The sequence below is a fragment of the Arthrobacter sp. P4_H3 genome, from assembly GCF_056400885.1.
The window spans coordinates 55,369-170,711 of sequence record NZ_JBFUKK010000002.1; the positions used below are offsets into that span (position 1 = coordinate 55,369).

The following is a 115,343-nucleotide window of genomic DNA, read 5'->3' on the forward strand; positions in this document are numbered from 1 at the left end:
CGAAGGGCCGTCCCGCGGTCCTTTCACGGTGGCGCCAACGTCATACCTGACAACCGCCTGGCGCAACGGGCGGAACATCCTGTCCGCGGCCAACGTCATCTCAGCGCCGCTGAGCGCCGCTGCCGCCCGGACCGGTCCGGCGGGGGAACGCGAGTCAGGGGATTCTGTGGAGGTCCCGCCGCTGCAGCCAAGCCCCGCAGCGGCCCAGGGGAAGGTCGTCATCGGGCGCTTCGCGACGGACGAGGACGAAGCCAAAGCCATCGCGTCGGACGTTTTGCGCTACCGTGTCACGGACTTCGAGGACACCGCCGGCGAGGACCGGATTCCTCCGGCCATGGCAGTCCTCTGCCGCCGGCGTGCACAGATGGAATGCATCCGGCGTGAGTTCGAGGTACGCGGTATCCCCTACGAGATTGTGGGCCTGGGCGGGCTCCTGGACACCCCCGAGATCGTGGATCTCGTCGCGACCCTGCGGGTCCTGGCGGATCCGGGCCGTTCGGACTCCCTCATGCGGCTGCTGGCCGGGGCGCGCTGGCGAATAGGTCCCTCCGACCTCATGGCCTTCCGGGACTGGTCTTCATTCCTCGCGCGGCGCCGCGGCCGTCCGGAGGCGGACGGGGATGAAGCCGACGACGCCGACACTGCCGTTATCGAGAGCGACATCACCGATTCGCCGAGCCTCGTGGAAGCCCTGGACTGGCTGCCGCGGGAAGGCTGGACGTCGGCCCACGGCCGCGCGCTGAGCACGGAGGCGCTGAACCGGCTGCACGCCCTTTCGTCAGAACTCCGGCAGCTCCGGGGTTTTATGGGTGATGACCTCACCACCCTGCTGGGCGAAGTGGAGCGGGCCATGCTCCTTGACATCGAAGTGGCGGCCCGTCCCGGCATCAGCATCCATCAGGCCCGGAGGAACCTGGATGCATTCCAGGATGCCGCGGCAGGGTTCCTCCACACCTCGCACCGTGTTGACGTCCTGGCTTTCCTGGCCTGGCTGGAGGCTGCGGCTGCGGAGGAGGGCGGCCTGGACGTCGCCGCCCCGGACGTCAACCATGAAGCCGTCCAGCTGCTGACCGTGCACGCGTCCAAGGGCCTGGAGTGGGACGTTGTGTTCGTTCCGGGGCTCAACGCCGGTGCGTTTCCGAGCAGCCGGGATTCGCGCTGGAGCAGCGGCAGCGCCGCCCTGCCGTGGCCGCTGCGCGGGGACCATGCCGATCTGCCGCAGTGGGACCTGGACCAGCCGGATCAAAAGGGCTGGCTGGACGCGGAGAAGGACTTCAAAGCGGATGTCCAGGCTCACGGCGAGGCAGAGGAACGCCGGCTCGCCTATGTTGCCTACACCCGGGCGAAATTCGTGCTGTCGGTCTCCAGCGCGGCCTGGGTCGGGTCCCGGGCCGGAATGGCGGACATGTCGCCGTTCCTGTCCGAGCTGGCGCCCCTCGCCGGGGTCGGTCGCCCGGGTGCCGACACAAACGGGCCCGGGGATTCCCTGCCCGCCGAAGGGCTGGTTGAAGAACCGCAGGAGCTCGCCGCCGTCGTGCATGCCGCCTCTGTGGAGGAGGCGTCGCTGCCGGCCGAAAGTCCTTTGACCCAGGACCTCGAACTGGCGCTGTGGCCGTATGATCCGCTGGAGGGGCCCGCCGATCCGCGCACCGGGACCAGGCTTAGGCTGGTCCCGGGACGGCGGGCCGCCATGGAACTGGCTGCCGCGCGGGTCCGCGGAACCTTGGCCGCCGGTGCCATGGAAGCCGCCGGTGCCGCGGATGCCGCGGGTGACGCCGAAGGAACGGGTGACGCCAAAGCGGCGGCCGCCGGGCACGAAACCCGGCAGCTTCGCAGCGTCGCCGCCAATTGGGCCCACGAAGCGGCCCTATTGCTGGAACGCCGCTTCCGGCGGGCCACCGTGCAGGATGTCCACCTGCCCGGCCACATCTCCGCGTCAACCTTTGTGGATCTGGGCGACGATCCCGGATCCGTGCTGGCGCGGCTGCGCCGGCCGGTTCCCAGGGAGCCGGGGATGTCGGCACGCAAAGGCACGGCATTCCACGCCTGGGTGGAGGAATACTTCGGCACCGCAGGCATGCTGGACCTGGACGAGGCCCCCGGTTCGGACAACCACATTGATGAGGCCTACGGGCTGGACTCGATGGTGGAAAGATTCCGGAACTCGGAGTGGGCCCACCGCGCACCGGCCCATGTCGAGGTTCCGGTCGAGACACGCATCGGTGACGTCGTGGTGCGCGGCCGGATCGATGCCGTGTTCCGGGACGCCGACGGCGGCTGGGACCTGGTGGACTGGAAAACCGGCCGCCGCCCCGCTGCGGGACAGCTGAAGGTGAAGGCAGTCCAGCTGGCGGTCTATCGTCTTGCCTGGGCCAGGCTTAAGGGAGTCCCGCTCGACAACGTCCGGGCAGCGTTCTACTACGTCGGTGAAAACCAGGTGGTCCGCCCCCACGACCTTGGCACGGCCCAGCAGCTGGAGGACATCGTGACAGCGGCCCTTGCGGGAACCACCGCCATGGCCAAGGCAGCCGCGTCGGCTAGTGGGACTTTGCGTCCACTATCTTGAGGGCCGCCGTGGACGTGTCATCCGCTGAAAGCGCGGCCGGGGGAGTGATCCGGTTTCCTCCGTCGGCCGCGCGGGCGGTTCCGCTGTCCCCGCCTGCTTCGTGGGCCGCATCGACTTCGCCGGACCTTTCGGCCGGGGCGCCGCGTTCAGCGTTCCCCGGAGCCACTGACTCCCGGCTCGGCGGGGCCGGGACCGCATCGACCGGGATCGGTGCCACGTGCACTGACGGCATGGCATCCGCCGACGGGGCGCCGGACAATCCCGAAATCTGCTCTGCGGCGAGCGCTGCGGGGGGCACACCGGTGGGACTCGAGTTTTCACCCTGCGGCACCGGTTCCACATGCACTGCCGGGACAGTTTGCGGCAAAGGTTCCACGCTGATGGGCTGTCCGCCGTGCTCCGTGATGTCTTCAGCCAGCGAGGCGAGCATGTCTTCAGCTTCGGCGATCATTGCCTGGTCCCCGGCAGCCAGTCCCTTCACCAGGTACTGGGCCAGCGCAAATTCGGCGGAGAGGGCTGCACGGCGCAGCAGATGCGCGTCCGGTGCGTCCCTGCGGCTCGACGTGTAGTGGCGGAGCACCGAGTCGACGAAGCTTTGCTCGTTGGAGGCAACCAGCCAGGCCATGTCGTCGGCGGGATCCCCGATGCGCAAGTCGGTCCACCCGGTCACGGCAGTCACCCGTTCGCCCTCCACCAGGAGGTTGTCCTCGTGCAGGTCGCCATGGACCACGCAGGGATTGAAGCGCCACAGCGAGACGTCCTCCAGGGCATGTTCCCACCGGCGCAGCAGCACAGGGGGGATCTTGCCGGTGGTTGCGGCCTGGTCGAGTTCGTTGAGCCTCCGCTGCCGGAACTCATTGGGGGTGTAGCTGGGGAGATCGGCATTGCTGACGAGGGCCTGGGGCAGGTCGTGAATGGCAGCCAGAGCGGCGCCGATCTCCTTCGCCAGTCCTTCCGAACCGGCTGTCAGCTCTTCGACGCTGCGCGTGGTGCCCGCCAGGTGTGAGTAAACGAACGTGCTGAGTGCACCCTGCCGCACCGTGCCCGCCACTGTGGGCATGAGGAAGGGCAGCTCGGCCCTGACTCCCGGGGCAAAGGCACGAAGGACCATGAACTCCGTTTCCAGGCGGGCGCTTGCCTCGGCGTGGCGGGGCGAACGGACCCGCCACTGCTTGCCCTCGGAGTCCAGGAGAAGTGCCGAGTCGAAGTCCGCCGGATCGTCGGGAGCCGAGCTCACGGCGGTGGGCGTCAGTCCGGGGACTGCCGCAGTTGCTACAGCTGCCAGTTCGATCGGTTTTCTTCTCACGCATCCACGGTAGATTGACTGGCGCCCAAGACGGCGATGTACTACGGCGAGTCTCCAGATCGGGACGATTTACCTTGCAATTTCCGGTGCCGGCGATGCCGGAGAACGGCTTCCCGGGGCATCAGCGGCGGCCGGAGCAAATGTCAATTGTCTTCCCGAGTCAGTACGGTGGGTACATGAGTCTTGCGGAGTCCCCGGCAGCCCAAAATAAGGCAGAACAAAATAAGGCGGCAGAAAGTGCGGCCCCGGGCAGTGCGGCCCCGTTGAAGCGGCTACCGGCAAACCACCTGATGGACACGGTCCTTCCCGTTCGTCCCGCGCTGATTGACCGCGGGTCCGGCGCCCGGATGAAGCCGGGCATGGTTGAATCCGTTGTCAGCTCCGGAAGGGCGCTGGCCATGGTCCTCTCGCACCGGCAGGCCCTCGTGCGCGGCGACAGCCTGCTGCTGACGGAAGCCGCGGGTCTCGCGGAGAACCTTGGCGAGGCCGGACTGCCGCCGGCAATGATCATTTACCTCGGTTCCGCGCTGGGCAGCTCGGACGTGGAGGAAGGTACGGACATCGTCCTCTTTGTCCTCGAAGAACCTTTTGAGGTCCGGGCGGAGCAGTTTGAACGCGGCATCGCCGGAATCCCCGCAGACGCCGTGTGGACGGGGTTCCGCGACGTTGCTGCCCGCCTGAATGCCACCGATACGGCCCTCTTTGTCGAGGCCAGCGCGATCGCCAACTGGCATGCCACCCACGTGCACTGTCCTCGGTGCGGAGCGGCGACGCTTGTTGAGGCCGGCGGGTGGGTCCGCAGGTGTCCGGCAGACAACTCCGAACATTATCCCCGGACCGACCCCGCCATCATAGTGACGGTCGTCGGACCCGATGACCGCCTGCTGCTGGGCGGCGGCGGGCCACTCGATGCGAAGAACTACTCCACGCTGGCCGGTTTCGTGGAACCGGGTGAGTCGCTCGAGCAGGCGGTCGTTCGCGAGATCCAGGAGGAAGTGGGTGTCCGGATTACGGCAACCCAGTACCTTGGTTCGCAGTCATGGCCGTTTCCGGCCTCCCTGATGCTCGGGTTCACGGCGAGGACACCCGATACCGAGGCAACGCCCGACGGCGTGGAGGTCACCAGGGCGCGATGGTTCAGCCGGGCGGAACTCCAGGACGCCGTGCTGAGCGGGGAAATCGTCATCTCCAGCAGGCTCTCCATTGCCCGGTCACTGATTGAGCACTGGTACGGCGGCGTCATCCAGGACCGGCCCGCCAACGAATGACCCCTCCGCGCGCAGCGGACCCCCACCACCTGACCCACCGATCGACTGAGCAGCAAGTGACAACTGACAATTTTGAACGCACCGCCCCCGGTGACAGCGCCCCCGCCGATTCCGCTTCGCCGGACAACCGGTCCCTGGAAGACCGCATTCTTGGCGGGCTGGACGATGAACAGCGGGAAGTAGCGAGCACGCTGAACGGGCCCCTGTGCGTGCTTGCCGGTGCAGGCACGGGCAAGACGCGCGCCATCACCCACCGGATTGCCTACGGCGTTCACTCCGGCGTTTACAGTCCGCAGCGGCTGCTGGCCGTGACTTTCACCTCCCGCGCCGCGGCCGAGATGCGGAGCCGGCTCCGTGACCTCGGCGTCGGCAATGTCCAGGCGCGGACCTTCCACGCAGCAGCCCTGCGGCAGCTTCAGTTCTTCTGGCCACAGGCCGTCGGGGGCGCGCTGCCGAACCTCCTCGACCACAAGGCGCAGATGATCGCCGAAGCTGCCCGGCGCCTGAGGCTCAGCACGGACCGCGCGTCCATCAGGGACCTTGCCTCGGAGATCGAGTGGGCCAAGGTGTCCATGCTGACACCCGCGAACTACCTCGAGAACGCGCAGGACCGCGGCAACCCCGGCGGATTCGACCTCACGGCCGTGGCCCGGGTGTTCCAGTCCTATGAGGACGTGAAGACCGACCGCAACGTCATTGACTTCGAGGACGTCCTGCTGATCACCGTGGGGATCCTGCAGGAGGATCCGAAAGTGGCGGCCACTGTCCGCGAACAGTACCGGCACTTTGTGGTGGACGAGTACCAGGACGTTTCGCCGCTGCAGCAGCGGCTCCTGGAACTCTGGCTGGGCGGGCGTGATGAACTCTGCGTCGTGGGTGACGCCAGCCAGACGATTTACTCGTTTACCGGAGCATCGCCGAAGCACCTGCTGGGTTTCAAGGCCATGTACCCCGGCGCCAACGTGGTCAAGCTGATCAGGGACTACCGCTCCACGCCGCAGGTGGTCAAGCTCGCGAATGACCTCCTCGCCGGACGGCGCAGCGGAGGGCCGGTCGCGGACGCGGCATGGGCGGCGCCGCTCAAACTGGTGGCACAACGGCAGCCCGGACCGCAGCCGCAGTTCACCGAATGCGCCGACGATGAGGCCGAGGCAGCCACCGTAGCGATCAAGATCCGGGAACTGCTCGACTCCGGAACACCGGCCAGCGAGATCGCCGTGCTCTTCCGCACCAACGGACAGTCCGAGGCATATGAGCAGGCACTGGCCTCGGCCGGGATCGGCTATCAGCTGCGCGGAGGAGAGCGGTTCTTCGCCCGCAAGGAAGTCCGTGACGCAATCCTCCAGCTCCGGGCAGCCACCCGGGCCGCCGCCGAAACGTCGGCCCCCGATCCCCTCGGGCAGCTGGTCCGGGACATTGTGGCATCCCTCGGCTATACCGAATCCGCCCCGCACAGCGGCGGGGCACTGCGCGAGCGCTGGGAATCGCTGGCCGCGCTGGTTGCTCTGGCTGATGAGCTGGTGCTGAGCCGCGGGCCGCAGTTCACCCTCTCGGACTTTGTCAACGAACTGCAGGAACGTTCCCTGGCCCAGCACGCCCCCACCGTGCAGGGCGTTACCCTGGCGTCGCTGCATGCTGCCAAGGGCCTTGAGTGGGATGCCGTCTTCCTGGTGGGGCTCTGCGAGGGCCTCATGCCGATCTCGTTCGCCGACTCCCCGGAAGACGTGGACGAGGAACGCCGGCTGCTCTACGTGGGCATCACCAGGGCGCGCGAGCACCTCTCACTGTCCTGGTCCCTGGCCCGGACCCCCGGCGGGAGAGCCAACCGGAAGCCGTCGCGCTTCCTGGACGGCCTGCGGCCGGACTCCGTGGCCAGCTCGACGGCGCGCGGCAAGGGCCCGGCCCCGCGGCGGAAGGCTGCCGCCCCCGCCATGTGCCGGGTCTGCGGAAGCATGCTGTCCACCGGTGCCGAACGGAAGGTAGGCCGCTGCAGCCAATGCCCGCCGAGCTACGAGGAGCAGACGTTCGAGGCGCTGCGCCAGTGGCGGAAGGACGTGGCCCTGGCCGCCGAAGTGCCGGCGTTCGTGGTGTTTACCGATGCGACCCTGACGGCGATTGCGGAGGCGCGGCCCGCAACCCTCGAAGAACTGGCCCAGCTGGCCGGAATTGGCCCGTCCAAGCTGGAAAAGTATGGCGAAGCCGTGCTGGAAGTACTCACTGAAAGCACCAGCGCCTGATGGCCGGGGGAGCGAAACCCCAGGCGATTCCGCTGACCACTCCCGACGGAGCACCCGTCGTGGTGCGGCGTTCCGCGCGCCGCCGCCGGACCGTGGCAGCGTTCTGGGAGAACGGCACAGCCGTGGTGGCCATCCCGGCGCACTTCAGCAAGGCCCAGGAAAGTGAATGGGTGCACCGGATGCTGGAGAAACTCCGGCTGCAGGGGGTCCGGCGCTCGCGCGGGGCGGGACGTCGCCGCCCGGCTTCGGATGCAGCCCTCGCGTCGCATGCAGCCGGGCTTTCGGCGAAGTATCTTGGTGGGCGGTCCGCGCCGTCGTCCGTGCGCTGGGTCAGCAACCAGAATTCCCGCTGGGGTTCGGCTACTCCGGCAGACGGAACCATCAGGCTCTCGGACAAGCTGCGGACCATGCCGCAGTGGGTCATCGACTATGTGCTGCTCCACGAGCTGGCGCACTTGCTGGTCGCCGGGCACAACGCCGCGTTCTGGCGTCTCCTGGAGGCCTACCCCGAGACGCAACGGGCAAAGGCGTTCCTCGAAGGCGTTGCGTTCGCCACCTCGCGGGGCATGGCACCGGACTCCGACTCGCCAGGCGGCGATGCGGACATGACGTGCGGACCGGACGCGGCGCCCGATACAGAAGAGCCAGGCACCGACGAAACCGTGGTTTCGTCAATGCCTGGCTAGTTCGCAGGTTGGCCGGCGCGTCAGGCCTTCGGCGTCCCGCCGTCGTCGTCCTTATCTGACGTTTCTTCGTCTTTGCCCGCTGCGTCGTCGTCCTTGGCCGGTTCGTCGAATCCGCCGTTCAGCAGCTTCTGCAGGGCGTCGTCCACCTCGGTGTCACTCGCTTCGGCGAGCTGGCGGCGTGCACTGAACCCCTGCGGATCGTCCAGGTCCTCGCCGGTGGGCAGCAGGTCCGGGTGGTGCCAGATGGCGTCCCGGCCTTCGGTGCCACGTTCCTCCTTGAGGGAGGCCCACAAGGTGGCAGCTTCGCGGAGGCGCCGGGGACGCAGCTCCAGTCCCACCAGGGACGAGAAGGCATGTTCGGCCGGGCCGCCGGTGGCGCGGCGCCGCCGGACCGTCTCGCGCAGCGCAGACGCGGACGGCAGGAACTTCTCGGTGGCGGCCGCGGTCAGTTCGTCCACCCAGCCTTCCACGAGGGCCAGCGCGGTTTCGAGTTTTTCCAGTGCCTGTTCCTGCGCCGGGGTCCGCTGGGGCATGAACACGCCTTGGGACAGCGCCTCCTGGATGCCTTCGGGGTTGCTGGGATCGATCTCCCTGGCGAGTTCCTCGATCTTGGAGGTGTCAATGTGGATGCCCCGGGCATAGGCCTCGATGGCACCCAGGAGGTGCCCGCGGAGCCAGGGCACCTGGACGAAGAGCCGTGCGTGGGCGGCTTCCCGGACAGCCAGGAACAGCCGGATGTCGTTCTCGGGCAGGCTCAGGCCTTCACCGAATTTGGCCACGTTGGCCGGCAGGAGGGCCATCTCCAGGTCCGCCAGCGGCACTCCGATGTCTGTCGAGCTGACCACTTCGGCGGAGAGGGCGCCAATGGCCTGGCCCAGCTGCATGCCGAAGATCGCCCCGCCCATGTTCTGCAGCATGGAGGACGCCCCGCCCATCATGGACTTCATTTCCTCGGGCATCTGCTCGGTCATGGCGGTGGACAGCGCGTTGGCAATGCTGTTGGCTACCGGCTCGGTGAGCCGCTTCCATGTCCCGAGCGTTTCCTCGACCCATTCCGCGCGGGACCAGGCCCGGCCGATCAGGCCGGTGGCGGGAAGCTCAGTCACCTGGTCCAGCCACAACTCGGCGAGGCGCAATGCTTCATCGATTTCCCGTGACTGCTGTGACGTGACCGATGGGTCGGAGCCGCTGGCAGCCACCCGGCGGGCGTTCTCGTGGGCAAGCTGCCAGTTGACGGGCCCCTCGGAAGATGCGCTCATCATGGCCTGGACCTGCGAGAACATCTGGGCCAGGAGGTTCGGATCATCGGGAAGACCGGCTGCCTTGGCCAGTTCGGCGGGGTCGATGTTGCCCATGCCCTTGCCACCCATGAGGTTTTGCAGCATTTCCGCTAGCGGATCCTTCGGCGTGTCGTCGTCGCCATTGGACGGATTGAGTGGGTTGGAGGTCATTATCCCGCCGATCGTCGGTGTGACTGTTGATCACCTTCACGGTACCCCGGGGCATCGGCGGCTGTCTGCCGAATCCGGCCCCGTTCGCTGTGGGCAAAGAGCATACGGGCCGGCTCAAACGCGTAGTGTTAGTAATCGGAATATTTGCAGGCTGCCGGCATTCTGATCGGGTGCAGCCACAGTGCCGCGTCCCACGGGCGCAGGTGCGGAGAGGTCCTTCATTGACAATTACTCAGGGTGGCCAGGTTCCCGGGGATCCCGCGGATTCGGAACACGACGGCGGGACCACTCACGGCACGCTTCCGCGCCGGCCGAAGTCCCGTCGTGCCAAAGCACGCGACAATCGCTACCCGGCGATGGTGGCCTCCGGGTTGTTGGCACTCGCGCTGGGTATCACCGCCGCCAGCCTCCCCGTGCCGTATGTCGTGGAATCGCCAGGGCCCACTTTTAATACCCTGGCCAATGACAACGGCAAGCCGGTCATCAGCGTGACGGGCCGCGAGACGTTTCCGGCCAAGGGGAACCTTGACCTCACCACCGTCTATGTCGACGGCGGACCCAACGGCCCGGTCAGCGTGTTCGAGGCCTTTTCAGCATGGCTGGACAAGTCAAAGGCCGTCTACCCGGAGGAGCTCATCTTTCCCACAGGGGTCACGAAGGAGGAGTCCCAGCAGGAGAGCGCAGTGGCAATGACCACATCCCAGGAGAACGCCACGGCCTCCGCCCTGAAGGAACTCGGCATTCCGTTTGAACAAAAGCTGTTGGTGGCGGACCTCGCGGACCAGTCGGCCTCGGCCGGCAAGCTGCAGGCCGGGGATGTGTTTTCCACCGTGAACGGCAAGCCCGTGACGTCGCTTCGCGTTGTCCAGGAGGAACTGGCCGCCGGAAACGGAAAGCCCGCCACCGTCGTCGTCACCCGCGACGGCGCTCCTGTCACGGAGACCATCACCCCCAGTGAGAACGCCGCCGGCAAGTTCATCCTCGGGGTGCTGCTGCAGTACGACTTCAAATTCCCCTTTGAGGTGAAGATTTCCCTCGACAAGGTGGGCGGCCCCAGCGCGGGCATGATGTTCGCCCTCGGCATCGTCGACACCGTGACGCCGGGGGACCTGACCGGCGGCAAACACATTGCCGGGACCGGTACCATCACGCCCGATGGCGTCGTGGGATCCATCGGCGGGATCGGACAGAAGATGTACGGGGCAAGGGAGGACGGCGCGACGGTGTTCCTGGCCCCGGCTGCCAACTGCGCGGAAGTGGTGGGACACATCCCGGACGGGCTCCAGGTGGTGAAAGTCGAGAACCTGGCTGAGGCCCGGGAAGCCGTCAACGTGATCGGTTCGGGCCGCGACACATCCGGTCTTCCCACGTGCACCAGCAACTAGACTAATTGCAGGAACTAAGCACCACCGCCACTCGTGGCATTAATGACTGATGCTGACCCTCCCCTCGGAGGTGCAGCGGCGGTCCGAGCAACACCATCACTCGCGCTCTGATTTTGACAAGACCAGTCACTGACAACCAGCTATGAGGTACCGAGTTTGTCCCGTCCTGCCAGCCCCACACCGCCCGGAAGACCCCAGCCAAGGCGAGGTGCCTTGACGCCGACATTGATCGTCGTAGCACTTGTTGTGGTCGGATTCATCTTCTTCGCCAATGTTTGGACCGATGTCCTCTGGTACCAGCAGCTTGGTTTCTTTGAAGTTTTCCTCACGGAAAACCTGGCCCGGATTGTCATCTTCCTTGCCGGCTTCGCCCTCATGTTCCTGGCCATGTTCTATGCCATCCGCATCGCCTATCACGCCCGCCCCGTTTACGCCCCGGATTCGGAGATCAGGGACAACCTGAACCGCTACCAGGCGCAGCTGGAACCTGTCCGCCGGGTGGTCATGGTGGGCCTGCCGGTGCTGTTTGGTCTCTTCGCCGGAAGCGCCGCGGCCAGCCAGTGGCAGAAAGTGCTGCTGTTCCTGAACCAGGAGTCCTTCGGCCAGAACGATCCGCAGTTCAACCTGGATATCAGCTTCTACCTGATGACCTTGCCGTTCCTCGGATTCGTGACGGGCTTCCTCATCAGCGTTGTTGTGGTCGCAGGCATCGCGGGAATTCTCACGCATTACCTGTACGGCAGCATCAGGATCATGGAGCGCGGCATCTTCACCAGCCGGGCCGCACAGATCCACCTCGCCGTGACGGGCGCGGCCTTCCTGCTGCTGCTCGGCGTGAACTTCTGGCTGGACCGCTACTCCGCCGTGCAGAACAGCGGCGGACGCTGGGCCGGTGCGCTATACACGGACGTCAACGCGGTGATCCCCACGAAGTCCATCCTGGCCGTGGCTGCCGCACTGGTCGCCATCCTGTTCATCGTCGCCGCCGTGATCGGCAAATGGCGCCTGCCCGTCATCGGCACGGCAATGCTGGTCATTACCTCCATCCTTGCCGGCGGTGTCTACCCATGGGTCATACAGCAGTTCCAGGTGCGCCCGTCCGAACAGACGCTTGAGAAGCCGTTCATCGAGCGGAACATCAGCATGACCCGTGCCGCCTACGGCCTCGATAAGATCCAGGAGAAGCGGTATAACGCCACCACTACGGCCACCACTGGCGCACTGGCTCCGGATGCCCAAACCACCGCCAATATCCGGCTCCTAGACCCGAACCTGATTTCGGACGCGTTCTCCCAGCTGGAGCAGTACCGGCCGTACTATCAGTTCCCGAAAGCGCTCAACGTTGACCGGTACGAAGTGGACGGCAAAGTCCAGGACACCGTGATCGCCGTCCGTGAGCTGAACCCGGACGGCCTAAGCGCCAACCAGCAGTCCTGGCTGAACCGGCACGTGGTCTACACCCACGGCTACGGCGTGGTGGCCGCCAAGGGCAACAAGTTCACCGCCGACGGCAAGCCGGAATTCCTTCAGGCCGGCATTCCGTCAACCGGAGTCCTCGGCAACGATACGACCTATCAGCCCCGGATCTACTTCGGCGAGAACTCCCCTGAATACTCGATCGTCGGAGCCCCGGACGGTTCACCGCACCGCGAGCAGGACCGTCCCGCCGGCAAGGAAGGTGACGGCGAAACCCAGTACACCTTTACCGGCAACGGCGGCCCGAATGTCGGCAGCTTCTTCAACAAGGTCCTCTACGCGATCAAGTTCCAGTCCTCCGACCTCCTGCTGTCAGACGGTGTGAACGCCGATTCGCAGATCCTCTATGACCGCAACCCGCGGGACCGCGTCGAAAAGGTCGCCCCGTACCTCACGGTCGACGGCAACGCCTACCCGGCAGTCGTGGACGGCCGCGTGAAATGGATTGTGGACGGCTACACCACCAGCCAGTATTACCCCTATTCGCAGCAGGAACAGTTGTCCTCTGCCACCGCGGATTCACAGACGACGGCGGGGCGCAGCGTTGCCCTGCCCAACAGCTCGGTGAACTACATCCGTAACTCCGTCAAGGCAACTGTTGACGCCTACGACGGCTCCGTCACGCTGTATGCGTGGGACGACCAGGACCCGGTGCTGAAGGCCTGGCAGAAGGTCTTCCCGACCTCCCTGAAGCCGTACTCGGAGATGTCCGGCGAGCTCATGAGCCACGTCCGCTACCCCGAGGACCTGTTCAAGGTCCAGCGCGAACTGCTGGGCCGCTACCACGTCACCCAGGCGGACAACTTCTATACAAACAATGACGCCTGGTCCGTGCCGAACGATCCCACGGTCACTGAGCCGGTCAAGCAGCCGCCGTTCTACATGTCGCTGAAGATGCCGGACCAGGACAAGCCTGCGTTCCAGCTCACGTCTTCGTTTATTCCGCAGGTGGTCAACGGAACCGCCCGAAACGTGCTTTACGGGTTCCTCGCTGCGGATTCCGACGCCGGTAACCAGAAGGGTGTCAAGGCCGAAAGCTATGGCCAGCTCAGGCTCCTGCAGATTCCACCGGAAGCGCAGGTTCCCGGCCCGGGCCAGGCCCAGAACAAGTTCAACTCGGATCCCACAGTGTCCCAGGCTTTGAACCTGCTCCGGCAGGGCGCGTCCGACGTGCTCAACGGCAACCTCCTGACCCTCCCGGCGGGTGGCGGCCTGCTGTACGTGCAACCTGTCTACCTGCGCTCCACAGGCGAAACGTCGTACCCCACGCTGCAGCGCGTCCTGGTGGCCTTCGGAGACAAGATCGGCTTCGCGCCGACCTTGGACCAGGCATTGAACCAGCTGTTCGGCGGGGACTCGGGCGCATCAGCCGGGGACTCGGACAACAACGGCCAGACGCCTCCCCCCGCGACCGGCGGCACCCCTCCGGCCACCGGCGGCACGGATGCCAAGGCTGAGCTGAAGGCCGCGCTGGAAGAGGCGAACGCAGCCATTCGGGCCGGCCAGGAAGCCCTCGCCAAGGGTGACTTTGCAGCCTACGGAGAGCAGCAAAAGAAACTGAATGCCGCTCTGCAAAAGGCGATTGACGCCGAAGCCAAGCTCGGTGCCGACAGCGCAACACCGACGCAGGGAGCCACCCCGGCCCCCACGGCTGACCCGTCAGCTGCCGCGACGCCGTCGCCCACTCCGAACAACTGATCACGCAGCGAGGCTGGCGCTAGCCCGCCCAGCCCCGTATAGGCCGGCTTCCCCTTCCGCAAGGACAGGGGAAGCCGGCCTTTGCCGTTGCCGCAGCGACCGGGACGCCCGCACCTGCCTGCGCCCGCCGGTCCATAGGTGTTTTTGGCGGTCCCGACGCTGCAGAGACACAGATCACGTCCCCTCGATTTGGCCTGAAGTTCACTGGCGGGTAATGTTGTTCTTGCGACGCGGGGTGGAGCAGTTCGGTAGCTCGCTGGGCTCATAACCCAGAGGTCACAGGTTCAAATCCTGTCCCCGCAACTGAAGGAAAGGCCCGGAATTCTCGAAAGAGAGTTCCGGGCCTTTTGCTTTGTCGTTTTTGGGGTCGGACGGTCGGTCTGATGGCGGTCCGCGGTCCGGCGGTGCGTCCGGTCGGTTTCCGTCCGGCAGCAGGGCCCGTCAATGGCCGTCAACGACCCCTCCAGTGGGCCCTCCAGCAGCCCGGAAGGGGCCGTGGTCAGGACGGCCGCGAAAGTACGGTAGTGTTGATCTTGCGACGCGGGGTGGAGCAGTTCGGTAGCTCGCTGGGCTCATAACCCAGAGGTCACAGGTTCAAATCCTGTCCCCGCAACCAATGAGAGGCCCTGACCGGGAAAACCCGGTCAGGGCCTCTTTCTTTGTCTGCAGGCCCCAACTACTAGCATTTCCTAGTATTCTCATTCGCGGAGGCAACGTCCTACCGTGCCACGTGGCTGTTCAATGACGATCACCGCATTGGACGATCACCGCATTGGCAGGCCGTCGCCTCCAAAGCAACGGTCTTTATGTTGCGGGGCATGACCGCCGCCGCACACGGGTTCGCTCTTCCGCTGTTCATGATTCAAGCTATTAAGGCGCACTTCACCCAGCCACCGCTCCTGCCGGTGCAGCCCGGCCGGGGTGGGCCCGCCTACGTCACTGGTCGATCATTCTCGAGAGGAATGCTGTTCGATGTCACTACCAACCAAGAAGAAGTCCGGATCTGCGAAGAGCAAGTGGGCCAAACTGTATTGGGCAGTACCGGCTGTGCTCGTCGCCCTGCTTCTCGTAGTGCTGCTCGCTAAGTGGGCCACAGGGCTTGCCGGCGTGAAAGACTTCGTGGCGGACTACCCGGGTCACTCAGAGCTTCCCGAGGGTGCTCCCGTCGGCTTCCCCGCGTGGCTGGGCTGGCAGCATTTCCTCAACGGCTTCTTCTTGTTGCTGATCATCCGTTCCGGCTGGCAGGTGCGCACGCAGACCCGTCCTGCTGCCTACTGGACGCGGAACAACAAAGGCCCGATCCGGACCAGGAATGCGCCGACGAAAATCAGCCTGGCACTGTGGTTCCACCTCGTCCTGGACGCATTGTGGATCCTCAACGGCATTGTGTTCGCCGTCCTGCTGTTCGCCACCGGCCAGTGGGTGCGGATCGTGCCCACCAGTTGGGATGTCTTCCCCAACGCGCTCTCGGCTGCGCTGCAGTACGCGTCGCTGAACTGGCCCACGGAGAACGGCTGGGTCAACTACAACGCCCTCCAGCTGCTGACCTATTTCGTCACTGTCTTCATCGCCGCGCCCCTGGCATTCATCACTGGCCTGCGGATGTCGTCGGCCTGGCCCAAGAACGCCAAGGCGCTGAACAAGGCTTACCCGATCGAGGCCGCCCGCGCCGTGCACTTCCCGGTGATGATCTACTTTGTTGCGTTCGTCGTCGTCCACGTGTTCCTGGTCCTGGCCACCGGTGCGCTGCGGAACCTCAACCACATGTACGGCGGTAGCGACGACGTCAGCTGGGTGGGCTTCGGCATCTTCGCAGCATCGGTCGCGGCGATGGTCGCGGCGTGGTTCCTGGCCCGGCCGCTCTTCCTGGGCCCCGTTGCTTCCCTGATGGGCAAGGTCAGCAGCCGCTGACCTGCCCGCTGACGCACGCGGCAGTCCGGGACGAGGTTCGGGCCGCCGGTCAGCTGTCCTTGAGCCTCTGGTAGGTCTCCAGGGCCCGCTCACGCGACTCGGGCAGGCCCACCACCGGCTCCGGATAGCCGGCGGAGAGCTCCGGCGTCTTCCACGGTTCGTGGATCTCTTTGTCACTCAGGTCCGCGAGTTCCGGGATGAACTCCCGCAGGTACCGGCCCGCTGCATCGAACTTTTTGCTTTGCGTGACGGGGTTAAAGATCCGGAAGTAGGGGGAGGCGTCCGCTCCGGATCCGGCCACCCATTGCCAGTTGGCCGGATTGCTGGCTGCGTCGGCGTCCACCAGCGTGTCCCAGAACCAGGCTTCCCCCAGCCTCCAGTCAGCCAGCAGGTTCTTCACCAGGAACGATGCGGCCGCCATCCGGACACGGTTGTGCATCCAGCCCGTCTGCCACAGCTGACGCATGCCGGCGTCCACCAGCGGATAGCCTGTCCGGCCCCGCTGCCAGGCCGCCAGCTCAGCGTCCGACGGCGTTTGCCACTCGAAGCGGTCGAAGTCGGGACGGTAGTTGCGGGTGGCCAGCGCCGGGTTCTCGTACAGCAGCTGCCAGCAGAACTCCCGCCAGCCCAGTTCGGACCGGAAGATCCCGACGTCGGCAGGCGCCTGGCGTGGGAACCGCTCCCGGAGCGCCTGCCAGACGCGGAAGGGACTGATCTCACCGAAGCGAAGGTGGGGTGAGAGGCGGCTGGTGCCCTCGAGTCCTGGTCTGTCGCGGCCGGTCCCATAGTCCTCGACGGGGCCGTCCACGAACTCCTGCAGGCGAGCGTGCGCGCCTAATTCCCCGGGGGTCCACACCGCCGCGAGGCCTGCGCTCCAGTCGGGGGTGCGGGGGAGCAGCCCCCAAGCCTCCAGGTCATCGCTGCCCGGCAGCGCACCGCGGGTGTCGCGGCCCGGAACCGGAAGCCTGTCCGGGGAGTCGGCGGGCATGCGCGGCTCGCCGCTCTCCATGCAGGCGCGCCAGAAAGGCGTGAATACCTTGTACGGTCCGCCCGCTCCGGTGCGCACGGTCCACGGCTCGAACATGAGGCTGGCCTGGAAGCTCGCGGCATCCAGGCCATGATCTGCGGCCCAGCCCTTCACCCCTGCATCGATGGTGCGTTCGGGGCCGCCGTATCTGCGGTTCCACCGGAGATGCGTGGCCCCGGTTTCGGCTGCCAGCTCCCGGATGATCCCGGCGGCGCTCCCTCGTCGCAGCACCAGCCGGGAGCCCAAGGCTTCCAGGCCACTGGCCAGAGACGCCAAGGAATGGTGGAGCCACCACTTGGCGGCGCCACCCAAGGGGCGCACGCCGACCGACTCCTCATCCAGGACATAGACGACGGTCATGGCGTGGCCCAAGGCTGCCGCATCGGCCAGGGCCGGATTGTCATCCAGGCGGAGGTCGTCACGAAGCCAGACGATGGTGGAAGGCATGCTTCCACGGTACACGCCGGGCAGCTCTATTTACTGGCTGGTAACTTCGCCGTAGACTCGCTCCACGCCGTCCGCTGCGCAGTTTCTCCGCACGGACGGTCCCGTTCGGATCAGGCTCTTTTCCTGTTGATGACGGCATCCGGCTGGAGGCGTCCGGACGCCGGCAACCTGTTCGCCGCAATGTTGCCGCGGACAGGAAAAGGATGACCAATGAAGCTATTCCTTGCACCGGCCGGACAGCCCCGGATGTCGGTCCACAGGCACCCGGCCAGGCGGGTGCTCTTCGCCGCCCTGGCTGTCGCAATCACCGTTTCCGCCCTGACCGCCCCAGCCGTGCACGCGGCTCCTCCTCCCGGTGACGGGTGGGTGGTCAGCGTAGGGGATTCCTATATTTCGGGGGAGGCGGGGCGCTGGGCGGGCAATTCGAGTGACCCCTCGCAAACTGATGCCTTGGGCGACGCCGCGTATCTTGACGCCGGTCAGTCGGAGAGCACTGTCGGCTGCCACCGTTCATCCTCTGCTGAGATTGGGATCGGGCAGGCCTGGGCGCTCAATCTGTCCTGTTCCGGTGCCAAGACGGCCACGTCCTGGAACTCATCCGGGCACTTCAAACCGGGGCTGGACTTCTACAGCGATGCTGCCGGCAACATGGGCCAGGCGCTGGCGCTGCAGAACTTTGCGTCGGCCAACCGCGTGAGGATGATTGTGGTGTCGGTCGGCGGCAACGATCTCGGGTTTGCAGGCATCATCGCCACCTGTGTTTCCAAGTTCATGACCAGCCCGTGGTGGGCCCCGAGCTACTGCAAGGACTCGGCAACGGTGGCCACGAATTTTTCGGCCACGAACCGCGCAGCCGTGGCATCACGGATCGGCGCTTCGCTCGCGAATGTGGCCAAGGCCATGACTGCCGCCGGATACGCGCCCGGTGAATACAGCATGGTGGTACAAAACTACGTCTCACCCCTGCCGCGGAGCGCCGACGTTTCCTATCCCGAGAGCGGATTCAGCCGGCAAAGCACCTACGGCTGCGGTTTCTGGAACGCAGACCTGGACTGGGCTTCGGGAACCGCCCTCCCCGCCATCAACGCCACCATTTCGGCCGGAATCGCCGCTTCCGGCGTGGACGGCATCCACACCCTGGATGTGGCCTCGCTGTTCAGCGGCCATGAACTGTGCGCAGCCACGACGCAGAAGCTCGACAATACCGCCCTGGCAGACTGGCGCAGCACGGGCGCCGCGGACATCAGCGAGTGGATCAACGAGGTCCGGACTGCCAGCACCGCCTTCAGCGACTACTACATCCAGGAATCCCTGCATCCCAACTATTGGGGCCAGCTGGCCCTCCGTAACTGCCTGCGTCAGGTCTACAACGACGGCGCCGTCCGTTCCGGGAGCTGCACCGCAGGGACCGGGCTGACAGCAGCCGGCGAGCCGGCTGTCAGCGTGCGATAGCCCTCCTCCGGCGGCCCCGCATCAAAAAGGCCGGGGTCCCACGCGGGACCCCGGCCTTTTTACGTCCGGATCATGGGCCGGAGCGGCAGCCTACAGCTTGTCGAAATCAGCTTCTTCAACGGTGGAGGCGGCAGCCGAGGAGTTGGCCGACGATCCGATCGCAGGCTTCGCACCGCCGGACTTCAGGGCAGCGAGCCGCGCTTCGATCTCGGTCTGTTCGCCAAGGTCTTCAAGCTGGTTGAACTGGGCGTCCAGGCTGGAAGCAGCAAGCTCCTGCTGGCCGCGGACCTTGGCCTCTTCGCGGCGGATCTTCTCTTCGAACCGGCCAACCTCACTGGTGGGGTCCATGAAGTCAATGCTCTTGAGCGCGTCGTGCACCTGCGACTGGGCAGCGGCGGTCTTGGAGCGCGCCACGAGTTCGTTGCGCTTGCTGGTCAGCTCGTTGAGCTTGCCCTTCATCTGGTCCAGGCCGGTCTTGAGCTTGTCCACAACCTCGCTCTGCGAAGCGATGCTCGGCTCGGCAGCCTTGGCCTCGCTCTCGGCAGCCATCTGGCGCTGGATAGCGACCTTGGCCAGGTTGTCGAACTTCTGGGCGTCGACTGCATCGCCGCTGCTCCGGTACTCGTCGGCCTTGCGGGACGCTGCCAGGGCCTTGTTGCCCCAGTCGTGGGCATTCTTGATGTCCTCGTTGTAGTCGTCCTGGAGCATCCGCAGGTTACCGATGGTCTGCGCCACTGCGGACTCTGCTTCGGCAATGTTGTTGGTGTAGTCCCGGACCATCTGGTCCAGCATCTTCTGCGGGTCTTCGGCCTGGTCCAGCAGGGAATTGATGTTCGCCTTCGCGAGCTGCGCCATGCGGCCGAAAATGGACTGCTTCATGGTGTTACCTTTCGTCCTGCTCAGTGGTCGCCACTGAATTCAGTGAACATTTGATGTACCGCTTCTACCCGGCGGCCGGTGGGAACCGGCCGCCGCGAGTCTTTGGATCAGCTAGAAGCTACCGGAGTCGCCGCCGCCGAAGTCGCCGCCGCCAAAGTCGCCGCCGCCGAAGTCGCCACCTCCGCCGCCGCCGCCCCAGCCGCCGCCGTCGCTGTGGCCGCCGCCCCAGCCGCCGCCGCTGCCGCCGTTCAGGATGGAGTTGATGAGGATGCCGCCCAGGATGGCGCCGCCGAGGCCGCCACCCCCGCCGCCGCCGAACATGCCGCCGCCGCGGCCATAGCCCTGGTTGGCGTAGCCGAAGCTGTCCACGTCCCCTTGGGCAAGCTGCGCTGCCTGTGCCGCGAGGGCGTGGGCCTGCTGGGCGTACGTGAGAGCCGTGACCGGATCATTGCGGGATATGGACAAGGCATAGTCCAGGTTCCGCTGGGCTTCGGCCAGCCGGGTCCGCGCCTCGGTCCCGACCCCGCCGCGGCGTGCGGTGATGTAGTCGGACGTGGCACTGATCTGCGCCTGGGCCGACATAATGGTCTGCTGCAGCGACGCCTGTGCGCGGCGGGCCTGTTCCTGCTGGTCGCGGATTCCGGACAGTGACTGATCCAGCGCCTGATGGGCTGTCTCAACCCGCTCCAGGGTGGCGATCGGATCGATCTTTCCGCCCTGGATCTCCGCCTTCACCTGCGCCAGGGCAGCTTCCACGCCGGCCACTGGTCCTGCCAGCTCCGGATGGGCGCCGGACTGGATGATTGCCTTGGCCTGTGCAAGGTCCTGGGCGGTGTCAACCACTGCCGCTTCGAGGCTGTTGCGGGCCTCATCCAGGCTTCCCGAGACCTTCGCAATGGCGTCGATCAGCACCTTGGTCTGGTGCAGGCTTTCTTCAGCGGCACGGACGGCTACGGCAGCCAGGCTGCTTTCTCCGGATGCCAGCTTGTCCTGGGCCGTTGAAGTGGCGTTCTGCACGAAGGCGAGCCGCTCCTTGGCCTGGCCGATGTTGTCCGAGACCTGGACCAGGGCGCTGTCCGCGTACTTGGCCCGCAGCGCGGAGAGGGTCTGTTCCGCAGTCGCGATCCGGGCGTCAGCATCCCGGGCGCCGGCGTTCACTGCCGCCAGGGCCTGGGGTGCGTTCTTTTCGAGCTCGCGGAGCGAATCGAAGTCTGCCTTTTGCTCCTGGAGCGAGGCAAGGGCAGCTTCCGAACGGCGGATGATCTCGCCAAGCCAGCTCCGCTGCTGTTCCTCGGTGTCCGGGATGTGGTCGTCAAGCTGCTGCTGGAGTTTGAACGACTCGGACATGTGGCCTTTGGCTTCCTGCAGGGCCTTGGTGAAGTTCCCGACGGCGGCATCGCCGTATTGTGCCTGGGCGAAGCCGAGTTCCTGCTCGCTCGAGTTGATCGCATTATCGGCCTCAATAAGCAGCGAGCCGCTCTTCTTCCGCAGGTCGTCCACACTCAGCGAAGCCAGCGGGTCGAGCTCTGCGCCTTGCGGTCCGTAGCTCGCGCTTGAGGCGATGGCCGCCTTCTTCCGGCGGTTCCGGAAGTAGAGGTAGGCGCCCACGCCGCCCGCTGCCACGACGCCGGTACCCACCAGGACGGCAGCACCTGCGCCGTCACCGGAGGAAACGGTACCGCTGCCTCCGCCGGCGGCATCACCCACTGCCGAGGCTGTGTCAATGGCAGCCTGGGCATAGTCTTTCTTGCCGCCAGCGAGGTTGGCCACGATCGCGTTCTGAGAGATGTTGCTCGTTTTGGAGGCTATGGAACTCGTTGAATTCGGCGCAAAGTAGAACTTACCTTCGTCCGACATCGCCAGTATTACGTCGGCCTTACCCATGCCCTTGTTCTTCGCCACTTCCTGGGCCCATGCCTTGGGATCCGTGGGGCTTTCGAACTTCTTCACGGTGACCACGTACAGGTTGTACTTGTGGTCCTTGAGAAGCTTTTGGATTGCTTCCTGGACTTCGGCCTTGCGGCCGCCCAGCACATTGGCGTTGTCTACGATGTTTTGGCCGGACGGGATGGTCACCGGTGGCTCGGCCCAGGCGCTAGTGGCGGGAACCGCCAACAACCCGGCAAGGCCGATCACGGCGAGGAGACGTTTGAACTTAGACCGCATGTGCAACCCTTCAGCACTTCTGCGACTGATTCGGGCCGAGCCAGTCGTCACAGAATGCAGCAGCGCCCCCACGCATGTGTAAAGCCGCAGGTCGCTGTGGCAATTCCATTTGATTCTATGGTGCACCTATTTGCCCGTCCACAACGGGGAATATGCCACCAGCGAAAAGCGCTGCATCCGTGAATCGGGCCCATGAAAAGTGGATTCTGACGGCGTTCAGGAACCTCCCAGCCAACGTCCGCTTTAGCTTCAGTCAGAGGGTCCATAGTTAAAGGCAGACAAGGATGAAAGGAAGTCTAATGACTGAGAACCCAGCACAGGGTGCGTCACCTGAGAATAGGGATCCGGAAAAGCCTCGGGAAGGCTGGCCGGCACAGCCTCCTCAGGCGGACACGCAGCCGCTGGATGCAGGGCATCGGGAGCCTCAGTCAGCGGCGCAGCCAGCCGGGGACTCAGCCCAGGACAACCCGACCATCCGGATTGACCAGCCGCAGCCGGCTTCGGCGCATGCCAGCGAGGGACAGCCGCACCCGGAAGCCGACGGCGCTCCGCGGCCCGTCTATCCCCCTCACCAGCCGTTCTACGGCCAGCAGGCCGGACCTGCCGCCCAGCACGGATCCCCCCAGCACGGATCCCCCCAGCACTATGGACCGTACCCAGGCGGCGGCTCCTACCCCGGACAGGGCAGCCAGCATCAGCAGGGCAGCATGTATGCCTCCGACCCCGCCAGCGCGCCGAAGCGCAAGGCCGCGTTCGGTGTGGGAACCCTGGTGGCCAGCATCCTGGCTGCCGGCCTCGTGGGCGGCGGAGTGGTGGCCGCCAGCGATGCCTTCCTGAACAACGGCTCCTCCTCAGCCGTAAGCAGCACCGGCAGCCAGCCTGGCACTGTGATCGTCAACAACAAGGACGACGTAAACGTCATCACCGCGGCCTCGCTGAAGGCGTCACCAAGCGTTGTGACCATTAAAGCGACCAGCGGAAGCGACGGCGGCACCGGATCGGGAATCATCCTCGATGAGGACGGCCACATCCTGACCAACACGCACGTCGTGACCCTCGACGGGAAAACGGCCAACGCCACCATCGAAGTCCGGACCAGCGACGGCAGGGTGCTCACCGCAAAAATCGTCGGCACCGACCCCCTGAGCGACCTGGCCGTCATCAAGCTGGACAATCCTTCCGGGCTGACTCCGGCAACACTTGGTGACTCCGGCAAGCTCAACGTGGGGGACACCGCCATCGCCATCGGATCACCGCTGGGCCTGACGGGAACGGTCACCGACGGTATTGTCTCCACGCTGAACCGGACCATCAGCGTTGCCTCATCGGCAGCGCCGAAGGACGGCGCGGATGACTCCCAGGGCGACGGCGAAGGCGGCTTCGAGTTCGCACCGCCGGACGGCGGGCAGAGCCAGAGCACCTCGAACCAGGGATCCATCTCGCTCAACGTGATCCAGACCGATGCAGCCATCAACCCGGGCAACTCCGGCGGTGCACTGGTCAACAGCAAGGGTGAGGTCATTGGTGTCAACGTGGCCATTGCTTCAGCCGGGGGTGAATCCAGCACCAGCGGCAACATCGGCGTCGGTTTCAGCGTCCCCATCAACCTCGCCAAGCGCGTGGCCCAGGAGATCATCGACACCGGAAAGGCAACGCACGGCCAGTTCGGAGTCAGCGTCAAGCCGAAGTCATCCACGTCTTCAAACTCGTCGTTCTCGGTGGGCGCCGAAGTGGCTACCGTCGAGTCCGGTTCCGCTGCGGCCAAGGCCGGCCTTAAGGTGGGCGACGTCGTCACGAAGTTCAACGACCTTGCCATCAGTGATCCCAACCAGCTGACGGCGGCGGTTCGGGAGCAGCCGGCGGGCGCCTCGGTGAAGGTCACGATCCTGCGCGGCGGCAAGGAACAGCAAGTGGACGTGACGCTCGGGGCGGCAGCCGAGCAGTAGGCGCCGGGACCAGTTCCGGCAAGGCTACAAGCAGGCATTGACCGCAGGGCTGAGGCGGGGACACCGGTATGGTGCCCCGCCTCAGCTGTGTGCAGGCGGCAGCCTGCGCCCGGCCTGACACAGGCGTTAACGGGACGGCGCGGCCGCCCCGCTATATGGTTAGCTTGGTTCTACCCGCACCCCGGGGGAGATCCGCGGCCATAACCTCACCCGGCTGGCTATCCACAAGCATGGAAGGCTGCTGTACAGAAAGTGGAAGAGACATTGAAGATCATCGTTCTGGTCAAGCATGTACCAGACGCGCAATTGGACCGTCACCTCACCGGCGAGGACAACACCACGGACCGCGCCGATAGCATCCTGTCCGAGCTGGACGAATACGCCCTGGAAGCTGCCCTGCAGCTGATAGAGGCCCGCGGCGGAGCGAAGGCCGGCAATCAGGTCATCGCCCTGAGCATGGGCCCCGCCGGCGCCGTCAATGCCATCAAGAAGTCGCTCCAGATCGGCGCCACCGAAGGCGTTCACCTCCGCGACGACGCGCTGGCCGGTTCTGATGCGGCCGCGACGTCCTTTGCGCTGGCAGCAGCGGTCCGCCACCTTGGCGCGGACAGCCCCGTGGACCTGGTCCTCACCGGCATGGCGTCCACCGACGGCGAGACCTCCCTCGTGCCTGCGCAGCTGGCGGAGCGGCTGGACCTTCCTCAGGTCACGTTTGCCTCCGAGCTGGAAGTGGACGGCGGCCGCGTCATTGCCCGCCGCGACAGCGACACGCACTACGACACGATCGAGGCAACGCTGCCGGCCGTCGTGTCCGTCACCGACCAAATCAACGAGCCGCGCTTCCCCAACTTCAAGGGAATCATCGCGGCAAAGCGCAAGAGCATCACCACCCTCACGCTAGCGGAGATCGGCGTCGACCCCGCACAGGTGGGCAAGTCCGGTTCCTGGACCGAAGTGCAGACGGCCGCCGCCCGGCCGCCGCGCACTGCCGGCACCATCATCACCGACGAAGGCGACGCCGGCATCAAGCTGGTCGAGTTCCTGGCCGCCCAGAAGCTGCTCTAAGAGGATTCCAGACATGGCAAAAGTACTTGTATTCATTGACAACCCCGGCCAGGCCCTCAAAAAGAGCAGCCTGGAATTGCTGACGATCGCCCGATCTCTCGGTGACACGGCCGTCGCGGTCAACGGCCCGCTGAACGACGACGTCACCGGCGCCTTCGGAGCCAGCGGCGCCACCACCATCTTCCGGCCGTCGTCGGACGACCTGGACGCTTACCTGGTCGGCCCCAAGGCCGCCTACCTTGCCGGGGCGGTTGCGGCCTCCGGAGCCACCACCGTGCTCCTCGAGAACTCGTTCGACGGCAAGGAGATCGCAGCCCGGTTGGGCATCAAGCTCGGCGCCGGCGTCATCACCGACGTCGTGGCGGTGGACCCGGACGGCACGGCCCACAAGTCGGTGCTCGCGGGCTCCTACACCACCACGGCCAAGGCAACCACAGCCGTCTCCGTGCTGACGGTCAAGCCGAACAGCGTCACTCCGGAGCCCGCGGCTGTGGCAGTAAGCCCCGAGGTCCTCACTGTTGAGGTTCCCGAATCCGCCTCAGCCGGCGCTGCCCGCATTACGGGCCGCAAGGACAAGCCCGCCAGCGGCCGTCCGGACCTCACTGAGGCCCGGATTGTCGTGGCAGGCGGCCGCGGCGTCGACGGCGACTTCGGTCCCGTGGAGGAACTCGCCGACGCCCTCGGTGCCGCCGTCGGTGCGTCCCGCGCCGCGACCGACGCGGGCTGGATCGGCCATGATGCGCAGGTGGGCCAGACCGGCAAGACGGTTTCCCCGCAGCTGTACATTTCGGCTGGCATCTCCGGCGCCATCCAGCAGAAAGCCGGCATGCAGACCGCCAAGGTCATTGTCGCCGTCAACAAGGACGCCGAATCACCGGTCTTCGAGATCGCCGACTTCGGCATCATCGGAGACCTCTTCCAGGTCCTTCCGCAGGCGACTGAAGAGATCAAGAAACGCAAAGGCTGATTAGTTGAGCACCAACGCTGCGGCGCAGAGCCCGTTCAACCCGGACCACCACCGGGTTGAGCGGGTCCTTTGTTTTACCGCCCACCCGGACGATATCGACTTCGGCGCAGCCGGAACCATTGCTGCCTGGACCTCGGCAGGGGTTGAAGTCAGCTACTGCATCATGACCGACGGTGATGCCGGCGGCTTCGACCCCGCGCAGCGCGACGAGATCGTGGCGATGCGGGCCGAGGAACAGCGCCGCGCCGCCGCGCTGGTCGGGGTCACCGATATCCACTATCTCCATGAGCGGGACGGCTACCTGGAGCCGACGCACGAGGTGATGAGGGGAGTGGTGAAGCTGATCCGGGAGATCCGCCCCGACGTCGTCCTTTCCATGCATCCCGAGCGTAACTGGAACCGCATCCAGAAGAGCCACCCGGACCACCTCGCCGTGGGCGAGGCCGTCACCCGGGCGGTCTACCCGGCGCTGGAGAACCCGTTCGCCTATCCGGAGCTGGCCGAAGCGGGCCTCGAGGCCTACAAGCTGCCGTGGCTATGGCTGTTTGCCGGGCCCGAGGAGCGGGACAACCATTTTGTGGACGTCACGGGGCACGTGGAGGAAAAGCTGGCGGCGATCCATGTGCACGCCAGCCAGCACCCGGACCTGGACGCCATGGACCGCACCGTCCGCTCCCTCATGCTGGGGACCGGATCGCGGGCGGGGCTGGCCGGCGGGCGCAGTGCCGAGGCATTTCACGTCGTCACAATCAACGGTTCGGGGACCATCGCCGGGTTCTAGGGTTGCCCGGGTGTAACCCGTGTCATATGCTGGCCTCTCTTTAAATCATATTTATTGAGGAAGGCGGGCTTTGATGACGAAGACTGCGCAGCAGCCGGTACTGGTGATCATGGGCGTCTCAGGTTCCGGCAAGTCAACTGTGGCCGGCCTCGTGGCCGGCAAGCTCGGATGGGACCTGGCGGAAGGCGACGACCTGCACCCGGCGTCGAACGTCGCCAAGATGCAGGCCGGTGAGCCTCTGACCGATGCGGACAGGTGGCCGTGGCTCGAAACCATCGCCGAATGGATCAGGGCTCACACCCAGGACGGAACGCCGGGTGTGATCACCTGCTCTGCACTGAAGAAGGTGTACCGCGATGTTCTCCGCGGCGAAGGCGTGGTGTTCGTCTTCCTGCAGGGAAGCAAGGACAACATTTCCGACCGCCTGGCGTCGCGGCACGGGCACTTCATGCCTCCCGCACTGCTCGAATCGCAGTTTGACGCGCTGGAAGAACCTACCGCCGACGAAAACCACATCTCCCTGTGCGTTTCCGCCACGCCGTCGGAAGAGGCCCAGGAAATCATCGAGCGGCTCAACCTGGAAGCGGCAGGCGCCGCGACCCCGTAGGCCCAGGCTTGCGCAATTGGCCGGTGGTGATGCTGGAAGCCGTCCCGCTACGCTCCGAGAGGGGCCGCTGCCACTGTCGGCAGCGTGGGTGAAGCGGAGCCGCCCACCGGTTCAACGGTGATGCCCAGCGCCGCCGCCGAACCAATGCCCTTAACCACAGCTGGTTTGGACAGTGCTTCGGCATCCATGAGACCCTGCGAAACCGGAGCGGAACCGTCCTTGGGGATCAGCCACATCTGGTACACCTTGCCGGCAGGAGGGGCCGGGACGCCGTTCATCTTGACCACAACAGCGTCCTTGGACGAGGAAATGGAGACAGTGGCAGTACCGCCGCCGCTTACGTCAACCGTTGCCTGCCGGACATCCTGGGCCTGGAGGACCTGGTTGAGCGGATCGTTCTGGTTGGCCACATAGGCGCCGACTCCCACGCCGCCAAGCGCGATAACAGCCGCGGCGGCCACGCCCACCAGCCAGTTGCGGAGCCCGGGTGTCCGGCGCCGTTCTTCACGGCGCTGGCGTGCGGCCCCGAGTTCATCGCTCGCCGGAGTCCTACCCGGTTCAAGGGGACGCCCATGGCTGGCAGGAGCGGGAACCGTCCCCGGCTGTGCCGTTTCCGCTTGGGCCGGGAGCTGGGCCACTATGCGGTCGAAGAGGCCTGCAGGCGGTTCCTCCTCCGCAGTAAAGGTGGCGGCCAGCGTTTCCCGTGCCTGGCGGACGCGTTCATCAAACGCGTTCCGTTCCGGCCCGGGCGCGGCCGAGAGGTATTGCTCGATGGCTGCCCGCTCGGCGGGGCTTACGGCGTCCAGGGCATACAGTTCGGCCAGCTCCACTGCCCGGCCGGAGGCCAGGTCCGTGGCGATATCGTGGGCAAACATTCCGGCGGAGCGGCTGCTGTTCGGCTGGTTCATGTCGGTCATCTCAACTCACCCCCAGACAGGTCTTCAAGCGGATCAGTCCATCGCGGATGCGGGACTTGATGGTGGGCACGGCGGCGTTCAGTTTCTCCGCGACTTCGCGGTACGTTAGCCCGCCGTAATATGCCAGCCGGACGGACTGCTGCTGCGTCTCGGTGAGCGTGTCCAGACATCTGACGACGGCCTCGGCTTCCAGCCTGCTGCCGACCTCATCTGAGACGGAGTCATGGTCAATCTCCTGGCTGCTCGCGCCGTATTTCGCCTCGCGGTCGGTTGATGACTGCGAGGAGCGGACTTTGTCCACTGCCCGCCGATGCGAAATGGTCATGAGCCATGCCAACGGGCTGCCGGCCTCCGGATTGAACTTCGCCGCGTTCTGCCAGACCTGGAGAAAGACTTCCTGGGTGGCGTCCTCGCTGAGCTCGGGGTCGATCAGGACGCGTCGGGCCATTCCGAAGACACGCCGGGACGTCAGTTCGTAGAACTCCGCGAAGGCACCCTGGTCCCCGGCGGCGATTTGTGCCAGCAGGTCACCGAGCCGCCGGTTCACGTCGGCGGCGGTGCCAGGGGACGCGGTAGCCTCTGGGTTTGGGGCGTTGGGGGTTTCCATCACTCTCAAGCATAAGTCGGCGGGGGATGATCCATTGGCATTGGCGCCGCGGGGAGGCTCACTGTGGGCGGCGACTTCCCTCGCAGGGGGCCTGCGGACCTGCAATGTGGTCACCTGCCGCTCCTCGCGATCCCGTGGAGGCCCGGATTAGCCTCTACAGGTAGTTCGGAATGCCTAGTGGTACGGATGGGCGGGAAAGTCAATTAATTGCGCCCCGGTCCGGGTCACCCGGGAAGCCCCTTCGAGCGTGGCAGCCCTTAGATTTTCGCGCCGGCGAAGCCGTTCTGGCGCCACGCTTCAAAAACCGCGATGGAGGCAGCGTTGGCAAGATTCAGCGACCGCAGGGACGGCAGCATTGGCAGCCGCACGCGGGACGTCACATGCGGGTCGTGCTTGAGGTCCTCGGGAAGTCCGACCGATTCCGGGCCGAAGAGGAGGACGTCGCCGGGGAGGTAACTGATGTCTGCGTAGGAGGTTTCGCCGTCGGACGTGAAGGCGTAGACGCGCTCGGGCTGCAGGGCGTCCCAGGCAGCCTCGATGCTCTTGTGCACCGTCACCACGGCGAGGTCGTGGTAGTCCAGCCCTGCACGGCGGAGCTTGGCGTCGGAAAAATCAAAGCCCAAAGGCTCCACCAGATGCAGTTCGGCGCCGGTGATCGCAGCGAGCCGGATGGCGTTGCCTGTATTGCCGGGAATTTCAGGGGTGTGGAAGAGGATGCGGAACACCGTCCCATCCTAGCCAAGGCCGGTGCACTCCTGCGCACGGCCGGGCCTTCAGTGCATTCCGCGGAGCAGTCTTGCCAGGGCCGGGACGTTCACCGTATTGGGCCCAGGCCCGGAACTCAGGAATTCCTTGAGCCCGCGGACCAGCCCGGCTCCGTTCACCACCTGGACGGTTTCGTGCCCGCGGGGTGCGCGGCGGTGGTGGTCGATCACCGGTTCATGGAGATTGCCGTCGGGGCTGTGGATGACGGTCCAGCCCGTCACGTTGAGTTCCGGAAAGATGTCCTGCATGCGCCGCACGATATGCGCCAGCTGCGGCGGCGCAATGGACCGGCCTCCGTGCGTCAGCGTGCTTCCGTTCCAGGCGTAGGCACCCTTGGGCAGCAGCATGGATCCAATCAGCGCCAGCCGGTAACCGGACAGCAGCGCGTGGTCGATATGGCTGTTGTCTGCGGGCGACTGCAGACCGTTGATCAGCCGGGCCGCGGGGATGGCCGGGAGCACCTGCCGGCTGATCAGCTGGACTGTCCGCATCTCCCGCTGGATGCGGGCTTCCGCCCCGAAGATTCCGCGTTTCCGCGGCATTCCATGGACCTGGCGGCTGGCCAGTTCCTCCGGAATCAGCGGGACGCTGCCGGACTCGGGGTGTTCGAACGGCGGAATGTACACCGGCGGGTCGCCAGCCGTGTTCCGCGGGGTGTTGGGCCGGCGGACGGTCGCCGAGGCGCGGCTCCCGGCTGCGGGGGCATCGAAATGTGCGCCGTCAGCGGTTGGCGCTCCCGCGGACCCGTGCGCATACGAGCGGTCATAGGCGGCCCGACGCTTTGGATCGATCAGGGTCTCATAGGCCAGCGTCACCTGCCGGAAGACGGCGGCATCTCCGCCGTGGTCGGGGTGCGCCCGCCGGGCAGCCTTGCGGTAGGCCACCTTGATCTCTTTGTCGGTCGCCGTCACGGGAAGGCGAAGAACCTGGTAATGGGAGCTGCTGCCCTGGGTCAAGCACTGATCCTTTTCTTGTTGATTCCAGTCCACTCAGGCAGTCCGGTCCGCCCAGTTTAACCGTCTGAAGAGTCAACGTCCGTGCCCGCGGTCTTGGTTCCCTGCCGCTGGCATGATCATCGCCGTTGCAATCAACCCCCGGGCTTCTTTCGGCGGCGCGCAGCACACCGGCGGCGTTGTGGTGGATTTCTTCCGTGCCGCCGGGGCGTCGGTCATCGTGCTCAGGAGGGACAGCTATGGCCAACTGGCCGGGTCTGTGGGCGAGGCGCTGGGCATTGTTCCCAGCGGAACGGGCAACGACATGGCCCGCGCGCTGGGCCTCGCCTTGAAGGATGCGCGTGCCGCCTGCGAAGGATATGGGTGGCATTCAAAGCGCGCGGGCGCCTTATCGGCAGCAGGCGGCCATGCTCACTTCGGTGGCGAACGGGCAGTCCATCGGCGGCGTCATGAAGGTGACCCCGGACGCCGTGCTCGACGACGGATTCCTGGCTCTGTTCATCGTCGAACCGCTGTCCCGCGTACAGTTCCTGGCCGTCTTCCCCAAGGTCTTTTCCGGCCGCCACACCGGACACCGCGCGGTGCATATCCGGCAGGTACGCCGTGTGGACGTCGCTGCCGCGAACGTTGTTGCCTATGCCGACGGCGAACGGGTCGGGCCGCTGCCGCTGACAGTCGAGGTGGTGCCCGGCGCCATCCGGGTGCTGGCGTAGGTGCATGATGTCACTGCGCGGCGTGCTGAGCGTCTAGACTCGTGCGGAGGACCGGCCGGGGGAGTGCCGCCGGCAGAAGGTATGTGGGGGCAATGTGACAGCGCTTGGCAGAAGACCCGCTGCAAACCGGAGGCAACCCGTTTTCGCGGTGCGGCGGCGGATGGCCCTGCCCCTAACCCTGGCGCTGGCGGTTGCCGGCTCGGCCGGATGCAGCGTGGGCGTCCCGGACCCGGCTGCCCCGCGTGATACTCAGACCACCCCGACGCTGGCCACGCCCACCATCACTCCGGGCCACGATGCTGCGGCAGTAGCGGCCAAGGACCTTCCCTTTACCGCGGGTGACTCGCTGGCCGCGGGGACCGCCGTCGGCCTCTCCGACGGACTCCGCGAAGCGCCGGGGTGGAAGCCAGTCAAGGAGAACGTGGCGGGGGAAAACCGCTACCTCAAAGCCGACGGCTGCGTGGTGTCGGCCCGCGTGCGTTCCAACCAGGGGTCGCTTGCCGTTCCCGGAGATGACATGGCCTCCACCGTCGAGCTGTTCAAATACCTGGATTCCACGATCCTCCCCAGCTACCTGAAAACCGACACCCTGCGCTGGGGCGGTGAACCGGACAAGCCGGGGCCCAAGGCCGAGGTGCTGGCCTTCGAAAGCGGATCCGCGCCCGGCGCAAAGTCGGTCGCTGTCCTGGCGAGGGTCTTTGGCAAAGCGGGTTCGTCCATTTACATTTCGCTCTCGTGCCCGGACCGGGCCGCGCTCGCCGCGGCCCGGGCGGACGTGTCGGAACGGCTGGTGGTTGTTCCGCCGACGAACTGAACCGACCGCGCTATCGTGGCCGGCGGGAATTCCGCGTTGACAGGCGGTTGAGGGCCAGCGCACCCACGAGCAGGCCAAAATCGCGAAGGGCAATGTCGAGGAAACTGCCCAGCAGCAGCAGGTTGATGATGATGCCCAGCAGCCACACGGCCACCAGCATCGATCCGAAGCGCGGCCGGACTGCCACCGCGATGCCGGCGATCACTTCCACAACGCCCACGATGTACATGATGGTCTGGGCCGGGAGCGGAACGACTGACGTTGCGACCGGGGCCAAATAGATGGTCCAGTCGGCGAGCAGATTAGTGAACTTGTCGAGGCCAAAAATGATCGGCGCGGCCGTGAAGACCGTTCGCAGCAGCAGGAAGGCCTGATGGGCCGGGTCACCAGCAAGCGTGCGGCCGGGCGAACTCAGCACCGAGGGGGATTTCATGATGAACTCCTTCTAAAAGTAGGTATCATAATTTTAGAAAGCATTGCAGGATTAAGCAATGAATCTTGTTTTTAGAGTTAGGGTGTTCCATGCGCAGACTTCCCTGGGCCCGCCGGATCGCAGCCCTGGCATCCCTGGGCGATGAGAACCGACGGAACCTTTTCGGCTTCGTCTCCTCATCGCCCCGCCCGGTGGGGCGCGACGATGCTGCCGGCGCTCTCGGAATCCCGCGAAGCACGGCGTCGTTCCATTTGGACAGGATGGTCCAGGACGGGGTCCTCACCGTTGAGTTCCGCAAGCTCGGCGGCAAGGCCGGGCCCGGCTCGGGGCGGCCGGCGAAGATGTACCGGACGGCGCAGCCCGAAGTGGGCGCCTCCGTGCCGGACCGCAACTACGATCTTGCCGGCGAACTGATGGCAACAGCCATCGAACAGTCCAGTGCCGCCGGAGAGCCCGTCCGGGACGCACTCCTGGCCACTTCCTACGCGAAGGGCCTGGCAATGGCGGAAGGGAGCGGGAGCCTCGAGGAATTCCTCTCGGCGGAAGGCTATGTGCCGGAGCCCGACGGCGCCGGCGGCTACGCACTCCGCAACTGCCCGTTCCACCGGCTCGCGGACAGCCACCCGGAAGTGGTCTGCGCCATGAACGGGGCCTTCCTGGGCGGCGCCGCTGCCGGCTGCGGCCTGGCGGAAGGCCGCATAGCGGGCAACAACGTCCCAGGTGAGTGCTGCGCGAGGGTTACCCCGCCCTGACTTCCTGTGGCTTTTTGGGCCGGCTCGCCATCAGGACACCCGCTATGACCAGCAGGCCGCCGATGACCTGGGACAGGCTGATCGGAGTCCCCGTGATGACGGTGATGGCCGCAGTGAAGACGACCATGAGGTTCAGGTAGTTTCCGGCCGTCGCCGGTGCCGTTGTCTTGAGCGCGAGGTTCCAGAAAAGGTACGCCCCCAAGGACGGGAACACGGCGATGTACGCGAGCGACCAGCCTTCTGCAGCCGTCGCAGGGAACTCTGCCCCGGCGCCGAGGGCGAACGGAGCGAGGATGGCAGTGGCCATCACCACCTGCACCGCCGTGGCGGCAATGGCGGGAAGCCCCAGCCTGCGGGCAACGATGGTGTAGAAGCCCCACACCACAATCGCGCCGATCATCAGCAGCTCGCCGGCATTGAACGTGATGCTGAAGGCGCGGTGCAGCTCGCCCCGGGTCAGGACCAGGACCACGCCGGCCAGCCCCAGGGCAATGCCCAGCCAGCCGTACGCGCCGGGCTTTTCACCCAGGAAGAAGATCGCCATCACCACGATGAGCGCCGGATTGGCGGCAGTGATCAGTGAAGCGTTCAGCGCCGAGGTGTGTTGGAGGGCAGTGTAGAGGAGCAGGGTGTAGCCCCCCATGCCAAGCACGCTCAGGAGCAGCAGCACGCGCCAGCGGCCCAGGACGGCACGCCAGTCCGGACGTTCCACGAAGTGCGCCAGCGCCACGAGCGGCAGGGCAGCGAGCGCCCATCTCCAGAAGGTGAGTTCCAGCGGCGTCATGGTGTTCACGGCAGCCTGCCCCACCACAAAGTTGCCGGACCAGAACAGGGTGGCCAGCACCAAGTAAATCGAGGCTTTCACCGCTTGAATCTACACCGGCGCCGGAGCCCCCTGGGCGGCCGCGGCTAGAATTGGCTTGTGTCCGTTTACCTCGATCATGCCGCCACCACGCCCATCGCCGCCGAGGCTCTGGCGGCACTCACCCGCGAGCTCGCCAGGACCGGAAACCCATCATCGCTGCACGGCTCGGGGCGCCGGGCCCGGCGATCCGTGGAGGACGCCCGCGAGGCAATTGCCGCCGCAGCCGGTGCCCACCCGTCAGAGGTCATCTTCACTTCGGGCGGCACGGAGGCCGACAACCTGGCTGTGAAAGGACTGTATTGGGCCCGCCGCGCCGAAAACCCGGCACGCACCCGGATCCTCTGCTCCGCCGTCGAACATCACGCTGTCCTGGACACCGTTGAATGGCTGGAACGGCACGAGCAGGCGGACGTTTCCTGGCTGCCCGTCGATTCCAGCGGCGTTGTGGACCTGGGGGCGCTGCGGTCCGAGCTGGGCCGGAACCCGGAGTCCATCGCCCTCGTGTCGGTGATGTGGGCCAACAATGAGGTGGGCACCATCCAGCCGGTGCGGGAAGTGGTTGAGGCTGCCCATGCCGTCGGCGTTCCCGTGCATTCAGACGCCGTCCAGGCCTTTGGGTCCGTTCCCGTGGACTTCCGGGCGAGCGGACTGGATGCCATGTCCATCTCCGGCCACAAGATCGGCGGCCCGGTGGGTGTGGGTGCCCTGCTGCTGGGCCGGTCTGTGAAGCTGACACCGGTGCAGCACGGCGGAGGCCAGGAACGCGATGTCAGATCCGGAACCCTGGATACGGCATCAATTGCCGCCTTCGCCGCCGCGGCCGAAGCCGTGACGAAGGACCTGCCGGGGGAGGCGGCCCGCATTGCGGGGTTGAGGGACAGACTGATCGCCGGTGTGCAGGAATGCGTCCCGCAGGCGGTCCTCCGCGGCGCGCCCGGAGTTGGCCGCCTGCCCGGTAACGCGCACTTCACCTTTCCGGGCTGCGAGGGCGATTCCCTGCTGTTCCTGCTGGACCTTGCCGGGGTGGAATCGTCCACGGGTTCCGCCTGCACGGCCGGTGTTCCGCGGCCCTCGCACGTCCTGCTGGCCACGGGGCTGGACGAGGCGACCGCGCGGGGTGCGCAGCGCTTCTCGCTGGGCCACTCATCCACTGAGGCCGACGTCGATGCCCTCCTGGCAGCGCTCCCGGGCGCCTATCAGCGTGCCAGCCAGGCAGGGATGGCGGGCCACGAATCGACGATCCAGACGGCCGCCACCGTGGCCCGTCAGTCGTCCGCCAGGAGCTGATCCAGCGCGACCGCAGGGTCCGCCAAACGGCTTGCCTGGATGGGCGCCCGGCTGGAGATCAGCGCTTTGATGGCTTTCTGTGTGCGCGGAACGTTGACGTTCATGCCTGCGACCACCTGGCCCTCGTGCTGCCAGAACGCGATGAACTCCTTGCCGGCCAGTGAGCCGCGGATGACCGGTTCGGCGCCCGCGGCCAGGGTGGGAAATCCCGAGTACTCCATGCTGACGTCGTACTGGTCGGTGTAGAAATAAGGGATGGTCTCCAACGCGGCGTCCCGGCCCAGCATCGACTTTGCTGCGACGTTGCCGCCGTTCAGCGCATTCGACCAGTGCTCGCTGCGGTGGTGCTGGCCGGTGAAGGGGTGCAGGGCGTTTGCCACGTCCCCGGCCGCAAAGATGTCCGGTCCGCTGGTCCGCAGGGCGGCATCGGTCAGTATTCCGTTCTCCAGAGCCAGGCCGGCCTGCTCCGCGAGCGTGGTTTCGGGGGTCACTCCCACGGCAATGACCACGGTGTCGGCCGGCAGGGCCTCACCCGATCCGGTGACCACTGCGGTGACGCGGCCGGAATCGCCCAGGAGTCCGGCGGCGGTGGCCCCGAGCCGGAACTGCACGCCGTTGGCTTCATGGAGCGAGCGGAAGAACCGGCCCAGTTCGGGGCCGATGGCGGCCGCCAGCGGAATGTCCTCGAGTCCGAGGAGGGTCACGCGGTTGCCGTAGCTGGAGGCCGCGGCCGCAAGTTCCATCCCGATCCAGCCGGAGCCGATCATGACGACGTCGCGCCCGCCCGGCGACAGCCTTTCCCGGAGGCGGCGGCTGTCATCCAGGGTCCTGAACATGGTGACGCCGTCCAGCGTGCTCCCGGGCAGCGGGATGTGCCGGGGAAGGGCGCCGGTAGCCAGCAGCAGGGCGCCGTAGCCCAGGGTTTCGCCGCTGCTGAGCCGTACCGTGTGGGGGCCGGGATCGATGCCGGCGACCTGCACGCCCAGGCGGAGGTCGACGTCGTTCTCTGCGTACCAGGCCTCGGGCGCCACGGGGAGGGCTTCCTCGCCGGCTTTGCCAAGCAGGTACTCCTTGGACAGCGGCGGCCGAAGGTACGGGTGGTGCAGTTCGGCGCCAATAAGGGTGATCCGGCCGGAGAATCCCTCGCCGCGCAGGGTGCGGGCAGCGGTGGCGCCGGCCAGGCCCGCCCCGGCAATCACGATGCTTTCGGTGGTGCGTTCGACAGGCATGGAGCCGCTCGATTCCTGGCAAGCCGGCGCGTCCGGCCGGGCATTCTAAAAATAGTAATCCTGACGATAGAAGCCGGGGGGATGGCCGTCAAGGGCCGGCGGGCACGTTTTAAGCGTCCCTTTTCCGAGGCAGTAGAATAGACGGGCATGCAGTGTGTCCAGCCGGACCGGCCAGGGATGCGCTGCAGCCCCACAATCAAACCCTTCCCCTAAAGAAAGACAGCATGCGAGTTCTTGCAGCCATGAGCGGCGGAGTCGATTCCGCCGTTGCCGCCGCCCGCGCCGTCGAGGCCGGACACGACGTGGTCGGTGTCCACCTGGCGCTGTCCAGGATGCCCGGAACGCTCCGTACCGGCAGCCGCGGGTGCTGCACCATCGAGGACTCCCGTGATGCCTGGCGTGCCTGCGATGTCCTGGGCATCCCGTACTACGTCTGGGACTTCTCCGAGCGGTTCAAGGAGGACGTGGTCCAGGACTTCATCGACGAATACGCCGCCGGACGAACGCCGAACCCCTGCATGCGCTGCAACGAACGCATCAAGTTTGCAGCGCTGCTGGAGAAGGCAATCGCCCTGGGATTCGACGCCGTCTGCACCGGCCACTACGCCAAGGTCATCACCGACGCCGACGGAAATCCTGAACTGCACCGTGCGGCCGACTGGGCCAAGGACCAGAGCTATGTGCTCGGCGTCCTCACCCACGAGCAGCTCAAGCACTCCATGTTCCCGCTGGCGGACACGCCGTCCAAGGCTGAAGTCCGAGCGGAGGCCGAACGCCGCGGGCTGTCCGTTGCCAACAAGCCGGACAGCCACGACATCTGCTTCATCCCGGACGGCGACACCGCCGGCTGGCTGGCGGAAAAGATCGACATGACCACGGGCGACATCGTGGACGAATCCGGTACGAAGGTGGGTGAGCACCCCGGCGCCAACGCGTTCACTGTTGGCCAGCGCCGCGGCCTCAAGCTGGGCACCCCGGCGGCCGACGGCAAGCCGCGGTTCGTGCTGGAGATCCGGCCCAAGGAAAACAAGGTGGTGGTGGGACCGGAGGCTCTCCTGGCAATCGACGAGATCCGCGGCATCAAAGTTTCCTGGGCGGGCCTGCCGATTGCGGAAATCGCCACCGGCGAAGAGTTCGACTGCCACGCCCAGGTCCGCGCCCACGGCGATCCCGTCCCTGCAACGGCCCACACCGAACTGCTGAAGGACGACGACGGCGGGGAGCGGACCAACCTTGTGGTCACGCTCACCACGCCGCTGCGCGGGGTGGCCCCCGGACAGACCGTGGTGCTCTACCAGGGAAGCCGGGTCCTGGGGCAGGCCACCATCGACGCAGCGCGCTCGCTGCAGCGCGCGGCGCTCTAGCGGGATAACGACGTCCGCGGCGGGTTGCCGTAGGCAATCAGTCCCGCGACCGCAATAATTGAGGCCTGGGGAACCAGGCTTCATGCAGACCATCGATCCATTGGGTGGGCTGCAACGTTGAGGAAAGCGGGCCCGCTATGGTCTCTGCAGCGCTTGGCATCGGGCATGGCCTTGAGATGGTCGCGCTTACCGCCCTCGCCGAGGGCCCCTTCACCCGCAAATCGGGAAAACCGCTTACCACCAGCATTCGGGTGCCCGTGGAGAGAATGATCAACGGCCCGGTGGGATCACGGTTCGCATTGCGGGTGCGGGCGCCCGGTGCTGACGGGCCCCGGCCCGTCTCCCTCTCCGTGGACCGCAACGAGTGGTGCATCGACGACCAGGACGCGCCCTCCGGGCTTGAGGACCTGCTGGCCGATAGCCGGTTCCTTGCCCAGCACGTTTATGCGGTGGCGACCGCGACACTCCATGCCTTCGAGGTAACCCTGGGCCGTCGAATGGGATGGGCCTCGGGGCACCGGCTGGTGATCAGTGTTTACGATAAAGTCCCTTACACCTCCACGGGCTACAACCGCGAGCGCGGCCTGATCCGATTTGGGCACAGAACCGATGACCGCTCGAAGCGTTCCGTTCCATTGGGCCTTTATCACGATCTCGTGGCCCACGAGGTGACGCACGCGATCCTGGACGGATATCGACGGCAGTGGACAGACAGCGACGCCTTGCTGGACGGCTATGCCCTGCACGAGTGCATCGCCGATCTCGTGGCAATGCTGAGCGTTTTTTCATCGCCCGAACGCGTGGAACAGCAGTTATCAGTGGCTGTTCCTGGCCCGAACGGCCGCCCGGGCACCGTGCCCGCCCGGAACATGGAAAAGGAAGTCCTTGCCTCCGGGCTCTTTGGGCTGGCTGACGGACTGTTTTCACGCGGCGCGGCCAGGCGGCCCCTTGACAAGGACGTGCCGTTCGAGTGGCAGCTGGATCCCGAGCCCCACCGGCGGGGTGAGATTGCCGTGAAGGCCGTGCTGGACGCCGTCGTCAAACTCTGGCTGCAGCGGCTGGAAAGGCCAGGGGGCCGGTCGAGCCGCTACCAGGTGGCGGAAGCCGGGGCGAACCTCGGGCATCAGATGCTGGGGATGGTGCTGCGCGGGCTCGCCTACATGCCGCCGGTGGACCCGGGCTGGGAGGACCTGCTGCGAGGGATCCTCGCAGCAGACGCCGTCCTGGTGCCGACAGACATGATGGGATACCGGCAAGCCGTGCGCGACGCTTTCTGGGACATTGACCTTTCCACGGAACCTGATGAACTCCTGGACGGGCTGAAGCATCTGCGCGATCTGCGCTATCCTGTCCGGTTGTCCGCCCTGGCCGCCGACCCTGAGGAGGTCAACCGGTTCATTTGGGAGAATCCGCGCTTGATCGAGGCAAGCGGCATCGATCAGGACACGAGCATCATGGTGAACCGGGTGCGCCCCAGCACCCGTGTTGGACCGGACGGTTTCGTGGTCTCCGAAATAGGCGCTTCCTTCGTGCAGTCGGTCACCTTGTCCAAATCCGAAGCGAGGAACAGGCTGGGCCTCCGGGTGGACAGCGACTATTACACGGTCCGTGGCGGGGGCCTGCTGCGGTTTGATGAGGGTGGAAGGCTGTGTTTCGCCGCACTCAAGCCGGTCATGGACGCGGAGTGGCAGCAGGAAAAGCTCGAAACCATCAAAAGGGAAGCCGGCACCAGCATGCCGGCGGAGACCTTCCACCCGGAGGAGGACCGCCGGGAGTGAGTCTCCCTCAGCTTCCCCAGGGAGCCTTCCGCGCCGCCGTCGTGCCTTCCAGCTGCGCGACCTGGTCGAACCCGCCGGCCCGGAGGCCCTTGCTGACCAGCTTCAGGATGTCTGCCCGGCCCAGGGTGCCGTCGCCCCTGACGGCCTTGATGAAGTTATACGTGAAGGCGCCGTTGTAACGGCCCTCCAGGTAGGCATCGGCTGCCGTCTGGTCGGCGCGGCAGGCCGCCAGGAGCACCGGTTTGACCCCACTGCCGGCCTTGACAAGGTCGCGAAGTGCCCTCGACTCGGTGAACTCGGTGGCCGCCACGCCGCGGGCAGTCGGCGCCGGCAGGAAGCGGGGCCGCCGCCCGGGCAGGAGATCCAGTGACTTCAGGCCGGTGCCGCTGTGGCAGGTATCCAGCACCACGTCCATGAGCACGCCGTCCGGCAACCGTGCAAAAAGGGTGAACAGCTCGTCATCCGAAATGACGGTGGCCGGATCCCACGAGTCGCCCGAGTTGTTGATGTCGTAGCAGGCGAAGGCTTCATCCAGGCGGTCCGCCTCGTCGTCGCTGCTGTCCGGGATCTGCGTTCCATGGCTGGAGAACGTGAAGACGATGTGCTGCAGCTCGCCCGACGCGGCGCGGTCCAGCAGCGAATTAAGCTGCGCCACGACCCGCTCCTTCGTGGCCTGGGAGTCGAGCAGGATGGAGATGTCGGCGCCGGGAAATCCGTAGCCTGCCTGCAGCAGCCCGGCCAGGTCGCGGGCGTCATTGACGCAGCCCTGCAGCCAGCTGGATTTTGGCAGATGTTCGAACTCGTTGATTCCCACACAGAGGGCGGCTTTGCTCATGACGTGTTTCCTTCAGCCAGGTAACGACAGGAATCCGGTGATGCGGTCAACGCAGTCCCACTCTATTCCGGGGGCCGGGGTCCTTCAATGGCAGCGCGCAATCGTTCCGCCGGGCGCCGATCCGGCCCTTACACAGAAGAAAACGATAGTTTTGCCCCAATCAGGTAAATTTTGTGTCTCAACTCACAGGTTGAAACGATTCATCGATCTGCGTTCTGATTGAATCGTGTGATCAGGACAACGTTCCGCCCACCGAGTCCAACTGATCCAGTTGCCGGGCGGCGCGCGTGTACTCATCGAACAGAAAGTCCACAGATGGCAATGAACAAAAAAGCCCTGCACAGCGCCATCGCGCTTGCGGGTGTTTCCGCGTTTGCACTGACAGCCTGCACGGGCCCGTCCGGCGGCGGCGGAACTTCCACCGGCGGCGCCGGAGGCGGAACCATTACCTACGGCACCACGGATAAGGTCGTTACCCTCGATCCCGCAGGCTCCTACGACGCCGGCTCGTTCATGGTGATGAACCAGATCTACCCGTTCCTCCTGAACGCCAAGCCCGGTACGGCAGATGCCACTCCGGACATCGCGGAGTCCGCGGAATTCACGAGCCCCACGGAGTACACCGTGAAGCTCAAGCCGGACCTCAAATTTGCCAATGGCCACGCCCTCACCTCCTCCGATGTGAAGTTCTCCATTGACCGCGTTGTCAGCATTGCGGATCCGAATGGTCCGGCCTCGCTCCTGGGCAACCTTGACTCCGTGGCCGCCAAGGATGACACCACGGTGGTCTTCACCCTCAAGGCCGGCAACGACCAGGTATTCCCCGGTGTCCTCGCAGCCAACTCCGGACCGATCATCGACGAAGAGGTCTTCCCGGCGGACAAGCTGATGACCGACGACGAGATCGTCAAGGGCAAGCCCTTCGCAGGCCCGTACACCATCGAGAGCTACAAGAAGAACGAGCTGGTCAGCCTCAAGGTCAACCCGGACTACAAGGGCCTGCTCGGCAAGCCCGCGAATGACGGTGCGACCATCAAGTACTACGCCGACTCGAACAACCTCAAGCTGGACATCCAGCAGGGCAACATCGACGTCGCCGGCCGCAGCCTCACCGCAACAGACGCCGCCGACCTTGAGAAGGACTCCAAGGTCAAGGTCCACAAGGGCCCCGGCGGCGAGCTGCGCTACATCGTCTTCAACTTCGACACCATGCCGTTCGGTGCCAAGACTGCCGACGCCGATCCCGCCAAGGCCCTGGCCGTCCGCCAGGCGATGGCCAACGTCGTGGACCGCGACGCCATCGCCACCCAGGTTTACAAGGGCACGTACCTGCCGGCGTACTCCGTGGTTCCCGACGGATTCGTCGGCGCCATCCAGCCGCTCAAGGAAATGTACGGCGACGGCAACGGCAAGCCCAGCCTCGACAAGGCCAAGAAGGCCTTCGCCGATGCAGGAGTCACCGCTCCGGTGAACATCAAGCTCCAGTACAACCCGGACCACTACGGCAAGTCCTCCGGCGACGAGTACGCCATGATCAAGGAGCAGCTCGAGAAGTCCGGCCTGTTCAAGGTTGACCTGCAGTCCACTGAGTGGGTCACCTACTCCAAGGACCGCACGGCCGACGCCTACCCGGTGTATCAGCTGGGCTGGTTCCCCGACTACTCGGACGCGGACAACTACCTGACTCCGTTCTTTGTTCCGGGCAACTTCCTCAAGAACCACTACGAGAATGCGTCCGTCACCGAGCTGATCAAGGAACAGCTCACGACGGTTGACAAGGCAGAGCGCGAAAAGGTGCTGGGCGAGGCCCAGACGGCCGTCGCCAAGGACCTGTCCACACTGCCGCTGCTGCAGGGCGCCCAGCTCATGGTCGCCGGAAAGGATGTCAAGGGTGTCGACCAGACCCTGGACGCATCCTTCAAGACCCGGCTTGGCGTAATTTCCAAGTAGGTCCAGTTCTCCATCCGGTCCTGACCAGCCGAGGAGGCGGGGCGCCTGCGTGGCGTCCCGCCTTTCGTGCGGGAGCAGGGCAACAGATTCCGGGGCTCACGAGGCCGCCGGAAGAACACATTTAGGTACCAATGACAACACTGATTGAGGCGCCGCCAACCGACGCCGACGGCCTGCTGCCGTCAAAGAAGAAGTCGTCCGGCGGGGGACTGGGCCAATACATCCTGATCAGGTTCCTGCTGATCTTCCCTACAATTTTCATTCTCGTGACGCTGGTGTTCTTCCTGATGCGCATCACGGGCGATCCCATTACAGCGGCCATGGGCGGCAGGCTCCCTCCCGAGCAGCTGGCGGAGCGGATCGCCGCGGCAGGCTATGACCGTCCGATCCTGGTGCAGTACTTCGAGTACCTCGGACAGCTCGTTACCGGCAATTTCGGCACCACCCTTTCGGACAACCGGCAGGTCACGGAAATGCTGACCACCTACGGGTCGGCCACCCTGGAACTGACCATCAACGCGTTGCTGGTCGCCCTGGTGGTAGGTATTCCGCTGGGCATGATCGCCGCCTACCGGAGGGACCACGCTCCCGACGCCGTGCTGCGCGTCTTCGCCATCGTCTGCTATGGGACGCCGGTGTTCTTCGCCGGCATGCTCCTGAAGCTGACGTTCGCCGTCTGGCTCGGCTGGCTGCCCGTGGCAGGCCGCGCAAAGACTTCCAGCGAGCTGGAGCTCACTTCCCTGCAGTCGCCAACGGGCATCTACTGGCTGGATGCCGTCCGCAGCGGCAACATGGCAGCACTCGGTGACGTCATGGCTCACGCGGTCCTGCCTGCGGTTGCCCTTGGACTGCTGACCGCAGGCATTTTCCTCCGCCTGGTCCGCACCAACGTGATCGGCACACTGGGCAGGGATTACATCGAGGCCGGCCGCTCGCGCGGCGTCAGCGAATTCCGGCTCGTCACCAAGCACGCCTACAAGCCCGCGTTGATCCCCATCATCACGGTGATGGGCCTGCAGATTGCAGTGATGCTCGGAGGCGCCGTGCTGACGGAAACCACCTTCGAATGGAAGGGGCTGGGATTCCAGCTGGCCACCTACCTCACGGCACGCGACTTCGTCGCAGTCCAGGGCATCGTGGTCCTTCTTGCCGTGATTGTGGCCGTGACCAACTTCATCGTGGACATTGTCGCCGCGCTGATCGACCCCCGCGTGAGGTACTGACATGAGCACCCCTACAACTGCCGAACCCACGGCGGATCCGCGCGCTTCGCTCTTCCGCCGGTTGCCGGTCATCTCGCACTTCAACAAGAGCGTGGGCCTGCAGCGCGGCATGCTGGTGGCGGGCCTTATCCTGACCGGCGCCTTCGTGCTGACGGCCATTTTCGCCCCTCTGCTTGCCCCCTACGGGTATTCCCAGCTCTCTGACGCGGACGGCAACTTCCCCGCCCAGCAGGAACCCGGCGGAAAACACCTGCTGGGGACCACTGTGGGCGGCTACGACGTTCTGTCCAGGGTTATCTGGGGAACGCAGACGGCCATCATGGTCATCGTTGTGGCTGTCCTGATGTCGATCTTCATCGGCGTCATCCTGGGACTGGTCAGCGGCTACATCGGCGGCTGGCTGGACCGGATCCTCGTTGTCATCGCGGACGCCATCTATGCCTTTCCCTCTTTGCTGGTCGCAATTGTGATGGCCATCGTCATCAGCGGCGGGCAGTCGAGCCTGCTGGGCGGCGTCATGGCCGCGGCAATCTCCATCACGGTGGTCTTCATCCCGCAGTACTTCCGGGTGATCCGGGCCGAAACCATCCGCCTGAAAGCCGAACCCTTCGTGGAATCCGCCAAGGTGGTCGGGGCGTCCAACATCCGCATCATGAGCCGGCACATCTACAAGAACGCCACGCGCACCCTGCCGCTGATCTTCACGCTCAATGCCTCCGAAGCCATCCTCACGCTTGCGGGCCTGGGCTTCCTGGGCTTTGGCATCGAACCAAGCTCTGCCGCCGAGTGGGGCTTTGACCTTAAGCAGGCGCTGGCCGACACCACGTCCGGCATCTGGTGGACGGGCGTGTTCCCGGGCCTTGCCATGGTACTGACCATCGTCGGCCTCACCCTCATGGGTGAGAGCATCAACGACCTTAACGATCCGCGGCTGCGCGGACGCAAGAAGGCCGCCTCCGGCAAGGGCGGACCTGATTCCCCCGCAGGCGCCCAGGCTGCGCTCGAAACAGAAGCGAGACTTCCATGACGATCAACATCGACAAACACGGCACCGGTCCGGTCCTGGATATTGAGCACCTGAAGGTCACTTTCGCCACCGATGCCGGGGACGTCTATGCAGTCAAGGACGTCAGCCTGGAGGTCAATCCGGGCGAAGTGGTGGCGATCGTCGGCGAATCGGGCTCCGGCAAGACCGTCACGGCGAAAACCATCCTCGGCCTCCTCCCGGAGACCGCCATCAGTTCCGGCGCGGTGCTGATCAACGGGAACAACGTCATCAGCGTCAGCGCCTCCAAGCTGAGGCAGATCCGTGGCCGTGACGTTGCCATGGTGTTCCAGGAGCCCTCCACGGCACTGAACCCCGTCTTCACCGTGGGGTGGCAGATCGCCGAAGGCATCCGCGCGCATGCGGGCGGCACGGGCAAACGCGTATCGGCCAAGGACGCCAAGGTCCAGGCAATCGAAGCTCTCCGCAAGGTGGGCATCCCGGACCCTGAAAACCGCGTGGACTACTATCCCCACCAGTTTTCCGGCGGCCAGAAACAGCGTGTGGTCATCGCCGCGGCGCTCGCACTCAATCCCGGGCTGATTGTGGCCGACGAACCCACGACCGCCCTGGATGTCACCGTCCAGGCCGAGATCCTCCAGCTGCTGCGGGACCTGCGGGACAAATACGGCACGTCGATCGTCCTGATCACCCACAACATGGGTGTGGTGGCCGACCTCGCCGACCGGGTGGTGGTGATGTACCAGGGCGACGTCGTCGAAGAGGCGCCAGCCAAGGTGCTGTTTGCGGAGCCGAAGCAGGAATACACCCGGAAGCTGCTGGCAGCCGTGCCGCACCTGGGCCGGAACTCCGCCTCGCAGGGAATGACCACGCGGGCACACCAGGACCGGAAGGTCCTCGTGGAAGCCAAGGGCCTGACCATTGAATACCCGGGCAGGCTGGGAAGTCCAAGCTTCAAGGCCGTGGACGGCGTCAGCTTCACGCTGTCCGAGGGCGAAGTGTTCGGGCTGGTGGGTGAATCAGGGTCCGGCAAGACCACGATCGGTCGTGCCATCGCGGGCCTGAACCGCACCACCGGCGGCAGCCTTAAAGTGCTGGGCTACGAGATGCTGAACCTCAAGGAACGGACGTTCAAGCCCCTCCGCAAGGACATCGGGTTCGTATTTCAGGACCCGGCGGCTTCGTTCAACCCGCAGCTGACCATCGGTGACTGCGTTGCCGAGCCGCTGATCATCCATAGCAATCCGACGCCTGCCCAGGCGCGGAAACGCGTGGGCGAGCTGCTCGAGTCGGTGCAGTTGCCGGCGTCGTACGCTGACCGCTTCCCGCATGAACTCTCCGGCGGGCAGCGGCAGCGAGCATCACTGGCCCGTGCCCTGATCCTGAACCCCAAACTGCTGATTGCCGACGAGCCCACTTCGGCCCTGGACGTTTCCGTTCAGGCCGTGGTGTTGGAACTGTTCAAGGAGATCCAGCAGGAGTTCGGGTTTGCCGCACTGTTCATCAGCCACGACCTGGCCGTCGTGGACATCCTGTCCCATTGGGTTGGCGTGCTCTACAAGGGCAAGCTCGTGGAGCAGGGACTTGGCACCCAGGTCATGGGCGACCCGCAACATGACTACACGCGGAAGCTCATCGCGTCGCTGCCCGTACCCGATCCGGACGAACAGGCGAAGCGCCGGGAAGCGAACCGCTCGCTGCTTGCCGGCTAGTTCCAGTCCCGGGTGAAGATGCCCGCCGTCCCCTGTGGGCGGCGGGCATCTCCGTCAGGCGTTTCCGTTCCTCGGGAACGTTTCGCGGACGCTTAACAGCCACGGGCATTTAGCGCGGTGCCCATAGACTGGAGCCATGACCGAGCAGAACCAAGATCTTTCAGACGCCGAATCCTACGATCCCTCAGCCAGCTCATTGGCCGGACAGGTGGACCAATCGGTGATGGCGGAACTGCTGTCCATCCGGTCCAGCATCGACAACATCGACGCCACTCTTGTCTTCCTCCTGGCCGAGCGGTTCAAGGCCACCCAGAAGGTCGGATTCCTCAAAGCGGCTCACAAGCTCCCGGCAGGGGACCCCGGCCGGGAGACCGCCCAGATCGCAAGGCTGCGCCGCCTCGCCGAGGAAGCGCACCTGGACCCGGCCTTTGCGGAAAAGTTCCTGAACTTCATCATCGGCGAGGTCATCAGGCACCACGAAGCCATCGCCGAGGACCACCAGGCCGCGGAGAACAATGGAGCCGCCGCCAGCCAGCCGCGGCTTTCGCAGGCCGCCCCGTCCACAGCCGTCGACGCCTAGGCCATGCCGGAATCGAACCGCTCAAGGGCTGGCGGACAGGACCCCAGGAACCAGGACCCCCGGAACGCTGATTCCAGGAACCAAGGCCGCCGGAACGCTGATTCCCGCAGTGCCGACGCCAGCGTCATCGAAACCCGCCAGGTCACGGCCACCGCCTTGGGGCCGTGGCCGGGAGAAGACCCGCTGGAGTCAACCCGGATCGTTCGCGGTGAGCTCGGCAGCCCGCATCTGCCGTTCCTGGTGGAGCTCCCGGACCGCGGGGTCGGTTCGGATGCGCTCGGCAGGACTGCCTCACTGCTGGTTGACCTTTCGGTCGACGTCCAGCCCTACGGGTGGCGGATCGTGGACCGCCCGGGGCGGGACCTGATGAAGGCGAAGTCGGCCCTCTCCACGGACGTCAACGTCCTCGCCGATGTCGCCGGGACCGAAGAGATCCCGGCGCGGGACTTCAAGGTCCAACTGCGCGGACCCCTCAGCCTGGCCGCGGGCCTGCACCTGCACAACGGTGAACGGGCTTTGATCGACTATGGCGCCCGACGCGACATCGCCGAGTCGCTGGCAGCCGGCGTCGGCGATTTCCTGGCCCGGGTGGGCACGGCTGTTCCCGGGGCACGATTGGTTGTCCAGATCGATGAACCTGATATCGCCGCCGTCCTGGCCGGAACGATTCCCACGTCCAGCGGATACCGGACCCTGCGGTCGGTGCCGGGTCAGGAAGTGACAGAATCGTGGCGGCTGGTGATCGACGCGATCAGGGCCGCCGGCGCTGTGGAAACGGTCATTGCGGTTGCCGAAATCGAGGCGCCCTTTGACCGAATACTCTCTTCCGGGGCGGACGGGATCGCTGTCCCGCTGAAGGCGCTCACCTCCCGGCAATGGGAAGAGCTCGCCGGCGCAGTCGAGGCGGGGAAGAGCCTATGGGCCGGTGTGCTGCAGGTGAACGACGCGTCAGCTGCCCTGCCACGTGTCCAGGATGCAGTGGAGAACGTGTGGCGGCCCTGGCGTCAGCTGGGACTTCCCGCCTCCGCGCTCGACTCCATCCGCGTGACGCCGTCCGCGGGGCTGGCGGGGCACACGCCGTCGTCCGCCACCGCTGTCCTGACCCGGCTGACCCAGGTGGCGGACGGGCTCAACCAGCTGGCCCTCGGCTAAACACGGCTCTCCCACCTGCCCGGCCGGGCGTAGCCCGGGAGATGGCCGGGTGCCGTGGCGGCGCCCGGGTAGGAGCGGAGCCGGTAATCGAAGCTCCCCGCGTAGACCAGGACGAGGCCCAGCTGCGGCTGGATTACCTTGACCTGGATCCGGTGCTTTCCGTGGCTTCCCTCCGACGGTTCCCACCACTGCTCCGCGTACGCTTTGGCGTCCACAGCGGCCGGTAGCGGGATCCGCAAGGGACCCAGGAAAAGCCGGGAGGCCTCGGAAACACCCCGGAGCCGCCCGTCGGCGGTCACGCTGAGGTTCAGGTCGGTGACGAGGCGACGGTAGCGGCCCACGTAATCGACCAGTCCCGGGTTGCTTCGGGACTCATCGAAGCTGGTGGTGTCATGGAACAGCCGCGTCCGTCCGGGAAACTGGATCTCACGTCTGGCAGTGAGGCTCGACCGGCCGAACGGATCGAGGTGCGCGTGGTTTTCGATCCGGAACGGAATACGCTCACCGTACTCCGGGAAGAACGCTTCCTCCCCGCTGGTGAGTCGCAACAACGGCCGCAGCCACTGCTGCCGGCACCCTACGACGTCGAACACCCCCTCACCCACACCGTAGCGTCCCGACCCGGGAGCAAGGGAAAAGTACTCCTGCAGCTCGGGCTGGAGCCGGGCGAAATCGCTGCCCAGGGCACGTTCATAGATAGGCGTGTTCAAGGGAGCCTCCTGCTTTTCGATTCGTCGGTCATAGTCTTCCGGCGGCCTTGAGCCGGATGTAAGCGTCCGCCAGTGCCGGCGGCAGCTGGTGCGGTTCGGCGTCGACCACTTCGACGCCCATTTGGCGGAGCTGGATGGCTACCGCCTCGCGTTCCAGCAGCGCGCGTTCGGCTGCTGCCGCGCGGAACACCTGTGCCGCCGTCCCGCGTTCCTTTTGCATGGTGCCCAGCATGGGGTCCCGCACCGAGGCAACCACCACAACATGCTGCTGCGCCAGTTGCGCCGCCATCGGGAGCAGTCCCTCCTCGGGCGCGCCGCCGTCCAGCGGGGTCAGCAGCACCACGAGGGAACGGTGCGCGGAGATCTGCCGGATCTGGCCCGGGACCTGGCTCCAGTCCAGCTCGATGAGCTCCGGTTCCAGCGGGGCCATGGCCTGCACGAGCTGTCCCAGCAGGTTGCCTTTTGACGCAGAGCCCGCCCGTCCGCGGGTCCGCCGGTCGAAGGCGAAGAAGTCCACACGGTCGCCGCCGCGTTCCGCGAGGACGGCGAGCAGCAGGGCCGCCTCGATGCCGGTGTCAAGGCGCGGCTCGTCGTCGATCCTCGCTGCAGCCGTCCGGGACGTGTCCAGCATGATCACTACGCGCCGGTCCCGTTCGGGCCGCCAGGTACGGACGACGACGGCGGACCGCCGCGCCGTGGCGCGCCAGTCTATGGAACGCACGTCATCACCGCGGACGTAGTCGCGGAGCGAATCGAATTCGGTGCCGGCGCCCCTGATCTGGACCGCGGCCTTTCCATCGAGCTCACGCAGCTTACGGAGCTTGGACGGAAGGTGGCGCCGCGAATGGAACGGCGGGAGCACGCGGATTGCGCCGGGACAGGGGAGGGTCCGCTGCCGCGCTGCCAGCCGCAGCGGACCGAAGGCGCGAAGGGTCACATGCGGAGCCTTGAGGTCGCCCCGGCGCGCAGGCCGGAGCGTCACCGTCATGCGCCGCCGCTCCGCGGCCGGAACGTCCACCCGCTGGCGCGGATTCTGCGCACCCGCCGATGGCTGCCACGCGTCGCGCACCAGGGCACGGAGCGGGCGGTTACCGGTGTTCCCGATCGTCAGGACGGATTCGGTGCTTGCACTGAGCGCGACATTGCCCGGCAAAGTGCGGTACAGCGTGACCTTCCGGAGCGATGCCGCAACGGAGAGGTCCAGGAGCAGCAACGCGCTGAGGGCGAGGCAGACCAGCAGAACCGTGCCCCAGCCGGGAAACAGCATCACCGGCACCAGCCCCGCCAGTGCCAGAAGTACGAACCGTCCTGAAATGGCCATCAGCGCGGAACGGGCACGGATGCCAGGATGCTGGCGAGGACACCGTCCACGTGCACGCCGTCCATCTGCGCTTCGGGCTGCAGCGCCACCCGGTGTCGCAGGCAGGGGAGCGCCAGTGCCTTGACGTCGTCCGGTGTCACGAAATGCCGTCCGGACAGCCACGCCCACGCCCGGGCGGCGCTCAGCAGGGCCGTCGCGCCGCGCGGGGACACGCCCAGCTGGAAGGACGGTGCGGCACGCGTGGCCCTGGCGATGTCCACGATGTAAGCCGCGACTTCCGGCGCCACCTCCACCGCAGCCACTGCCTGGCGCGCCTGTTCCAGTTCGGCAGCGCCTGCCACCGCGCGGACACCGGCCGCGGCCAGGTTCCTGGAATCGAAGCCGGCGGCATGCCTGCGGATGACCTCAATTTCGTCCGCCCGCCCCGGCAGCGGCATGGCGAGCTTGAGCAGGAAACGGTCCAGCTGGGCTTCGGGCAGGGGATAGGTGCCCTCGTACTCCACCGGGTTCTGGGTGGCGGCGACGATGAACGGGACGGGAAGAGGCCGTGAGACACCGTCCGCCGATACCTGGCGTTCCTCCATGGCTTCCAGCAGGGACGCCTGCGTCTTCGGCGGCGTCCTGTTGATTTCATCCGCCAGCAGGATGTTGGTGAAAACCGGGCCCTCCCGGAAACTGAATTCGGAGGACCGGGAGTCGAAGACCAGCGAGCCGGTGATGTCGCCGGGCATCAGGTCCGGGGTGAACTGGACGCGCTTGGTGTCCAGGCTCAGGGCCGCGGACAGCGTGCGGACCAGCAAGGTCTTGGCCACACCGGGAACCCCTTCGAGCAGCACGTGCCCGCGGCACAGCAGGGCGATCAGCAGCCCCGTGACGGTGGCGTCCTGGCCCACCACGGCCTTTGCCACCTCGTGACGCACATCGAGCAGGGCCTGCCGGACGGGATCCGTGCCGGGGGTGGCCTCGGCCGTTGCCAGGGCAGGGCCGCCGGGGCCGCCCTGAATGAATCCGTTGGTCTGCTCACTCATCGGGCGGTTACCTCTTTCTCTAGGGTGTCCAGCTGCTGGGCCCAACGGACCAGCTCGCTTTCAGTTCGGGGACGGGCCTCCAGCACGCGGGCCGTCTGTTCAGCCGGGCGCCCAAGGTGCCGGGCGGCGGCGTCGACGATGGCCGTAGACTCAGCATCCGGACCCAGCCGGAGGACCCGCGCGAGCCGGACCAGCGTGCCCGCCCTGAGGTTGTCGGCCGCCCGGTCCACGGCATGGGAGTCATGGTATAGCCGGGCGCGGCCCTCGGCGGTCTCAACGGCCTTGACCACCACCGGCAGCGGCTCGAAGACCAGGGGCCCCAGCCGGCGACCCCGCCAGACCATTGCCAGCACTGCCACCAGGGCAAGCCACGGGCCGAGGAAGGCCACCCACGGCGGGGCCAGCTCATCCAGGGTCTTCGGCGCGTCCGCAGTGGTGACATCGGCAATACCGGGGAGATACCAGACCAAATGGTCCGAGCCCCCAAGGGTCCGCAGCGCAAGCGCGGCGTTGCCTTGTTCATCGAGCCGGCCGTTACTGATGATCTGCGTACTGCCCAGCACCACCAGCCGGCCGTCGTCGCTGGTTGCATACAGCCCGCCAAGGCCTTCCGAGGGCTCATAGCAAGGGCGGTCGGCCTGGTAGAGGTAGGCGGACTCCGCAGTGACCGCTCCGGCGGTGGCGGGATCATCCGTCCCGCAGCCTGGATCCAGCGTGGCAACCCCCGCCGGGACAACTCCGGCGGGGCGGATGTCACCGCCGAGGGCGCTGAGCGCGTTCAGCCTGGGAGTCACCACGACCAGCCTGTCCGTGGCCTGCTGCAACTCCTGAAGCTGTTCACCGTCCAGGTAGCCGTTTCGGTCGTAGAGGAGCAACGTTGTTCCGCTGCTGTCCCCACTGTCATCCGACGGATCGCCGAACGCACTGTGATCGGACGTACTGTGCCCGGAAGTATCGTCCAGGGCGGACATCGTTGCCGCGAGGTTGTCGGTCTGGCGGACATCCACGCCCTGGTTTCGCAGTATTTCGGCTACGGCCCTCGCCCCGTCCGGGGCTGCGTTTCGCGTGGACAGGGGAACGGTGTCGCCGCGGGGCGAAAGCTGGGCAATAATCGTCAGCGCCACACCCAGCGCGAAGACTATGCCGATGAGGGTCCACGTACGGTGCCGACGGATCCATGCCCGGACGGTTTGGCCCGCGAGGCCACTTCCGGGGGCGGGCCCCGGCGAAGCGGGCCGGCTCTCCGACTCAAGTACGGGCGTCATAACGGCAGCGCCAGGCGGTCCGCAGCCGGCCGGCCGAAGTCGGGCTTTGCGGATTCCAGAAGCTGATCCAGGCCCACCATGTCGGCGTGATCCCTGGCGGTGGCGTCCGCGCTGCCGTACCGGACGGCGTCGAATTGATCGGCGGCCCGCCGCAGCTGCGCGGCACAGCCGCCGAAGGCGCCAGCCAGCTGGCCGGCCACCTCGTCCGCCGTCCGGCCCGGCAGCGGGTCGATCACCGTTCGCTCCTCCGCGGACCGGACGATGGCCCTGAACTGTTCGACGACGGCGGTTCGCCAGTCGGAGCGTGCGGCCGCGGCTGCCGCCAGCCGCCGGTATTCCGCCGGGCTGATGGAGGGATCGGCGTCGACGACGTCTCCGGCCGGGCGCCGACGGGCGTTCAGCCGGGGGCGCGCGAGGAGGATGGCCACTGCGATGACCACCACAATGGTCACCCCGATGGCCGGTACGGCGACGCCGCTGTCAATTGCGGGGTCGCCGCTATTGAGCGATCGCAGCCAGTCCGTGAATTGCCGCCACAGATCGGTCAGCCAGTCCGGTTGCGCGTCCCGGTACACCGGCTTGGACAGTTCTTCGGCGGCCCACCTGCTGGCCTCCTGCCTGTCGGGCTCCACGGGAGGTTCAGCCGGCGTCCGGCCGGCGGCCGAATGCAGGACCGTACCCACCGCGGATGCCGCCTCGGAAAGGGCCGGCCGGCTCATCCGGAGCCCGGCGGCGGGCCGTAGCCTGGGGGCGGGCTGTAGCCTGGCGGCGGGCCGTAGCCCGGGGGCGGGCCGTAGGGGGTGTGGGACCAGCCGCCGGGAGCAGGGCGGCCCGCGTTCCCCTCCGGGGCGATGCCGCGTCCGGGGACGCCGTTGGCGTCCGTGCCCGATTCCAGTAGCCGGAGCAGGGCGAGGTCGAGTCCTTCCTTGCGCATCCGAAGGTCCATGTACAACAGGCCCATCACGGAGGTTTGGAAGGCGTACGCCACTGCCCCTACGAGAGCCGAGACGATGAGTGACGCGATTCCGACGCCCACTGCGAGGGCACGTTGCGCGTCGTCGCCGCCATGGGGCGCGACGACGGAGGAAAATCCGCCGGAAACGAGGCTGATGGGGATCAGGACAATCTGGCTGATAATGCCGATGAGGAGGGAAACGACCAGCGTGATGCCGAAGATCCGCCACCAGTTGTGCCGAGTCAGCTGCCAGGACCTTCGGAGGCCGTCAAGTACGTCCAGTTCCTCGACGACAATCGCAGCCGGCGTCACGAGGAACCGGATGGAGAGCAACAGCACGGTCGCCATGGTGCCGAGGAACAAGGGGACGATGATGAGCGCAGACATTCCGCCCATCGAATCTGCCAGGAGCCAGGTCCCGCCCACCAGTACGGCGACGACGGCGACACTGGCCAGGATCATGAGCCCACCAAGCCCGAGCAATGAGCCGATCCTGGACCGCGACAGCGACCACATCTCCTTGAAACCGGTGCGCCAATTAAGGACGGACCGGGCCACGGGAACCACCATCACGCCCTGAAGCACAAGCGAGATAAAGACGGACACCAGTCCAAGAATGACGGCACCGGCCAGGACGCCGAGGCCCAGGCCGACCATTTCCGTAGGGCTCAGGCTTTCCAGCCACAGCCCGAGGGACTCGCCGTCCGATCCGGCCTGTGCCGCCGCGAGCGCACCGGCAATGGTTCCCAGGGCCTGTGCCAGGAGGCCCGCACCCAGCATCGCTGCGGCGTTGCGCCTGATGGTCTGAAACGAACCGTCCAGGATTTCGCCGAACATCAGCGGTCGCAGCGGAACTATCCCGGGCTTCGGCGGGGCGACATACCTTGGCTGAACGTATCCCGGCTGATTGAAGGAAGGCTGTGGCCCCGGGTAGGGGGAACCCCACTGCGGCTGTCCCCCGTGACCGGGCTGCTGCGCGTTCCATTGCGGCGCCCCCCACTGCGGCTGGGTTCCGCCGAAGGTACCCTGCGGCGGGTTCCACTGCGATTGGTTTCCCGGGTGGGGCGGCTGCGGCGCGGACCACTGCTGCGGTGCGCCCCCTGCGGGTGGCTCCACCGGCTGCGGCTGCCCCTCCCGGGGCCGCGCGTTCGGATCCTGCTCTGACAACCTGTTCCTCCCCAAAAGATGCTGTCCGCGAGCAGCCCGGCCGAAACTCCGGCCCGACGCTCCGGACCGGCGGTGTCCTGCACCGTCCGGCCCGCTCCCAGCCTATAGTTTTGCCCGCACGCCTCATAGCCTCGGGCTGATTCTTCGCGGTGTGGCGCCCTTCAGGCCACCGTCCCGCGTCCGGCCTGGCAGGTGACCGCGCCATGCCGTGTCGGCCCTCAACGGGACAAAGCCCATTCAATAGGCGAATATATAACTATGAAGGCACGCATTCTGGTAGTGGACGATGATGAGGCGCTGGCCGAGATGATCGGAATTGTTTTGCGCAATGACGGCTTCGAGCCGGTCTTTTGCGCAGACGGGGCACAGGCGCTGGAAGTCTTTCGTTCCTCGAAGCCGGACCTGGTGCTGTTGGACCTGATGCTTCCTGGTATGGATGGCATTGAAGTGTGCCGGCAGATCCGCGCTGAGTCGGATTCGCCCATCGTCATGCTGACCGCGAAGTCGGATACCTCGGATGTGGTCCGCGGCCTGGAATCCGGCGCCGACGACTACGTGCCCAAACCGTTCAAGCCGGCCGAATTGGTTGCGCGGGTTAGGGCGAGGCTCCGCCCGGGTGACCAAAAGGCCCCTGAAACACTGCGGATTGCTGACATCACCATTGACGTGGCCGGGCACTTGGTGAGCCGCAACGACGAACGTATCTCGCTGACGCCCCTGGAGTTTGACCTGCTCGTTGCACTCGCCCGCAAACCGTGGCAGGTCTTCACCCGCGAACTGCTGCTGGAGCAGGTCTGGGGATACCGGCACGCTGCAGACACGCGCCTTGTGAACGTCCACGTCCAGCGGCTGAGGTCAAAGATTGAACGCGACCCTGAAGCCCCCGAAGTTGTCTTGACGGTCCGTGGTGTCGGCTACAAAGCAGGTTCCTGACCCGTCCAGCGGCGAAGCCGGCGGCGAGCGGGAGGTAGCCCGACCGCCAAAAACGGAACACGCCCACGTCCACGGTGCTCCGGAGCATACCGATGCCATGGCCGGTGTCCTCTCCGGATTGCCGTTCCGAACCCGCATCTGGCTACGCCGTGCCAGGATCGTCGGACTCCGGGTCTCGCGGCTCGTCCGGACCGGGCTGATCCGGCTCCTGCCCGGTGTCCGGTTCCTGCTGCGGGCTTTGCACCGGCGTTGGCGCAGGTCCCTGCAGTTCCGGACAGTCCTCACCACGCTGCTGCTCTCGATTGGTTCGTTCGCCGTGGTGGGCGCTTACTTGTCGAACCAGATCGCCAACAACTTGTTCCAGGAACGGTTGACCCAGGCGGAATCGGAGACGCTGTACAACGTCAAACAGGTACAGGACACGTTTGATGGCGCCCAGGTCACCGACCAGTCGAGCGTTATTACACTCGTCTACGACACGCTAAACGCCGTTGAGGGGCGCGGGAACGTGATCCAGCGCCGATATGTGTTTGAAGCGATGCCGGAACAGACCAAACCGCGCAACCGCTGGGTGGAATCACGGGCCTCGGACCAGCTCACCGTCAGCGTCATCCCGCCCGAATTGAGGAAAGCCGTTCAGGAATCCGGCAAGGACCAGTTCTGGGCATCCACTGAGTTCCCGGTAGGCACTGAGGACCGGCCGGGCATTGCCGTGGGCAATAAAGTCACCTTCAACGGCACCGTGTATGAGCTGTACCTTATCTACGACCTGAACACCGCGCAGAAAACGCTCAACGAAATACAGAACGTCCTGCTGGCCGGCGGGGCGGTGTTGGTTCTGATCATTGGGGCCATTGCCTGGTATGTAACCCGGAATGTGGTGAGCCCGGTCAGCCATGCAGCCGTCGTCTCCGAGAAACTGGCGGCCGGACAGCTGCAGGAGCGGATGGTGGTCAAGGGCGAGGACGAGGTGGCCAGGCTGGGTGCATCGTTCAACCACATGGCCGCCAGCCTGCAGGAACAGATCACGCAGCTGGCAACGCTCTCGCAAATGCAGCAGCGCTTCGTCTCCGATGTCTCCCACGAGCTTCGCACGCCACTCACCACCGTGCGGATGGCCGCCGAAGTACTGTACGACGCACGCCATGATTTCGATCCGATCAACAAGCGCTCGGCCGAGCTCCTGTACAACCAGGTGGAACGCTTCCAGTCCCTTCTGGCTGACCTTTTGGAGATTTCCCGATTCGACGCGGGCGTGGCCGTGCTCGACGCCGAGCCCACCGATATCCTGCAGCTCATCGCGAATGTCGTGGAGGACGCCGGACCTGTCGCCGCCGAATATGGTTCGGACGTCACCATCAATTCCCGGGAAAAGAGCATCGTGGTGGAGATGGACGACCGGCGGATCGAGCGCATCCTTCGCAACCTGGTGCTCAACGCACTTGAACACAGCGAAGGCAACCCGGTTAATATCTCCGTTGCCGCGAACGATACCGCCGTGGCAGTTGCAGTCCGCGACCACGGGATCGGCATGACACAGGCCGAGGCCGCGCGGGTCTTTGACCGGTTCTGGCGGGCGGACCCCGCGCGGGCGCGCACCACCGGCGGCAGCGGTTTGGGCCTTTCCATTGCGGCGGAAGACACGAAACTCCACAACGGGTGGCTTCAGGCCTGGGGCAGTAAAGGAACAGGATCAAATTTCAGGCTGACACTGCCGCTGAAGCAGGGGGAGGCCATCTCCAAGTCGCCGCTCCAGCTGGAACCTGCCGACGTCGCACTCCCTGGCACAGGCCAGGGCACCATGCTGCTCCTTGGAACAGTCGCGCCGCCGGACTCCGAAGGCGCCGTGCAGGCTGCGGAGCCGGGGCCGGTCAAGCCATCTCCTGCCGCGCCGGTCACGACGCAGGACACGGGCGGGGACGAAGCGGAATGAACGCCACATCACGAAGGCCAGGCACTGCTGCCGCCGCTCTTTTGGCGGTGCTGCTCCTGCTGCTGACCTCCTGCGCCCAGATTCCGCGCTCCGGACCCGTCGGAAAAAGCACGGATGAGAGCGCGGGCAAGCCCAACAACGCACCCGTTTTCTTTCCGGTGGCTCCGCGGGAAGGCGCCGCTCCCGAATCCATCATCGATGACTTCTATCTGGCGGGCAGTGGCTACGAAGACGACTATGCGGTGGCGCGGGAGTACCTGACCCAGGCCGAGTCCGTGGCCTGGAAGCCGGACCAGAGGACACTGGTTTTCCGCTCAACCAAAGTGGTCCGGACCGGCGTCGAAAACGTGTACAACTACGAGCTCGATGTGGCGTACTCCGTCGATGCAGACGGCATCGCCACACAGTTTCCCGAGGGCACCAAAGAAACTGTCCAGGTCACCCTGACTCAGGTGGACGGCGAGTGGCGGATCTCCGGAATCCCGGACGGGACCGCCATTCCCGAACAAACGTTCAAGGTGATTTACGGCGCCTACCCCATCTACTTCTATGATCCGAGCTTCACCTACGCGGTACCGGACGTCAGATGGTTCATCAAGAAGAAAACCGTCAAGGCGATGACCAGTGCACTGCTCAGCGGACCAGCACCGTATCTCAAGGGAGCCGTTGTCAGCGCCTTCCCCTCGGGGATGAAACTGGCCCGCGAGTCAGTCCCGGTGGTCTCCGGCGCGGCCCAGGTTGACCTGAGTGCCAAGGAGCTGGTGGAAGCTTCCAGCGAAGACAGGCTGCGGATGCAGACACAACTGGCGCTGACCTTCCGCGGCCAACCCGACGTTGTCAACGTAGAGCTCAGGGCGAACCAGGACCTGGTCCGCGTGGAGGACAACGGGTCCGTGCTGCCTCCCGTCCGTGACAAGAACGTCCCGGCCCGCCAGATTGCCGTGAACGAGGGCCAGCTGGTCCGCTACGAGAACAACAGGATGTCACCGCTTCCGGATATCCAGTCCGTGGGAGCCCTCGATCCGGTTTCCCCGGCCGAGTCCCCGGCATCTCAGTCCATAGCGTTCCTCAACAGCACCAGGACGACGCTGTACTCGATTGTGCCGGGGCAGCCCGCGAGGGCGCTGACTACGCGTTCCACCCTCACCCACCCGTCGTTCGGCCTGAAGGACTGGGTCTGGACTGCCGGCCCCGGGGCCAACGGTGCCACCGAAGTCCTTGCCTACCGCCCCACCGGCGTCGCCGAGGGTGCCGGCATGCCAACTGTTACGCTGGCACCCGCGTGGCTCGCAGGACGCACCGTCAAGGAGTTCCGAATATCCCGGGAGGGAGTGCGTGCCCTGGTGATTTCCGAGCAAAACGGGAAAACCCGCGTGCAAGTGACGGGAATCGTCCGCAATGCTGACGGCACACCCCGGGACCTCACTGCCCCGACGACCCTCCTGACCGACCGCCAACCGGACCAGGGTGTCTGGGTCAGCGACACCACTGTCGCGGTCATGAAGGGATCGGCCACCGACAACGTCACGCCGGAATTGCTCTCCCTGGCTGCTTCACAGCCCCAGCAGCTGGCTCCCTGGCCAGGGCTCACCGCGATTAGCGCCGGCAACGGACCGGAGGAAATCTTCGGGCAGTCCGCTGACGGTATTTTCCAGCGCCTCGGAAACGGTTGGTCACCCCAGCTGAAGGGACCAGTGGACCCGTCGTTCCCGGGCTGACGCAGCGGCCTTTCCCGGCACGCCGCAAGGCGTGCCTGCCCGAACCGCGATGTCCACATAGGCACCTCGCGGGCTTCCTGGCCGGGCGTCCAGTCATGCAGCCTTAGCTGGTGATGCGACTACCCGATCCCGATCTGGCGCCGCCTGCCGCGACGCCGGCAAAACACCGCAGCGACTACTCACAGTGGCTTCCGAGGGCTGCGGACCTGGCAGTAAGTGCGGGCCGCGAGCTCCTGGCACTGGCAGCCCCGGTGGATTGTGTGTGTTGCGGAACAGAAGATTTCTCGCTTTGCGGCCCCTGCGTACGGGCGGTGCGGACCCTCACCAAGGCGCCTTTCCGGGCTGAGGGGCAGGCGCCTGCCCTCATGGATGTCAACGGTTCGGTCATCCTGCCGGTCGTGGCTGCCGGGGTTTATCGTGAGGAACTCGCCCAGGCCCTGCTGTCGTTCAAGAAACACGGCCAGGGCCAGCTCGAGTCGGTGTTGTCCAAAGCACTCGGAAAAGCCATCCAGCGGGCCGCTGGGACGATGCAGGGCTTCTGCCTCATTCCGGTTCCCACCACCAACATGGCATTCCGGAAACGCGGTTTCAGCCCGGTGCACCTCATGCTGCGCAATCTGGCCCGCAGCGGCGGCCTGGGTGCGGGCTCCCTTGCCTGTGCCCTCCGCAAGCGGAGGGCAACCGCCCAAGGACCACTAGCTGCCGTTGATCTCCCGGAACGGATCTATGCCCTGGTGTCTTCTCCCGCCATGGCCGGAGGGCAAAAGGGACTGGGGCGAGGGGCGCGCGTCAAGCGCGTCCGCGGCTCGATGCGGGCGGGGGCGGCCCTCTTCGGGCCGGACATCCGGGGGCGGCCCTGCATCATCGTGGATGATGTCCTCACCACGGGCGCCACGCTGGCAGAGGCTGCGCGGGCAGTCCACCAGGCGGGAGGCATTGTCGTTGGTGCCGTTGTGCTGGCGGCGACACGCCCGCCCGACTCCGCCGATCCAGCCGCCGCTCCCGGCGCCACCGCGCGGAAGGACACGTGACTCCGAAAAAAATAAAGCGAAGAAAAGGTGAATAACGGGTAGCGATGAACTAACGTCGGTTGTGGGTACCAAGATCAGTTGTACCTGTCGATAGCGGCTCGGAAAGGGGCTCGACTGTCAGTCAGATCGGCCCCGGGAAGTGCCGCCGTCGTGTCACCGAAGTCATTTGGAGGGCACCATGGAGTTCATGATCAGCGGACGGAATTTGACGGTTTCGGACCGCTTCCGCGAATACGCCGACGAGAAGATCTCAAAGATCGCATCGCTGGGAGACAAGGTCCAAAGGGTGGACGCGAAGGTGTCCAAGGAGACCAAGGCCCGCCAGACCGCGGAGTTGCTCACGGTTGAGCTGACTGTCCTGGGCCGTGGCCCCGTAATCCGTGCGGAAGCCAGCGCCGCCGACAAGTTCGCCGCGTTCGATCTCGCTTACAACAAGCTCCTCGAGCGCCTGCGCCGCGCCAAGGACCGCAAGAAGGTCCACCACGGGCGGCACACCCCGAAAGCCGTCCGCGAGGCGACAGCCAGCCTCGAACCGGCAAGCACCACCGAGCCTCTGTACGTTGAGGCCAGCAACCACCAGGAGCCACAACCGGCGCCTGTGGAAAAGTCGCCGTACGACGTCGACAACGACATCCCGGCAGGCGACTCACCGGTCCTGATCCGCCGCAAGGTCTTCCCGGCGGCATCCCTCACGCTCGACGACGCCGTCGACAACATGGAACTTGTGGGCCACTCCTTCTACCTGTTTGTGGACAAGGAGACCAAAGCGCCGTCCGTGGTGTACCGCCGCGACGGCTGGACCTACGGCGTCATTAGCCTGGACCAGACCTGCGAACCGGGCGAAGCGCCCTTGGAAGAGAAGATCCTGGCCTACCGCTCGGAGGATGAACCTGCACGCGCCTAAGCAGCGTGTTCGCCTAAGCTGGTGTTGACCAGCCAAAGGAAGGACTGACATGAGCGCATCGCTGAGCCTCAACCAGGCACGGCGCATCGCTTTGGCAGCCCAGGGATTGGACAAAGGACGGCCCGCCGGACCCGTGACTGCACGGGCGGTGGGCCGTACCTTTGACCGGCTGCACCTGGTCCAGATTGACTCCGTCAACGTCCTTGCCCGCAGCCACTATCTGCCCTTCTTTTCCAGGCTCGGAAATTACGACCGTGCCATTCTGCACCGGATGGCGTCCAAGCATCCGCGCAGGATGATGGAGTATTGGGCGCACGAAGCCAGTTTCATCCGGCCGGACCACTTCCCGGACCTTTTGCTGTGGCAGAGCCGGAAGTGGGTCGGGGCATCGGCCATGGACCCCGAACTGCGCACCGGTGTGGCCGTGAAGGTCCTCGAGGAACTCGGCACGGGCAAACCACTGACCGCCGCCGAACTCACTGTCCGGATCGGACATGTCGAGGACCGGCGGACGGACAACTGGGGCTGGAACTGGAACGCGGTCAAACGCGTCCTGGAACACCTCTTCGAGGAAGGGCTCGTCTCGGCGTCCTCGCGGACCGAGCAGTTCGAACGCCGCTACACACTTACGGGGAAGGTCTTTTCCTCGCTCGACGGCTGGGGAGACGCCGTCGCCGATCCTGAGGCCGCGATGGACCGGCTCATCGCTGCCGCGGCGAGGGCCCACGGCATCGGAACCGTGCGCTGCTTCGCTGACTACTTTCGGACCCCCCTGCGTGCGGCCGCCATTTCCGTGCAGCATCTGGTGGACCTCGGCACGCTGGAGCCCGTCACCGTCCGGGGCTGGGACAGGCAGGTCTACCGGCATGTCGATTCCAAGTTGCCCCGCGCGGCAACGGGCCGGGCCCTTCTCAGTCCGTTTGACTCGCTCGTCTTTGAGCGGCGGCGGCTGGAGGAGCTCTTCGGCTTCCACTACAGGATTGAGATCTACACACCGGAGGCCAAACGGCGTTTTGGATACTACGTCCTTCCGTTCCTGCTGAGGGACGGCATCGTGGCGCGGGTCGACCTGAAGGCTGACAGGGCGGCCGGCCACCTCCTGGCGAAGGCAGCGCACGCCGAACCGGATGCGCCGGCGGATGCCGCCGTCGAACTGGCCGCAGAACTCCAGTTGATGGCCGAATGGCTCGAGCTTGACCGTGTGGTGGTCTCGCCGGCCGGCGACTTGGGGCCGGCGCTCGCCGAGGCCGTCGCTGCCACCGGAACGGTGGCATCCGCTCTCAGGGAACAGGCGTAACGCACCGTGCCTCTCTCCCGTAGACTGAACACGCCAGAATTCGGCAGCTTGAGACTGGGAGCAACTTCACGTGGCATCACTTATCGAAAAACTTCTCCGTACGGGTGACAAAAAAACCCTAAGGCAATTGAGGAACTATGCCGATTCCATCAATGCCCTGGAGAGCTCCCTCAAGACCTTCACGGACGCCGAACTGCGTGAAGAAACCGACCGGCTCCGGGAACGCCACCAGGACGGCGAGAAGCTCGATGATCTCCTGCCGGAGGCTTTCGCGGCGGTGCGCGAAGCCTCGTCACGAACGCTGGGGATGCGCCACTTCGACGTCCAGATGATGGGCGGCGCCGCCCTGCACCTGGGCAATATCGCCGAAATGAAGACCGGTGAAGGCAAGACCCTGGTCGCCACCGCTCCGGCCTACCTCAATGCCCTCGCCGGCAAGGGTGTCCACGTCATCACGGTGAACGACTACCTCGCCGAATACCAGTCCGACCTTATGGGCCGCGTTTACCGGTTCCTCGGCCTGAGCAGCGGCTGCATCCTCTCCAACCAGGACCCCGCCGTGCGCCGCGAGCAATACGCGGCGGATATCACCTACGGCACCAACAACGAATTCGGCTTTGACTACCTGCGCGACAACATGGCCTGGGACAAGTCAGAATTGGTCCAGCGCGGCCACCACTTCGCAATCGTTGACGAAGTGGACTCCATCCTCATCGACGAGGCCCGTACCCCGCTCATCATTTCCGGTCCCGCCCAGGGCGACACGAACCGCTGGTACAGCGAATTCGCCAAGGTGGTCCAGCGGCTCAAGGCCGACACCGACTATGAGGTCGACGAGAAGAAGCGCACCGTAGGTGTCCTCGAAGCGGGCATTGAAAAGGTCGAGGACTACCTTGGCATCCACAACCTCTACGAGTCAGCCAACACGCCGCTGATCGGCTTCCTGAACAATGCCATCAAGGCCAAGGAACTCTTCAAGCGGGACAAGGACTACGTTATCCTCGACGGCGAGGTCCTGATCGTCGATGAGCACACCGGCCGCATCCTGGCCGGACGGCGTTACAACGAGGGAATGCACCAGGCGATCGAGGCCAAGGAAGCCGTCGAGATCAAGGCGGAGAACCAGACCTTGGCGACCGTCACGCTGCAGAACTACTTCCGCATGTACGAGAAGCTTTCGGGCATGACCGGCACTGCCGAGACCGAAGCCGCGGAGTTCATGGGCACGTACAAGCTCGGAGTGGTGGCCATCCCCACCAACCGGGACATGCAGCGCATCGACCAGTCGGACCTGGTCTACAAGAACGAGGCAGTCAAGTTTGACGCCGTCGTCAAGGACATCGCCGAGCGCCACGAAAAGGGCCAGCCCGTGCTCGTGGGAACCACCAGCGTGGAGAAGAGCGAATACCTTTCCCGGCTGCTTGCCAAGGAAGGCATCCGGCACGAGGTCCTGAACGCAAAGAACCACGCCCGTGAAGCCGCGATCGTCGCGCAGGCCGGCCGTAAGGGCGCCGTGACCGTCGCCACGAACATGGCCGGTCGCGGTACCGACATCATGCTGGGCGGAAACGCCGAATTCACCGCAGTCGCCGAGCTGGCCGCCAAGGGCCTGGATCCGGAAGAAAACTCTGAAGAATACGAGGCCGCCTGGCCTGCGGCCCTCGAAGCGGCCAAACAGGCAGTCAAGGACGAGCACGAGGAAGTGCTGGACCTCGGCGGGCTCTACGTCCTGGGCACCGAACGCCACGAGTCGCGCCGCATCGACAACCAGCTCCGCGGCCGTTCCGGACGCCAGGGCGACCCCGGCGAGTCCCGGTTTTACCTGTCCCTGACGGATGACCTGATGCGCTTGTTCAATTCGGGCGCGGCTGAGCGGCTTATGAACAGTTCGGTGCCGGACGACGTCGCCCTGGAATCGAAGCTGGTGTCCCGTGCCATTGCATCTGCACAGGGCCAGGTCGAGGGCCGCAACGCGGAACAGCGCAAGAACGTCCTGAAGTACGACGACGTCCTGAACCGCCAGCGTGAGGCCATCTACGGGGACCGCCGACGCATCCTCGAGGGCGATGACCTGCACGAGAAAGTGCAGTTCTTCCTGGAGGACACGATCACCGCCCTCATCGACGAAGCCACTGCCGAAGGCACCGGGGACGACTGGGACTTCAACCAGCTGTGGACCAACCTCAAAACTCTTTACCCCGTCAGCATCACGTCGCACGACGTCATTGACGAAGCAGGCGGCAAGTCCCGCATCACCGTGGACTTCCTGAAGGAAGAGATCCTTTCCGATGCACGCCTGGTCTACCAGGCCAGGGAAGAGGCCATCGGATCCGAGAGCATGCGCGAACTGGAACGCCGCGTAGTGCTGTCCGTGATCGGCCGGAAGTGGCAGGAACATCTCTACGAGATGGACTACCTCAAGGAAGGCATCGGCCTCCGTGCCATGGCCCAGCGTGACCCGCTCGTTGAATACCAGCGCGAGGGATTCATCATGTTCCAAGCCATGATGGAGGCCATCAGGGAGGAAAGCGTTGGCTTCCTGTTCAACCTGGAGGTCGAGGTGACTCCCGCGGAGGACGTCGTGGTAGCCGATGTCGCCGGGGAACACACGGAACACCACGAGCCGCAGATCCGCGCCGCCGGCCTGGAAGCCCCGGAAAAGCCTGCCCAGCTGCAGTACACCGCACCGGGCGAAGACGGCGCCAGCCAGACCCGTATCGAGGGCAGGCCCTCGGGCCGTTCGGGAAATCCGGCGAAGGCTGCGGCTCAGGACGGGGCCCGGAAGCAGGCGCCGAAAAAGAAGAAGCGCTAGGAACTGATGACTGCCGAAACGGCAGCCAGCTGAGTCACAGGTAAGGGCCGGAACACTGTTCCGGCCCTTACCTGTATCCACTTTTGTCCGGAAGGCTTGGATTGGCGGAGGGCGGCGCGAGTCGGCTCAAGATGATGAGTCAGCCGATTTCCAGTGCCGTTACCCGCCATACCTGGTTGCTGCGCTCAAGTCTCACTGCCACCGCGCGGACCCTCAGTTCGTCCACCACGACGGCGCTTGCCTCGTAGATTCCGTCCGCGACTTCGCAGGCGCGGACCGACCGGACAGCCGGATTGCGGTGCAGGCGGCCTGCCGTCGGTGAGGACCCGGAGGCGAGCCGGCGGGTCAGCGCGGCCCGGTGCTGCAGCGAGGCCAGGCAGCGTTGGTCCAGGCGCCGCGAGAGCTGCTGGATCGGACGCGTTCCGGCTAATACTTCGATGGCGGCCTGCACGGTGCCGCGGGCGATCGCGCAAACCTCCCTGCTCTCACTCACAGCCTTGAGGGTCCGCAGGTTACCGGCCGGACCAGGGCCGGCCGGGCCCGGAGTGGGGGGAGCACCATCAGGGTGCGGACCCGCAGGCGGGATGCTGACCGGTTCGGGGACCGCCGTCAGCCTGCGGACCGGCGGGACACCCGGAACGGACCGGCCCGTCGCAGGAGATGAGGGGACCAAATGCAATGCGCTCATGACGTTTCCTCTGATTGATGACGGATATCTGAAGACTGCTTGAAGCCGGCCGGGGATTATGAGGCGGACGGTGGCCGGAGAACCTGGCCCGGGAGAAGGACATCGGGATTGTCTCCCACGACGGCCCTGTTGGCCTGATACCAACGGGGCCATTCCAAGGCGACGTCTACGTCAGAAGCGGGGGTGCTACCCAGCCCCCGGGCTGCGATACTCCACAGCGAGTCCCCGGCCACTACTGTGACGGGGGCGGCCGAGGCTGGCTGCTGCCGGGCTGATCTCACGGGATGAGCCGCAAGTGGACCTGGATCCACGACGGGTGCACTTGGTTTCCACCGTGGATCCAGGCTGTCACCGGACGCTGAGGTTGCCGGTACAACGGAAATGGATGCTGGGCCGCCTACCCCGCCAACCACCGCGGTGGTGAGTGCAGCCGGCTCTGACGGAAGCGCACTGGCTCCTGCAGTTGCCTGTTCCGTTGGCGCCCATACCGCAGCAATAGCCGTGCCGGATGTGGGACTTGGCGGTGGCCCCCCGTCCGTGGCGCCATGGGCAAGCGGTGCGCCCAGCAGCTGCAAACCGACTGCGGCGAGGGCGAGCCGGCGCATGAAAGCCGGGCTGAACTTGCCCGTGATTTCCGCGGCCCGGCCATTGCCGGTGCGCTCGAGGGCGGCGGAGGCAAGAGCGATCAGCATCGACAGGAACCACCAGGCCACGACGACGAGACCCATCGTGTTGACGGCAATTCCCAGCAGGTCTTCAAAGGCCAGCGACTGGCCCCTCTCCGCTGACCGCTGCCACCGCTCCATCAGCGAGGCGCCGGTCCCCGCCAGGAGAGCACCCAGAAGAAGAATCCCTGCTGCCAATATCGCGTCCGAACCGAGTGGTCTGCACTGCGAACCCTCCATGATCCTTCTCCTCACAGCGTTTTGATGCTGTTTGATGTTATTTGATGAATATAAGTAGAGTTTGAACCTACTCTCCGGTTTTTGTCCAGTGATTTGTTTTTTCGTCCCGGGGGTCCGGCATTGAATTGACCCCCGGCCCGGAGCGGGCCTAGATTTGCGGCATGCGTTGGGATGCCCTGTTTGATGACATGGAGGCGCAGCTGGCATCAGTTGACCGGCTGGAGCTCGAAGCGGAAATCGCCGAGCGGTCGCGGGCGGACGTTGCCGGTGTGGAACTGGCCGACAGGTTGCGCGGATCCTTGGGGCTCAGGGTTGGTGTCCATCTGGCGTCCGGGTCGGTGTTCGACGGAACGCTGAGCCATGTGGGCGCCGAGAGCCTGGTGCTCAGCGATTCGTACCACCAGATGCTGGTTCCGTATGCTGCGGTCTCGCGGTACCAGGGCCTGGGGAGGCTCGCTGTCGCGGAGCCGTCCTCTGTCCGGCGAAAACTGGGCCTGGCCAGCGCGCTTCGTGGCCTGGCCCGCGACAGGGCTGATCTGTCAGTTTTCCTGATCGGCGGAGCGGAGGGCGTGGCCGGACTCAGCGGTGTTATCGACCGCGTGGGGCGGGACTATTTCGACCTGGCTGTAACCCGGCCAGGGGAGGCCCGCCGCACGGCCAACGTCAGCCAAGTGGCCACGGTGCCATTTGCCTCGCTCGGTGCGTTGCGGTCCTTGCGCGGCGCCGAGCTCTGAACGCACACCCCAGTTGCCGGGCTGCAGGCAGAATGGGCGGCAGGGCGGGATGCGAGCGCTTGCGTCCGTGCCTCAGGCGGACTTAGGTCTCAGGAGGACTTGGACTTCGCTTGCTGGATCATGCGGTCCGCCTCCGCATAACGCTCTTCGATGTACTGCTCCAGCATCTTTTCCTCCACGCGCCACTGCCCGCGGCCGCCCACCTGGATGGCCTTGAGTTCGCCGCTGCGGACCAGCGCATAGGCTGCCGGGGAATTGATCTGCAGCTGTTCGGCTACGTCTGCGAGGGTTAGGAATCGGGGCATGGTTCTATTTTGCCACCAGTGGCGTCAAGTGGTGCGGTTATCCACAGTTTGGCGTTGTTTGATCCTATGACTTTCGATCCGGCTGTTTTGCCGTAACAATGAGGGAGTCCGGAGCATGGACCAGTCCGGTCAGCACCAATGGGGGGAGCATCACGGATGAGTGCAAGCACAACGGCCGCAGGGGTCCGGCTGAAGAAGCCGTCCTGGAAGGATCCCCGCCTTCTGCTCGGATTCCTGCTGGTCCTGGCCTCTGTGGCGGGTGTTGTGTCCCTGGTAGGTGCCGCCGACCAAACCACCGAGGTTTATGCGGCGAAAGGGCCGATAGCCGTCGGGGAGAAGCTGACAGCCGAGAACGTCAACCGGGTGAAGGTCAGGCTTGGCGACGTGGAATCCCACTACATCACCGCTGAAGCAGGACTGCCCGACGGCATGGTCGCCGTGCAGCGCATTGGCCCGGACCAGCTGGTGCCACGGGCAAGCCTGGGCAAGCCCGATGCTCTGAACCGCAAGCCGGTTGCCATCACCATAGACGAAGCCTTGCCGGAGCAGGCCGCCGCCGGTTCGCGGGTGGACGCCTGGGTCGCCCTGCCTGATGCCCGCAACGGATTCAGTGAGCCGAAGCTGCTGCTTCCCGGCGCAGAAATTGCTGAAGTCACGCCGGGAACTACCACGCTCGGATCTTCCCGGTCCACAGTAGTGCTGGTGCTTGTCACTGATGAGCAGATGCCGAAGCTGTTGGGCGCCCAGGCGAACAAGGCCAAGATTTCCGTGGTCTGGAACCCTGGCGGTGGTACGCCATGAGCATCCCGGTGGTCACGGTCGGACAGTCAAGCGAAGACCTGGTGGGCGGCCTGGAGCGACTGCACGGACCGGTAACTGTCGTCAGGAGGTGCTCGGAACTGACGGAGTTGCTGGCCGCCTGCCAAAGCGGCCTCGCCCGGGCGGCCGTCGTCGCAGAAGGCAGCGACGAACTGACTGCTTCGCTGGTGGACCGGCTCGCCGCGGTCGGCGTCGTGATCGTTGCCCTGACGGACAGCGCATCGGAAACCGCGAGGCTGACGGCGATCGGCGTCACGGCAGCGCCCGCGGGAGTGGACTCAGCGACGCTTGCCGGAAGGATTTCCGGCGCGGTGGACCAGTGGTCCCGTCCCGAGCCATTTCAGGCGGGTGATAGCGGATTTGCGGACACAGGGGCGGCCATCCGGACTCAGCCCGGTGCGGTGGAAAGCGACGTTTCAGCAGAACCGTCCGGAGCCGGCCGTCTCATTGCCGTCTGGGGTCCGGCAGGGTCGCCCGGGCGGACACTCGTGGCGGCGAACATGGCAGGTGAGTTGGCTGCAGCGGGCAATTCAGTCTTCCTGATCGACGCTGACAGCTATGGGGCGAGCGTGGCGGGCCTGCTGGGACTCCTGGATGAGTCCGCGGGGCTGGCGCAGGCCTGCAGGCTGGCTGACCTGGGTCAATTGGATGCCGACGCGCTGCTAAGGGTTGCCACACCCGTCGCCCTGAAATCAGGGACGCTCCGGATCCTGACCGGGATCACGCGCGCGGACCGCTGGACGGAATTGCGCGCGTCCGCCCTCGGTGCTGTGTTTGGGAAAGCCCGGGAAATCGCGGACTACGTCGTCGTGGACACCGGATTCTGCCTCGAAGCAGACGAGGAGCTCAGTTTTGACACCATGGCGCCGCGCAGGAACGCCGCCACCCTGCGGAGCCTCGAACTGGCAGATACCGTCTATGCCGTCGGAGCAGCTGACTCCATCGGGGTGCCGCGACTCGTTCGCGGCCTCTCCGAGCTTGAGGCCGCGGTCCCGCAGGCGGTTCCCCGGGTGGTCCTGAATAAGGTCCGTGCCTCGGCCGCCGGAAGGTCACCGGAACGCCAGCTCAGGGACGCCTGGGAAAGGTACGGCCCGGCCGCGGCAATCGCCGCGTTCCTGCCATCGGACAGCGCAGCAAGCGACTCGGCACTGTTGTCCGGGTGCCTCCTGCTTGAGGCTGCACCGCAATCAGGACTGCGTCTGGCAATCGCGGAATTGGTTTGTGCACCTGTCCAGCGAAAACGCCGATCCTCTGTCTTTACTTCCACAGCGAAGCGTCGCCTAAAGGGCTAGGCTCGCCATAAGGGCTGCAAAGAGGCAGCTATGAACTTTTGATGGAGGCGTTTGTCGATGTCGTCTGGGTCCAGCGTGGAGGATCAGTCCGTTTTACTCGGAGCCCGTGAAGGGTACCTCGGAGACTACTACGAGCACCTTGCGGAGGAGGACGGACGGGCCTATTCGCCTGATCTCCTGGCCGCCCGCGCTGAAACCCACCGCGAAGTGGCCGCTGTCCGAGTCCCGGGCACGGCCAACATCAGAATCGTGGACGAAGCTGACCGAAGCGTCGTGTACATCGTCACGGACGATATGCCCTTCCTGGTGGACTCAGTCAACGCTGAGCTCGTTCGCCAGAACTCCGCAATCCATCTTGTCCTGCACCCGTTGTTCGTCGTGACACGCAACCGGGAAACCGGTCAGCTGACCAAAGTGGACCGTGTCCCGTCCAGCATCGGCATTTCCAGCGGTGATACCGCCGCCATGCCGAGCCTGTCGCACCTGATAGCCCAGGGCGACAATGCCTCCCACATGGAGTCCTGGATCGCTGTCGAGATCGACCTTGCCAGCGAGGAATTGCGTGGACGGCTGGTCGAAGGCATTGAACGCGTGCTCGGGGACGTACGGGCAGCAGTCGAAGACTGGCCGAAGATGCGCAACAAGGCACTGCAGATCGCCAAAGACCTGGACAACGTGGCCAATCCTGCGCAGATCGAGGAGTTGCGCCAGGCCCAGGACCTGCTCCGCTGGCTCGACGAAGGCAACTTCACGTTCCTTGGATACCGAGAATACGACCTGGTGAACGAGTCCGGGGAAGACGTCCTGGAACTCCGGGAGGAAAGCGGCCTCGGCCTGCTGCGCAGCGGTGCGGACGGACACCACGTCCAGCACCTCACCGTTGCCGGCCGCAAGAAGGCACGTGAAAAGCGCGCTTTGGTCATTACCAAAGCCAACTCCCGCTCCACTGTCCACCGCCCGGCCTACCTCGATTACATCGGTGTCAAGAGCTTCGACGCCGCCGGAAACGTCAATGGTGAGCAGCGGTTCATCGGACTGTTCGCCACGAGCGCCTACGCCGGCTCCGTCCGGAACATTCCGATCGTTCGCGAGAAGGTCGAAGCCGTCCTGCGCAAAGCCGGATTCCCGCCGCATTCCCACTCCGGCAAAGACCTCCTGGGCATCCTTGAAACATACCCCCGCGATGAGCTGTTCCAGATCGAGGTTTCCGACCTCGCTGCAACGGCAACAGGAATTCAGCGCCTGCAGGAGCGGCGCCGCACCCGGCTGTTCCTGAGGCCTGATATCTACGGCCGGTTCATGTCCGCACTCGTCTACCTTCCCCGTGACCGGTACACAACAAACGTTCGGCTCCGCATCGAGCAGGAACTGCGCGAGACGTTCCACGCCGTCTCCATCGACTACGAAGCGAGGATGACCGAATCCGCGCTCGCCAGGCTGTTCTTCCGGATCCGGCTGCCCAAGGACGCCGACGTCAGCGACGTCAACGCCGAAGAGCTGGAGAAACGGCTTGTCCGGGCAGCGCGATCGTGGAGCGAGGGCATCGCGGAAGTCCTGCGTGCCAGCGGTCCGGAAGATGGCAACAAGGGGCTTGCTTCGGCATGGGCCGAAGCCTTTCCGGCCACCTACCGCGTGGACTACGAGGTGGAGGATGCCCTCACGGACATTGCCCGCTTCGAGAAGTACGGATCGGCTGCCGAACTGGCCGAAAAGGGCCGGCCGGAGCGGCCCGGCGTCCACGTCTATCTTCCCGAAGGGGCCGGAGCCACCCTTGAAGAGGACGCCCGTGTCAAGCTCTACATGCTGGAGCCCAAGAGCCTCAGCCAGATCCTGCCGTACTTCCATAACCTTGGCCTTGAAGTGCTCGACGAACGGCCGTTCGAAATCGAGACGTCGGACAAAAGGGACTTCTTCCTGTACGACCTGGGCCTGAAGTACCCCGCCGGTGTGGCCCCGCTCGCAACGGGCCAGCTGCTGGCGGAAGCCTTTGGCGCCGCCGTTTCCGGTGCCGTCGAGTCTGACAGCTTCGACCGTCTGGTCCTGCGCGAGGGCATGCACTGGAGCCAGATCGTGGTCCTGCGCGCCTATGCCAAATACATGCGCCAGATGGGCAACACGAATTCGTTTGGCTTCATTGCGGACACGCTGCTGGCCAATCCCGACGTGACACGTGCGCTCAGTGCCCTGTTCGAGGTCCGCTTTGACCCCGCCCTCGGGGAGGATGTCCGGACCGAGCGCCAGGCGTCGGTCCGTGCAGAACTGGCAGCCGCCATCGAACAGGTCGCCACCCTGGATGCTGACCGCGTGCTCCGGACCTTCGCGAACCTCATCGAGGCCACGCTGCGGACCAACTTCTATCAGCAAAAGCCGTACCTGAGCTTCAAACTGAATCCGGCCGCCATCGAGGGCCTGCCGTTCCCGCGCCCGATGTTTGAAATTTGGGTCTACTCGCCCCGAGTGGAGGGCGTGCACCTGCGATTCGGCAAGGTGGCCCGAGGCGGGCTGCGCTGGTCCGACCGGCGTGAGGACTTCCGGACCGAAATCCTGGGTCTTGTTAAGGCACAGACAGTCAAGAACGCCGTCATTGTGCCCACCGGCGCCAAGGGCGGATTCTTCGCCAAGCAACTCCCTGACCCCGCCGCCGACCGGGCGGCCTGGATGGCGGAGGGCGTGGAGAGCTACAAGACGTTCATCCGCGGTCTGCTGGACCTGACGGACAACCTGATCACAACTCCCGACGGGGAAGCCGTGGTTCCGCCGGCCGACGTCGTCCGCCACGACGACAACGATTCCTACCTCGTCGTCGCTGCCGACAAGGGAACGGCGACGTTCTCGGACATCGCAAACGGCCTCTCGGACGAATACGGGTTCTGGCTGGGGGACGCCTTCGCCTCCGGCGGCTCGGTGGGCTACGACCACAAGGCCATGGGGATCACCGCCCGGGGCGCGTGGGAATCGGTCAAGCGCCACTTCAGCGAACTGGATCTCGACACGCAGTCGGAACCGTTCACCGTGGTGGGCGTCGGCGACATGTCCGGCGACGTCTTCGGCAACGGCATGCTGCTTTCCAAGCACATCCGGCTGCTCGCGGCGTTTGACCACCGCCACATCTTCCTGGATCCGAATCCCGACGAGACCGTGTCCTACGCCGAGCGGCAGCGGCTCTTCAACCTGCCCCGGTCCTCCTGGGACGACTACGACAAGTCCCTTATCAGCGAAGGCGGCGGCGTCTTCGTGCGGCAGGCAAAGTCCATTCCTGTTTCCGACCAGGTGAGGGCGGCCCTGGGACTGCCGGACGGCACCTCGGAGCTGAGCCCGCCGGAACTCCTTCGCGCGATTCTGCTGGCGCCGGCGGACCTGCTGTACAACGGCGGTATCGGAACCTACGTCAAGGCAAGCACCGAAACGCATGCGGAGGTGGGGGACAAGGCCAACGATGCGATCCGCGTTGACGGCCGCGACCTTCGCGTCAAGGTGGTCGGAGAAGGCGGAAACCTCGGCATGACCCAGCGCGGCCGCATCGAAGCCGCACTCCAGGGAGTCATCCTGAACACGGATGCCATCGACAATTCAGCCGGCGTCGACTGCTCGGACCATGAAGTCAACATCAAGATCTTTGTTGACCGGATGGTCGCAGCCGGCAAGCTCGAGTCCGCCGAGCGGGCTGACTTCCTGGCATCCATGACGGATGAAGTCGGGCGGCTTGTGCTCGAAGACAACATCGACCAGAACATCCTCCTCCTCAACGACCGCATCCGTGTTGCGGAGTGGAGCCCCAGCTACGAGCGGCTCATGGACTGGCTGGAGAAATCCGCAGACCTCAAGCGCAAACTCGAAGCCTTGCCAACAACGGCGACGCTCCGGGAACGCCTGGAACAGGGACAGGGGCTTACCTCGCCGGAGCTCTCCGTGCTGGCGGCCTACGCGAAGATCGAACTCGCGACGGCACTGCGCGAGAGCGACCTCGCCGACGATCCGTGGTTCAGGCAAACCCTCCGGTCCTACTTCCCCAAGCAGCTTCGGGAGAGGTTCGACGCCGAACTGGACACCCATCCGCTGCGGCGCGAGATCATCGCTACCGTCGTGGCAAACGACATGATCAACCTGGGCGGCATCACGTTTGCGTTCCGCACCATTGAAGAGACCTCAGCCAACGAGGCCGCGGTGGCGAAGGCCTTCGTTGCACTCCGCGAAATCTACGAGCTAGACGTCATGGTGGGCGAACTCAACGAACTGCCTGCGTCCTTCCCGACGGAGCACTGGAGCACCGTCCACCTGGACATCCGGCGGCTCCTGGACCGTGCTGTCCGGTGGGTGCTCAGCCAAGGCAGCGGGTCCCGGCCGATCTCGGAGATCGTAGGCGAATTCAAACCGCTGATGGATCCGATGCGTGCCCGCCTCCTCGACTACCTGCGCGGAGAGGACCGTGCCCGCGTGGCTTCGTGGCTCGAAAAGGCCCGGAGCTGGGAACTTCCGGAGGACCTCGCCCACCGCTGGGCCGAACTGTTCGAAAGCTTTGTGCTGCTGGACATCGCCAAGATCGCCCATGTCAGCGCGGAGCCGGTGGAAAACATCGCGCACGTCTACTACTCGGTGTTCGACCGCTTCCACGCGGATTCCCTCCTGGAGCGGATCACGAAGCTCCCGAGGCGGGACCGCTGGCAGGCGCTGGCCCGCGCTGCCCTGCGTGATGACCTCTACTCCACCATTTCGGACATCACGACGTCGGTCCTTGACTCGACGTCGTCCGGGACCCCCGCGGAGGACCGCGTACTGAACTGGGAAGGCCAGAATGCCGAACAGCTCGGCCGTGCCAGGAGCATGTTTGACGAGGTCAACTCGCTCGAAGCGGACGATATGGCGTCACTGTCGGTAGCATTGAGGCTCTTGAGGTCAATCGTCCGACGCTAGGGACCCGTCCCAAGCGTCGAATCTGGAGGTGTAGTGGCAATCTTTACGGACCCCATCAGGGAACACGCTGATTTTGGGCCGGGGGATGCCGAGTGGCTGCACCTCCTGGTGGGCGACTGGCAGATGGTCGCCGACCTTGCCTTCGCTGACCTGGCATTGTGGTTTCCGCATCCTGAGTTCGGGTACGTGGCACTGGCCCACGTCCGCCCCTCCACCACGCACACGGTGTTCCACGCCGACTTCGTGGGGGAGGGGATCAGGTCGGACCTGCAGCCGCTGGTGGACAAGGCCTGGGGCAGCCGCACGATTGAGCGCTCCAGCGAAACCAACTGGAGCAGCGACATGGCCCTCAGGGTCGAAGCTGTGCCCATGGTCAGGAACGGCCGCACCCTGGCGGTTGTGACCACCCACATGGATCTGTCCAGTTCACGGATGCCTTCCAGGCTCGAACTGACCTACCGCCAGTGTGCCTACGACCTGCTCCGGATGGGAACGCTCGGCCTCTGGCCCGACTTTGCGTCGCCCACCGGATCCCGCCGCGGCGCTCCACGTGTGGGTGACGGTCTCATCCGGCTGGATGCAGACGGAATCGTGCAGTACGCCAGTCCGAACGGCGTCTCCGCGTTCCGGCGCCTGGGTGACGGGGAGTCCCTCGAAGGCAGGTCGCTTGCCGAAGTCACAGCGGGACTTCTGCGGGACCGTCGCATGGTGGACGAAACTCTCCCGCTTGTGGTGACGGGCCGGATGCCGTGGCGCAGCGAAATCGAATCCCGTGGGGTGAGCCTTTCCCTTCGGGCCATCCCGCTGCGCGACGAACAGCAGCGGTTCGGGGCCCTGGTGCTCTGCCGTGACGTCTCCGAGCTTCGGCGCCGCGAAATGGAACTGGTGACCAAGGATGCCACCATCCGGGAGATCCATCACCGGGTGAAGAACAACCTCCAGACGGTGGCTGCCCTCTTGAGGATGCAGTCGCGCCGGATGGTCAGCGATGAGGCCAAACAGGGCCTCGAGCAGGCCATGCGGAGAGTCGCCACGATTGCCCTCGTCCACGAGACCCTGTCCCAGGGGCTGACGCAAAGCGTTGACTTCGATGAACTGATTGGCCGCCAGTTCCGTCTCTCGGCCGAAGTCGCTTCGCCCTCCCAGCAGGTCAAGACGGCCAGGTCCGGGCTCTTCGGAGAGCTGCCCAGCGATTTCGCTACCCCGCTTGCCCTGGTGATCAACGAACTTGTGACGAACGCCGTCGAACACGGTCTGGAGGGGAGGACCGGAACTGTCTGGCTTCTGGCCGACCGTTCCGAAGGCGACGACGGTGACGAACTCCTGACTGTGACTGTGGCAGACGATGGTGTCGGGTTGCCGGAAACGCCCCATGTGGAGGGCCTGGGACTGCAGATCGTCCGGACACTTGTGACCAGTGAACTCGGCGGCAGCATCCAGTGGAAGCCCCGCGAAGGCGGCGGAACCGCCGTGCAGATCGTCCTGAGCCTGCAGAAGCGGTAGTAGGGCCTTAAACAGGAAAGCGGCCGCGGACTGTAAAGTCCGCGGCCGCTTCCTGTTTGCCTAAATCAGGCCAATGCAGAGTATTTCCGGTCAGGAGGCGCGACGTGCGCGTGCAGCACGGCGCTTGAGTGCGCGGCGCTCGTCTTCGCTCATCCCGCCCCAAACACCGGCGTCCTGTCCCGATTCGAGGGCCCACTGAAGGCAGGTGTCCACCACCGGACAACGGCGGCACACACTTTTGGCTTCCTCGATCTGCAGGAGAGCTGGCCCGGTGTTTCCTACTGGGAAGAACAGCTCCGGGTCCTTGTCGAGGCACGCTGCGCGGTTACGCCAATCCATGCTGATCAGTCACTCCATTCCTGGGAACTCGTTGAAAGCCACTTGTGAAAATATTCACTAGAGGCTACATAAGAAAGGGACCCTGCCGGGTCCCCTTGGTCATCTGAATTAAGCGTGTCATGTTAACGCTGTGTAAACAAGGGGTAATCGTCTAAGAAGTGCCTCTTAAGCGTGAGCGATACGTCACATAGGTCGCCGGTGCCCTCCCCGCTAGTCGACTATGTCCGGTATGGTGCCAGTGTGTCAAGACCCCCAGAGAACCCCTCCGACTTCAGTTCTGAGCCCAGCGGGGCAGGCTCCGCAGACCGTTCGGATGCTTCCCCGCGCTCCGTTTCCCGGGGGGTTCCGGGCTCCCGGCCCCGGGAAGTCAGCGCGCTGAGCCTGATTGTCGCCGCTGAAGCGGCGGCCCTCCTAGTGGCCGCGGGCTGGTACGCCGTGCAACTGACCACCGGGGCGCCGGTGCTTTCATTTTGGGGTGCTGTGTTTACGTTGGCGCTCCTCCTTTCTTTTTCAGCCTGGCTTTTTGCCGTTTCCTATTTCCTTTTCCGTGGATTCCGCTGGCCGCGGGCGGGGGCGCTGGTGGCCCAGTTGTTTGTGCTGACGATCGGATTTCCGACTCTCACCGGCGGTTACATTGTGGCGGGCCTGGCCATGCTGGTGCCGGCCGCTGTCGCGGTGGTGCTGCTGTTCCGCAAGAGCGTGATCAGCTTCGCCTCGCGTTCCGGTGGGGCGCCCCCCGCCCTGTGACGCCGGGGCTGGAACCCGCCGCCAGGTGTACGGGGGTGGCCCGACCCTCGGAAATGAGGACCGCCCTCCCGGGCGGCGGGTTGGGGTCCACTTCGAAACGAACACCGAAGAAGTCGCCATCCATGATGTTCCGGGGCGCGATCAGGATTCCGTTGCCGTGCCCGCGGGCGTGGGCAGCCAGCGGTACCCGCTGAACGAGTGTCGGGCTGTACCCGGCGGTGAGCAGTACTGTCCACCCCAGGCTGTGCAGGTCCAGCAGATGCCGGGTGGCCTCCGGAGTCAGCATGTCCGCATCGTCCACCAGAAGGACTGCGTCCCTGCTCAATACGCCGGCATCAGCGCTCAGCCTGAGGCCTGCCCAGTAGTTGTCGGCGGCATCGTCAATACCGGGGAAGAGCCACGCCGGGACGTGCGGGTTTAGCTGGGGGATGGCTGCAAGGAGTGAGCTCTTGCCGGAGGCCGGACCGCCCAGAACGGGCAGTACACATCCGGACGGAAGCCGCACAGTTGCCGGAAGGAGTTCGTCACCGCCGATGCCGATGACAATTGAGCGGTGTCTGGTTCCGTTTCCGGTGGCGGCACCTCCGGACAACGGTGACGCTGCCAGGCATGCTTGGACATCGGACGCGCTCAGGCGCGCGGGCAGGGCCTCAATCCTGAAGGGCCGGGCGGCGGCTTCTTTGACGGTCGCTGTCTTCGCCGCCGTCCCCGCGGCCGCATAAAACTGGGCCACCGACCCGGGGCTTCCCGTGAGCGGGCCGAACACCACCGCCCGTCCACGGATCCGGGGAACGTCAGGGATCCGTGGCCACGCCAGGCGGCTCTCCTCGGTGGAGCCATTGGGGAAGAAAGCCCGGTTGGGGACGGCGGCGAAGTAGCGGGCGGTCACAACGTCACGGTCCCCGGAAATGAGGACCGTGACACCTGCCCTGGTACCGTCCCGGACGATGTCCTGGACCAGGTCTTCCGCCCAAGCCAGGGGGCCGGCCCGGAACGCGGAGACCCACGAACCCCAGCCGTTCAGGACCAGGACGAGCGGTGTGGCCTGTTCTTCTGCCTGCCGGCTGAGCCGCACGGACATTTCGAGGGCAATACGTTCCAGGATGCGAACAGCCCGGCGCAGTTCATGCAGTCCAGCCACCGCGCCCACCCGCGGCTCTGCCCGTGACGCGCTGAACGAATTGCCGGCGTCGAGTATATAAAGGTGCGATTCCTCGACGTGTTCGATCAGCTGCTGCAGGGCAAGGGCCACGGCGTCGTCCGCCCCGCTGCCCGGTCCGCCGACCAGGGCAAGATGGCCATGGCCTGATGGCTGCCACGTCAGCCGGGAGATGCGCTGCCGCTGCGGCTCGTCCGCCAAGCCGAGCTGGACGGACCAGAGGCAGGGTGACGGGTCGCCTTCCATACTCACGCCCAAGGGTTCGGATGCAGGGTGCGCCGCTGTCCGGTCACCGGCAGGCGTGGCAGCATCGGGGCGGCAGACCGCCCGGGGCAGCGGGCCGGCCACAGGGCGGTGCGGCGGAGTTCCTCCCATGCTGTTCCAAAGTTCCACGAGGGATCTAATCAGGGGGGCTGCGGCCTGCGCCGGCGAAGGCTGCAGATCGGGGTTCGGTTGCCCGCCAGGTTCGGCCGGGGCTTTCCCCAACGCCTCGGCGGCGAGGCACACCCTGAAGCCGGACGCGGCCGGGTCAGCTGCTGCACCGGCCAGCGACGCCGTCTGGAACTCGACCGGATCCTCGGAGCCGCGGGCGAGATAGGCGCGCCCGGGAGTGGCCACGCCGATTCCGGCGGCGACTCTGGAGTTGATGATGTCGAACGATTCCATCTCAGACTGGACGCGCAGCGCAATGCTGGTGGTGACGTTCGCCCGGATGTCCGCCGTGAGGGCGCCCTGGGGCCGCTGCGTAGCCATGATGAGGTGTATGCCCAGCGATCGTCCGATGGCTGCCATCCGCATGAGTTCCGTCAGTGCCTCGGGGGCGTCTTCGACGAGCATGCGGAACTCGTCGATGATCAGAACCAGGTGGGGGAGCGGGCCGGCTGCGGCACCTGCCGCCCGATAGCCCGCCAGGTCCGGAGCCTGGACGGCGGAAAGCAATTCCTCCCGGCGCTGGATTTCGGCGCGCAGGGAAATCAGAGAACGGTCCAGTTCATCCCGGGTGAGGTCCGTGAGTATACCCACACAATGAGGCAGGCCCGTCAACGGTCCCAGTCCCGAACCGCCCTTGAAATCAAAAAAGAGAAGGTTGACCACATCCGGCGGGAAGCTCAGAGCCAGCCCGGCCGCCAGGCTCCGGAGGAGTTCGGATTTGCCGGAACCGGTGGTTCCCGCCACCAGCAGATGCGGACCGTCCGACTCAAGGTCGAGCATGCGGGGTCCCTGGGCTGACATTCCAATGGGTACGGCCAGTCCGGGCGCCCCGCGCCCGCCAAGCCAACGGACCGACGTGTCCGACGCTGACGCCGGCAGGACATCTGCCAGAGAACAATTCAGCGGAACCACCGTTGGGGTAGCCGGGCCGCACTCAAGGGCCGGTGCCATATCCCGGCAGTACCGGTCGAACACCCGCTCCGGAACAAGGTCAGGCAGGAAGTCATGCGTGGAGTCCCCGGCGCAGAGCCGGGCCATTTTTCCGCCAAGTTCGATGACTGTGCCCGCCTCCGGTGAGCCATCCCGGGTGCAGTCGAGAACGTGCCAACCGCGGTTGATGGCGGTGGCAGACATGCCGGAAATTCCGGGCGCGCCATCGACGTCATCGATCAGTATCAGCACGCCCCGTTCCCGGCTCCGGTCGATGCCGCGCTCCAGCAGGTCCGATGTCTTCCGGGCATTCGACGACAGCGACACCGGGGTGAGATACCGGGACGTCAGCGGCAGGGACTCCGGCCGGCCCTGCAGCACGATCCGCGTCCGGGCCGCATTCCGGTAGCTTGTGAGCTGCATAAGCATGAACCGGATCAGGCCGGCGACGTCCTGCCGGGGCCCACGGACAAATGTCCGATCTGGAAGGTGCAGGATGAACGGCATGCGGCCGGCAGCCGGTGCGTCGAAATCCGGGTCGGCGGGATCCAACCGGACGTTGGCCTGCTGGTCCGCGAGTCCGAGGCGCAACCCAAGATCGTCCGGTGTCACGGTCCCCCCGGTCCCGACCGGGGATTCCGATTGCCCCCTGAGGACCAGCGCAGCGGCGGACGGCGCGGACCGGCGTCGTCGTTCCTTGTCTTCTTCAACGGCGGCAGCCACCGACGCCTTGAGACGGCATCGCTGGCGGCGGCCCGCCAGCATGGGAACTAGCACCGAAACGGCAGAAACCGCCGTGAAGGCCAGGAACATCCACATTCCGGTGATCACAGCGAGGCCCACGCCGATGAGCAGCGGCAGTGCCGCCGTGAGAAAGAGAATGCCCCGGTTACCGCCTTCGGCCCTGTGCGGCACTCTCAAAGGCTCAGCGACGCTGGAGCCGGCAGCTTCCCACTCGGCGGGCAGTCCTGCCGGCGCGGGGCCAAAGGTGATGGATAGTGTTGAATTGCCACAACTGATCAGCGAATTCGCCGAAACCGCCGAGTGGCCCACTCTCTTCCCGTCCACGATGGTTCCGTTCGCGCTGCCAAGGTCCGTGATGGTGATGGCGGTGTCCGTCACATCCAGCCGGGCATGCTCACGGGAGAGGGCGGCATCCGGAAGGACGATTTCAGCGCCGCTGCGGCCGATCCGGTAGGTGCCGCGCCGCAGAGGCAGTACAGTCCCGGCCGCGGGTCCGCTGTGTACGGCGATCAACAGGCCAGCATCCCTGGCGTTGCCGGTCTGCGCACGGCGGCCTCCCGCGCCGTCCACTATGACCGCCCCGGTAACAAACGGAGGAACTCCGACAGCCAGGCCGGCTAAAGGCAGCCCCCGTACGGTCAGTTCCCCTGCGCCGTAATGCTCCGCAATAGCTTGCTGCACGAGGTGGCCTGCAGCGCCATGACCGGCCTCAATAGTGAGTTCGAGGGGTAGGCCAGGGCTGCCGGCATCGGGTCCGCGGACCAGCGTGCAGTGGAGCGTCATCGGGGGCTTTCCAATGGGAAGGAGACGGTTTCTGCCCAAGCTACCGCCGGGCGCTGCCCCCGGTCATCGCCCTCATCCGACTATGTGGACAAGCCCGGCCCGTGCCGGCGATTCACTGGTGGCCGTACAGCCTCGGGTAGGCTAGAGCAGCAGCCAATGCACAACATTGGGCTGCCCGCATTCGAATCAGGAGATTTTGTGACCGCTGACCTCGTCATCGTAGGGTCGGGCTTTTTCGGCCTGACAATCGCAGAACAGGCCGCCACTGAGCTGGGCTTGAAGGTCGTAGTCCTCGACCGCCGCCACCATATCGGCGGCAATGCCTACAGCGAAAAGGAAGAGCAGACCGGCATCGAGGTGCACCGATACGGCGCCCACTTGTTCCACACGTCCAACGAGCGCGTGTGGGAGTATGTCAACCGATTCACGACGTTCACCAACTATGTGCACAAGGTCTACGGCGTCCACAAGGGCGAGGTGTACTCCCTGCCGATCAACCTCGCTACGATCAACCAGTTCTTCCGCGCCAACCTGACTCCGGGGCAGGCCCAGGCCCTCATCCAGGAGCAGGCCGGCGAGCTCGCGGGCACTGATCCCCAGAACCTCAACGACAAGGGCATCCAGCTCATCGGCCGGCCGCTGTACGAGGCGTTCATCAAGCACTACACCGGCAAGCAGTGGCAGACGGATCCCAAGGACCTTCCCGCAGGGATCATTTCCCGGCTGCCGGTGCGCTACAACTACGACAACCGCTACTTCAACGATAAGTACGAGGGTCTGCCGACCAACGGCTACACCGCGTGGATCGAGAAGATGGCGGAGAACCCGAACATCGAGGTCCGGCTCAACACCGACTTCTTTGATGAGTCGCACGAATACAGCAAGAACAAGGTTGTCGGCAACATCCCGGTGATCTACACGGGGCCGGTGGACCGGTACTTCGATTTCTCGGAAGGCGATCTGTCCTGGCGGACCATTGATTTCGAAGAGGAAATCCTCGACGTCGGCGATTTCCAGGGAACGTCGGTCGTGAATTACAACGACGAGGATGTCCCCTTCACGCGCATCATCGAACCGCGCCACTTCCACCCGGAGCGGGACTACCAGACAGAGCAGACCATCATCATGCGGGAGTTCTCGCGGGCAGCGGAGAAGGGCGATGAGCCCTATTACCCGATCAACACCGCGGCCGACCGCGAACGCCTGCTCAAGTACCGCGACCTCGCGGCTGCCGAGCAGGATGTGCTGTTCGGCGGCCGGCTTGGAACGTACAAGTACCTCGATATGCACATGGCAATCGGCTCAGCCCTGACCATGTTCGACAACCAAATCCGTCCGCACTTCGAGAGTGGAACAACCCTTGAAAGCGGAGGGGTGGACGCATGAGCGCTGAGCTACTGGCTGCTCCCGACAAGGGCGGCGGCCTCCTCGACGTGTTCCGGCGCCGTGAACTGCTCCGGCTTATCGTGCGGAAGGAACTCAAGGTCCGCTACCGCGGCTCGGTGCTGGGCCTGCTCTGGAGCTACGTCAAGCCCGGCGTGCAGTTCATCGTTTTCTATTTCGCCCTCGGAGTGTTCCTGGGCCTGAACAAGCAGCCCAACTTCGTCATATACATGTTCTCGGGCATCATCCTGGTGAACTTTTTTTCGGAAGCCTTCAGCAACGCCACGCGGTCCATTGTTGCGAACGGGGCCCTGGTCAAGAAGATCTTCCTCCCCCGTGAGCTCTTTCCGGTGGCGTCCGTCTGGGTGGCCATGGTCCACTTCCTGCCGCAGTTCCTGATCCTCCTCACGGCCTGCTTTTTCTTTGGCTGGACCCCGAGCATCGTGCAGATCATTGGTGCCATTGGTGCGTTTGTCATTGTCGCCATGCTGTCCCTTGGACTTGGCCTGCTGTTTGCCGCCGCAAACGTGATGTTCCGGGACTCCGAAAATATCGTTGACCTGATGCTCATGATGGCCACCTGGCTTTCGCCTGTTCTCTACGCGTGGTACCTCGTCCGGGACGCGCTGGGAGAGACGTTCTACTTCTTCTACCAGCTCAACCCCATGACTATCGCCGTCGAACTGTTCCACTTTGCATTCTGGGCACCGACGGGCGCCGTGCGGAATGCCGCCGAGGGCGCCAGAATGCCGGAGAACCTCATTTCGCTGTGGTTGCCGGTCGGGTTGTTGATTTCCTTGGGGCTCCTCGCAATTGGCCAGACCGTATTCCGACGCCTTGAGGGCAGATTTGCGCAGGAGTTGTGATGGCTGCAGAAGCAATCATTGTTGAAAAGGTATCGAAACGCTTTAACCTTCGGCACACACGGTCCCTGAAGGAGACGGTTGTGTGGCTGTTCAAAGGCCGACGCGGGGATCTTTCCTCGACGTTTATGGCGCTGGATGGTGTGGACGTTTCTGTTGGCGTCGGGGAGTCGGTTGCGCTGCTCGGCTTCAACGGGTCGGGAAAATCGACCCTGCTCAAACTCATTTCCGGTGTTATGAGTACGGACAGCGGAAGCATCAGGACCCGAGGCAAGGTCGCCGGCCTCATTGAGGTGGGCGCCGGTTTCCACCCCGACCTGACAGGCCGCGAGAACGTGTTCCTTAACGGCGTGCTTCTTGGAATGACCGAGAAGGAAACAGAAGCGCGTTTTGACGAAATCGTCGAGTTCTCCGAAATCGGAAAGTTCATCGACACCGAGGTCAAGTTCTACTCATCCGGTATGTTCCTGCGCCTGGCCTTTTCGGTCGCCGTGCACACGAACCCGGATGTCTTCCTGATCGACGAAATCCTCTCGGTGGGCGACGAGCCCTTCCAGAAGAAGTGCCTGGCACGCATCCAGGAGCTCCGGGAGTCGGGCTGCACGCTCGTCGTCGTCAGCCACGACCTCGACATGGTGAGCAAGGTCTGTGACCGGGGCGTCGTGCTGCGGCAGGGCAAGAAGGTTGCAGACGGGCCAATCGGGGAAGCAGTCCGCCTTCTCCGGGAAAGCTGATACGAAGCTGACATGAACACGAATGCAGTAGGGAGTGCAGATGAGTAGGGCCCGTAAGCTCTTCGAAGTTTTGGACGACGGCGGTTCTGGCCTGGCAGGCGGAGAGGCCCGGCTCTCCGATCGGGAAATTGGCCTGCTTGTTGGTGGGTTGAACTATCACTCACTGATCCAGCCCGGCCGGGAATTCAAGGTCATAGTCCTCCGGGCACCCGACGGAGAGTTTCCCCGGCTGACCGGCTACGCCTGCCACCGGCACGAGTGGGAACCGAACCGTACCGTCGTTTGCACGGTTGGCGTCAAGAGCACGGTTCCGACGACGGCGTCTGCCGAATCGCCGGTGGTTCCCCTCGTCATCGATTTGGGCGGGGAACGCGCTGAAGGGGGAGCAACCTTCTACGACCGCCCGGGCCGCAAAGCCAAAGTGCTGCGTCTTGCCCGGTTTGGAGCGCCGATCGCCTTCGACGCCCTGCGCCAGGGACTGACCGACTACCACGAAAAACGCCTCACACCGAATCGCCGGCCACATCGGATGGCTCCGATCGAATCCACTGCGCCGCTGCGCAGCCTGTCCGAAGACGGCGAGCCGGCAATCATCTTCGGGCTGCATTGGCTGGAAATGGGAGGGGCGGAACGATGGGCCATTGAAACCATCGCGCTGGCCCGCGAGGCGGGCTTCCTGCCCATCGTGTTGACTGACCGTGAGTCGGCCCACCCGTGGATTGTGCGCCCCGAACTGGACGGCGCGCTGGTCCTGCCGGTGAACCTTCCCATTTCAGACGAGGAAGAATCCGAACTGCTGTTGGCACTGCTGACGAAGTTCTCGGTTCGCGGTATCCACGTCCACCACAACGGGTGGCTGTACCACCGTCTCCCATGGTTCAAGGCCATGGATCCCGGGATCCGGACGGTCGATTCGCTGCACGTCATCGAGTGGCGGACCGGCGGCTTCGTCGAATTGGCCGTCAAGCTGTCCAATGCCATTGACATGCACCACGTCATTTCGCCGCAGCTGAGGGACTACATGGTCCTGCAGCGGGACGTCCCGAAGGAACGGGTTTCCCTCGCGCCGCTGTACGGACTCAGTGAGGTGTCGGCTGCCCCGAAGGCCGAAAAGGACCCGGGGCGGCCCTTTACGGTGTCCTTCGTTGGCCGGCTCAGCCAGCAGAAACGCCCTTATCTCTTCCTCCGTTATGCCGCCCAGCTCCGGCGCTCCACCGAACAGGACGTGCGGTTCATCCTGCACGGATCAGGGGCCCTGGCTGAAGAGACGTCGCGGCTCGTCGCGAAGTATGGTCTTGCGGACTGTCTTGAGCTGCGTCAGCCGCCGCGTTCCGTGGACGACACCCTGGCCGACTCGGACCTGCTGGTGATTTCCTCGGACAATGAGGGGCTGACACTCACGACCTTTGAAGCGACAGCCCAGGACGTGGCGGTACTGTCGACCGATGTCGGCTCACAGGCTTCCCTTGTGTCCGACAAAGTCCTGGTACCGAGGCAGCCCCTCGCGTTTATCAGGGAAGCTGTCCAGCGCACCAAGGCGATCATGGCCTCGGAGGAGTTGCGTGAACAGATCGTTGAAGAACAAAGGCTGAAAATCGCCGCTCTGAAGGAACTCCCGGAAGCACGGGAATGGACCACGGAACTTTACGAAGGATGGAAAGCATGACCGACCAGGTCGCAGCCGTAGTCGTCACCTACAACCGTGTTGACAAGCTCGGAAGGGTCCTCGACTCGATCCTCGCCCAGACCAGGCCCGTTGACCGACTGATTGTCATCGACAACGCCAGTACGGACTCCACACCACAGCTGCTCGCTGTCTACGATGACGATCCGCGGGTGGAGATCGTCCGCCTGGATTCCAACACGGGCGGTGCCGGCGGTTTTGCTGCAGGCATGGAGCGTGCCTACGAGCGCGGGGCTGACTGGGTGTGGATCATGGACGATGACTGCTACACCGAGGAAAGCGCTTTGGAGAAGCTCCTCGCCGGGCACGCGGAAGCTGAGAAGGGACTCGGACGCAACGTACCGTACAGCTGCTCGCTGGTCCGCTACACCGACGGTTCCATCTGCGAAATGAACAACGCCGGCCCCACCTGGGACTGGGGTCGTCTGATCGCACAGGGTCAAAGGGCGGTCCTCATCACCAACTGTTCCTTCGTCTCAGTCCTGATTCCCCGCCGGTCCATCGCCAAGTACGGACTGCCCTTGGTCGAGTACTTCATCTGGTTCGACGACATGGAATACACTCTCCGGATCAGTGCAGAAGGACCCGGGGTACAGATTATCGACAGCGTGGTAACCCACGACATGCCCGAAAACCGGGGTGTGAACTTCGGCGACCTGAACCCCGGGAATGCCTGGAAGTTCCTCTACGGAGCGCGCAACGAGTCGTCGTACCGCTGGCACCACGATGACAAGCTGGCCTGGCTGCAGTTTGTGGTGACAACGTACGCCTGGATGGTCAAGGGCGGCGTCGGGCGCCGGCTGCAGCTTCGGGTTGCAAAGCAGATCCTTGCCGGCCTCAAATTCGATCCGCAGCCGAAAATGGCCCGCAGCGTCCGCTGAACCGCATAACCGCATAACCGCACAACAAAAGGGGGCCCGCCGGGCCCCCTTTTGTTATGTCCGGGCCTTAGCGGACCGGGTACAAAGCCAGCGCTTCGGTTCTCTTGCTGCCCGCCAACCGGGTGGCAGTTGCTTCAAACTCGGGCGAACCGGTCGGTTCCGGAAGTTCGGCGTCGCTGCTTGCGGCGGCGTACGTCCAGCCGGAACCAAGATCCATCAGCGAGCGATGCTTGATGTCGTAGTAGTCGTCAAGAATGCCGATGGCCACGCCCTGGGCACCCGCGGCCGCCGCAACCATGTGCGGATGGAACCTGGACGTGTACCACTGCTGGCCCCGGCGGACTGGCAATCCTTCACCCCAAACCTGTGTGAACGGGACGAAGTTCTCCTCCGGGATGAGCCCTTCGAGGGCGTCGAACATTCGACGGTCCGACCCCGGGATCGCCTCCACGTAGCCGACCGAGAGGCCGTTTGCGAGGGCGTTTTCGACAACAACCCGCAGTTTGTCCCTGAGCCGCGAGAACGTGGGTTCATCGGTCATGTCGCTTTGGATGCACAACATCACATCCTTTGCGCGGGACTGGACGCGGGGCGATTCAGTACTCCGGCGCAGCTCATGGAGAAGGCCCAGGAAGACATCGTCCAGTCCCGTTTCGAGGCCGAGGAAGGCCGCGCTGGCGTCGTCGCGAACGCTGACCGCCGAGAAGTCCGCGAACGTTTTAGCCAACAGTTCCGCGTTTTCCGGCGGGGGCATCAGGCCGAGTCCGGAACCCACCAGCCGGCAGCCGTTCAGGTTTCGTGCTGCGGCCATTCCCGCGACCAGCCCTACATGGTCCGGCCAGACACCATTGACATAGCCGCCGCCCAGGAGGTGGATCGAGTCCGCCTGGCCCAACGTCATGAGCCCGATGTCGTACATGGGCGTACCGCCGCGGGTGACGAGGTTGACCACGTGATCCCACACGGCCTGGGCAGACTGGTCCGGAGCCTCGGCGCAGGAGCGCCACAGCGTATTCGTGGCGTGGAAACCAGGGTGGATTCCGGCAAAGAGCGCGCTTGCGGTACCGGGCTGGGGGCAGTCCAGCCAAACGGATGCGTCGGGCCGGACGCGGGCCAGGAACCGCAGCCATGCAGCTACGATCAGCTCATCGCCATAGTTCGGATTCCCACCGGAGGCAACGAGATAGATGTTCTCACTCATCGGCCAAGGTTAACACTTTCCTTTGGCGTCAACCCAATCAGGGCAGCGCGAAAACCGGCGACCCGCCGGCCTCGAACTTGGGCGCGTAGCGGACCATGGCATAAGCTACCTTGGGCCCGGCTATACGCGACCCACTACTGTGAAGTCTGAGGAGTTGGGTGGGTTTGTCGACAAGTCGAACTGTGCCATTGGGGCAAGGGGCGGAGTTCCACCAGCGGGAACGCCGCCCGCGACGCGCGTCCGGACCGAAAAGCGGCTTCCGCGCCGACATTCAGGCTCTGCGTGCGATTGCCGTTGGGATGGTGGTCCTGGGCCATGTGTGGCCCAACCAGCTAACCGGCGGCTACGTGGGCGTTGACGTGTTCTTCGTCATTTCAGGCTTCCTCATCACGTCCCACCTGTCGAAAGAGATTTTCGCGACGGGAAGACTACGCTTGGCTGCCTTCTATTCCAGGCGTATCCGCCGGCTGTTGCCGGCGGCCTTCGTGGTACTCGCTGTATCCCTCGTCGCAGCAGTGATGATCCTTCCGTTTTCGAGATGGACCGACACCGCCCAGCAGGTTTTGGCAAGCGCGCTTTATGCCGAGAACTGGGTTTTGGCGGCCAACGCCGTGGACTATTCGGCATCCACCGAATCCGCCACAGTTGCACAGCACTACTGGTCCCTGTCGGTGGAAGAACAGTTTTACCTGGTCTGGCCCCTGCTGATGGTGGGTCTGGCGACGGCGGCGGTCCGTTTGAGGGCCCGGCCCCGGGTTATCGTCGCGGCGGGAATCGCCCTGGCTGCCGCCGGTTCGTTCGCTTTGTCCGCCTACCTTGCCGACGCGGGCCGCCATGAGGCCTATTTCTACACCCAGGTGCGGCTGTGGGAATTCGGTGTGGGTGCCGGGCTGGCCCTGATGGTCAACAGGCTCAAATTCCCGCCCGTCGCCGCAAACATTCTCGCGCTCCTGGGATTTGGCGGTCTGATCGCCAGTGCCGTCCTGTATGACGCGGGCACGCCCTTCCCGGGCACGGCCGCGCTCCTGCCGGTCGTAGCCACCGCAATGGTCATTGCGGGCGGAACCCCGGGCCATTTCATGTGGCACGGCCGGGTGACCTCCCTGCCGCCGGTGCAGTTCCTGGGGAACATCTCCTACTCGCTCTACCTCTGGCACTGGCCCCTGGTCGTCGTAGGCCCGTTCCTCATTGACGCGGAACTGCACACACCACAGAAGCTCATTCTGTTGGCGATAGCGGTTCCCCTGGCGTGGGCCACCAAAGTCTGGGTTGAGGACAAGGGACTGCAGTTCCGGCCGACGTCCAGACCCGCCGTGAAGACCGCGGTGGCCATGGTGCTGGGAATGGCTGTGATAGCGGCCGGTTGTGCCGGTGTGTCCCTGGGACAGCAGTCCCGGGTGGCCGAAGCAGAACAGATCATGCTCAACCAAAAGACGTCCATCTGCTACGGTCCCCGGGCCATGGACCACCCAGCCAAATGCGGGGACCGGTTCGGGCCCGCCTTCGTGCCGACGATGAGCGAAGCAAATGCTTACCACAAGACGGCTTCCGAATGCACGGACAACCTGGACATCCTCATGGCAGGTGACAAGAGGACCACAAGGTTTTGCGACTTCAGCGGCGGTGCCCCGGACGCCAGGACCGTCTGGCTGGTCGGGGACTCCCACGCCCAGCAATGGCAGGCGCCCATATTCGACCTGGCCAAAAAGAACAAGTGGTTGCTGAAGATCAGTTTCCTGGGCGGCTGCCCGCCGGCCGCGGTGACGTACGCAGGCTTCTATGCGTCGGTGGCCGACCAGGGCAGCGTCAACAACTGCAGGTCATGGGGGCAGGCCGTCTCCGAGGCTGTGGCCGCTGACAAGCCCGCCTACGTCTTCACGTCTGCCTTTGCCCGCCGGGAACGTGTCGACGACGGTTCGGGACGGTCCCAGAACGACCAGTACGCCGAAGGCTTTGGTAAATACTGGAAGGCATGGACGTCCGCCGGCAGCACAGTAGTAGTCCTGGCAGATCCGCCCTACAACGTCGATGTCCGGCCTGCAGACTGTCCTCTGCTCAACGTAGAGGACCCCGCGCGTTGCGCTGTGGACCGGTCAGCGGCAGCTCCCCTGGATCCCATGGTCTACGCGGCGCAAGCCAACAAGGACCCACGGCTGAAACTCGTTGACCTCACCGACTACTTTTGCGACAGCGGCCGGTGTTACAGCGTCGTGGGGGGCGTGGTGGTCTATTTCGACGTCAACCACCTGAACGTGGAGTTCAGCAGACTCCTGGGCCCGATGATCGAGGCCCGGCTTTAGGGGAGCGGCAACGCTTCAAGCTCCGGGTGACTTCGGCCGCAGGATAACTGCGGTGCAGGATAACTTCGGTGCAGGCGGCCTCAACCGCAGGCGGCCCCTTAGCCGCAGGAGACAACTTTCAGCAGCCTGGCGTGGCCTTGGCTGTCCACAACCTTCACTGACGGTGAATCCTTGACATCCACAACGCCTCCAAAGCCTTTGGCGGCCGCTGCGTTGGCCAGGTACTTGGAACCGAAGTCCAGGATGTAGTCGACGTTCCGCGCCTTGGCGATCGAGCACACGTCGGAGCCGGGGAGTGCCTCGCCTATGTCCTGGTTGATGGCCGTCAGCGCGGGGTCGTCAGTGGAGAACATGTGGTACGTACTGACTTTGCGGCCCGTCAGGGCGTACGCCAACGAGCCTCCGTTCCAAGGGTTCACCGCGATGGTCGCGTCTTCGGGAACGGTCTCCGGTAGGCGGTTGATCACAGCCAGCTCGTCTGAGTCGACGATCGGCGACGACGCGTCCATAACATACGCCCGTGACGCCTCCTCGGTAATTCCCCGCATGGTTCCCGTCTGCGTAGTAGCCGTGGCGGCCAAAATGAAGAGTGCGGCCAGCACGGCAGGGGCCGCAGCGGGGTACTTGCGGTTCAGCGCCCCGTTCATCCTGCTGGCGGCCTTCGCTATCGGAGCCTTCAGGGCATCCCACAGGAACACGCTGCCGATCGCGGCGAGGACCACGGTGAAGATTGGCAGAAGGGCCGCGAGCCGGTAGCTGTCCTGATACCAGCCGCCCGTCAGCAACATCCGCCAGAAGCCCTTGGGCGTGGAAGCGGTGGTGATGTAAAGGATTACCGGCACGAGCCAACACAGGACGATCCAGAGGTCCCGGGAGTGCCGTAGCACCCGCTGAAGGCCAATGAGGGCCAGGATGGAGACGGCCCATGCGACGGGACGCCCGATGGGTGCATTCAAAATGACTTCGCCCACCGCACCGGTCAGGCTCGTGAACGGTGCCCACCCGTCGTATTCGACGAGTGGACGCAAAACCCGCCAAACCACGGCAAACACCAGCAGCCCAGCAAAGGCTGCCCCGATGATGATCAGTGGCTGCAGCGGACGGAAGGCACGGCCACGGAGGCCCAACAGCTCGCGGCCGGCGACCCACAGGCCGAGGGGGAGCGAGAACGCGACCAGGGACAGGAGCCCGTTCGTCTGTGACAGGGCCAGCGCGGGGACTGCCACTGCAAGCGCCATCCATAACATTGTCCGGTCTTCACGCTTGTCGAAACCAAGCCTGCAGAGTCCAATGACGAGTGCCAGGGCCGCCGGCAGGAGGGCGTAGGACAGGATGTTGGGGTACAGCGGTCCGAAGTCCATGATCGAGATTGGGAATGCCGTGAACCCTGCGGCGAAGACGCCCGTGAGGGCCAGGGCCACGGGCCGTGGCCCGACGATCTGGTGCACCAGGAAGATCAGCGCCGCCGGCCAGAACACCGCGCCAATGATGATGTTGAGGACATTCTCCGCAACCACCACGTCCGAGGAGGAAAGCTGAGCGATCAGGGCTGCCGTGGAGTGCCACGCGGAGGGATAGATGGCGCCGCCGCCTTCGCCGCCCGCCATGCCTCCGAGGGTCAGAGAGGATGCGTTGCCGGTCTCGAGAATGTAGCGGATGGCGTTGAGGTGGAACACATTATCAAAGCGCTGCGCGAAGTTCTCCGGGCTGCCAATGACTTCCGCGAGTCGCCGTGCGGTCAGGAATGCACCAACGGCCATGCCGGTGGCGGCTCCCGCCCAGGCGCGGAAAGGTGTCGGCTCCTGAACGGCAACCTTGGCTTTCAGTACAAAGCGTCGCAGAGCCCATGCGGCGGCGGAGGCACCCGCCGTCGTCAGCAGCAGCGGCAGGACGTTCCATCGCAGGCCCACAGCTCCGGCAGCGATTCCGGCCACGCCGATGATGCCGACAGTGAGCAGGGGCGCAAGGCACAGGAGCGGCAGCCGCCGGGCCCCCATGAAGTAGGCGAGCACTCCGCCGGGGCCGAAAGTGATGAGAAGAGCGACGGCAAATGCGGGCAGGGCGTTCCACCAGGACATGTAGGGCTAAACCTGTTCTTAGTTGTTTGCGCTGCGGAGAAGTTCCAGCAGGTAAGCTCCGTAGCCACTCTTCACCAGGGGTTCGGCGCGTACGCGGAGTTCGTCGTCGCTCAGGAAGCCAAGCCGCCACGAGATTTCTTCGGGGGCGCCGATTTTCAGGCCCTGGCGGTGCTCTACGGTACGAATGAAGTTGGACGCATCGTTGAGCGAGTCGAACGTGCCGGTGTCCAGCCACGCCGTGCCGCGGGGAAGGATTTCAACCTTCAGCTGGCCGCGTTCCAGATAAGTGCGGTTGACGTCCGTGATCTCGAGTTCGCCGCGGGGGGAAGGCTTGAGGTCCTTGGCGATGGCAATGACTTCGTTGTCGTAGAAATACAGTCCGGGAACGGCGTAGTGGCTGCGCGGCTTCTCCGGCTTCTCTTCCAGGGAGATCGCTTGTCCGCTGCCGTCGAACTCCACCACACCGTAGGCTGTCGGGTCCGAGACCCAGTACCCGAACACAGCACCGCCCTCGATGTCCTTGAAGCGGCGAAGCTGGGTGCCCATGCCCTGGCCGTAGAAGATGTTGTCGCCCAGTACCAGGGCCACCGGCTCATTGCCGATGTGCTCTTCGCCGAGAACGAATGCCTGCGCGAGACCGTCAGGACTCGGCTGCTGCTTGTACGTAATATTGACGCCAAATTGCCAACCATCGCCGAGCAGGCGCTCGAATTGTTCGGCGTCGTGGGGCGTGGTGATAATCAGGATGTCCCGGATGCCGGCCAGGATGAGGGTGGAGAGCGGGTAGTAGATCATGGGCTTGTCGTAGACAGGCACCAGTTGCTTGCTTGAGCCAAGAGTGATCGGGTGCAGCCGCGAGCCTGTGCCGCCAGCCAAGATGATTCCACGCATGCGCTCTATCATTGCGTGCATTGTCACGGCCAGCAAACCAGTAAGACCTGTTGCGGAGGGCCCGTCGCTGAAAGTCCCGGCTGCAGGCGCGCGCTAAGCTGGCTGAATGCAGAAACTCCTTGTCACCGGCGGTGCCGGCTTCATCGGTTCCAATTTTGTCCACTACGTTCTGGAGAACACCGGGGATCACGTCACGGTCCTGGACAAGCTGACGTATGCAGGCAACCTGGAATCCCTGAGGGGCCTTCCGGAGGAGCGCTTCCGTTTCGTGCAGGGCGACATCTGCGACGCCGCCCTGGTCGACGGGCTTGTGGCCGAGGCCGACGTGGTGGTCCATTACGCGGCCGAGTCGCACAACGACAACTCCCTGCATGACCCCCGCCCGTTCCTGGACACGAACATCATCGGCACTTACACGCTGATCGAGGCCGCCCGGAAGCACAACAGGCGCTTCCACCACATCTCCACCGACGAGGTCTACGGGGACCTGGAACTCGATGACCCGGAACGGTTCAGCGAGTCCACCCCGTACAACCCCTCCAGCCCGTACTCCTCCACGAAGGCCGGCTCGGACCTGCTGGTCCGCGCCTGGGTGCGGTCCTTCGGGCTGCAGGCGACCATCAGCAACTGCTCGAACAACTACGGCCCGTACCAGCACGTGGAGAAGTTCATCCCGCGCCAGATCACCAACGTGATCGACGGGATCCGCCCCAAGCTCTACGGCAAGGGCGAGAACGTCCGCGACTGGATCCACGCCAACGACCACTCCTCGGCCGTGCTCGCGATCATCGACAAAGGCATCATCGGCGAGACCTACCTCATCGGCGCGGACGGTGAGAAGAACAACAAGGACGTCGTGGAGCTGATCCTTGAGCACATGGGCCAGCCCCGCAACGCGTACGACCACGTCGTGGACCGGCCCGGCCACGACCTGCGCTACGCGATCGACTCCGCGAAACTCCGCGACGAGCTCGGCTGGGCACCGAAGTTCTCCAACTTCGACGCCGGCATCGAAGACACCATCGCCTGGTACCGCGAGAACGAAAACTGGTGGCGGCCGCAAAAAGCCCAGACCGAAGCCAAATACAAGGAACAGGGCCAGTAGACGATGCCGATCGAGTTCTCCAAAAAGCTGACCGCGCACGAAACGCCGATCCCCGGCGTCGTCCTCTACGACCTGCCCGTCCACGGTGACAACCGTGGCTGGTTCAAGGAGAACTGGCAGCGGGAGAAGATGGTGGCCCTGGGGCTGCCGGACTTCCGTCCCGTGCAGAACAACATCTCGTTCAACGAAAAAGCCGGCACCACCCGCGGCATCCACGCCGAGCCGTGGGACAAGTTCATCTCGGTCGCCACGGGCAAAATCTTCGGCGCCTGGGTGGACCTGCGCGAGGGCCCGTCCTTCGGCGCCGTTTTTACCGCCGAACTGGACCCGAGCCAGGCCATTTTCATTCCGCGCGGCGTGGGCAACGCCTTCCAGACCCTGGAAGACAACACCGCGTACACCTATCTCGTCAACGACCACTGGTCCGCCGACGCCCAGGGCCAGTACACGTTCCTGAACCTCGCAGACGAAACGGCCGGCATCTCCTGGCCGGTTCCGCTGGAAGAGGCAGAGCTTTCCGACAAGGACAAGGCGCACCCCCGCCTCGCGGACGTCGTGCCGATGCCGGCCAAAAAGATCCTCGTTGTCGGTGCCGACGGACAGTTGGGCAAAGCGCTGCGGGAACTATACGACGGCGACGCCACCGTTGAGTTCGCCGGCCGCGCCGGATTCGACCTCGGCAGTGAAGCAGCCTTCGCGGAGCGGAACTGGAAGAACTATTCGACAGTCATCAACGCCGCCGCCTACACCGCCGTCGACACCGCGGAAACCGCGGAGGGGCGTGCCGCCGCCTGGGCCGTCAACGTTGCCGCCGTGTCACGCTTGGCCCGGACCGCCGTCGAACATGACCTCACCCTTGTCCATGTCTCCTCGGACTACGTCTTCGACGGCGTCCGCGAGAACCACGACGAGGCTGAACCCTTCACTCCGCTGGGGGTGTACGGCCAGACCAAGGCAGCCGGCGACGCCGTCGTCAGCGTTGTTCCCCGCCACTACATCGTCCGGACCAGCTGGGTCATCGGCGAAGGCAACAACTTCGTCCGCACCATGGCGTCCCTCGCCGGCCGCGGCATTGAACCGTCCGTGGTCAACGACCAGATCGGCCGGCTCAGTTTCACCGCGGACATTGCCGCGGGCATCCAGCACCTGCTGGCATCCGGCGCCGCCTACGGCACCTACAACCTGAGCAACGACGGCGAACCGCAGTCATGGGCGGACATCGCCGCCGACGTATACGAGCTGTCAGGCCAGCCCCGGACCGCCGTTACCGGCGTCAGCACCGAAGAATACTTCAAAGGCAAGGACGCAGCGCCCCGGCCGCTGAACAGCGTGCTGGACCTGGCAAAGATCCAGTCCACGGGCTTTCATCCGGCCAGCGTCGCCAGCAGGCTGAAAGAGTACCTGAGCTAGCCGAAGGGCACCGGCGCGCCCTGAATCTGGCATGAATTGCCGGATTCACGGCCTTGGCAGCGGCATCGGGCTCCGGTGCCGCTGCCAAGCCGGAGGCGTGCCATATGCAACAATTGATCTGTGAGTCGCACCTGGATCGTAATCCCCATGTACAACGAGGCTACTGTCGTAGGTTCGGTCATCGAGGGGCTGCGGAAGCAGTTCCCCCACGTCGTTTGCGTTGATGACGGCAGCACGGACGGATCACAGGAGAAGGCGCGGGCGGCCGGCGCCGTCGTTGTTCAGCACCCCATCAACCTGGGGCAGGGTGCCGCGTTGCAAACCGGCATTGAGTTCGCCCTGCAGGATCCGGAACTGGAGTGCATCGTAACCTTTGACGCCGACGGCCAGCACCGGGTTGACGACGCCATGGCCATGGCGCAGCGGGTGAAATCGGGGGAGGCCGAAATCATCCTCGGCTCGCGCTTCCTGGACGACCGCACCAAGCTCTCCGCCGCGAAACGGCTCGTTCTCAAGACGGCAGCCATTCAATCCAGGCTTGCCACAGGAATGAACCTGACCGACGCGCACAACGGGCTGCGCGCCTTTAACCCCCGTGTCGCCTCCAACATCCACCTGACCCAGAACCGGATGGCCCATGCATCCGAGCTGGTGAACCAGCTGGCCAGGCTCAAGCCGAAATACGCGGAGCACCCCGTGGAGATCATCTACACGGACTATTCCAAGTCCAAGGGACAGTCCCTGCTGAACTCGGTCAACATCGTGGCCGAACTGTTCTTCAAATAGCCCCCAGTTCTTCAACAAGCCAAGGTGTCGGATTGCTAATCATTGTCCAAATTGTCCTCGTTGCTGCCGTCATGGTGGTATCGCTCGCCCTGATGCGCGGCGGTTCCAACGCCCGGCACCTGGCCGTACGCCGCATCCTGCTGATGATCTTCGCCGTCGTCGCGGCACTGTCGGTGTTCTTTCCCGAGGCGCTCACCCGGGTGGCGGGGTTCCTTGGCATCGGACGAGGAACCGACCTGGTGCTCTATGGCGCGGTAGTTTCCCTCTTCGTCTTCATGGCCACCACCTACCAGCGCTTCCGCCACGCTGAAAACGCCCTCACGAAGCTCTCGCGCCGCATCGCGATCGATGAAGCCGAGAAACCCGGGCAGCTGAGCTAGTGGAGGAGACCTCCGCCACATCCCAGATCACGCGAAAGCCGATGGCTGCTTCGGCTGCCTCGGGCCGGGTTGAGCTGCCGGGTTCCGGACCGCGCTGGGGCAAGGCACTGGATCCGCGCAACAACAGCATGAACATGATCAGGCTGGGCCTGGCTGCCATGGTGCTCTTTGCCCACAGCTTCTATCTGGCTGGTGCGGGGGAGGGGCCCCATCTTCGCGGTGAGAACCTTGGCGGGTGGGCTGTTGCGGGCTTCTTCGCCCTTAGCGGATACCTGATCACCGGGAGCCGCTTCACCAACGGCCTCGGCGAGTACCTCGTACACCGCGTCGCCAGGATCTATCCCGCGTTCCTGGCGTGCCTCGCAGTCACGGTCCTGGTGTTTGCCCCGCTCGGGTTCCTCCGCCAGAACGGCACGTTGGCGGGCTACTGGAGCACGGAAACGACGCCGCTCCGGTTCGTCTTTTCCAACCTGTTCCTGGAGATGAAGAACTACGATGTGGCCTTCACTCCCGCGACTGTGCCGTTTGCCGGCTCGTGGAACGGGTCACTCTGGAGCCTCTACTACGAATTCCTTTGCTATCTGATCATTGCGGCCATCGGAGGCCTGGCGTGGGTCCGGCGCTCACCGGTGCCGCTCGCGCTGGCGTTCGGCGCAAGCGTCGCGGTCTACGCGAACCTGCCGGCCATCATGCCCCTGCTGCAGGACACTGATTTCTCCCTGCTGGCAAAATTGGTGCCGTTCTTCCTCGGCGGAGCCCTCGTCCAGTCGATCTCCAAATGGGTTGGCCTTCACTGGGCCACCGGCCTCGGCTCCATCGCGGCGGCTGCGCTCTGCATTTTCGCTTTTCCCGTATGGGGAGGCCAGCTGGCCGGCCCGTTTATTGCATACGGCCTGTTGTGGGTCTCGTCAGTGCTGCCCTCACCGAAGCTGATCCGGATCCACGATGTCTCCTACGGGTTTTACATCTACGCCTGGCCCGTTCAGCAGTTGTTGGCGCTCTATGGTGTGCATAACCGCGGCATGGCAATCTACATCCTGTCCTCCGCTGCCGGCACCCTGGTCCTGGCCACGCTCAGCTGGCTGCTGGTGGAGCGGCCTGTCATGCGTGCGGTCCGACGGCGGCGCAAGGCACCGGTGCCCGCTGCAGTTCCGGCAGCGGCGCCTCCCGAAGCCGCGAAGGACAGCGTGTCTGTGCCTGCTGATTCCACGGCGGACGCCGGAGTCACCACGGCAGGGAGACGCTAGCACGACGGCATCGTCGCCGCGGGTGCGGGTATGGTCCGCGACATCGGCGCAAAAGAATGAGGGCCTCCGGTAATCGATTGAGTGTAATCACCCAATCGATACCGGAGGCCCTCGTTGTTGTTTGCCCAAGCAAACGTAGGCGGGCAGTAAACCTAGAGCTTTGCCTCTGCCGGCAGGCGCCCGTCGATCCATTCGGCGAGGCGTGCGATGCCGGCCTCCAGGTCGTAGCGGGGTTCCCACGGAAGCGCGGCCTTGGCCGGCTCCACATCGGCCCATGCATGCCGTACGTCGCCCTGGCGGAACTGGCCGGTGACGTGGGGCTCCGGTGCGCCGTAGTGGCGGCTGATGATCTCCGCGGCCGTCCGGATCGTCTGGAATTCACCCGATCCGATGTCGAGGGCACCATCATGTGCCTCGTCAGCGACAGCGGCCGCAACCACAGCTGCGGCGACGTCGTCGATCAGCACGAAGTCGCGGCGCACCTCGCCGTCCTCGTAAAGCGGGATGGACTTCCCGGCTTTTGCCATCCGGCAGAAGAGGGACATGATCCCCGTGTACGGGTTGATGAGGGACTGGCCCGGGCCGTAGACGTTCTGGAGGCGCAGCACGGCGGCTTCGACCCCGTAGGACTTGGCCCACGACTCCAGGATGTTCTCCTGGGCGAGCTTCGTGGAGCCGTACACGCTGACCGGAGCCGGCGCGACGACGGAGGCAGACATGGCCACGGGCTGGGCCGCGGGGAAATCCCACTGCGAGCGTGACAGGATTTCGTTCGATCGCTGGCCGGGATAGAACAGGGTCCCGTCCGCATCCGACTTCCAGGCGCCTTCTCCATATACTGCGCGGCTGCTCGTCAGGACGATGCGGCGCGGCAGCTTACCGCTGCGGTTCAGGCCATCCAGCATCTGCGTGGTGCCCACCACGTTGGCGATTGCGTGTCGCGTGGATTCCTCCAGCGACTGTCCGGTTCCGGTCTCGGCGGCAAGGTGAATCACGACGTCGGGCGCCACGTCCGGGAGCACCTCGTCCCAGGTCTGGGCCTCAGTGATGTCACGAACGATCAGCTCGACGGCGGGGTCGAGTTCCTCCGGCCGCGACTGGCTGGCGTGGATCTGCGGGTGCAGGCTGTCCACAGCTACCACTCGGTCGAACGCCGCAACCAGGGCCGGGGAAATGGCGCATCCGATAAACCCGGCGCCTCCCGTCACGAGGACAGTACCCCGTTTGGCAGTGGACGTTGTTGATGACGTTGAGGGGGTCACTAGTGAGGCCTTTCTGGGGCGGACATCTGCAAGGTCCAGTTTCTCATAGGACTGGTGCGGCTCAGTGACCGAAAGCGTGCCTGAATGTGGCCTTGACCGCTTTCGGATTGCGGGAGAGCAGGGCTCCGGGCATGAGGGTGACGGCGTGCAGGCGCGAGGTCCAGCGCACACGGGCTGCCACCGCGGCCTTCTTCCAGCCCTTTGCCCGGCAAAGGTCCTCGGCTATGCGGGCGTACTCCCGGTCGCCGGCGAAACGCGTTCCGTCGGTCAGCGTCGCCGCCGAGGCACTTGCGGAGTGACGGCGGTAGGAGAACGCCAGGGTCGGGACGTGAACCAGCGATCCGCCCTGCAGGACGATGTCCATCACCAGCGCCAGATCCTGGACGATGGGGAGGCCATCGCGGAAGCTGACCTTGCGGATTGCGTCGGTCCGGAAGGCGAGGGAAGGCCAGTACAGCCAGTTGCCGCCCAGGAGACTGACGGCGAGGGATTCCCCGGCCAGGACGGTCGTGGCGTTGGTTTTGGGTCCAACAAACTTCCGCTTAACGGAATCGGCAAGGGACCTGACGATCTGCCCGGTTTCATCGATGACCTGCACTCCGGGCTGGATCACGGAGGCGTCCGGAAAGTCGCGGTGGGCCTGCATGACGACATCCACGTAATTCGGCAGCAGCACATCATCGCATCCGAGGATCACCATGAGTTCCTGCGTGGCTTCGGCGACGCACGTGCGGTAGTTCTCCGTAATGCCCTTGTTGGATTCGTTCCGCTGGTAGGAGACCCGTTCATCGTCGATCGTCGCGAAGTACTCCTGCACGGAGGGATCGGGGTAGCAATCGTCGATGACCGTCAGCAACCAGTCCTCGTTGGTTTGTGCAAAGACGCTCGCGACTGTTTCCTTGAGCAGCGAAGGATCGCCCCAGTACGGTACAAAAATATCGAGCGGCATTTTCCAACTTCCACGGGTTGTCGTAGCTCATCTGAGCTCGTTCACGGGTGCCGGGACGGCGGCTTCAATTGAGCGCCCGTCCGTATCCGACACTAATATGTTGCCATGACCTCCCACGTTATCCGGCCATTGACCCCTGCTGCCCCGGTCCTTATCGGATGACGCACACTGAGGGGAAGACACCGCAGAAGTCGACTATTGCCGCACGCCAGGCGGCTTCCGTCGGATTGGCGTCGATTGCTTCTGCTGCAGCCGGGTACCTGGTCATCTGGTATGTGCCGCGGGTACTGAGCAAGGCAGATAACGCCGAGTTCCTGGCCTTCTGGTCCGCGCTCTTCCTGCTGTTCGGTATTCTCGGCGGCCTTCAAACGGAGATCATCAGGTACGTGACAGCCTTGGGCACGGACCCGGGTGCTAAGCCCCGCGGCGGCACGGAGCAGCCCCGCACGGTTCCCCTCTTCGCCGTGGTCTTCGGCATCGCCGCGGGGGTCGCACTCGTATTGCTGATGACGTCACTGCTATGGGGCCGCGCAGTGCTCGGGCCACACTGGGGGGTTCTGGTCCTCGTCCTTGCCGGTGCCTGCGTGGCCTTTTCCGTCCACGCCGCGTTGGCGGGCGTCCTCAGCGGCCGGCACCTCTGGGGCAATTTCTCGACCCTCGTCGCCTCCGAGTCCTCGTTCCGGCTTGTCCTTGTTCTCATTGTCGGTTTGCTGGCGGGTTCCACTGCCGGGCTGGCGGCTGCAGCGGCAGGCGGAGCCCTCGCGTGGGTGCTGGTAAGCGTCTTCAGCCCCCAGCTGCGGTCCGCGTTCAGGATGCCGTTGGCCGTTCCCGTCAGGGACTTTGCACGAAAAGTGGGCCACGCCAGCATCTCGACGGCAGCCAGTGCGTCACTTGTTGTCGGATTCCCGATCCTGTATAGGATCACGACGCCCGCTGACGTGTACCTCGCGTCGGCTCCTCTGCTGCTTGCCATCCTCCTGACCAGGGCACCGCTGATGGTTCCGCTGGGAACTTTCCAGAGCGTCGCCATCGCCCATTTCGTCCGGCACCGCGACCGCGGCCTTGGGGCACTGCGGCCGATCGCCCTCGCCATTACCGGCGTCGCCGTTGTGGGAGCCGTGGCGGCGTACTTCCTGGGTCCCTGGCTTATGGTCCTGCTGTTCGGCCCGGACTACCACGTAGCACCGTGGATCCTCGCCGGGCTGACCGCTGCCGCCGCAGTGCTGGCTTTGCTCACCCTCACCGGCGGTATGTGTGTAGCACTCAACCGGCACCGGGTATCTTCTGTCGGCTGGGTGAGTGCAGGCGTCCTCACCCTGGTGGTCCTCCTGCTGCCCCTGGATGCGGACCTCAGGGCAGTCTTGTCCCTGCTGGTGGGTCCGCTGCTGGGCGTCTCCATCCACACGCTCGCCCTCTCACGCCGCACTGCTGCCCCGTCGGTGTAGGACCCCCGCGGGCCCTACGCTCGGGAGCCATACGCCTGGGGCGGCAGTGGGGCCCCTAACTCAGTAGCGGGCAATGGTGAAGCCCGCCGTTGCATTCCATTTGATGGAGCCGCCCTTGAAGTACTGCTCGCAAGTATCCGCGGTGCAGGTTTCGGTGCTGGTGGGGAATCCAAAGAAGCCGTTCTGGGCCCCGTTGGTCCGCCACACGCCGCCAATGCCGCTGTTGTAGACGGCGCCCATGCCCACGCCGGATGCCCACAGGATCTCTCCGCCGGCGAACGACTGGGTGCATGATGTTGCTGCGCAGGTTTCCGTCGTCGTGGGGAAACCGAGCCGGCCCGATTCGGACCCGAGCGAGCGCCACAGGGATCCGATGCCACCGGAGTACACCGCGGCAGTACCGGTTGCGGATGACCACAGGATGTCGCCGCCGGCGAAGCTCTGGCGGCAGGAGCTGACAAGGCACGTCTCGTTGCTGACGGGGTAGCCCAGGCGTGCGTTCTCGGCTCCGAGGGTCCGCCACAGCCCGCCGATGCTGCCGTTGTAGACCGCCCACTGTCCGGTGGCGGGGGTCCAGTAAATGGTTCCGCCGCTGAAGGACTGCTTGCAGGTGCTGCCGGCGCAGGTTTCATCGGTTGCAGGGTAACTCAGGCGGGCCTTTTCGCTTCCCATGGCCGCCCACAATGACCCGATGCCTGTACCGCGGAGCACCCCAAACGCAGGGGCCGCAGCGGTGGGATCCTTGAGGATTCGGCCACCCTCGAAGTCCTGGAAGCACTCTTTTCCGTCACAGAAGTTGGTATCGCTGATGGGACTGCCGAAGCGGCCCTTCTCGGCCTGGAGTGCCGTCCACTTCTTGGAAATTTCGCCGTTGACGATGGTCCGCGTCCCGGATTCCGGAGTCCAGAATATTTGACCGCTGACGAATACCTGGCGGCAAACTGATCCCTCACAACTTTCGGCCGTCCGGGGTGCCCCGAGCTGGCCGGAGAGTCCGCCGTCGGCCTGCCACTTGCTTCCAATGGAGGTACGCCAGACCGGCACCGCCCCCGTGGCGCCGGTCCACACCATGGTTCCGCCCTGGAAGCTCTGGACGCACGAGGTCTCGGTGCACGACTTGTTGTTGGTGGGATAGCCGAGCCGGCTGGTTTCGCCGCCCAGCGCCTCCCAAGCGGTTGCGATGTCACCGGACGTGACGGCCCAGGAGCCGGTGGCGGCTGTCCACAGGATCTTGCCGCCTTGGAACGTCTGGCTGCAGGCGGAGGCGGAACACGATTCGGAGGCCGTGGGGTAGCCGAGGCTTCCTGATGTGCCGCCCATGGCCTGCCAACGTGCGCCGATTCCGCCGTTGAAGACGGCGGCGGCGTTCGTCGAGGTGGACCAGTAGACCGTCCCGCCTACGAAGGTCTGGGAACACGCGGTGGCAGAGCAGGTTTCATCGGTTTTCGGGTAGCCAAGGCGGCCGTCGACCCCGCCCCAACCGCGCCAAGTGCCGCCGATGGAGCTGAAGTAGACGGCTTTCGCGCCGGTGCTGGCCTGCCAGATGATCTGGCCGCCGGCATACTGCCGGTAGCATCCGCCGGCTGGCAGACCGCAGTAGAGCGAGTGTGTCTGGGCGCCGAGCCGGCTGGAGGCTCCGCCCATCGAGTTGTACTTGTTGAGGACAGGATCGAAGCCGGTTGCGAGTGCCTGGAGTTCGGCGTAGCTGCCGCTGAAAACGTTCGAATCGCCGGCGAACGGGCCCAGGCTGCTGTACTGCCAGATATCGTAGTTGGTCCAGCCGGCCGGCAGGACGCCCGGCGAGACGGTGCGGTATGACGCGATATGGAGCGGCTGGTTTTTGAACGCCGGGCTGTTGCCCGTGCACTGTGTCCACCAGTCTGTGGTGGTGTAGATCGCGGGATAGCGGCCTGTCCGGGTGTACATCGTGTTGGAGAAGTCCGCAATCCAGAGGACCATCTGGTTCTGGGACATGTTGTAGCAGGTGTTGCCCAGTTCCGGGTATGGGTTGTATTCGATGTCCAGCAGGGGAGGCAGGGTGGTTCCGTCGCCGCTCCAGGCACCGCCGTTGGACGCGAAGTAGTTCGCCTGCGAGGCGCCGGAAGAAACGTTCGGGATCGCGAAGTGGTAAGCGCCCCGGATCATGCCGACGCTGCGGGAGCCGTTGTACTGACTGGAAAAGTAGGGGTTGAGGTAGCTGAGGGATTCTGTCGCCTTCACATAGGCGAACAGCGCGCCCATGTTGCGTTGTTCCTGCCAATTCAACGCTCCCTGGTGGCTACTGACATCGAGCCCCTGGATGCCGGGCGGCATGTACGTGGCCTGTGTCGAAGCCCCGGTTGATTCGGTGGTTGCCCTGATCCCGAGCTTTTGCTGCAGCCCCTGGCCCATGTGCGCGCCATCTGCCCCCTGGGCGGCCTTGAGCTTGGCCAGCGTCTCTGCGTCGACTGTTGATCCCGGCGGAACGGACTCGGTGGCGGTCGGCGCCGGGCTGGGCGCTGTGGCCTCGCCTGACGACGGAGCCGGAGCGGGCGCCGTCGGGCTTTCAGTTGCGGCGGTCGTAGCCGGCGCCGCAGGGGAGCCGGGCGCCGGTGTGGCGTCGCCCGTCGGTGTGGGTGTCGACGACGGTGACGGCACCACCTGTTCGGCGGCAGATGCCGGCACGGCCGGCACGAAGGAACTGCACACCAGGGCTGAGGTCAGAAGGGCCGCGGCCAGTACCCGTCCGCCCAAGGAAGTTGCTGCGCCCGCACGTGCGCTTGTGACTTTGTTGAGACTCATGTTCTGCTCCGGCCGGCAACGCGCAGATCCCCACACATCGCGAAATTAGAAACCTATTGGTTTTGTCATTTCGGACGGTGGGGACAGCTGGGCCGTTTCCAGATCATCTTCATGACCCGGCCAATGTAGCACCAATGTTACGGGTGTAACCAGAGTGCAAGTTGTTACCAAAGTGACCTTGGCGGGAGCCTATCTGTCTGCGAGGAGTGCCTGGTCGTGCCGAACCATGGCAGTAACCAGGGCGTCGAAATCCACAGACGGATGCCAGCCCAGCCGGGACGAAATCTTGGAGATGTCGCCCCTCATCTCTGCGGCGTCGGTAGGACGGGCCAGGGATTCGTCAACGTCCACCACCGCGCGCCATTCGTCAATGCCCACAGCCTTGAAGGCCGCCTCCACGAAGTCCTGTACGGAGTGCGAGACGCCGGTCGCGACGACAAAGTCGTCGGGCTCGGATGCGTGGATAATCCTGTCCATGGCGTCGACGTAGTCCGGAGCCCAGCCCCAGTCCCGGATGGCGTTCAGATTTCCCAGCGACAGCTTGTCCAGCTTGCCTGCCGCGATGGCCGCGGCTCCCGATGTGATCTTGCGCGTGACGAATTTCGCCGGCCGCCGCACCGACTCGTGGTTGTAGAGAATCGCAGAGGAAGCAAACATGCCGCGGCTCCGGTAGACGCTGACGGCGTGGTGCGCCAGCGCCTTCGCGGCGCCGTAGGGCGAGATGGGCCTGATCGGGGTGGACTCGCTCTGCGGTGCCGACTCCGCCTCACCGAACAGCTCGGCACTGGAGGCCTGGAGAAAGCGGATCTCCTTGCCGGTGGCCTGCTGCAGCTGCCAGATGGTTTCCAGCATTGAGACGACCGAGGCACCTGAGATCAGCGCCGTGTCGTACGGGTGCTGCCACGACTGGTACACCGAACTGATGCCGCCGAGGTTGAAGACCAGGTCAGGCTTGACCGATTCCAGAATGGAGCCCACATCGTCCGGCCGGGAAAGATCGCCCAGGTGGTACTCCACCCCGTCCACGGTTGTTTCCCCCTCGTGCGCTCCCGGCTGCAGTGCATGGCGTACGAGGCCATGGACTTCCCAGCCGCGGGAGAGCAGGGATTCGGCCAGGTAGGATCCGTCCTGGCCCGTTACCCCCGTAAGGAAGGCGGTGCCGACGGGAACGGGTCCCGCCTCGCTGAGCGGGTTCACCGCATCAAGGCAGTCTGCTCGGCAATGTCGTTCTCAACCATCATCTTGACGAGTTCGCTGAAGGAGACCTTCGGCTTCCAGCCGAGCTTCTCCTGGGCCTTGGATGCGTCACCGATCAGCAGGTCGACTTCGGCGGGGCGCATGAACTTGGGGTCCTGGCGGACGTACTGCCGCCAGTTGTCCAGGCCCGCGGCGTCAAAGGCAGCCTGGAGGAGTTCTTCGATGGAGTGCGTTGCACCAGTGGAGATGACGTAATCGTCAGCCTCGGGCTGCTGCAGCATCAGCCACATGGCTTCCACGTAGTCCCCTGCGAAGCCCCAGTCGCGCTTGGCGTCCAGGTTGCCAAGGACGATTTCGTCCTGGAGTCCGAGCTTGATCCGTGCGACCGCCATGGAAACCTTGCGGGTGACAAATTCCGGACCCCGGCGCGGCGACTCGTGGTTGAAGAGGATGCCGCTCGATGCGTGCATGCCGTAGGACTCACGGTAGTTGATTGTCATGTAGTGGCCAAAGACCTTGGCTACACCGTAGGGGGACCGGGGCCAAAGGAGGGTTTCCTCGGTCTGGGGCACCTGCTGAACCTTGCCGAACATCTCGGACGAGGACGCCTGGTAGAAGCGCACCCTGGAGATGTCGTCCCCGGCATAGAGGCGGGTTGCCTCGAGCATGTTCAGCACGCCCTTGCCGGTGACGTCTGTGGTCAGTGACGCGTTCTCCCAGGAGTAAGCCACGAAGGAAATCGCCCCGAGGTTGTAAACCTCGTCCGGCTGGGCAACGCCGAGCACCCGGACCAGTGAGGAGACATCGGTGAGGTCGCCGGTGAGCAGCTTCACGCCCGGAACGGTCTGGCGGACCAGATCGTGCTTGGGGTTGTTCTGTCCTCGGATGAGGCCGAATACCTCGTAGCCTTTCGAGAGAAGGAGCTCTGCGAGATACAGGCCGTCCTGGCCAGTGATTCCGGTGATTAGCGCACGGGGCATGGGAAGAGGTCCTTACAGATTGTTTGCGGGGCTACAGCAACTATATATGGCACGGAGCTTTGACTCAGAGGCGGCGTGTACAGGGTGATCAAACGGTGCTCGCTGCTGTGGCGCGCTGATTGAGTGCATAGCGGTACGCCTGTTCGTGCACGTCGGCGCAGTGTTCCCAGGTGAACTTGCGCACCTGCTCCAGGCCAAGCCGCTGCAGCTCGTCGGTCCTGGCGATGGCGTTCCGGATCGCCGTGGCGATGGCCTCAGGGTCCTGCGGATCGAACAGTTCGGCGGCGTCTCCAACAATTTCCGGAAGTGAGCCTGCGGTTGAGCTTGCCACGGGGCAGCCCGAAGCCATGGCCTCCAGCGGCGGCAGGCCGAATCCCTCGTAAAGGCTGGGGAACACCATGCAGGCAGCGCTCCGGTACAGTTCCCTGAGCTCGGCGAGCGGGACAAGGCCGCGGACCTCCACGTTGGCGGGAATGTCCGTCAGCGTGTCCAGCGCCCCGCCCGTCAGGATGAGGCGCAGCTCGGGGTTGGTGACTTCAAGCAACCGCATGGCTTCGAAAAGCTTCGCGTGGTTCTTGTGTTTCCACCCTCGGGCCGGGTACATGATGAAACTTTCGCGCGGTCCGAAATTCGGTATGAATTCTTCGGCGTTGACCCCCAGGTGCGCGGTGAAGATCTTGTCCGGCGCGATGCCGAGGTGCTTGACGATGCTCTCTTTGGCAAAGTCGCTGATGGTCACGATGGCGTCCGCGTCGCGGGCGGCTTTTTCATAGAAGACCTTGCGGTAGAGCTTGTCGGCGGTGCCGAACAGTTCGGGAAGGTCGAGATGCTGAACGTCCAGAAGTGTCTGGACGAACGGCGTGCCCTTCGGCGGCTTCGGCAGTGGAACGGTGAAGGGGACATGGAAAACGTCCATTGGGCGCATCCTGCGCAGAATGGAGCTCCTCGTGACGAGGCCCTTGGCCAGGGTGGCCAGGCGTGCGATGGTTGAGGCGCCGCCGGCCAGCCCGGGAATCACGACTTCATCCGCGCCCTCGCTGAACCCGCGCCCGGATTCGTTGACGTAGCAGGTGGGATTCACCGCCGGGGAGGCACCGAGTTTGCGGACCAGTTCGCGTGCATAGGTTTCGCTGCCTCCCATCCCGCCCGGGACAAGCGTGAGCATGGAAACCCCCACCTTCAACGCGTCTGAGGGGCCGGTTTGGTTGGCAGGCGAGGTGCCGGGCTCGGAGGTCGTCATGCTGAACATACTAACGTTCGAGCTGTATCCAGGGACTTCTGCCCGTGTGGATCCACAGTTGCCGGAACCTCTCGATTCGGTTTGTTCACACAACGTCCGGCAGCGGCGTGACTGTGACCAGTCCTCCACGCCGTCCTAGACTAGAGCCCATGAAGGTATTGGTCACCGGCGGCGCCGGCTACATCGGATCGCACACGACGCTCTGTCTGCTGGAAGAAGGGCACGATGTTGTTGTCCTCGACAATCTGATGAATTCGAACCGTGAGTCGCTGCGCAGGGTGGAGCATCTCAGCGGAAAGAAAATCGACTTCCGCGAGGTCGATCTGCTTGATGCGGCCTCTGTGGACCGCCTCTTCGCTGAGGACAGCTTCGACGCCGTGATCCACTTTGCCGGCCTCAAGGCCGTGGGGGAGTCGGTCGCCAAGCCCCTCTGGTACTACCAGAACAACGTGGTCGGCACCCTGAATCTCCTGCACAGCATGGACCGGGCCGGTGTTCGGCGCCTCGTTTTCAGCTCCTCCGCGACGGTATACGGGGCGTCCGAGGAAGTCCCCCTGATCGAGAAGGCGCCGCTGGACGCCACCAATCCCTACGGCCGAACCAAGGAACAGATCGAGGACATCCTCTCGGACCTTGGTGCGGCCGACCCGAGCTGGAGCATAGCCCTCCTCCGCTACTTCAATCCCGTCGGCGCCCACGAATCGGGCCTGATCGGCGAGGACCCGGTCGGCGTACCCAACAACCTGCTGCCTTTCGTGGCCCAGGTTGCGGTGGGGCGACGGGAAAAGGTCATGGTTTTCGGGGATGACTATCCGACGCCGGACGGCACCGGTGTCCGGGACTATATCCACGTGATGGACCTTGCTGCCGGTCACCTCGCCGCGCTGGGCTACCTGCAGAACAAGGCCGGTGTTTACCGCTGGAACCTTGGAACGGGCCGTGGATCGTCCGTCCTTGAAGTTATTGAGGCCTTTAGCCAGGCGGCCGGAGTGCCCGTACCCTACGAGATCGCTCCGCGGCGGCCCGGCGACGCTGCTGTCAGCTATTCGGATCCTTCCGCGGCACTGGCGGATCTGGGCTGGTCAGCCCGGCGGAATCTGGCAACGATGTGCGAAGACCACTGGCGCTGGCAAAGCAGGAATCCCTCAGGGTACGAAGAGTCAGTGTGATTCAACGCCAGGTTCCATGGGACCTGACCCGGGGTTATCCACAGCAATGAAGATGTGACTTGGCCTACATGTGTATGCTCCCTTAGCTTTAACCCAGTTGTACTGCCTCAGTCGGGGGCGGCAGTCGTATTGGGGAACACATGGATGCTGTTCGAATCGTGGAGGACGAGGTCCGCGAGCTGATCCGCCGCCGCGGCCTGGACCCGCTGCAGCAGGCCGGCGAGGTCAGGCGCCTCGTCGAGGCGGCGGTCAGCGACTACGACGAACGCGCACTGATGGGTCCGCTGCCGCCGATCGGCCCGCTGGAGACTGCCCGCCGATATGTTTACGACGCCGTAGCCGGCTTTGGCGCGCTGCAGCCCCTGTTGGATGACCCCACCATCGAGGAAATCTGGCTCAATGCGCCCAACGAAATCTATGTGGCCCGGAACGGCGAGTCTGAGCTCACGTCCCTGAGCCTCTCGGACCAACAGGTCCGGGACCTCGTGGAACGCATGCTGAAGAGCTCGGGCCGCCGCCTCGATATGTCCTCGCCGTTCGTTGACGCGGCCCTCCCCGACGGCTCCCGGCTCCACGTCGTCATTCCCGATGTGACACGGCGTCACTGGGCCGTCAACATCCGAAAGTTCGTGGTCAAGGCGAGCCGGCTCGAACACCTGGTGGAACTCGGCACGCTAACTCCCCAGGCAGCGCGTTTCCTGGGCGCCGCCGTGGCCAGCGGGCTGAATATCCTGGTCTCGGGCGCGACACAGGCCGGTAAGACCACCATGCTGAATTGCCTGGCTGCCAGCATTGGCGCCCGGGAGCGTGTCATCACGGTTGAGGAAATCTTCGAACTGCAGTTTCCATTGCGTGACGTTGTCGGTTTGCAGTGCCGGCAGCCAAACCTTGAAGGCGAAGGTGAGATCCCGCTGCGAAGGCTGGTCAAGGAGGCACTCAGGATGCGGCCGGACCGACTCGTGGTCGGAGAGGTCCGGGAAGCCGAAAGCCTGGACATGCTGATCGCGCTCAATTCCGGCCTTCCAGGAATGTGCACCGTCCACGCGAACTCGGCGCACGACGCCGTCACCAAGCTGTGCACGCTGCCGCTCCTTGCCGGTGACAACATCTCAAGCGCGTTTGTCGTGCCGACGGTTGCCTCGTGCATTGACCTGGTGGTCCACTGCAGCCGGCAGTCCAGCGGGCGCCGCCAGGTGACGGAGATCCTGTCGCTGGGCCGACGCGTTGAAAACGGGATCATCGAATCCTCGATGGTGTTCGCAATGGCTGACGGGCAGCTGCACCCCAGAGCCAACTCCATGCCGGCCGCTGAGAAGTTTGCCGCGGCCGGATTCGACGTCGCGGCCCTTCTGGAAGTCCGCTGATGGCACCCGTGCTGGGCGTGCTCTTCGGTACCGGGCTGTTCCTCATGTGGTGGTCTGCTTGGGAACAGCCCGAGAAGGCCAAGCGACGGCCGCGGTCCAGCCGGCTCGACGACCTGCTGCGTGCGGCCGGGATTGAAAACGTCTCGGGACTGGGCCTGGCATCCACCTGCTTGGGCCTCGCAGCATTCGTCGGACTGATTTTCTTTGCCGTGACCAGGTCCTGGCCCATCTCAGCCTGCTTCGGCCTGTTCGGTGGGTGGCTCCCGATGGCTGTTGTCAGATGGCGGGCCCGCAAACGCACGGCGACGCTGCGCCAGTTGTGGCCCGACGTTGTTGACCATCTCCGCTCCGCGATCAGGGCCGGGCTGTCCCTGCCGGAAGCGCTGATCCAACTGGGTGAAAAGGGACCCGAGGAGCTGCGGCACGTGTTTCGTGACTTCGGCGCCGATTACCGCGCCGGCGGCCAGTTCGATCCGGCGCTCAACAGGCTTAAGGAACGGCTGGCAGATCCCGTCGCCGACCGGATTGTGGAGGCACTCAGGCTAACGCGTGAGGTGGGTGGTTCAGACCTGGGGCGGCTGCTCGGAACGCTTGGCGAATTCCTCCGGGAGAGCGCCAGAACCAGAAGTGAGCTTGAGGCCCGGCAGTCCTGGACGGTGAACGCGGCCCGCCTTGCGGTGGCCGCGCCCTGGATTGTCATGGTGCTGCTCGCCACCCGGCCGGAAGCGGTCGCCGCCTACAACACCCCGATGGGAGCGGCCGTACTCCTCGGCGGGCTGGCTGTGTCCGCCATCTGTTACTCCGTCATGCTGAGGATCGGTGCCCTCCCCGAAGACGAGCGGGTGCTCAGGTGACGTCGCCGGAGGCCGCGGCCGTGGTCTGTGGGGTCCTTCTCGGCGCCGGGCTCTGGCTTCTGGTGGTGCGGCTGCCGTTCATGCGGCCAATCAGCTTCACGGAACGGATTGAGCCGCAACTGAAGTCGCAAAACCTGGAGTCCAAGCTGCTGTCGGCCGCCAATGACACCCTCACGCCATTTGGTCCGCTGGAGCGCATATTGCGTCCGGTCCTCAAGGACGGACTCTCGTTTCTTAGCCGTTTCAACCTGGGGTCGTCGGCATTGGGCCGCAGGCTGGCCCAGGCCGGAATCCGGAAGTCACCCGTCGACTTCAGGGCCGAACAGCTGCTGTGGGCAGTCATGGGATTCACTGCGGCCACCGGCCTGGTAATAATCACCGCCGCATCGGGACGGTTCAATCCGTTCCTCGCGGTCGTCGCCATTTTGGGCAGTGCTCTTGGAGGATTCCTTTTCAGGGACTACTGGCTGGGCGCGCAGATCAAGCGGCGGGAGAAGCGGATGATGGCTGAGTTCCCAAGCCTTGCCGAACTGATGGCACTTGCCGTCAGTGCAGGTGAAAGTGCCACCGGTGCACTTGACCGCGTCTGCCGCAGCTCACACGGCGAACTGGCCAGGGAATTTGACCTGGTTCTCGGGGAAACGCGGGCCGGAAAACCGCTTGTCGAAGCCCTGCAGCGGTTCTCTTCGCGGACCGACCTGGGACCCCTGGTCCGGTTCGTTGACGGGATCATCGTGGCAGTGGAGCGCGGAACACCCCTTGCCGATGTCCTCCGGGCCCAGGCGCAGGATGTTCGCGACACTGCCAAGCGCGAGTTGATGGAATCGGCCGGAAAGAAAGAAATCGCCATGATGGTGCCGTTGGTCTTTGGTGTCCTTCCGCTGACGGTCATCTTTGCCGTGTTTCCCGGGCTCGCGGCCATCAGCCTCGGACTATGACGTAATCCAGATCGCCCGGACCGCCGGGAAAACCCAGCCGGAACCACAGAATGGAAGCTCAATGAAACATCACGGAATCCGTGCCTTGGCCCTGATCCACACATTTGCCCTGATGGTTTGGCCGTCGGCGGCGTCCGGAGTGGGAACCCGGGCGAGTATGTCACGGGACGGGGGTCATCCCGAACGGGGCGACGTGCCCGGCTGGGTAATGATCACTTTGATGTCCGCGGTGCTGGTCGCCGCCCTGTTGGCCCTGGCCGGACCTGCCCTGGAGGGGCTCTTCAACCAGGCCATGGACAAGGTCGGAAACTAGCACATGCCTGCGGCGGTCCCGGTAGCGGAAGATACCTGCTGCCGGACGGCAACACAGCAGGCCGGGTGCGGTGGTACGCCCCGGCGGGAACGCGGCTCTGCCGTTGTGGACTTTGTCCTGGTCGGGGGCCTGCTCACAATGTTCTTCCTCGCGGTGATCCAGCTGACGCTGGTCCTGCACGTCCGCAACACACTGATCGATGCAGCGGCCTCGGGGGCAAGGTACGGCACACTCGCCGACCGGAACGCCGCCGATGCAAGGGACCGCACGGGCGAACTGATTGGAATAGCCCTGAACGAAGATTTCGCCAAGGACGTGACCACCACGGAAGTCACGTTTCAAGGAATCCGTGCGCTCGAAGTCACAGTCCGGGCGCCGCTGCCGGTGATCGGCCTGATCGGTCCACGCGAGGCTCTGGAGGTGAAAGGCCATGCCGCCATCCAGCCGTAGATTTCCATTATGGCCGACACGCCGTTTGCTGGAAACTGCGGGCCGCGCCGCGAGCCCCGGGATCGAACGCGGGCCCCAAAGCCCCCGCGAACGCGAATCCGAACCGGGCACAGCGTCCGGAAGCGGGACAACGCACCCGGGGGAGCGGGGGAGCGCCGTTGTCGAATTCACGTTCCTCGCCCTCCTCCTCATGGTCCCCCTTGTGTACTTCATCATCACCGTGGGGCAGATCCAGGGTGGGGCCTTCGCCGTGGTCGGTGCGGCTGACCAGGCCGCCAAGGTGTATGTTGCCCAGCCCGACGCGGAAAGCGGCCGTGCAGCTGCCGAGCAGGCAGTCATGCTCGCCCTGGCGGACTATGGGCATCCGGCGGACAACGCGCGGATGGACACAAGCTGCCAGCCGTCGGACTGCCTCGCCCCGGGGTCGGCCGTCACCATCACCGTCCACCTCACGGTCCCGCTGCCATTTGTGCCGTTCAGCGATTCGTTCCGCCTCAACGCCAGCCAACTGGACGCCTCGGCCACCCAGGTTGTGGGGCGATTCCGATAAGCGTGAACAACCCTCGCATCGAACCTGACAGGGAGGACGGTCAGATGGTGGTCCTCATCATCGGCTACGTCCTCCTTGCGCTCCTGGTTACCACTGCAGTCATGGCGGCATCCGCTCTGTACCTTGAACACAAGAGGCTGCTGTCGGCGGCAGACGGTGCATCCGTGGCAGCGGCGGACAGCTACACGCTCGGCCAGGTCGAGACCGAAGGCGGAAGCCCCACGGCGGTGCTCAACGGCGCTCGGGTGCGGAGCGTCGCCGCCGACTACCTCATCCGGAATGACGCCCATGCCAGCCTCGACGGCCTCGCGGTCGCGCCGGCCACCGGAAGCCCGGACGGTTCAACCGCCGTCGTTGTGCTGACCGCGGAGGTGCATCCGCCGATCGTCAACTTCTTTATCCCGGACGGAATCAGGATTGAGGCGACATCCACTGCGCGTTCCCGGCTGGTCCGGTAGCCGTCCGGAACCGGTGAGGGCGGCTAGGAAGGATAGCGTAGGCTTTAACAACCATGGCTCAAATTGATTTTTCCGCAGAAATCCGCGCTCTGCGCGCCACCTACACCTCCATCGAAAACGTCTCGAATGTCGAGGAGCTGAAGGAAGACATCGCCGAACTGAGCGAACGCGCCGGCGAGCCGAACCTCTGGGACGACCCGGCGGCCGCGCAAAAGATCACTTCCAGGCTCTCGCACCGTCAGAGCGAACTCGAACGGCTCAACACCCTCGTTTCCCGGATCGACGACCTTGAGGTCCTGGTGGAGCTGGGCCAGGACGAGGACGACGCCGATTCCATGGGCGAGGCGGCGGCGGAACTTGACTCCATCCGCAAGTCGCTGAAGGACCTTGAAGTGGTGACCCTTCTGTCCGGTGAGTTCGATGAGCGTGAAGCCGTTGTCACCATCCGCGCGGGCGCCGGCGGCGTTGACGCGGCGGACTTCGCCGAGATGCTCCTCCGGATGTACCTGCGCTGGGCTGAACGCCACGGCTACCCGACCACCATCATGGACACTTCCTACGCCGAAGAGGCCGGGCTCAAGTCCGCCACTTTCGAAGTCAAGGCCCCCTACGCCTACGGCACGCTCAGCGTCGAGGCCGGCACGCACCGGCTGGTCCGGATCAGCCCCTTTGACAACCAGGGCCGGCGTCAGACGTCCTTCGCTGCCGTGGAAGTGATTCCGCTGATCGAGCAGACGGACTCGATCGACATTCCGGACAACGAAATCCGCGTGGACGTTTTCCGCTCATCCGGCCCCGGCGGGCAGTCGGTCAACACCACCGACTCCGC

92 protein-coding genes and 2 tRNA genes (2 of these 94 only partly in view) are annotated in these 115,343 nt (G+C 64.9%); 61 read left to right on the forward strand and 33 right to left on the reverse strand.

The genetic code is table 11. The features are described 5' to 3' along the window. Positions 1-2,566, forward strand: the 3' portion of a protein-coding gene (locus AC1DRE_RS03640) for an ATP-dependent helicase (RefSeq protein ID WP_476983378.1). It extends 1,106 nt beyond the left edge of the window; 2,566 of the gene's 3,672 nt are visible here — the last part of the coding sequence; the start codon falls outside the window, past its left edge; its stop codon occupies positions 2,564-2,566. Here the strand turns inward: AC1DRE_RS03640 and AC1DRE_RS03645 are convergent. Next, positions 2,538-3,872, reverse strand: a complete 1,335-nt coding sequence (locus tag AC1DRE_RS03645) for a macrolide 2'-phosphotransferase (RefSeq protein WP_476983379.1) — start codon at positions 3,870-3,872, stop codon at positions 2,538-2,540. The two genes, AC1DRE_RS03640 and AC1DRE_RS03645, sit on opposite strands and share 29 nt — an antisense overlap. 176 nt (positions 3,873-4,048) lie before the next feature. Here AC1DRE_RS03645 and nudC point away from each other — a divergent pair, with 176 nt between their 5' ends. From nudC to AC1DRE_RS03660, 3 genes are read left to right on the forward strand one after another with little or no spacing between them, the layout of a single operon-like run. Beyond that, entirely contained in the window at positions 4,049-5,140 is a 1,092-nt protein-coding gene (nudC, locus tag AC1DRE_RS03650) for an NAD(+) diphosphatase (RefSeq protein WP_476983380.1), read from the forward strand. Between the two features lie 56 nt (positions 5,141-5,196). Beyond that, positions 5,197-7,377: an ATP-dependent DNA helicase UvrD2 gene (locus AC1DRE_RS03655; RefSeq protein ID WP_476983381.1), complete on the forward strand. Its 2,181-nt coding sequence runs from the start codon at positions 5,197-5,199 to the stop codon at positions 7,375-7,377. Then, positions 7,377-8,063, forward strand: a complete 687-nt coding sequence (locus tag AC1DRE_RS03660) for a M48 metallopeptidase family protein (RefSeq protein ID WP_476983382.1) — start codon at positions 7,377-7,379, stop codon at positions 8,061-8,063. Before AC1DRE_RS03655 ends, AC1DRE_RS03660 begins: the two co-directional genes overlap by 1 nt. 20 nt (positions 8,064-8,083) lie before the next feature. On the opposite strand, the gene AC1DRE_RS03665 is transcribed toward AC1DRE_RS03660, so the two are convergent. Beyond that, positions 8,084-9,514, reverse strand: a complete 1,431-nt coding sequence (locus AC1DRE_RS03665; RefSeq protein ID WP_476983383.1) for a zinc-dependent metalloprotease — start codon at positions 9,512-9,514, stop codon at positions 8,084-8,086. Positions 9,515-9,735: 221 nt separating this feature from the next. Here AC1DRE_RS03665 and AC1DRE_RS03670 point away from each other — a divergent pair, with 221 nt between their 5' ends. The 5 genes from AC1DRE_RS03670 (at position 9,736) to AC1DRE_RS03690 (ending at position 15,984) form a co-directional block, all read left to right on the forward strand. Continuing rightward, positions 9,736-10,899, forward strand: coding sequence for a YlbL family protein (locus tag AC1DRE_RS03670; protein WP_476983384.1), 1,164 nt, complete (start codon positions 9,736-9,738; stop codon positions 10,897-10,899). A 156-nt stretch (positions 10,900-11,055) separates the two neighbouring features. Beyond that, on the forward strand, positions 11,056-14,073 hold the full coding sequence (locus tag AC1DRE_RS03675; RefSeq protein ID WP_476983385.1) for a UPF0182 family membrane protein: 3,018 nt from the start codon (positions 11,056-11,058) through the stop codon (positions 14,071-14,073). A gap of 229 nt (positions 14,074-14,302) precedes the next feature. Further along, positions 14,303-14,376, forward strand: a tRNA-Met gene (locus AC1DRE_RS03680). Positions 14,377-14,612: 236 nt separating this feature from the next. Next, positions 14,613-14,689, forward strand: a tRNA-Met gene (locus tag AC1DRE_RS03685). A gap of 356 nt (positions 14,690-15,045) precedes the next feature. Then, the gene (locus tag AC1DRE_RS03690; protein WP_476983386.1) at positions 15,046-15,984 is read left to right on the forward strand and encodes a cytochrome b/b6 domain-containing protein; all 939 of its coding nucleotides are present in this window, start codon (positions 15,046-15,048) and stop codon (positions 15,982-15,984) included. Positions 15,985-16,033: 49 nt separating this feature from the next. Here AC1DRE_RS03690 and AC1DRE_RS03695 read toward each other — a convergent pair whose 3' ends face one another. Then, positions 16,034-17,458 carry a cryptochrome/photolyase family protein gene (locus AC1DRE_RS03695; protein WP_476983387.1) on the reverse strand — a complete coding sequence of 475 codons (1,425 nt, stop codon included), beginning with the start codon at positions 17,456-17,458 and terminating at the stop codon, positions 16,034-16,036. A 210-nt stretch (positions 17,459-17,668) separates the two neighbouring features. On the opposite strand from AC1DRE_RS03695, the gene AC1DRE_RS03700 reads away from it, so the two are divergent. Then, entirely contained in the window at positions 17,669-18,910 is a 1,242-nt protein-coding gene (locus AC1DRE_RS03700) for an SGNH/GDSL hydrolase family protein (protein WP_476983388.1), read from the forward strand. A 90-nt stretch (positions 18,911-19,000) separates the two neighbouring features. Here AC1DRE_RS03700 and AC1DRE_RS03705 read toward each other — a convergent pair whose 3' ends face one another. Beyond that, on the reverse strand, positions 19,001-19,789 hold the full coding sequence (locus AC1DRE_RS03705) for a PspA/IM30 family protein (RefSeq protein WP_476983389.1): 789 nt from the start codon (positions 19,787-19,789) through the stop codon (positions 19,001-19,003). A gap of 111 nt (positions 19,790-19,900) precedes the next feature. Then, positions 19,901-21,955, reverse strand: a complete 2,055-nt coding sequence (locus AC1DRE_RS03710) for a TPM domain-containing protein (RefSeq protein WP_476983390.1) — start codon at positions 21,953-21,955, stop codon at positions 19,901-19,903. Positions 21,956-22,254: 299 nt separating this feature from the next. Between AC1DRE_RS03710 and AC1DRE_RS03715 the strand changes: the two genes are divergently transcribed. The 5 genes from AC1DRE_RS03715 (at position 22,255) to AC1DRE_RS03735 (ending at position 27,321) form a co-directional block, all read left to right on the forward strand. After that, entirely contained in the window at positions 22,255-23,901 is a 1,647-nt protein-coding gene (locus AC1DRE_RS03715) for a S1C family serine protease (protein ID WP_476983391.1), read from the forward strand. A gap of 264 nt (positions 23,902-24,165) precedes the next feature. Next, entirely contained in the window at positions 24,166-24,966 is an 801-nt protein-coding gene (locus AC1DRE_RS03720) for an electron transfer flavoprotein subunit beta/FixA family protein (protein ID WP_476983392.1), read from the forward strand. Between the two features lie 13 nt (positions 24,967-24,979). After that, positions 24,980-25,933, forward strand: coding sequence for an electron transfer flavoprotein subunit alpha/FixB family protein (locus tag AC1DRE_RS03725; protein WP_476983393.1), 954 nt, complete (start codon positions 24,980-24,982; stop codon positions 25,931-25,933). A 4-nt stretch (positions 25,934-25,937) separates the two neighbouring features. Beyond that, positions 25,938-26,714: a PIG-L deacetylase family protein gene (locus AC1DRE_RS03730; RefSeq protein WP_476983394.1), complete on the forward strand. Its 777-nt coding sequence runs from the start codon at positions 25,938-25,940 to the stop codon at positions 26,712-26,714. A 73-nt stretch (positions 26,715-26,787) separates the two neighbouring features. Further along, the gene (locus AC1DRE_RS03735; protein WP_476983395.1) at positions 26,788-27,321 is read left to right on the forward strand and encodes a gluconokinase; all 534 of its coding nucleotides are present in this window, start codon (positions 26,788-26,790) and stop codon (positions 27,319-27,321) included. A gap of 47 nt (positions 27,322-27,368) precedes the next feature. Here AC1DRE_RS03735 and AC1DRE_RS03740 read toward each other — a convergent pair whose 3' ends face one another. The 4 genes from AC1DRE_RS03740 to AC1DRE_RS03755 form a co-directional block, all read right to left on the reverse strand. Next, positions 27,369-28,238: an anti-sigma factor gene (locus AC1DRE_RS03740; RefSeq protein WP_476983396.1), complete on the reverse strand. Its 870-nt coding sequence runs from the start codon at positions 28,236-28,238 to the stop codon at positions 27,369-27,371. A 1-nt stretch (position 28,239) separates the two neighbouring features. Then, the gene (sigK, locus tag AC1DRE_RS03745) at positions 28,240-28,845 is read right to left on the reverse strand and encodes an ECF RNA polymerase sigma factor SigK (RefSeq protein ID WP_476983397.1); all 606 of its coding nucleotides are present in this window, start codon (positions 28,843-28,845) and stop codon (positions 28,240-28,242) included. A 257-nt stretch (positions 28,846-29,102) separates the two neighbouring features. Next, a complete protein-coding gene (locus tag AC1DRE_RS03750; RefSeq protein WP_476983398.1) occupies positions 29,103-29,570 on the reverse strand; it encodes a tRNA (cytidine(34)-2'-O)-methyltransferase in 468 nt (155 codons plus the stop codon). A gap of 48 nt (positions 29,571-29,618) precedes the next feature. Next, entirely contained in the window at positions 29,619-30,566 is a 948-nt protein-coding gene (locus AC1DRE_RS03755) for a J domain-containing protein (protein ID WP_476983399.1), read from the reverse strand. Between the two features lie 404 nt (positions 30,567-30,970). On the opposite strand from AC1DRE_RS03755, the gene AC1DRE_RS03760 reads away from it, so the two are divergent. Together AC1DRE_RS03760 and AC1DRE_RS03765 are read left to right on the forward strand one after the other, a co-directional pair. Next, positions 30,971-31,276 (forward strand): hypothetical protein, encoded by a 306-nt coding sequence (locus AC1DRE_RS03760; RefSeq protein ID WP_476983400.1) that lies wholly within the window; start codon positions 30,971-30,973, stop codon positions 31,274-31,276. 160 nt (positions 31,277-31,436) lie between these two features. Next, positions 31,437-32,090 (forward strand): hypothetical protein, encoded by a 654-nt coding sequence (locus AC1DRE_RS03765; RefSeq protein WP_476983401.1) that lies wholly within the window; start codon positions 31,437-31,439, stop codon positions 32,088-32,090. 10 nt (positions 32,091-32,100) lie between these two features. Here the strand turns inward: AC1DRE_RS03765 and AC1DRE_RS03770 are convergent, their stop codons facing one another. Further along, entirely contained in the window at positions 32,101-32,523 is a 423-nt protein-coding gene (locus tag AC1DRE_RS03770; protein ID WP_476983402.1) for a hypothetical protein, read from the reverse strand. An 89-nt stretch (positions 32,524-32,612) separates the two neighbouring features. Between AC1DRE_RS03770 and AC1DRE_RS03775 the strand changes: the two genes are divergently transcribed. Continuing rightward, positions 32,613-33,275 (forward strand): helix-turn-helix transcriptional regulator, encoded by a 663-nt coding sequence (locus AC1DRE_RS03775; protein WP_476983403.1) that lies wholly within the window; start codon positions 32,613-32,615, stop codon positions 33,273-33,275. Here the strand turns inward: AC1DRE_RS03775 and AC1DRE_RS03780 are convergent. Continuing rightward, entirely contained in the window at positions 33,262-34,140 is an 879-nt protein-coding gene (locus tag AC1DRE_RS03780) for a DMT family transporter (RefSeq protein ID WP_476983404.1), read from the reverse strand. The genes AC1DRE_RS03775 and AC1DRE_RS03780 overlap by 14 nt on opposite strands. A gap of 57 nt (positions 34,141-34,197) precedes the next feature. Here AC1DRE_RS03780 and AC1DRE_RS03785 point away from each other — a divergent pair, with 57 nt between their 5' ends. Beyond that, entirely contained in the window at positions 34,198-35,427 is a 1,230-nt protein-coding gene (locus tag AC1DRE_RS03785) for a cysteine desulfurase family protein (protein WP_476983405.1), read from the forward strand. Here the strand turns inward: AC1DRE_RS03785 and AC1DRE_RS03790 are convergent. Continuing rightward, complete coding sequence (locus AC1DRE_RS03790) at positions 35,406-36,656, reverse strand: NAD(P)/FAD-dependent oxidoreductase (RefSeq protein ID WP_476983406.1); 1,251 nt, start codon at positions 36,654-36,656, stop codon at positions 35,406-35,408. The two genes, AC1DRE_RS03785 and AC1DRE_RS03790, sit on opposite strands and share 22 nt — an antisense overlap. 242 nt (positions 36,657-36,898) lie before the next feature. Between AC1DRE_RS03790 and mnmA the strand changes: the two genes are divergently transcribed. Then, a complete protein-coding gene (gene mnmA / locus AC1DRE_RS03795) occupies positions 36,899-38,020 on the forward strand; it encodes a tRNA 2-thiouridine(34) synthase MnmA (protein ID WP_476983611.1) in 1,122 nt (373 codons plus the stop codon). A gap of 137 nt (positions 38,021-38,157) precedes the next feature. Next, positions 38,158-39,798, forward strand: a complete 1,641-nt coding sequence (locus tag AC1DRE_RS03800) for a gluzincin family metallopeptidase (protein WP_476983407.1) — start codon at positions 38,158-38,160, stop codon at positions 39,796-39,798. A 7-nt stretch (positions 39,799-39,805) separates the two neighbouring features. On the opposite strand, the gene AC1DRE_RS03805 is transcribed toward AC1DRE_RS03800, so the two are convergent. After that, complete coding sequence (locus tag AC1DRE_RS03805; RefSeq protein ID WP_476983408.1) at positions 39,806-40,633, reverse strand: caspase family protein; 828 nt, start codon at positions 40,631-40,633, stop codon at positions 39,806-39,808. A 315-nt stretch (positions 40,634-40,948) separates the two neighbouring features. Here AC1DRE_RS03805 and AC1DRE_RS03810 point away from each other — a divergent pair, with 315 nt between their 5' ends. The 6 genes from AC1DRE_RS03810 to AC1DRE_RS03835 all read left to right on the forward strand — a co-directional run bounded on the left by AC1DRE_RS03810 (position 40,949) and on the right by AC1DRE_RS03835 (position 48,256). Continuing rightward, the gene (locus AC1DRE_RS03810) at positions 40,949-42,583 is read left to right on the forward strand and encodes an ABC transporter substrate-binding protein (protein WP_476983409.1); all 1,635 of its coding nucleotides are present in this window, start codon (positions 40,949-40,951) and stop codon (positions 42,581-42,583) included. A 131-nt stretch (positions 42,584-42,714) separates the two neighbouring features. Next, complete coding sequence (locus AC1DRE_RS03815; protein ID WP_476983410.1) at positions 42,715-43,806, forward strand: ABC transporter permease; 1,092 nt, start codon at positions 42,715-42,717, stop codon at positions 43,804-43,806. A gap of 1 nt (position 43,807) precedes the next feature. Continuing rightward, positions 43,808-44,833, forward strand: a complete 1,026-nt coding sequence (locus AC1DRE_RS03820) for an ABC transporter permease (RefSeq protein ID WP_476983411.1) — start codon at positions 43,808-43,810, stop codon at positions 44,831-44,833. After that, positions 44,830-46,524, forward strand: a complete 1,695-nt coding sequence (locus AC1DRE_RS03825; protein WP_476983412.1) for an ABC transporter ATP-binding protein — start codon at positions 44,830-44,832, stop codon at positions 46,522-46,524. Before AC1DRE_RS03820 ends, AC1DRE_RS03825 begins: the two co-directional genes overlap by 4 nt. A gap of 136 nt (positions 46,525-46,660) precedes the next feature. Next, positions 46,661-47,104 carry a chorismate mutase gene (locus tag AC1DRE_RS03830; protein ID WP_104172242.1) on the forward strand — a complete coding sequence of 148 codons (444 nt, stop codon included), beginning with the start codon at positions 46,661-46,663 and terminating at the stop codon, positions 47,102-47,104. A gap of 126 nt (positions 47,105-47,230) precedes the next feature. Beyond that, entirely contained in the window at positions 47,231-48,256 is a 1,026-nt protein-coding gene (locus AC1DRE_RS03835) for a uroporphyrinogen decarboxylase/cobalamine-independent methonine synthase family protein (RefSeq protein ID WP_476983612.1), read from the forward strand. Here AC1DRE_RS03835 and AC1DRE_RS03840 read toward each other — a convergent pair. From AC1DRE_RS03840 to AC1DRE_RS03865, 6 genes are read right to left on the reverse strand one after another with little or no spacing between them, the layout of a single operon-like run. Beyond that, complete coding sequence (locus AC1DRE_RS03840) at positions 48,253-48,966, reverse strand: DUF4166 domain-containing protein (RefSeq protein ID WP_476983413.1); 714 nt, start codon at positions 48,964-48,966, stop codon at positions 48,253-48,255. The genes AC1DRE_RS03835 and AC1DRE_RS03840 overlap by 4 nt on opposite strands. 28 nt (positions 48,967-48,994) lie before the next feature. Continuing rightward, the gene (locus AC1DRE_RS03845) at positions 48,995-50,287 is read right to left on the reverse strand and encodes a DUF58 domain-containing protein (protein ID WP_476983414.1); all 1,293 of its coding nucleotides are present in this window, start codon (positions 50,285-50,287) and stop codon (positions 48,995-48,997) included. Further along, the gene (locus AC1DRE_RS03850; protein WP_476983415.1) at positions 50,287-51,315 is read right to left on the reverse strand and encodes an AAA family ATPase; all 1,029 of its coding nucleotides are present in this window, start codon (positions 51,313-51,315) and stop codon (positions 50,287-50,289) included. The genes AC1DRE_RS03845 and AC1DRE_RS03850 overlap by 1 nt, the downstream gene beginning before the upstream one ends. Then, a complete protein-coding gene (locus AC1DRE_RS03855; RefSeq protein ID WP_476983416.1) occupies positions 51,312-52,580 on the reverse strand; it encodes a DUF4350 domain-containing protein in 1,269 nt (422 codons plus the stop codon). Before AC1DRE_RS03855 ends, AC1DRE_RS03850 begins: the two co-directional genes overlap by 4 nt. Continuing rightward, positions 52,577-53,299 (reverse strand): DUF4129 domain-containing protein, encoded by a 723-nt coding sequence (locus AC1DRE_RS03860; protein WP_476983417.1) that lies wholly within the window; start codon positions 53,297-53,299, stop codon positions 52,577-52,579. Before AC1DRE_RS03860 ends, AC1DRE_RS03855 begins: the two co-directional genes overlap by 4 nt. Further along, positions 53,296-54,372, reverse strand: a complete 1,077-nt coding sequence (locus AC1DRE_RS03865; RefSeq protein WP_476983418.1) for a DUF7847 domain-containing protein — start codon at positions 54,370-54,372, stop codon at positions 53,296-53,298. Before AC1DRE_RS03865 ends, AC1DRE_RS03860 begins: the two co-directional genes overlap by 4 nt. A 588-nt stretch (positions 54,373-54,960) precedes the next feature. On the opposite strand from AC1DRE_RS03865, the gene mtrA reads away from it, so the two are divergent. From mtrA to secA, 7 genes are all read left to right on the forward strand, one after another. Continuing rightward, positions 54,961-55,635, forward strand: coding sequence for an MtrAB system response regulator MtrA (mtrA, locus tag AC1DRE_RS03870; protein ID WP_104172248.1), 675 nt, complete (start codon positions 54,961-54,963; stop codon positions 55,633-55,635). Positions 55,636-55,732: 97 nt separating this feature from the next. Next, positions 55,733-57,568 carry an MtrAB system histidine kinase MtrB gene (mtrB, locus tag AC1DRE_RS03875; RefSeq protein ID WP_476983419.1) on the forward strand — a complete coding sequence of 612 codons (1,836 nt, stop codon included), beginning with the start codon at positions 55,733-55,735 and terminating at the stop codon, positions 57,566-57,568. Beyond that, a complete protein-coding gene (locus tag AC1DRE_RS03880; protein ID WP_476983420.1) occupies positions 57,565-59,286 on the forward strand; it encodes an LpqB family beta-propeller domain-containing protein in 1,722 nt (573 codons plus the stop codon). The genes mtrB and AC1DRE_RS03880 overlap by 4 nt, the downstream gene beginning before the upstream one ends. A 113-nt stretch (positions 59,287-59,399) precedes the next feature. Beyond that, positions 59,400-60,317, forward strand: coding sequence for a ComF family protein (locus AC1DRE_RS03885; RefSeq protein ID WP_476983613.1), 918 nt, complete (start codon positions 59,400-59,402; stop codon positions 60,315-60,317). Positions 60,318-60,495: 178 nt separating this feature from the next. After that, on the forward strand, positions 60,496-61,221 hold the full coding sequence (gene hpf, locus AC1DRE_RS03890) for a ribosome hibernation-promoting factor, HPF/YfiA family (RefSeq protein ID WP_476983421.1): 726 nt from the start codon (positions 60,496-60,498) through the stop codon (positions 61,219-61,221). Between the two features lie 49 nt (positions 61,222-61,270). Beyond that, positions 61,271-62,518 carry a winged helix-turn-helix domain-containing protein gene (locus AC1DRE_RS03895; protein ID WP_476983422.1) on the forward strand — a complete coding sequence of 416 codons (1,248 nt, stop codon included), beginning with the start codon at positions 61,271-61,273 and terminating at the stop codon, positions 62,516-62,518. 70 nt (positions 62,519-62,588) lie between these two features. Beyond that, on the forward strand, positions 62,589-65,330 hold the full coding sequence (secA, locus tag AC1DRE_RS03900; RefSeq protein WP_476983423.1) for a preprotein translocase subunit SecA: 2,742 nt from the start codon (positions 62,589-62,591) through the stop codon (positions 65,328-65,330). A 139-nt stretch (positions 65,331-65,469) separates the two neighbouring features. On the opposite strand, the gene AC1DRE_RS03905 is transcribed toward secA, so the two are convergent. Beyond that, complete coding sequence (locus AC1DRE_RS03905; RefSeq protein ID WP_214953111.1) at positions 65,470-65,823, reverse strand: Rv3235 family protein; 354 nt, start codon at positions 65,821-65,823, stop codon at positions 65,470-65,472. Between the two features lie 251 nt (positions 65,824-66,074). Beyond that, positions 66,075-66,923 carry a LysM peptidoglycan-binding domain-containing protein gene (locus tag AC1DRE_RS03910; protein ID WP_476983424.1) on the reverse strand — a complete coding sequence of 283 codons (849 nt, stop codon included), beginning with the start codon at positions 66,921-66,923 and terminating at the stop codon, positions 66,075-66,077. A gap of 161 nt (positions 66,924-67,084) precedes the next feature. On the opposite strand from AC1DRE_RS03910, the gene AC1DRE_RS03915 reads away from it, so the two are divergent. Continuing rightward, positions 67,085-67,657 carry a hypothetical protein gene (locus AC1DRE_RS03915; protein ID WP_476983425.1) on the forward strand — a complete coding sequence of 191 codons (573 nt, stop codon included), beginning with the start codon at positions 67,085-67,087 and terminating at the stop codon, positions 67,655-67,657. A gap of 89 nt (positions 67,658-67,746) precedes the next feature. Here AC1DRE_RS03915 and AC1DRE_RS03920 read toward each other — a convergent pair whose 3' ends face one another. After that, the gene (locus tag AC1DRE_RS03920; RefSeq protein WP_104172257.1) at positions 67,747-67,962 is read right to left on the reverse strand and encodes a helix-turn-helix domain-containing protein; all 216 of its coding nucleotides are present in this window, start codon (positions 67,960-67,962) and stop codon (positions 67,747-67,749) included. Positions 67,963-68,118: 156 nt separating this feature from the next. On the opposite strand from AC1DRE_RS03920, the gene AC1DRE_RS03925 reads away from it, so the two are divergent. The 4 genes from AC1DRE_RS03925 to AC1DRE_RS03940 are packed head-to-tail and all read left to right on the forward strand — an operon-like array spanning position 68,119 to position 76,487. Beyond that, complete coding sequence (locus AC1DRE_RS03925) at positions 68,119-68,763, forward strand: SAF domain-containing protein (RefSeq protein ID WP_476983426.1); 645 nt, start codon at positions 68,119-68,121, stop codon at positions 68,761-68,763. Beyond that, positions 68,760-70,073, forward strand: coding sequence for a CpaE/TadZ family protein (locus AC1DRE_RS03930; RefSeq protein WP_476983427.1), 1,314 nt, complete (start codon positions 68,760-68,762; stop codon positions 70,071-70,073). The genes AC1DRE_RS03925 and AC1DRE_RS03930 overlap by 4 nt, the downstream gene beginning before the upstream one ends. A gap of 57 nt (positions 70,074-70,130) precedes the next feature. Continuing rightward, positions 70,131-74,984: an NAD-glutamate dehydrogenase gene (locus tag AC1DRE_RS03935; RefSeq protein WP_476983428.1), complete on the forward strand. Its 4,854-nt coding sequence runs from the start codon at positions 70,131-70,133 to the stop codon at positions 74,982-74,984. 33 nt (positions 74,985-75,017) lie between these two features. Next, positions 75,018-76,487 carry a sensor histidine kinase gene (locus AC1DRE_RS03940; RefSeq protein WP_104172261.1) on the forward strand — a complete coding sequence of 490 codons (1,470 nt, stop codon included), beginning with the start codon at positions 75,018-75,020 and terminating at the stop codon, positions 76,485-76,487. A gap of 90 nt (positions 76,488-76,577) precedes the next feature. Here the strand turns inward: AC1DRE_RS03940 and AC1DRE_RS03945 are convergent, their stop codons facing one another. Continuing rightward, positions 76,578-76,826 carry a WhiB family transcriptional regulator gene (locus tag AC1DRE_RS03945; protein WP_003804966.1) on the reverse strand — a complete coding sequence of 83 codons (249 nt, stop codon included), beginning with the start codon at positions 76,824-76,826 and terminating at the stop codon, positions 76,578-76,580. Between the two features lie 240 nt (positions 76,827-77,066). On the opposite strand from AC1DRE_RS03945, the gene AC1DRE_RS03950 reads away from it, so the two are divergent. Then, positions 77,067-77,573 carry a hypothetical protein gene (locus tag AC1DRE_RS03950; RefSeq protein WP_476983429.1) on the forward strand — a complete coding sequence of 169 codons (507 nt, stop codon included), beginning with the start codon at positions 77,067-77,069 and terminating at the stop codon, positions 77,571-77,573. On the opposite strand, the gene AC1DRE_RS03955 is transcribed toward AC1DRE_RS03950, so the two are convergent. Then, entirely contained in the window at positions 77,530-81,621 is a 4,092-nt protein-coding gene (locus AC1DRE_RS03955) for an FtsK/SpoIIIE domain-containing protein (protein WP_476983430.1), read from the reverse strand. The genes AC1DRE_RS03950 and AC1DRE_RS03955 overlap by 44 nt on opposite strands. Before the next feature lie 198 nt (positions 81,622-81,819). On the opposite strand from AC1DRE_RS03955, the gene glf reads away from it, so the two are divergent. From glf to AC1DRE_RS03980, 5 genes are read left to right on the forward strand one after another with little or no spacing between them, the layout of a single operon-like run. Then, the gene (gene glf / locus AC1DRE_RS03960) at positions 81,820-83,007 is read left to right on the forward strand and encodes a UDP-galactopyranose mutase (RefSeq protein WP_476983431.1); all 1,188 of its coding nucleotides are present in this window, start codon (positions 81,820-81,822) and stop codon (positions 83,005-83,007) included. Next, complete coding sequence (locus AC1DRE_RS03965) at positions 83,004-83,870, forward strand: ABC transporter permease (protein WP_476983432.1); 867 nt, start codon at positions 83,004-83,006, stop codon at positions 83,868-83,870. The genes glf and AC1DRE_RS03965 overlap by 4 nt, the downstream gene beginning before the upstream one ends. Then, on the forward strand, positions 83,870-84,601 hold the full coding sequence (locus AC1DRE_RS03970) for an ABC transporter ATP-binding protein (RefSeq protein ID WP_104172266.1): 732 nt from the start codon (positions 83,870-83,872) through the stop codon (positions 84,599-84,601). Before AC1DRE_RS03965 ends, AC1DRE_RS03970 begins: the two co-directional genes overlap by 1 nt. A gap of 40 nt (positions 84,602-84,641) precedes the next feature. Beyond that, complete coding sequence (locus AC1DRE_RS03975) at positions 84,642-86,267, forward strand: glycosyltransferase (RefSeq protein ID WP_476983433.1); 1,626 nt, start codon at positions 84,642-84,644, stop codon at positions 86,265-86,267. Beyond that, positions 86,264-87,166, forward strand: a complete 903-nt coding sequence (locus tag AC1DRE_RS03980; protein ID WP_476983434.1) for a glycosyltransferase family 2 protein — start codon at positions 86,264-86,266, stop codon at positions 87,164-87,166. The genes AC1DRE_RS03975 and AC1DRE_RS03980 overlap by 4 nt, the downstream gene beginning before the upstream one ends. A gap of 67 nt (positions 87,167-87,233) precedes the next feature. On the opposite strand, the gene AC1DRE_RS03985 is transcribed toward AC1DRE_RS03980, so the two are convergent. Next, a complete protein-coding gene (locus AC1DRE_RS03985) occupies positions 87,234-88,367 on the reverse strand; it encodes a polysaccharide pyruvyl transferase family protein (protein ID WP_476983435.1) in 1,134 nt (377 codons plus the stop codon). Between the two features lie 182 nt (positions 88,368-88,549). Between AC1DRE_RS03985 and AC1DRE_RS03990 the strand changes: the two genes are divergently transcribed. Further along, the gene (locus tag AC1DRE_RS03990) at positions 88,550-90,667 is read left to right on the forward strand and encodes an acyltransferase family protein (RefSeq protein ID WP_476983436.1); all 2,118 of its coding nucleotides are present in this window, start codon (positions 88,550-88,552) and stop codon (positions 90,665-90,667) included. Between the two features lie 98 nt (positions 90,668-90,765). Here the strand turns inward: AC1DRE_RS03990 and AC1DRE_RS03995 are convergent, their stop codons facing one another. Further along, a complete protein-coding gene (locus AC1DRE_RS03995; RefSeq protein ID WP_476983437.1) occupies positions 90,766-92,745 on the reverse strand; it encodes a DUF6541 family protein in 1,980 nt (659 codons plus the stop codon). Between the two features lie 18 nt (positions 92,746-92,763). After that, positions 92,764-93,636, reverse strand: coding sequence for a glucose-1-phosphate thymidylyltransferase RfbA (rfbA, locus tag AC1DRE_RS04000; protein ID WP_476983438.1), 873 nt, complete (start codon positions 93,634-93,636; stop codon positions 92,764-92,766). A gap of 106 nt (positions 93,637-93,742) precedes the next feature. Between rfbA and rfbB the strand changes: the two genes are divergently transcribed. From rfbB to AC1DRE_RS04025, 5 genes are all read left to right on the forward strand, one after another. Then, positions 93,743-94,741 (forward strand): dTDP-glucose 4,6-dehydratase, encoded by a 999-nt coding sequence (rfbB, locus tag AC1DRE_RS04005; RefSeq protein ID WP_476983439.1) that lies wholly within the window; start codon positions 93,743-93,745, stop codon positions 94,739-94,741. A gap of 3 nt (positions 94,742-94,744) precedes the next feature. Then, positions 94,745-96,151, forward strand: coding sequence for a sugar nucleotide-binding protein (locus AC1DRE_RS04010; RefSeq protein WP_476983440.1), 1,407 nt, complete (start codon positions 94,745-94,747; stop codon positions 96,149-96,151). 120 nt (positions 96,152-96,271) lie between these two features. After that, on the forward strand, positions 96,272-96,937 hold the full coding sequence (locus AC1DRE_RS04015) for a glycosyltransferase family 2 protein (protein WP_476983441.1): 666 nt from the start codon (positions 96,272-96,274) through the stop codon (positions 96,935-96,937). A gap of 32 nt (positions 96,938-96,969) precedes the next feature. Next, positions 96,970-97,317 carry a DUF2304 domain-containing protein gene (locus AC1DRE_RS04020; RefSeq protein ID WP_214953084.1) on the forward strand — a complete coding sequence of 116 codons (348 nt, stop codon included), beginning with the start codon at positions 96,970-96,972 and terminating at the stop codon, positions 97,315-97,317. After that, on the forward strand, positions 97,317-98,564 hold the full coding sequence (locus AC1DRE_RS04025; protein ID WP_476983442.1) for an acyltransferase family protein: 1,248 nt from the start codon (positions 97,317-97,319) through the stop codon (positions 98,562-98,564). Before AC1DRE_RS04020 ends, AC1DRE_RS04025 begins: the two co-directional genes overlap by 1 nt. Positions 98,565-98,716: 152 nt before the next feature. Here AC1DRE_RS04025 and AC1DRE_RS04030 read toward each other — a convergent pair whose 3' ends face one another. Then, the gene (locus tag AC1DRE_RS04030) at positions 98,717-99,826 is read right to left on the reverse strand and encodes an NAD-dependent epimerase/dehydratase family protein (protein WP_104172278.1); all 1,110 of its coding nucleotides are present in this window, start codon (positions 99,824-99,826) and stop codon (positions 98,717-98,719) included. Positions 99,827-99,887: 61 nt separating this feature from the next. Next, on the reverse strand, positions 99,888-100,775 hold the full coding sequence (locus AC1DRE_RS04035; RefSeq protein WP_476983443.1) for a glycosyltransferase family 2 protein: 888 nt from the start codon (positions 100,773-100,775) through the stop codon (positions 99,888-99,890). A gap of 158 nt (positions 100,776-100,933) precedes the next feature. Between AC1DRE_RS04035 and AC1DRE_RS04040 the strand changes: the two genes are divergently transcribed. After that, positions 100,934-102,220, forward strand: a complete 1,287-nt coding sequence (locus AC1DRE_RS04040) for a hypothetical protein (RefSeq protein ID WP_476983444.1) — start codon at positions 100,934-100,936, stop codon at positions 102,218-102,220. 60 nt (positions 102,221-102,280) lie between these two features. Here the strand turns inward: AC1DRE_RS04040 and AC1DRE_RS04045 are convergent, their stop codons facing one another. The 4 genes from AC1DRE_RS04045 to AC1DRE_RS04060 all read right to left on the reverse strand — a co-directional run bounded on the left by AC1DRE_RS04045 (position 102,281) and on the right by AC1DRE_RS04060 (position 108,418). Then, positions 102,281-105,001 (reverse strand): GH25 family lysozyme, encoded by a 2,721-nt coding sequence (locus AC1DRE_RS04045; protein ID WP_476983445.1) that lies wholly within the window; start codon positions 104,999-105,001, stop codon positions 102,281-102,283. A 189-nt stretch (positions 105,002-105,190) separates the two neighbouring features. Beyond that, on the reverse strand, positions 105,191-106,198 hold the full coding sequence (locus AC1DRE_RS04050; RefSeq protein ID WP_476983446.1) for a GDP-mannose 4,6-dehydratase: 1,008 nt from the start codon (positions 106,196-106,198) through the stop codon (positions 105,191-105,193). Continuing rightward, a complete protein-coding gene (locus AC1DRE_RS04055) occupies positions 106,195-107,178 on the reverse strand; it encodes a GDP-mannose 4,6-dehydratase (RefSeq protein WP_476983447.1) in 984 nt (327 codons plus the stop codon). The genes AC1DRE_RS04050 and AC1DRE_RS04055 overlap by 4 nt, the downstream gene beginning before the upstream one ends. Positions 107,179-107,266: 88 nt before the next feature. Next, positions 107,267-108,418 carry a glycosyltransferase family 4 protein gene (locus AC1DRE_RS04060; RefSeq protein ID WP_476983448.1) on the reverse strand — a complete coding sequence of 384 codons (1,152 nt, stop codon included), beginning with the start codon at positions 108,416-108,418 and terminating at the stop codon, positions 107,267-107,269. 149 nt (positions 108,419-108,567) lie between these two features. Between AC1DRE_RS04060 and galE the strand changes: the two genes are divergently transcribed. The 9 genes from galE to prfB all read left to right on the forward strand — a co-directional run. Next, positions 108,568-109,587, forward strand: a complete 1,020-nt coding sequence (gene galE / locus AC1DRE_RS04065; protein ID WP_476983449.1) for a UDP-glucose 4-epimerase GalE — start codon at positions 108,568-108,570, stop codon at positions 109,585-109,587. 140 nt (positions 109,588-109,727) lie between these two features. Then, positions 109,728-110,951 carry a CpaF family protein gene (locus AC1DRE_RS04070; RefSeq protein ID WP_476983450.1) on the forward strand — a complete coding sequence of 408 codons (1,224 nt, stop codon included), beginning with the start codon at positions 109,728-109,730 and terminating at the stop codon, positions 110,949-110,951. Further along, the gene (locus tag AC1DRE_RS04075) at positions 110,951-111,805 is read left to right on the forward strand and encodes a type II secretion system F family protein (protein WP_476983451.1); all 855 of its coding nucleotides are present in this window, start codon (positions 110,951-110,953) and stop codon (positions 111,803-111,805) included. The genes AC1DRE_RS04070 and AC1DRE_RS04075 overlap by 1 nt, the downstream gene beginning before the upstream one ends. Further along, positions 111,802-112,743, forward strand: coding sequence for a type II secretion system F family protein (locus tag AC1DRE_RS04080; RefSeq protein WP_476983452.1), 942 nt, complete (start codon positions 111,802-111,804; stop codon positions 112,741-112,743). The genes AC1DRE_RS04075 and AC1DRE_RS04080 overlap by 4 nt, the downstream gene beginning before the upstream one ends. A gap of 112 nt (positions 112,744-112,855) precedes the next feature. Continuing rightward, complete coding sequence (locus AC1DRE_RS04085) at positions 112,856-113,056, forward strand: hypothetical protein (protein ID WP_476983614.1); 201 nt, start codon at positions 112,856-112,858, stop codon at positions 113,054-113,056. A gap of 3 nt (positions 113,057-113,059) precedes the next feature. Then, positions 113,060-113,506, forward strand: a complete 447-nt coding sequence (locus AC1DRE_RS04090; RefSeq protein WP_476983453.1) for a TadE family protein — start codon at positions 113,060-113,062, stop codon at positions 113,504-113,506. Positions 113,507-113,531: 25 nt separating this feature from the next. After that, positions 113,532-114,056, forward strand: a complete 525-nt coding sequence (locus AC1DRE_RS04095; protein ID WP_476983454.1) for a TadE/TadG family type IV pilus assembly protein — start codon at positions 113,532-113,534, stop codon at positions 114,054-114,056. A gap of 44 nt (positions 114,057-114,100) precedes the next feature. Further along, the gene (locus AC1DRE_RS04100; RefSeq protein ID WP_476983455.1) at positions 114,101-114,514 is read left to right on the forward strand and encodes a pilus assembly protein TadG-related protein; all 414 of its coding nucleotides are present in this window, start codon (positions 114,101-114,103) and stop codon (positions 114,512-114,514) included. Positions 114,515-114,567: 53 nt separating this feature from the next. Next, positions 114,568-115,343, forward strand: the 5' portion of a protein-coding gene (gene prfB / locus AC1DRE_RS04105) for a peptide chain release factor 2 (protein ID WP_476983456.1). It continues 340 nt past the right edge of the window; only the first 776 of its 1,116 coding nucleotides appear in the window; its start codon is at positions 114,568-114,570; its stop codon lies beyond the right edge, outside the window.

Coding starts and splice junctions, on each gene's coding strand:
- AC1DRE_RS03915 (WP_476983425.1), top strand. CDS start 67,085: ATGCGTTGGGATGCCCTGTTTGATGACATGGAGGCGCAGCTGGCATCA.
- AC1DRE_RS04035 (WP_476983443.1), bottom strand. CDS start 100,775: ATGCCGCTCGATATTTTTGTACCGTACTGGGGCGATCCTTCGCTGCTC.
- AC1DRE_RS03660 (WP_476983382.1), top strand. CDS start 7,377: ATGGCCGGGGGAGCGAAACCCCAGGCGATTCCGCTGACCACTCCCGAC.
- AC1DRE_RS03810 (WP_476983409.1), top strand. CDS start 40,949: ATGGCAATGAACAAAAAAGCCCTGCACAGCGCCATCGCGCTTGCGGGT.
- AC1DRE_RS04055 (WP_476983447.1), bottom strand. CDS start 107,178: ATGCCCCGTGCGCTAATCACCGGAATCACTGGCCAGGACGGCCTGTAT.
- AC1DRE_RS03885 (WP_476983613.1), top strand. CDS start 59,400: ATGCGACTACCCGATCCCGATCTGGCGCCGCCTGCCGCGACGCCGGCA.
- AC1DRE_RS03935 (WP_476983428.1), top strand. CDS start 70,131: ATGTCGTCTGGGTCCAGCGTGGAGGATCAGTCCGTTTTACTCGGAGCC.
- AC1DRE_RS03850 (WP_476983415.1), bottom strand. CDS start 51,315: ATGAGTGAGCAGACCAACGGATTCATTCAGGGCGGCCCCGGCGGCCCT.
- AC1DRE_RS04045 (WP_476983445.1), bottom strand. CDS start 105,001: ATGAGTCTCAACAAAGTCACAAGCGCACGTGCGGGCGCAGCAACTTCC.
- AC1DRE_RS03775 (WP_476983403.1), top strand. CDS start 32,613: ATGCGCAGACTTCCCTGGGCCCGCCGGATCGCAGCCCTGGCATCCCTG.
- AC1DRE_RS03770 (WP_476983402.1), bottom strand. CDS start 32,523: ATGAAATCCCCCTCGGTGCTGAGTTCGCCCGGCCGCACGCTTGCTGGT.
- AC1DRE_RS03970 (WP_104172266.1), top strand. CDS start 83,870: ATGGCTGCAGAAGCAATCATTGTTGAAAAGGTATCGAAACGCTTTAAC.
- AC1DRE_RS03855 (WP_476983416.1), bottom strand. CDS start 52,580: ATGACGCCCGTACTTGAGTCGGAGAGCCGGCCCGCTTCGCCGGGGCCC.
- AC1DRE_RS04010 (WP_476983440.1), top strand. CDS start 94,745: ATGCCGATCGAGTTCTCCAAAAAGCTGACCGCGCACGAAACGCCGATC.
- AC1DRE_RS03700 (WP_476983388.1), top strand. CDS start 17,669: ATGAAGCTATTCCTTGCACCGGCCGGACAGCCCCGGATGTCGGTCCAC.
- AC1DRE_RS03805 (WP_476983408.1), bottom strand. CDS start 40,633: ATGAGCAAAGCCGCCCTCTGTGTGGGAATCAACGAGTTCGAACATCTG.
- mtrA (WP_104172248.1), top strand. CDS start 54,961: ATGAAGGCACGCATTCTGGTAGTGGACGATGATGAGGCGCTGGCCGAG.
- AC1DRE_RS03985 (WP_476983435.1), bottom strand. CDS start 88,367: ATGAGTGAGAACATCTATCTCGTTGCCTCCGGTGGGAATCCGAACTAT.
- AC1DRE_RS03995 (WP_476983437.1), bottom strand. CDS start 92,745: ATGTCCTGGTGGAACGCCCTGCCCGCATTTGCCGTCGCTCTTCTCATC.
- galE (WP_476983449.1), top strand. CDS start 108,568: ATGAAGGTATTGGTCACCGGCGGCGCCGGCTACATCGGATCGCACACG.
- AC1DRE_RS03710 (WP_476983390.1), bottom strand. CDS start 21,955: ATGCGGTCTAAGTTCAAACGTCTCCTCGCCGTGATCGGCCTTGCCGGG.
- AC1DRE_RS03725 (WP_476983393.1), top strand. CDS start 24,980: ATGGCAAAAGTACTTGTATTCATTGACAACCCCGGCCAGGCCCTCAAA.
- AC1DRE_RS03825 (WP_476983412.1), top strand. CDS start 44,830: ATGACGATCAACATCGACAAACACGGCACCGGTCCGGTCCTGGATATT.
- AC1DRE_RS04060 (WP_476983448.1), bottom strand. CDS start 108,418: ATGACGACCTCCGAGCCCGGCACCTCGCCTGCCAACCAAACCGGCCCC.
- AC1DRE_RS03945 (WP_003804966.1), bottom strand. CDS start 76,826: ATGGATTGGCGTAACCGCGCAGCGTGCCTCGACAAGGACCCGGAGCTG.
- AC1DRE_RS03765 (WP_476983401.1), top strand. CDS start 31,437: ATGGCCCTGCCCCTAACCCTGGCGCTGGCGGTTGCCGGCTCGGCCGGA.
- AC1DRE_RS03665 (WP_476983383.1), bottom strand. CDS start 9,514: ATGACCTCCAACCCACTCAATCCGTCCAATGGCGACGACGACACGCCG.
- AC1DRE_RS04075 (WP_476983451.1), top strand. CDS start 110,951: ATGGCACCCGTGCTGGGCGTGCTCTTCGGTACCGGGCTGTTCCTCATG.
- AC1DRE_RS03715 (WP_476983391.1), top strand. CDS start 22,255: ATGACTGAGAACCCAGCACAGGGTGCGTCACCTGAGAATAGGGATCCG.
- AC1DRE_RS03800 (WP_476983407.1), top strand. CDS start 38,158: ATGGTCTCTGCAGCGCTTGGCATCGGGCATGGCCTTGAGATGGTCGCG.
- AC1DRE_RS03820 (WP_476983411.1), top strand. CDS start 43,808: ATGAGCACCCCTACAACTGCCGAACCCACGGCGGATCCGCGCGCTTCG.
- AC1DRE_RS03705 (WP_476983389.1), bottom strand. CDS start 19,789: ATGAAGCAGTCCATTTTCGGCCGCATGGCGCAGCTCGCGAAGGCGAAC.
- rfbB (WP_476983439.1), top strand. CDS start 93,743: ATGCAGAAACTCCTTGTCACCGGCGGTGCCGGCTTCATCGGTTCCAAT.
- nudC (WP_476983380.1), top strand. CDS start 4,049: ATGAGTCTTGCGGAGTCCCCGGCAGCCCAAAATAAGGCAGAACAAAAT.
- AC1DRE_RS03845 (WP_476983414.1), bottom strand. CDS start 50,287: ATGGCCATTTCAGGACGGTTCGTACTTCTGGCACTGGCGGGGCTGGTG.
- AC1DRE_RS03925 (WP_476983426.1), top strand. CDS start 68,119: ATGAGTGCAAGCACAACGGCCGCAGGGGTCCGGCTGAAGAAGCCGTCC.
- AC1DRE_RS03980 (WP_476983434.1), top strand. CDS start 86,264: ATGACCGACCAGGTCGCAGCCGTAGTCGTCACCTACAACCGTGTTGAC.
- mtrB (WP_476983419.1), top strand. CDS start 55,733: ATGGCCGGTGTCCTCTCCGGATTGCCGTTCCGAACCCGCATCTGGCTA.
- AC1DRE_RS03975 (WP_476983433.1), top strand. CDS start 84,642: ATGAGTAGGGCCCGTAAGCTCTTCGAAGTTTTGGACGACGGCGGTTCT.
- AC1DRE_RS03910 (WP_476983424.1), bottom strand. CDS start 66,923: ATGGAGGGTTCGCAGTGCAGACCACTCGGTTCGGACGCGATATTGGCA.
- AC1DRE_RS03920 (WP_104172257.1), bottom strand. CDS start 67,962: ATGCCCCGATTCCTAACCCTCGCAGACGTAGCCGAACAGCTGCAGATC.
- AC1DRE_RS03955 (WP_476983430.1), bottom strand. CDS start 81,621: ATGACGCTCCACTGCACGCTGGTCCGCGGACCCGATGCCGGCAGCCCT.
- AC1DRE_RS04040 (WP_476983444.1), top strand. CDS start 100,934: ATGACGCACACTGAGGGGAAGACACCGCAGAAGTCGACTATTGCCGCA.
- AC1DRE_RS03930 (WP_476983427.1), top strand. CDS start 68,760: ATGAGCATCCCGGTGGTCACGGTCGGACAGTCAAGCGAAGACCTGGTG.
- AC1DRE_RS03690 (WP_476983386.1), top strand. CDS start 15,046: ATGTCACTACCAACCAAGAAGAAGTCCGGATCTGCGAAGAGCAAGTGG.
- mnmA (WP_476983611.1), top strand. CDS start 36,899: ATGAGCGGCGGAGTCGATTCCGCCGTTGCCGCCGCCCGCGCCGTCGAG.
- AC1DRE_RS03735 (WP_476983395.1), top strand. CDS start 26,788: ATGACGAAGACTGCGCAGCAGCCGGTACTGGTGATCATGGGCGTCTCA.
- sigK (WP_476983397.1), bottom strand. CDS start 28,845: ATGGAAACCCCCAACGCCCCAAACCCAGAGGCTACCGCGTCCCCTGGC.
- AC1DRE_RS03965 (WP_476983432.1), top strand. CDS start 83,004: ATGAGCGCTGAGCTACTGGCTGCTCCCGACAAGGGCGGCGGCCTCCTC.
- AC1DRE_RS03895 (WP_476983422.1), top strand. CDS start 61,271: ATGAGCGCATCGCTGAGCCTCAACCAGGCACGGCGCATCGCTTTGGCA.
- AC1DRE_RS03865 (WP_476983418.1), bottom strand. CDS start 54,372: ATGTTCGGCGAAATCCTGGACGGTTCGTTTCAGACCATCAGGCGCAAC.
- hpf (WP_476983421.1), top strand. CDS start 60,496: ATGGAGTTCATGATCAGCGGACGGAATTTGACGGTTTCGGACCGCTTC.
- AC1DRE_RS03880 (WP_476983420.1), top strand. CDS start 57,565: ATGAACGCCACATCACGAAGGCCAGGCACTGCTGCCGCCGCTCTTTTG.
- AC1DRE_RS03740 (WP_476983396.1), bottom strand. CDS start 28,238: ATGACCGACATGAACCAGCCGAACAGCAGCCGCTCCGCCGGAATGTTT.
- AC1DRE_RS03860 (WP_476983417.1), bottom strand. CDS start 53,299: ATGAGCCGGCCGGCCCTTTCCGAGGCGGCATCCGCGGTGGGTACGGTC.
- AC1DRE_RS04090 (WP_476983453.1), top strand. CDS start 113,060: ATGCCTGCGGCGGTCCCGGTAGCGGAAGATACCTGCTGCCGGACGGCA.
- AC1DRE_RS03790 (WP_476983406.1), bottom strand. CDS start 36,656: ATGCCTGTCGAACGCACCACCGAAAGCATCGTGATTGCCGGGGCGGGC.
- AC1DRE_RS04100 (WP_476983455.1), top strand. CDS start 114,101: ATGGTGGTCCTCATCATCGGCTACGTCCTCCTTGCGCTCCTGGTTACC.
- AC1DRE_RS03815 (WP_476983410.1), top strand. CDS start 42,715: ATGACAACACTGATTGAGGCGCCGCCAACCGACGCCGACGGCCTGCTG.
- AC1DRE_RS03760 (WP_476983400.1), top strand. CDS start 30,971: ATGCTCACTTCGGTGGCGAACGGGCAGTCCATCGGCGGCGTCATGAAG.
- AC1DRE_RS04085 (WP_476983614.1), top strand. CDS start 112,856: ATGGTTTGGCCGTCGGCGGCGTCCGGAGTGGGAACCCGGGCGAGTATG.
- AC1DRE_RS03830 (WP_104172242.1), top strand. CDS start 46,661: ATGACCGAGCAGAACCAAGATCTTTCAGACGCCGAATCCTACGATCCC.
- AC1DRE_RS04070 (WP_476983450.1), top strand. CDS start 109,728: ATGGATGCTGTTCGAATCGTGGAGGACGAGGTCCGCGAGCTGATCCGC.
- AC1DRE_RS03695 (WP_476983387.1), bottom strand. CDS start 17,458: ATGCCTTCCACCATCGTCTGGCTTCGTGACGACCTCCGCCTGGATGAC.
- rfbA (WP_476983438.1), bottom strand. CDS start 93,636: ATGCGTGGAATCATCTTGGCTGGCGGCACAGGCTCGCGGCTGCACCCG.